This window comes from Salmonella sp. NW177, from assembly GCF_051811585.1.
Lineage (GTDB): Bacteria > Pseudomonadota > Gammaproteobacteria > Enterobacterales > Enterobacteriaceae > Salmonella > Salmonella enterica.
In genome coordinates this window covers 1-115,343 of sequence record NZ_JAMMZV010000007.1, presented here as the reverse complement: position 1 = coordinate 115,343, position 115,343 = coordinate 1, and the positions used below count along the sequence as shown (strand labels likewise).

Here is a 115,343-nt window from a genome sequence, read left to right as displayed (position 1 = left end):
GGCCGCAAGCCGCGTTAGTGGCGGAGTGCAGCGCCATGGCGAAAAAGAACGGCGGCGCCATCACCCTGACCGAAGATATCACCTCAGGCGTAAAAGGCGCGGATTTTATCTATACCGATGTTTGGGTCTCTATGGGCGAACCCAAAGAGAAATGGGCGGAGCGTATTGCCCTGCTGCGTGATTATCAGGTCAACAGCCAGATGATGGCGTTAACCGGCAATCCGCAGGTTAAGTTCCTGCATTGTCTGCCTGCGTTCCATGATGATGAAACCACGCTCGGCAAAAAAATGGCCGAAGAGTACGGTTTACATGGCGGGATGGAAGTGACCGACGAGGTTTTTGAGTCTGCGGCCAGCATTGTCTTTGATGAAGCGGAAAACCGAATGCATACCATCAAAGCAGTAATGGTAGCGACGCTGTCTAAATAATGTCGTGATAATGCCGGATGGCGGTTGGCCTACAAGATCGCAACGTGCAGGCGCCGCCATCCGGCACAAAATATTACGCCATCAGCATTTTCACAACCGCTTTACGTACCCGCGCCGGTTCTCCCACCGCGCACAGGGGCTTATGCACTTCGCCGGGATAAAACACCACAAAGTCGCCTTCGTTCAGGACGAGGGTTTTCTCGTCGACGCTCGTCGGTAAAAATGCAATGTCTTTATCCGCCAGCCAGTCCGTGTGCGGCGTTCCCGCAGGCCGGGTACTGAATGCCATCCCTTCCTGACCTTGTAGCACAATCTGAATATCAAGATAACGGGCGTGATACTCTGCGCTACGCGATTCGCCCGGCTCCGTCATATTTTCAGAAATCATATAAAACAGCCTGTCGCCGTCAATGTCATACTTACCTGGCGCGGTCGTTGCCGTGACATGCGCATTGACGTGCTCAATCGCCTGCCGTAACGCCGTCGGCAGCCAGGCCTCCAGATGTTCAATATTGCCAATAATCATCGCATCCCCTTAGTTAAAACAGCGTTTTATATTTCTCTTTATACGAGAAAAATGGCTACCATACTACCCTTACTCTCATCGATTTTGCGCCAGCGCATGTTTATCGCCAGCGGTGTTTATATATTGTTAATAGTTCGCCCAACTTTATGCAGTACCTATGCATAAACCCCAGCGGCGCCAAATTGCCACCACTAACAACGCTTTGATATTAAAGGCGTTAACATAAAAACGTTTTAGCGATCACAATTCGCTCTCCCTGCATAAATGACTTCTCTATCCATAGTTATTTTTAAATTATTTAAATATCCCCGATAATAAAATCCCCCTCACGCATAGTTATGCAACCATTAAAAATAATAAGTTTATTTTCAATGAGTTAAGATTTAAACATCATTCAATACAGCAAACAAATAATTAACAATAAAAAAATAACAAACCATATAGCTGCGTAGTAATTCATTTAATGCCTTATTGTTTTTTGAATTTCTCTGACCCGGTTCATATATTAAGTAAGAAAAATAGCACTCCTTGATTGATGTGAATCTCATCACATTAACAACCCAAATAAAATTCAATCATTGCTCCCGAATTTAACTGAAACGCCGCGACTGCAAGCACGCTAAATATTTGCAGCCACTCCTTCTTTATTCTTGAAATTATGTAAAAGGTATAATGATGGAAAAGCATTTTGTCGGTTCTGAAATCGGTCAATTACGCAGCGTAATGTTGCATCGGCCCAATCTCAGCCTAAAAAGACTTACCCCTTCAAATTGTCAGGAATTACTTTTTGACGATGTATTATCCGTAGAGCGCGCTGGCGAAGAGCATGACATTTTTGCCAACACGCTGCGCCAGCAAGGGATAGAAGTGTTGCTGTTAACCGACCTGCTCACCCAAACGCTGGATGTGGCTGACGCTAAAGCCTGGCTACTGGACACGCAAATTTCCGATTATCGCCTTGGGCCCACCTTTGCCGCAGATATTCGCGCCTGGCTGGCGGATATGCCGCACCGTGAACTGGCTCGCCATTTAAGCGGCGGTTTAACTTACGGCGAAATCCCCGCCTCCATAAAAAATATGGTGGTCGATACTCACGATATTAATGACTTTATTATGAAGCCATTACCGAATCACCTATTTACCCGTGACACGTCCTGCTGGATATATAACGGCGTCTCAATTAACCCCATGGCGAAACCTGCACGCCAACGTGAAACGAATAATTTACGTGCTATTTATCGCTGGCATCCTCAATTCGCAGGCGGTGATTTCATTAAATATTTCGGCGACGAGGACATTAATTACGACCACGCCACTTTAGAGGGCGGCGATGTGCTGGTGATTGGCCGCGGTGCGGTGTTGATCGGTATGTCTGAACGTACTACGCCGCAGGGCGTTGAGTTCCTGGCGCAGGCATTGTTTAAACATCGTCAGGCGGAACGCGTCATTGCCGTTGAACTGCCAAAACATCGCTCCTGTATGCACCTTGATACCGTCATGACCCACATTGATATCGACACCTTCTCCGTCTATCCGGAAGTCGTTCGCCCGGACGTTCAGTGCTGGACGCTGACGCCAGACGGACGCGGCGGTCTGAAACGAACCCAGGAGAGCACGCTGGTTCATGCTCTTGAAACAGCGCTTGGCATCGATCAGGTGCGCTTAATCACCACTGGCGGCGACGCATTTGAAGCTGAGCGCGAACAGTGGAATGACGCCAATAACGTGCTCACCCTGCGTCCCGGCGTGGTGGTGGGCTATGAGCGCAACATCTGGACCAACGAAAAATACGACAAAGCCGGCATTACCGTCCTTCCCATTCCCGGCGATGAACTGGGTCGCGGGCGCGGGGGCGCACGCTGCATGAGCTGTCCACTGGAACGCGATGGTATTTAAAGGAGACGTTATGGAAAACAAACGCACACTGGTCGTCGCGCTGGGCGGCAATGCGCTGCTCAAACGCGGCGAACCGCTGGAGGCTGATATTCAGCGTAAAAATATCGAACTGGCGGCCAGAACCATCGCCCAGCTTACCCGGCAATGGCGCGTGGTGTTAGTGCACGGCAACGGCCCACAGGTAGGACTGCTGGCGCTACAAAATAGCGCCTACGCTAACGTTACGCCCTACCCGCTCGATATTCTCGGTGCGGAAAGCCAGGGCATGATTGGCTACATGCTGCAACAGGCGCTGAAGAATCATCTGCCGGAGCGTGAAATCAGCGTCCTGCTCACCCAGGTCGAAGTCGATGCCAACGACCCGGCATTCCTCAATCCAACCAAATATATCGGACCGATTTACGACGAAGCGCAGGCCCGTGCGTTACAGGCAGAAAAGGGCTGGGTATTCAAAGCCGACGGTAACGCCTTCCGCCGCGTTGTGCCCTCCCCGCAGCCGAAACGCATTGTGGAAAACGATGCCATCCGCGCGCTGATTAGCCGCGATCACCTGGTTATCTGTAACGGCGGCGGCGGCGTGCCGGTCGTGGAAAAAGCCGATGGCTACCACGGTATCGAGGCGGTGATCGACAAAGATCTGTCCGCCGCCCTGCTTGCCAGCCAAATTCACGCCGACGCGCTGCTCATTCTGACCGATGCCGACGCGGTGTATCTCGACTGGGGTAAGCCCACCCAACGCCCGCTGGCGCAGGTTACGCCGGAGCTGCTTCGTGAAATGCAGTTCGACGCCGGTTCGATGGGCCCGAAAGTGACCGCCTGCGCTGAGTTTGTCAGCCATTGCCGCGGCATTGCCGGAATCGGCTCGCTGGCGGATGGGCAAGCCATTCTCGCGGGCGAGAAAGGCACTTTGATTCGGTGTGAAACCGCCGACGTTGACGCATAAGGCTTTTTACCGGATGGCGGCTTCCGCCTTATTCGGCCTACAGAGCGCGCATAACCGTGGGCCGGATAAGCGCAGCGCCATCAGGCAATTCATTTTAACAAGGATATTGTAATGGTTATTTCACTGAAAAATCGTAACTTTTTGAAGCTGCTTGACTACACCCCGGCGGAAATCCAACACCTCATCGATCTGGCTATTGAGCTGAAAGCCGCAAAAAAAGCCGGATGCGAAAAGCAAACACTGATCGGCAAAAACATCGCGCTGATTTTTGAAAAAACCTCTACCCGCACCCGATGCGCGTTTGAAGTCGCCGCTTTCGACCAGGGCGCGCAGGTGACTTATCTCGGCCCAAGCGGCTCGCAGATCGGCCATAAAGAGTCCATGAAAGATACTGCTCGCGTCCTGGGGCGGATGTATGACGGCATCGAATATCGCGGTTTTGGTCAACACATTGTGGAAGAGCTGGGGGAATACGCGGGCGTTCCCGTCTGGAACGGCCTGACCGATGAATTTCACCCCACACAGATCCTGGCCGATCTGATGACCATGCTGGAACACGCGCCGGGTAAAACGCTGCCGGAACTGAGCTTCGCCTACCTGGGCGACGCGCGCAACAACATGGGCAACTCGCTGATGGTGGGCGCGGCGAAGATGGGCATGGATATCCGCCTGATAGCGCCAAAGTCCTTCTGGCCTGATGCCGCGCTGGTCGCGCAGTGCCGGGAAATCGCCAGCGTTACCGGCGCTCGTATCACCTTAACGGAGAGCGTTGAAGACGGCGTTCACGGCGTGGATTTCCTCTATACCGACGTCTGGGTCTCGATGGGAGAACCCAAAGAAGCCTGGGCGGAGCGCGTCAGTCTGATGACGCCATATCAGGTCAACCAGCAGGTGGTAAACGCTACCGGTAATCCTGATGTGAAGTTTATGCACTGCCTGCCCGCCTTCCATAACGAGCACACCAAAGTGGGACGCGAAATCGAAATGGCTTACGGCCTGAAAGGACTGGAGGTCACGGAAGAGGTGTTCGAGTCCGCAGGCTCGATAGTCTTCGATGAAGCGGAAAACCGGATGCACACCATCAAAGCGGTCATGGTGGCGACGCTCGGCGACTAATCCCACAGGATATGCGCCCTTGCGGCGCATATCCGTGATATCAGGAGAGAACATCATGGGTAAATTTAAATTTCCCACCGCTTATACCATCCTGTTTATTCTTATTGCCCTGGTCGCGGTGATGACCTGGATTGTGCCGGCGGGAAAATACCAAATGGCGATGAACGCCACGCTGGGAAAAGAGGTGCCGGTGGCGGGAACGTATGCTCCCGTGGACGCGCATCCGCAAGGGATTACCGCTGTTTTACTGGCGCCGATTGACGGCCTCTATAATCACGAAACCTACACCGCCGGCGCCATTGACGTCGCGCTGTTTGTCTTGATTATCGGCGGCTTTCTGGGGGTGGTGAATAAAACGGGGGCGATTGATGCCGGTATTGAACGGGTAACAGTCAAACTCAACGGCAAAGATGAGTGGATGATCCCCATTCTGATGGCGCTGTTCGCCGCAGGCGGCACTATCTATGGCATGGCGGAGGAGTCGTTGCCCTTCTACACGCTGCTGGTACCAGTCATGATGGCGGCCCGCTTCGATCCGTTAGTGGCGGCGGCAACCGTACTGCTCGGCGCAGGGATAGGCACGCTCGGTTCGACCATTAACCCTTTCGCCACGGTCATTGCCGCCAACGCCGCCGGCATCCCTTTTACTCAGGGAATGCTGATGCGCGTACTGCTGTTAATTGTCGGCTACGTACTGTGCGTGTTTTGGGTAATGCGCTATGCGCGCAAAGTCCGCGCCCATCCTGAGCTTTCTATCGTGGCGGATAAAATGGAGGAAAATCGCGCCCATTTCCTTGGCAATCGCGCCAATACTCTGCTGGAGTTTACGGCTACCCGGAAATGGGTGCTGCTGATCTTCGCCGCCTCTTTCGCGGTGATGATTTACGGCGTGGCGGTTCTCGGCTGGTGGATGGCGGAAATCTCCGGCGTCTTTCTGGCGGCGGCGATTATCGTTGGCGTGATAACGCGGATGGGTGAGGAAGCGTTCACCAGTACCTTTATTGACGGCGCGCGGGATTTACTCGGCGTGGCGCTAATTATTGGTATCGCGCGCGGCATTGTGGTGGTCATGGATAACGGTATGATTACCCACACCATTTTGCACAGCGCGGAAAGTCTGGTTTCCGGCCTCTCTACCACCATTTTCATAAACGTAACCTACTGGCTGGAAGTATTGCTCTCCTTCCTGGTGCCCTCCTCTTCCGGTCTTGCCGTATTGACGATGCCCATTATGGCGCCGTTAGCGGATTTTGCCCACGTACAGCGGGATTTGGTCGTAACCGCCTACCAGTCGGCCTCCGGGATTGTGAACCTGGTTACTCCCACCTCCGCCGTGGTCATGGGCGGTCTGGCGATCGCGCGGGTTCCCTATGTCCGCTATCTGAAATGGGTCGCGCCGCTGTTGCTGATCCTGACATTGCTGAACATGGCGGTACTGAGCATCGGAGCGATGATGTAACGAGCCAGATGGCGACGCGTCTTATCCGACAGGACTGATAAGCACAGCGCCATCAGGCACGCCGTCACCTTTTTTGATCGGCTTCTCATTTTCCTGCAAAACCGCCCGATTGATCCGCAATCAATGTGACAAATGTGATGAATTTCGCCAGTCCGTTGATATCAATAATAAAGATAAGGTGCATTTATGAAGGAATACGATGATTACTCCGCCAAAGAACAACAGCAACTGGCGGTTTGTCAGCGCCTGATTAGTGAAAAAAGTTACCTGTCCCAGGAGGAGATTCGCCGCGATTTACAAAATGAGGGATTTGAAGGTATCAGCCAGTCTACAGTTTCGCGCCTGCTCAAGCTGCTGGGCGCAATAAAAATCAGAAACACGAAGGGACAAAAGATTTATTCCGTAAATCCCCAGCGGCGTCCTTCGCCGGATGCCGGACGTTCAATAGCCGAAATGGTCGTCAGCGTTGAACATAATAGCGAATTTATCCTTATCCATACGGCGGCAGGTTATGGTCGCGCCGTCGCGAGAATTCTGGATTACCACGCATTGCCGGAAATTCTCGGCGTCGTTGCCGGTAGCAGTATTGTCTGGGTCGCACCGCGGGTCGTTCAGCGCACGGCGCTGGTACACAAACAAATTAATTATTTGCTTAAAATGAATTTAAATTCATAAGAACCGTTTGCGATAAGTAAATCATGCATTAATTCGCTTGATCCCAAAACAGAGCTGAGTATAATCGCGGACAATTTGCCGGGAGGAAGCATGGTTCAGTGTGTACGACATTCTGTCTTACCGCGTCTGAAAAAAGACGCAGGCCTGCCGTTTTTCTTTCCGTTGAAAACCAATACCAAGCCCCTCAATTGAGGGGCTTTTTTTTGCCCAGGCGTCAGGAGATAAACATGGCTAACCCGCTATATCAAAAACATATCATTTCCATAAACGACCTCAGCCGCGACGATCTTAATCTGGTACTGGCGACGGCGGCGAAATTAAAAGCCAACCCGCAGCCGGAGCTATTGAAACATAAAGTGATCGCCAGCTGCTTTTTCGAAGCCTCCACGCGTACCCGCCTGTCGTTTGAAACTTCAATGCATCGCCTGGGCGCCAGCGTAGTGGGCTTCTCCGACAGCGCCAACACGTCGCTGGGGAAAAAAGGAGAAACGTTAGCCGACACGATCTCAGTGATTAGCACTTACGTGGACGCGATTGTGATGCGCCATCCGCAAGAAGGCGCGGCACGTCTGGCGACGGAGTTTTCCGGTCATGTGCCGGTGCTCAATGCGGGCGACGGTTCGAACCAGCATCCGACGCAGACCCTGTTGGATCTGTTCACCATCCAGGAAACGCAGGGCCGTCTGGATAACCTGCATATCGCGATGGTCGGCGATCTGAAATATGGCCGCACCGTGCATTCGCTAACCCAGGCGCTGGCGAAATTTAGCGGCAACCGTTTTTATTTTATCGCGCCGGACGCGCTGGCGATGCCGCAGTACATTCTGGATATGCTGGATGAAAAAGGGATGGCCTGGAGCCTGCATGGTTCTATTGAAGAGGTCATGGCCGACGTCGACATCCTCTATATGACTCGCGTACAGAAAGAGCGTCTCGACCCGTCGGAGTACGCCAATGTGAAGGCGCAGTTTGTTCTGCGCGCCAGCGACCTGAACGGCGCGCGTGAAAATATGAAAGTGCTGCACCCGCTGCCGCGCATTGATGAAATCACCACGGATGTGGATAAAACGCCACACGCCTGGTACTTCCAACAAGCGGGCAACGGTATTTTCGCTCGCCAGGCGTTACTGGCGTTGGTACTGAATAGCGAACTGAGTCTGTAAGGGAGAAAAGCGATGACACACGATAACAAACTGCAGGTTGAAGCCATTAAATGCGGCACCGTGATTGACCATATCCCTGCGCAGGTAGGCTTTAAACTGCTGAGTCTGTTTAAATTGACCGAGACCGATCAGCGAATCACTATCGGTCTGAATCTCCCGTCTGGCGAGATGGGGCGTAAAGACTTAATCAAAATAGAAAACACCTTCCTCACCGATGAGCAGGTTAACCAACTTGCTCTGTACGCGCCGCAGGCCACCGTTAACCGCATCGACAACTACGACGTAGTCGGGAAATCACGCCCCAGCCTGCCAGAGCGTATTAATAATGTGCTGGTTTGCCCGAACAGCAACTGCATCAGCCACGCGGAACCGGTATCCTCCAGCTTTGCAGTGAAAAAACGCGCCAATGATATCGCCCTCAAATGCAAATACTGTGAAAAAGAGTTTTCGCATTATGTGGTGCTGGCCAACTAATTTGGGTTGGTTATGAGATCCCGGCTCCCTATAATGAGCGGGGACATTCTATTACCGCTGTAATTCAGGAGAAATCATGAGCAAAACTATTGCGACGGAAAATGCACCAGCAGCAATCGGCCCATACGTACAGGGCGTTGACCTGGGTAGCATGGTAATCACTTCCGGTCAGATTCCGGTCGATCCGAAAACCGGTGCCGTAGCGGAAGACGTATCCGCTCAGGCACGTCAGTCGCTGGAAAACGTTAAAGCTATCGTGGAAGCCGCTGGCCTGAAAGTAGGCGACATTGTGAAAACGACCGTATTCGTGAAAGACCTGAACGATTTCGCGACCGTCAACGCCACCTACGAAGCCTTCTTCACCGAGCACAACGCCACCTTCCCGGCGCGTTCCTGCGTGGAAGTTGCCCGTCTGCCGAAAGACGTGAAAATTGAGATTGAAGCGATCGCTGTTCGTCGCTAACGCTCGTTTATAGATAGTGGCCGGATGGCGCTATCGCTTATTCGGCCTGGTATGCCATCCAGGCCGATAATGCACAATACTTCGACGCTTACTGCCAGCCATAACGTCTGCTGTAAAACCCTTTCACTAACTGGGTTAACGTCATATAGCCCGCCAGAATGGCAATCAGCCACGGGAAATAGCTTAACGGCAGCGCCTGCAACTGCAGGTAAGACGCCAGGGGCGAAAACGGCAACGAAACTCCCACCACCATCACCAACAATGTCATCGCCATCAGCGGCCAGGCGGCGCGACTTTGAATAAACGGCAGACGGCGGGTACGGATCATATGCACAATCAGCGTTTGCGACAGTAATCCCACCACAAACCAGCCGGACTGGAACAAAGTTTGCGTTTCTGGCGTATTCGCATGAAATACCCACCACATCAGACAAAAGGTCAAAATGTCAAAAATCGAGCTGATCGGACCGAAAAAGACCATAAAGCGCCCCAAATCTGCCGGATTCCAGCGCTGCGGCTTTTGAATTTGTTCTTCATCGACATTATCAAACGGAATCGCCACCTGGGATACATCGTACAGCAGGTTTTGAATCAGCAAGTGCAGCGGCAGCATTGGCAGGAACGGCAAAAAGGCGCTCGCCACCAGTACGCTAAACACGTTACCGAAATTTGAGCTGGCCGTCATCTTGATATATTTCAACATATTAGAAAAAGTACGACGACCTTCAATGACGCCTTCTTCCAGCACCATCAGGCTCTTTTCCAGCAGAATAATATCGGCGGCTTCACGGGCGATGTCCACCGCACCATCTACCGAGATACCAATATCCGCCGCCCGCAACGCCGGGGCATCGTTAATCCCGTCGCCCATAAAACCGACCACATGCCCCTCGCGTTTGAGCAAAGTGACGATGCGCTCTTTATGCATCGGCGTCAGACGCGCAAACAACGTCGTACGGGCGGCCAGCGCCGCCAGCGCGTCGTCGCTTAACCCTTCAATATCACTGCCAATAACGACATCGCCCGCATCCAGCCCAACCTCATGGCAAACCTTTGCCGCTACCAGCTCGCTGTCGCCGGTGAGAATTTTCACCGTAATTCCGCTCGCCTTCAGCGCTTTCAGCGCCGGCGCGGTGGTCTCTTTCGGCGGATCGAGAAAAGCAATATACCCTTCCAGGATCAGGTCAGATTCATCGATACGCTGGTAGTCGCCCTCACGCGCAGGCAGGTATTTGGTCGCGACGGCGACCACGCGTAGCCCCTGACGGTTCAGCGTGTCGGTAACGCGTTTCACCCGGCGCAGCATATTGTCGTCCAGCGGCACAATATCGCCGTTGTGGCGCACCTGAGTACACACGTTCAGGATCTCCTGTAACGCGCCTTTGCAGACCAGTTGATGCACGTTCGAATCTTCGGCGACCACCACCGACATCCGGCGACGCTCAAAATCAAACGGGATCTCATCGATTTTCTGCCAGCGTCCGGAGAGCTGACGCGCGGCGGTTTCGTCTACTCCCTCCAGGACTGCCGTATCCAGTAAATTTTTTAGACCGGTCTGATAATGGCTGTTCAGCCAGGCGCAATGCAGTACATGCTCGCTGGGCTTACCAGAAATATCTGTATGATTCTCCAGCACAATTTTGTCCTGCGTCAGTGTGCCGGTTTTATCGGTGCACAGAATATCCATCGCGCCGAAGTTCTGAATCGCATCAAGGTGCTTCACGATAACTTTCTGTTTCGAGAGTTTCACCGCCCCGCGCGCGAGGGTAGAGGTGACGATCATCGGCAACATTTCCGGGGTGAGCCCTACCGCGACCGAGAGCGCAAATAGCGCCGCTTCCCACCAGTCACCTTTCGTGTAACCATTAATAATCAGTACTACCGGCGCCATGACCAGCATAAAGCGGATCAGCAACATACTGACGCGGCTAATTCCTTTCTGGAAAGCGTTCTGCTCGTTATCTTGTTCCGAAACGCGCCCCGCCAATTGACCAAACCAGGTGTCGGCGCCGGTCGCCATCACCACGGCCTGCGCCGTTCCGCTCACGACGTTCGTCCCCATAAAGCACAGCGTGTCGCACTCAAGCGGGTTATTTTGCCGGGGCTCACGCGTCGCGGCGACTTTCTCGACTGGCAGAGATTCGCCGGTCAGCGACGCCTGGGCGACAAACAGATCGCGCGCCTGGATAATCCGTAAATCCGCCGGGATCATATCCCCCGCCGCCAGCTTAATAATATCGCCGGGCACCAGTTGATCGATGGGTAATTCCAGCCAGGCGTTTTCGCCATTTTCATTAATAACCCGCAGTACGGTAGCGGTATTGCTCACCATCGCTTTTAGCGCGCCCGCCGCTTTTGTCGAGCGCGCTTCCTGCACAAAATTCAGCAGCGTTGAGATACCGACCATCAGGGCGATAACGCCTGCGGCAAACAGATCCTCCGTGGCATAAGAAATGCCGCCAAGAATCGTAAGTAAGATGTTGAAAGGATTGCGATAACATACCCACAGATGCACCCACCATGGCGAGGGTTTCTGTGCCGGAAGGCGGTTTTCGCCATGCTTTTCACGCGCGCGCGTCACCTCGGCGGCGTTTAATCCCTCCGGGTGCGTATCAAAAACGCGCCAGAGAGTCTCCTGCTCCATTGCCGCGACTTTCAGACAGCGCTCGCTCAGCGAAGGCGGGATAGTCGCATTTACCGCGGTCTGCGCGCCGGGCAGCGGATCGCGGTGAACCAGACGATAAGGCAAATGACGATTAAGCCGGGCAAAAAGCTGGCGGGTAATGGTTTTTAGCATAGGTAATCCCTCCGCGCCGAAGTCAGGCGCAGAAAATTCTTCAGGCGCGGCAAAGCCTTGCCCGATGAGCAATGTTTAAATAAAAACAGGGACGTTATTGTGTCACTGTCTTACACACCGGTAAGACAGCAGAGGCAGGCTTACCGGAAAAGGAAAATTCTCCATCGCGGGAGAGGGGTGGGTTCAGGGTCCATGTCGCCTCCGGTAAGTAAATAATTTGCGCCGCGGATTATACGCATAAATCCATAAGTTTTGTGGCAATTATGGCGGTATCATACCGTTACGTAATTAAACCAACGATAAACCAGACTTTGCCCATTGCCCTTCGCTTGAGTAAAGTTACTCTTTTTATCACCATCAGCGTCACGCCACGGGAAAACAGGATGCAAAACCGGCTCACTATCAAAGACATCGCCCGCCTGAGCGGCGTAGGGAAATCAACCGTTTCCCGCGTGCTTAACAATGAGAGCGGCGTAAGCGAACGTACCCGCGAGCGTGTCGAAGCGGTGATGAATCAACACAGTTTCTCTCCGTCCCGCTCCGCCCGCGCGATGCGGGGACAAAGCGATAAAGTGGTCGCTATTATCGTCACTCGCCTTGATTCGTTGTCTGAAAACCTCGCGGTTCAGACCATGCTGCCTGCGTTTTATGAACAGGGCTACGACCCTATTATGATGGAAAGTCAGTTCTCGCCGACGCTGGTAATGGAACATCTGGGCATGCTCAGACGACGTAACATTGATGGCGTGGTGCTGTTTGGCTTTACCGGCATCACAGAAGAGTTGATCGCCCCCTGGAAAGCCTCGCTGGTGCTGCTGGCAAGAGATGCGCAAGGTTTTGCCTCCGTCTGTTACGACGACGAGGGCGCGATTCATATCCTTATGCAGCGGCTGTATGAGCAGGGACACCGCAACATTAGCTTTCTGGGCGTTCCCCATAGCGATATTACCACCGGCAAACGTCGGCATGACGCATACCTGGCGTTTTGCAAAAAACATAAACTTCATCCCGTCGCCGCCCTGCCCGGTCTTGCCATGAAGCAGGGCTATGAGCATACGGCAAGCGTCATCATGCCGGATACCACCGCGTTAGTCTGCGCCACCGATACGCTGGCGTTGGGCGCCAGCAAGTATTTACAGGAGCAACGTATTGAGACGCTGCAACTGGCAAGCGTCGGGAACACGCCGCTGATAAAATTCCTGCACCCGGAGATCGTCACTGTCGATCCTGGCTATGCTGAAGCCGGACGGCAGGCGGCTTCGCAACTGATCGAACAGATCAATGGCCGCTGCGATCCGCGCCGGATCGTCATTCCTTCTACCCTCGCCTGAGTGACTGATTAAACGGAATACCACGAGTAATTTGTGATCGTCGCAGCGTTTCGGGAACGTTCCCATTTTTAAACCAACGTTGAAGAGATACTCTTGCGCCAACCCATAACATACCTCCTCTGCCATGAGGCTTTACGATGAGCAAAGTAAAACAAGCCGATATCGACCGGCTGATTGACCTGGTTGGCGGGCGCGACAACATCGCCACGGTGAGCCACTGCATTACTCGCCTGCGCTTTGTGCTCCACCAGCCCGCGAACGCCAGGCCAAAAGAGATCGAACAATTACCGATGGTTAAAGGCTGTTTCACCAACGCCGGGCAGTTTCAGGTGGTGATCGGCACCGAAGTCGGCGATTACTATAACGCGCTGCTGGAGACCACCGGCAAAGCGTATGCCGATAAAGAGCAGGCAAAAAAAGCCGCTCGCCAGAACATGAAGTGGCATGAGCAGTTAATTTCCCATTTCGCGGAGATCTTCTTTCCGCTACTACCGGCGTTGATCAGTGGCGGTTTGATCTTAGGCTTTCGTAACGTGATCGGCGATGTGCCGATGAGCAACGGCCAAACGCTGGCGCAGATGCATCCGGCGCTAAAAACGCTTTATGATTTTTTATGGTTGATCGGCGAAGCGATCTTTTTCTATCTGCCGGTGGGGATCTGCTGGTCGGCGGTGAAAAAAGTGGGCGGCACGCCGATTCTTGGTATCGTGCTCGGCGTGACGCTGGTGTCGCCGCAGTTGATGAATGCGTATCTGCTGGGCCAGCAAACGCCGGACGTCTGGAACTTCGGCTTATTTAGCATTGAGAAAGTGGGCTACCAGGCGCAGGTTATCCCGGCGCTACTGGCAGGGCTGGCGCTTGGGTTTATTGAAACGCGGTTGAAACGCATCGTGCCGGATTATCTCTACCTGGTCGTCGTCCCGGTTTGTTCGTTGATACTGGCCGTCTTTCTCGCCCATACCTTTATCGGCCCCTTTGGTCGTATGATCGGCGACGGCGTGGCCTTTGCGGTACGTTATCTGATGACCGGCAGTTTCGCCCCGATAGGCGCGGCGCTGTTCGGCTTCCTGTATGCCCCGTTGGTCATTACCGGCGTCCACCAGACAACGCTCGCTATCGATATGCAGATGATCCAGAGCATGGGCGGTACGCCAGTCTGGCCGCTGATTGCGCTGTCGAATATCGCGCAGGCCTCCGCCGTGGTGGGCATCATCATCTCCAGCCGTAAACACAATGAACGCGAGATCTCCGTTCCTGCCGCCATTTCCGCTTACCTTGGGGTAACCGAACCGGCGATGTACGGTATCAACCTGAAGTATCGTTTTCCGATGCTGTGCGCGATGATCGGCTCTGGTCTGGCGGGACTGCTCTGCGGTCTGAACGGCGTCATCGCCAACGGTATCGGCGTGGGCGGCCTGCCGGGTATCCTGTCTATACCGCCGCGCTACTGGCAGGTGTACGGCATGGCGATGGTTATCGCGATCGTTATCTCGGTGATTCTGACCACCTTTATCTATCAGCGTAAGCATCGTCAGGGCACATTACAAATTGTCTAATTCTTCTTCGGGGCGCAGTTGCGTCCCAACGCACTTGCAGGAAACAACAATGACTATTCCCCTCTGGTGGCAAAACGGCGTTATTTATCAGATCTACCCGAAAAGTTTTCAGGACACGACCGGCAGCGGCACCGGCGATTTACGCGGCGTCACGCAGCGCCTTGACTATCTACAGCGACTCGGCGTAGATGCCATCTGGCTCACGCCGTTTTATATCTCGCCACAGGTGGATAACGGTTATGACGTCGCAAATTATACGGCTATCGACCCGACCTACGGCACGCTGGATGATTTTGACGAGCTGGTCGCGCAGGCGAAAGCACGCGGTATTCGCATCATCCTGGATATGGTGTTTAACCATACTTCTACCCAGCACGCCTGGTTTCGCGAAGCGCTGAACAAAGAGAGCCCATACCGTCAGTTTTATATCTGGCGCGATGGCACGCCGGATGTCTGCCCGAATAACTGGCAATCCAAATTTGGCGGCAGCGCCTGGCGCTGGCATAGCCAGAGCGAACAATATTATTTACACCTTTTCGCGCCTGAACAGGCCGACCTGAACTGGGAAAACCCCGCCGTGCGCGCCGAGCTGAAAAAGGTCTGCGAATTCTGGGCCGATCGCGGCGTGGATGGCCTGCGTCTGGACGTGGTGAACCTGATCGCCAAAGATCAGGATTTTCCTGACGATCCGACGGGCGACGGACGCCGCTTTTATACCGACGGGCCGCGCGCGCATACGTTTTTACGCGAAATGAACCGTGACGTTTTTACACCGCGTAATCTGATGACGGTAGGCGAAATGTCCTCTACCACGCTGGAAAACTGCCAGCAATATGCCGCGCTTAGCGGCGACGAACTCTCGATGACCTTCAATTTTCATCATCTGAAGGTGGATTACCCCAATGGCGAAAAGTGGACGCTGGCAAAACCTGATTATGTGGCGCTGAAAGCGTTGTTCCGCCACTGGCAACAGGGAATGCATAACGTCGCCTGGAACGCGTTATTCTGGTGTAATCACGATCAGCCGCGCATCGTTTCCCGCTTTGGCGACGAGGGTGAATACCGGGTTCCAGCCGCGAAAATGTTGGCGATGGCGCTGCACGGTATGCAAGGGACGCCTTATATCTATCAGGGCGAAGAAATCGGCATGACCAACCCACACTTTACCCGCATCACCGATTATCGCGACGTGGAAAGCCATAACATGTTTGCCGCGCTACGCGCCGCCGGACGCGACCCCGACGAACTACTGGCTATTCTGGCCAGTAAATCCCGCGACAACAGCCGCACGCCGATGCAATGGGACAACGGTAAAAACGCCGGTTTCACCCAGGGCGAGCCGTGGATAAGCCTGTGCGATAACTATACGGAGGTTAACGTCGAGGCGGCATTACGCGATGAAAACTCGGTGTTTTACACCTATCAAAAGCTGATTGCGCTACGTAAAACCCAGCCTGTACTGATCTGGGGCGATTATCAGGATCTCCTCCCGGATAGCCCATCAGTATGGTGTTATCGCCGCCAGTGGCAGGGGCAAGCCCTGCTGGTTGTCGCCAATCTGAGCGACCAGTGCCAGGAGTGGCATCCGTCGCATATCAAAGGACAGTGGCAGGCGCTACTGCACAATTATGGCGAGGTCGCCAGCCAGCCAGCCGCGATGACGCTCCGCCCATTTGAAGCCATCTGGTGGTTACAACGCTAACGCGACGTCCTTATACGGATAAACGCCACAAACCTATTGACACGGGCTGTGGCGTTGCTCCAGGTTACTGACTGTTTTTGTTGAATAATTAATCAGATTTTTCTTGCTATCTTTTACAAACGCTACAGCGCCCGCCATCTGTACGCTCTGATTTTTACCTTGTTCTACATCAATAAAATTGCAAACATCCTTGATGCAAATCACTACATATAGACTTTAAAATGCACGCCGACCCAATATGTTGTATTAATTGACTACAATTGCTACAACACCTGTTCACTCGACACAAGGTGAATTGTGGATAACCTGGGTCAGGATTGCGGGAAGTCGTTGGAAAAGAGATGAATAAACCTGTTATGGCTTCCCCGGCCTCTGTGGATAACCTGTTCTTACAAATATGGAGTGATCATGACACCGCATGTGATGAAACGAGATGGCTGTAAAGTGCCATTCAAATCAGAGCGCATTAAGGAAGCCATTCTACGTGCAGCTAAAGCAGCGGGAGTCGATGACGCAGATTACTGTGCCACCGTCGCAGAAGTCGTTAGCAGCCAAATGAACGCACGCAGTCAGGTGGATATTAACGAGATCCAAACTGCGGTTGAAAACCAACTGATGTCCGGCCCGTACAAACAGCTTGCCCGCGCCTACATCGAATACCGTCACGATCGCGACATTCAGCGTGAAAAGCGTGGTCGTCTGAACCAGGAAATTCGCGGCCTGGTAGAGCAAACTAACTCCGCGTTGCTCAATGAAAACGCCAACAAAGACAGTAAAGTCATTCCCACCCAGCGCGATTTGCTGGCCGGGATTGTCGCCAAACACTATGCCCGCCAGCACCTGTTGCCGCGTGACGTAGTACAAGCGCATGAGCGCGGCGATATCCACTATCACGATCTCGACTATTCGCCGTTCTTCCCGATGTTCAACTGTATGTTGATCGACCTGAAAGGCATGTTGACCCAGGGCTTCAAGATGGGTAACGCCGAGATCGAACCGCCAAAATCTATCTCTACCGCCACTGCCGTTACCGCGCAGATTATCGCGCAGGTCGCCAGCCATATTTATGGCGGCACCACCATTAACCGTATCGACGAAGTGCTGGCGCCGTTTGTCACCGAAAGCTATAACAAGCACCGCAAAACCGCCGATGAGTGGCAGATCCCGGATGCCGAAGGGTATGCGCGTTCTCGCACCGAAAAAGAGTGCTACGACGCCTTCCAGTCGCTGGAATACGAAGTTAACACGCTGCACACCGCTAACGGCCAGACGCCTTTCGTGACCTTTGGTTTTGGCCTCGGCACCAGTTGGGAGTCGCGTCTGATCCAGGCGTCTATTTTGCGTAACCGTATCGCCGGTCTGGGTAAAAATCGCAAAACCGCCGTGTTCCCGAAACTGGTCTTCGCTATCCGCGACGGTTTGAACCACAAGTTTGGCGATCCGAACTACGACATTAAACAACTGGCGCTGGAGTGCGCGAGCAAGCGCATGTATCCGGACATCCTCAACTACGATCAGGTGGTCAAAGTCACCGGTTCGTTCAAAACGCCAATGGGCTGCCGCAGCTTCCTCGGCGTGTGGGAGAACGAAAACGGCGAGCAGATCCACGACGGGCGTAACAACCTGGGCGTGATTAGCCTTAACCTGCCGCGCATCGCGCTGGAAGCAAAAGGCGACGAAACCGCATTCTGGAAACTGCTGGATGAACGTCTGGCGCTGGCGCGGAAGGCGCTGATGACCCGTATCGCCCGCCTTGAAGGCGTGAAAGCCCGCGTCGCGCCTATCCTGTATATGGAAGGCGCCTGCGGCGTGCGGCTGAAAGCGGACGATGACGTGTCTGAAATCTTTAAAAATGGTCGTGCGTCCATCTCTCTGGGCTACATTGGTATCCATGAAACCATTAACGCGCTGTTCGGCGGCGAGCACCTGTACGACAGCGAGCAGCTTCGCGCTAAAGGCATCGCGATTGTGGAGCGTCTGCGCCAGGCCGTGGATCAGTGGAAAGACGAGACCGGCTACGGCTTTAGCCTGTACAGCACGCCAAGTGAAAACCTCTGTGACCGCTTCTGCCGTCTGGATACCGCCGAGTTCGGCGTGGTGCCGGGCGTAACCGATAAAGGTTACTACACCAACAGCTTCCACCTCGACGTGGAGAAGAAGGTTAACCCGTACGACAAAATCGATTTCGAAGCGCCGTATCCGCCGCTGGCGAACGGGGGTTTCATTTGCTACGGCGAATACCCGAACATTCAGCACAACCTGAAAGCGCTGGAAGATGTCTGGGATTACAGCTATCAGCATGTACCGTATTACGGCACCAACACGCCGATCGATGAATGCTACGAGTGCGGCTTTACCGGCGAGTTCGAATGTACCAGTAAAGGTTTTACCTGCCCAAAATGCGGCAACCACGACGCCGCACGCGTCTCGGTCACCCGCCGCGTGTGCGGTTATTTAGGCAGCCCGGACGCACGCCCGTTTAACGCCGGTAAGCAGGAAGAAGTGAAGCGCCGCGTGAAGCATTTAGGCAATGGGCAGATAGGTTAATCCTCCGTTTGCAATGCGTAAATGCCGGATGGCGGTGTAAACACCTTATCCGGCCTACAACCGCTGGCTATAGTTCCAATTTCATGAGTTTCCTCTAAGCAGTTGGTGTTGTAGCAAGGCGGCAAACGAACGAATCCCAGGGAGCTTACATAAGTAAGTGACCTGGGTAAGTAAGAGCGGCCAACGCCGCTACAGCGCCAAATGCAACGAGGAAACATGAACTTTCACCAATACTACCCCGTAGACATCGTTAACGGCCCCGGCACCCGCTGCACCCTGTTTGTGTCAGGGTGCGTGCATGAATGCCCTGGCTGCTACAACAAAAGCACCTGGCGGCTCAATTCCGGCCAGCCGTTTACCAAAGAGATGGAAGATAAGATCATTGCCGATCTGAACGACACGCGCATTCACCGTCAGGGGATCTCGCTGTCGGGCGGCGATCCGCTGCATCCGCAAAACGTACCGGATATCCTGGCACTGGTACAACGCATCCACGCGGAGTGCCCGGGGAAAGATATCTGGGTGTGGACTGGCTACAAGCTCGATGAACTCAGCGCCGCACAGATGCAGGTGGTCGATCTCATCAACGTGCTGGTCGATGGCAAATTTGTGCAGGATCTGAAAGACCCGGCGCTTATCTGGCGCGGTAGCAGCAACCAGGTAGTGCATCATTTGCGTTGATCGCTAAAGCCGTTTGTTTGCATCGTGATAGACGGCTGAATGTTCTCGCTTGCCGACCGCAACAACAAACACAATCACAACTTCATCCCGAACCTGGTACACCAGACGATAACCGGACGATTTAAGCTTAATTTTATAGCAGTCAGGAAGACCGTTTAAACGGGCAGAGTCGATTCTGGGGTTCAATAGCACATCAGCCAACTTTTTCTTAAGCTGAGCCTTCACCGTATCGCCCAGCTTATGCCACTCTTTTAAGGCCCTCGGGTCGAATTCCAGTTCATAAGTCATCCAGACTAACCTTGATTCCCTTTTGCGGACTAGACAGCCTCTCCCGAACTGTCTGAATCAATGCATCTTCACTGTCGCTAAGAGTGACGGTTTTCACTGGCATGCGCCCCGTTTCCGCGACGTACTGGAACAGTAATCGCACGGCTTCCGTTGGAGTAATGTTCAGTTTTTCCAGCACGGCATAAGCCTCATTTTTGAGTTTGTCATCCAGACGGACGTTCAGCGTGGCCATTATGCCTCCAGTAAAATCGAATGTGTAATGCAGCTTAGCATTACATTCGCATTACATCGAATTCTGGATAACGCCTCTCAAAAACGACTCACGCACTCCATCGCGACCGTTTTAAATTGCGTAAAATTCTGACATGCGCAGAGGCGCGTCATGGCGCGTTCGCGCAGGAAAGTGACGAAAATATCGTAGATGGCCATCGCCTCTTCATATTCACTTTTGCTGATGGCGAGTAAAAAAATAACGTGCGCCGTTTCGTCACCCCAGACAATCCCCTGCGGCGCGAGCACCGTATAAACCACCGTTTTCTTCGCCAGCAGCCCCAGCGCGTGCGGCAAGGCAATCCCGTCGCCTAATAACGTACTGACGATAGCTTCACGTTCAATAACCGAATCGAGAAACGCCGCATCAACAAAGCCTTCCTCGTGCAACTGATCGCACAGCGTTTTAAACAGCGTCTGTTGATCTATTTCCCCCTCCACGATGCGAAAATGCGAGGCATCGAAATATTTATCCAGCATCCACGGACGGGTTCTGTCCACCAGCACCAGCTTACCGATCTGCTCCAATTGATAGTCGGTAGGAAAGGGGGCGATCATGATAACCGGTTTATCTTTTTCGCCGATCCGCGCCGTGGAAATCACAAAATCCTCCACAATGCTGTCCCGCGCCTCATAGTCGCGTAGCGTCAGAGTGCGGGCAATCTCAATCTGCGGGTATTTCCGCGCCAGTACCGCTTCAATCATCCGTACCATCGCATTACCAGCATCGCACACCAGCAGTACCTGCGGCTGCCGCTGGTAGCCAATGTTGTAACTACGTTCCAGCCCAACACCAATATGCAGCACCAGAAAACCGATTTCGTTTTCGCTAATGGTATACGGCGTGTATTTTCCCCAACTCGATATCGCCGCCAACGTCATATCCCATGCCATCGGATAGTGCTGCTTAATATTTTCCAGTAGTGGGTTGGGGATCATGATCTGGTAGCGCACGCGGGTGATCATCGTTTTGATGTGAGTCAGCAAGTCCGCGTGGAGCTGTTTATCATTCAACAGGTTATAGTTGTACTGGGTATTAATAAAATTGAGGATATAGTGCACCAGCGCCTCTTCATCATCGGCATTAATGGCGCTGGGGGCAATTTCCTGTACCTGGCGGGCGGCAATATGCACCTTCAGCCAGCTTACTTCCGGCTCCGACAGCGGCTTGTCGGCCAGCTGTTGTAGTAGCTCCGCAATCTCATGCGCCGCATGGCGCACTTTTTCATCGACCTCCTCTGCCACGCATTCCGATAAAGGATACCCCTCGCGAATACGCCGTACCGCCACCGCGCAGTATAAACGCAGAAACAGTTCGCTCTCATCGGTCAGGCGGATTTGACAATGAGAGAAAATATCCGGCAAAAGAGACTGCAGCCGTTGAGACACCTCGGTGTTCAGCGTGGTACTAACAATTAACGGATGGGAGGGCTCCTGCTGCGCCAGCGTCCATAAAAGGTCGGTCAGACAGGCGCGAATCGCCATCTCTCCGCCAAACAATTTCATGCCATGACGCGGACGCGTTTCCAGCGTCAGATGATAACGCTGCAAATGCTCGCGCACGTCCGCCATGTCGTTCTGCAGCGTCGCACGGCTGACAAACCATTCATCTGCCAAATCCTCCAGCTTCAGCGAGAAGGCGGAGGTTAAAAAACGCGCCAGCAAATAGTGTATCCGCTCCTGGCTGGTGCGCGGACCGCGCGCCAGGGCGGGAGATTGCTGCGTTTGCAGGGATTGATAACGTGCCGGATCATCAATTTTGAGCTGATACCCGTTGCCGCGGCTGAGAGTAAATTGCGCGCCATGCGGCGTCAGCAACATGTTCAGCGCGGCGATATCCGCCCGAACGGTACGCGTGGAGACCGACAACCGCTGCGCCAGTTCGTCCTGCGGCAGCGTCTCGTTTTGCAGCATCGCAAATAGCTGCGCTAAACGTTGGTTGGGGAATCGCACGTCTCTCTCCTCATGATTAGCCGACACGCGACCGGACGATAGCGAGTAACTGACGCACATCGTCCGCACGGGTGTTGCCGCTCACCTTATCAATAATCGAACTATAAATGTGAGGAATGATTTTGCTTACACCTGCATCAAGGGCGATGTGCAGAATCTCGGCGAAGTTTTCCAGATCGATACCGCCCGTCGGTTCCAGCCAGAAATCATGGCGGGCGCAGGCGTCAGCCACCGCTTTATACTCGTCGCGACAGGTGAGCCCTCCCATCGGAAAGTATTTAACGGAGCTGCCGCCCATGTCTTTGAGTAGCGCAATCGCCGTTTCTATGGGTACGATGCCGTCCGGCGCGCGGCTGCTTAGCGGGCCAGTGGAAATTTTCACCAGCCCCGGCGTGCCGGTCGGCGAGACAAGACCGTTCACCACCGTCTCGTTTTGCCCCAGCAGCGCCCGGCTGGCCCCTACGCCGGTAAACACCTGGTTGACATGCTGCGGCTGTACCTGACGCGAGATTTCGCTCACCATCGCCGACTGGTTAGGATCGCCTGCCCCCAGTCCGACGGAGAGCGCATTGTCGATAAGCGCCGCATATTCACGCATATCCGCGACTGCGCTTGCCACATCCGGATAGTTTTTGGAGAGCACGCCAACCAGCACATGACCTTCCGCCGCCGCGTAGATCTCCCGGGCGTTATCTTTCGAACCGGCCAGTACGTTCAGGCAAACGCGATCGCGGTAAAAGTTAGGGGTCAGTTTCATGCTTTTTTCTCCTGATTAATCACCTCACTAATACGACGCGCCACAATCGCTAACTGCGCGCGATCGACGCTGCGGACATCCGCTTCAATAATCCCTTCGTTGGCTTTGTATCCGCGAAAATAAATCGCATAGTCGCCCTGTTTGAGCGCCTCCACCAGATCGCCTGTGGCGATGCCGGTAACGGCTTCATCAAACTTAATTTCCGTGCGCGCGATGTCGCGTCCGGCGCTGTCCCACACCACACGGGCGCTGACGCCGTTAAACGTGTTCAACGTGTCGATAAAGGGCGCCATTTTTTCTACCATCTCCGCGCCGCTCTCTTTTTGCGCGCGCAGGTACAATTCAATGGCACAGGTCAGGCCAACAATTCCCTCCTTGCCCACCTTCATCGCCCGGCCAATGCCCGCTGACTGACGTTTTACCCACTCAACATACTGCGTTTTGCCAATCACCAGCCCGCTGGTCGGCCCTTCAATCGCTTTCGCGCCGCTATAGATAACGAGATCTGCGCCCATGCGGTAGTAGCACTGCAAATCTTCTTCCGCCGCCGCGTCTACAATCAGCGGGAGATTATGCGTGCGCGCCACCACCGCAGCCTGCTCCACGCTGAGCATACTTTTCTGTACGCAGTGGTGAGATTTGATATAGAGAATAGCCGCCGTGCGCGGTGTAATGGCCGCCGCCAACTGCGCGGCGGAACATTCGTTGGCGTAACCGGCTTCCACCAGTTTGCCGCCGCCCAGCGCCACCATCGTTCCCACCGGCGCGCCAAAGTTGACGTTGTGGCCCTTTGGCAGGACGATTTCGTTATTTTCAATCGGTGTAACGTGCAGGTTTTCCAGCAGCCAGTCGCTGTCCTGAACCAGTACCGCGGCAACCGACTGGGCAAGGCCCGCACTGGCGCAGGAGACTACCGTCGCCCCTTCCACCTCCAGCAATTTCGCAATGTACTCGCCGGTTTTATTCACCAGATCTTTCATCTCGAAATACTGATTCATTCCGGCCATCGCCGCGTCTATCACTTCCGGGCGCGGCGTAGAGACGCCGAGCGCCGTCATACGTCCGGAGGCGTTAATCACCTGTTTTAATTGATACTTCTCAAAAATCGAAGGCATGTTCCGCGCTCCCTTGTTCGGTCATATAGCCCTTGCCTGCGCGTATCGCGGCAAGCGGCGTCAGCAATTCTTCAGCCTGTAAGCTGTCGTGTTCCGCGTCTACCAACACGGTGGGCTGGCGTTTAAGCGTAAAGAGGGTCAGGTCGGCATCCAGACCAGGCTGAAGACGACCTTTGGTTTTCAGATTCAGGCTATCGGCGGCATTGGCCGTCACGCACGCAATGACCTGCGGCAGCGACATGCCGATGGCGAGGAATTTCGACATCACATTAGCCAGCGAATGCACCGGGCCATTAATGCGGTTACGGCAGTAGATATCGGAACTGATGGTATGCGGTAAAATCCCCAGGCTAATAGCGCGTTTCGCCACTGCAAAGCTCAGGCTGGCGGTACCATGTCCGACGTCCAGACGCACGCCGCGCGCCAGCGCTCGTGTCACCGAGGCGCGCAGCTCGCCTTCCGGCGTCAGAATACGGTTCGGCTTACCGTTGTAACAGTGGGTAATGATATCGCCCGCCGTCAGACGCTCCGCGATTTCGTCCAGATCCGGCGGGTTATTTCCAATATGTACCATCAGCGGCAGGTTGCCGTTTTCTTGCTGCATGGCTTTAGCGCGTTCCAGCGGCGTGATGCCGTTAACGCCTACTACGCTGCTGCTCATCCGCGCCTTGAGGCCGACGATAAAATCCGGATGGCGTTTTACCGCCTGCCGGACCGCATCGGCGTCAATATTGGCCATGTTAGCCAGCTCGTTTTGGGCAATAAGCCCGACGCGTGAAACATTCAACAGCGCATAAACCTCGGTGGCCGCATCACGGGTCAGGGTGTAAAAATCATCAATGTCGTCTGCGCCAGTGCTACCGGCATCCACCACTGTGGTAACGCCAGTGGCAATACCCACGCTGTCCGGTTCGTCATGGTAAATCGGCGATGTCGGGTAGCAGTGAACGTGAGAATCAATCCAACCCGCACTAACGTAACACTCGCCGCGCAGGTCAATGGTTTTCAGCGCCGGACCATCAACGTCACCCAACGCCGCGATTTTGCCATCTTGCAGGGCAATATTAGTCAGCGTGTCATCGACCAGACGCGCATGGCGCAGGAGTAAATCAAACATCGCTCTCTCCTTTGCCGGATGGCGGCGCAACCGCCTTATCCGGCCTACAAATCAACAGTTAGCTAATCGCAATCGGGAAGATGGAACCGAGGATCATCGCGCCTAAAATCGCGCCGCCGGTAATCGGCTTCTGCCAGATATAAAACAGCAGCGCGCCCACCAGAGAGCCCAGACCAATGGGAATCGATGCCGTCATGGCGCTGAGGATAATCAACGGCCCCAGAAAACGGCCTGAAGTGTTACCGGCCCCCATCATGACGTCCGCCCCGTACGTGGAGTCGCTCTGATTGATGGTGAACTTACGCGCCAGAATAATGATGTAGCCAATCGCCAGGCCAATCACCAGACCGGTTATCAGCGAAGCGATAAAGTTCGCCACCGGGAAGACAAAGCCGGCTCCCAGCAGTAACGCCGGAACCCCTAAGCCCACGCCGGTCTGAATTGCCCCGCCGATATCCAGAATTCCGACCAGCGAACCTTCGATAATGCGGGCAAATAAAAAGCTGGCGCCGAAAGCGGCGACCGCGCCGTAGACGCCGGTATCCATCCCCGCTTTCAACATCGCCACAAAAGCGACTTCGTTAAATGCGCCGATACCGTACAGATAGTACATATGCGTCCCGGCGAAAACGCCGGAGGAGAGCAGGCCAACAAAGATCGGGAACGACCAGTCGGCATACCAAAAACCTTTATTCTCTTCCATTGTGGCCTCCGTTATTTGCCGCTGAGCGAGTTGTGGATCAGTTCAAGCCAGTTCGGTACCGTCATGTTGAAAGACTCGATCATTTTCATGTCGAAGCCGCGGAAGAAGCCGCTCAACACAAACAGCAAAACGATGGCGACCATCATCACTTTGGTGACATGGTTCCAGCCGCTCTCTTCTACGCCTTTACCGATCAAAATACCCAGCACCAGCCCCGGTACGGCGTTCCCCATGATGAGCTGCGCCGCGCCGCCGAAAACGGTGGCCCAGAAGCCCGATTTTTTACCAGCGTCGATCGCCGCTAACCAGAAGATCACAGGCATGACGATGTTGACCAGCAGGTTTGCCGCCGGTACCAGCACCTTAACCGCCGTCACCTGTAGCGCCTCTGGCACGGATGAGGCGGTCAGGTTAAGGAACGTTACGACAATCATGCCGATGACGGCGCAGGCGATCGCCATTTTTTTCGGATCGTGCAGCGTCTCGCCGACGTTACGGTTTTTGATCATTAGCGCCGCCGCGCCCCAGTTAGGGATGATGCGGTGATCGACATCCTGGGTGAACGATCCGGCCGCCACAGACGACGCCCAGGCGTTAAAGAAGAAACCCAGCCCAAAGGAGAAGTGAGATGCCGGGTCGCCTTCACAAGAGTTGAGTTCGCCCAACGTACGGAACGCGCCCATCCCCTGCGTGGTTGGCGCGTGAAACATGCGTGCAGCCCCAGCGCCCACCCCTACGCCGACCAGCGCGCCGATAATGAGCGATTTAATTAGTATTATCAGGAACATAACTATGCCTTTTTAATAAAAATCAGCGTTTCGCGACGAAATCCACCCTGTCGAGATTGATGGCGGTCACGTTGACGGTCACATCCAGCTCCACGCTGTAAGTGCGTCGTTCCCGGCGCAAAAAGAAAAACAGAAAGGCCTCTTTACGCACCGACTCATGCGCCTGAACAATCCGCACATCCTGTGGCTCAATACGCAGTAAGATATACGGCGACTCTCTCATCACCGCCGACTGAACATGGTTCAGCGCATCGGCAAAGGCGCGTGCTTTGGCGTCGCCCTTGCCTTTTACTCTCACCGTGGTGGTGAATTGCTCTTTCATCATCAGGCGCCGTATTTCTTTTGCCACGCCTGCACCAGGCGCTCGCCGAGCTCTTCTTTATCCATAAAGCCGAAACCCAACACGTTGCAGCCTTCATTGATAGCGGTGACGCCTTCATCCACTGACCGCATTCCATATTTGGCTTTGTAGCCATGCTTGTTTTGCGCGGTGATAGCGCCCGCGCCGCCGCTGCCGCAAAATGAAATGCCGAAGGTGGCGTTTTCCGCTTTCATCACATCGCCCAGCTTCATGTCTGCCGCGACGCCCGGTACGACGACCGCGCGACCGCCCGCTTTTTCCACGCCTGCCGCCACTTTCTGGCCTTTACCCAGGCGATCGCCAATCACGACGGTAATCTGTTCCATTTTTTGCTCCTTAGAGGTTGTCTTTCGCGACTTCAAAATGTACCGATAATAGCCAGGCTTCTTCGTCAGGAAGGTTGCCAAACGCCGCCACGATTTCGCGGGCGAGCGCCATTGATTCGGCTGAGATTTCATCAAACAAGCTGGCATCGACTTCCGGTAAAGGCTCGCCGGTAATTGACCGGTGCGCCATCGCGCGAACGTGCGAGGTCAGCATTTGCGTCTGTACCGCATTGGGGACAATGTGATGCCGCCCCAGCAGGCCATCCACCTGCGTTAACACCTGTTCAGCCAGTTCGTTAATTCGCTCACCGGCATCGTGTTTTACTGCTCCGTTATCCACGCGTCTCACCCCGTTAATGGCAATGAGATAAAACTAGCGGCAAGGGTTAAAAGTTTGTAGCGAGTTATTTTCCACCTCGAAGTGGAAACGCGAGTGGGATAGGTGATCTGCGCCACAGAAAAGGCGGCATTAATGAATTATCGCCGGGAAAGTGTGAGATCTATCGCGGCATAAAGAGGAAATGGCGAAACAATGACGTTGTCGTATAAAGTGAGAAAGTGTGATGGGTATTACAGTTTGCCGGATGGCGACCTGCGGATAAAGCGAAGCCGCCATCCCACAAAAATTAACGATACTTCTTATGATACGTATTGCGGGTGGTTTTTAGCGCTTCCGCCGCCGCTTTCGCTTCTTTAACGTTACCTTCGCTCGCCAGCTTCAGCGCGCCATCAATTTGGCCGACCAGAATGTCAAAACCGTGACGAAAATCCTTCATTTCCGGGCTATCCGGCGCTTTATCTTCCAGCTTTGGCGGCGTAGCTTTTTGAGCATCCAGCGCGGCCGCGCGCATTTTGGTTAATGCCGCTTTCAGTTCAGGGGCACTATCCGTTTTCTCAACAACTTTCAGGTTATCATTGAGAATATCCATATTATCTTCAAGATCGGCAGCAAAAACAGCCGAACCGAATACCAGCGATGACACAGCAAGAATAGCTAACAGGCTTTTACGCATTGCTCACTTCCTTTTTTATTATTAACGATAAGTGTAATACCCTGAATAATTCGGGTCGCAGGCAGCCAACGCGCCTGCAGCCTGAAGTATGACGGGTATTATTGTCCGGCGATTTTCATCTCCGGTAACAATACCGAACCGCACTGTATATTACTGCGCGTTTCAATATCATCACCTACGGTGACAATATTACGCCACATCTCTTTTAAATTACCGGCAATGGTAATTTCACTTACCGGGTACTGGATTTCACCATTTTCAACCCAGAATCCCGCAGCGCCGCGGGAGTAGTCGCCGGTAATACCGCTGACGCCCTGGCCCATCAGTTCCGTCACCACCAGGCCGGTGCCCATCTCTTTTAGCAACTGCTCAAAGTTCAGCCCCTGCCCGGCGATACGCCAGTTATGAATGCCGCCGGCATGACCGGTACTTTTCAGCCCCAGTTTGCGGGCGGAATAGTTGGTCAGCAACCATTGCGTCAGTACACCATCCTTCACAATGTCCCGGCGCTCCGTACGCACGCCTTCGCTGTCGAACGGTGAAGACGCCAGCCCTTTTAGCAGATGCGGGTGTTCTTCGATGGTTAACCATTCCGGCAGAATTTGTTTGCCCAGCGAGTCGAGCAGAAAAGTGGATTTACGGTATACCGCGCCGCCGGCAATCGCCCCGACCAGATGACCAAATAGCCCTGTCGCCACTTCATTGGCGAAAATGACCGGCGCTTTCATGGTGGAGAGCTTGCGCGGCGACAGGCGGGATAAGGTGCGGCGCGCGCACTCGGCCCCGACCCATTCCGGCGCTTGCAGATCCGCCATTGCCCGACCGATGGTGTAAGCGTAATCACGCTCCATATCGCCGTTCTCTTCGGCGATGACGCAGCTTGAGAGCGAATGGCGCGTGGAGCAATATCCCTGCAACATGCCGTGGCTGTTGCCGAACACTTTAATGCCGTAATGGCTGTTAAAGCTCCCGCCTTCGGTATTGGTGATGCGTTTATCCGCCTTTAGAGAAGCCTGTTCCGCACGCGCGGCCAGTTCAATGGCTTCGTCTGGCGTAACCTCTGCCGGGTGGAACAAGTCCAGATCCGGCGCGTCAAACGCCAGCAGTTCTTTGTCCGCCACGCCTGCGCACGGGTCCGGCGACGTGTAACGCGCGATATCCAGCGCGGCCTGCACGGTACGGGCAATCGCCTGCGGACTTAAATCCGTCGAAGAGGCGCTGCCTTTGCGGTTCTGGTGATACACCGTAATGCCCAGCGCGCCGTCGCTATTAAATTCGACATTCTCTACTTCACCATAACGGGTGCTGACGCTAATGCCGGTGGTCTTGCTGACGGCGACTTCCGCCCCATCCGATTTGCCTGAGGCTAACTCCAGCGCTGTCGAAACTGCTTCTTCCAGAATCTTACGCTGCGCTTCAACTTGTGAGATTACTTTCATTGCAAATGCCATAATGTAGAGAGAGTTTCTCTGAAGTCTAACAGAGAACCGTTTTTCAGTGCGCATCTTAACTGGTAACATTAGCCTCTTTTTTTAAGGAGCCTGACATGACAAAGCAGCCCGAAGACTGGCTCGACGACGTTCCCGGTGATGACATCGAAGACGAAGACGATGAAATTATCTGGGTCAGTAAAAGTGAAATTAAACGCGATGCCGAGGAATTAAAACGCCTGGGCGCGGAACTGGTGGATCTGGGGAAAAACGCGCTGGATAAGATCCCGCTGGACGCCGATCTGCGCGACGCCATTGAACTGGCCCAGCGAATCAAAATGGAAGGACGCCGCCGCCAGTTGCAGCTTATCGGAAAAATGCTGCGCCAACGCGACGTTGAACCTATTCGCCAGGCGCTGGACAAGCTGAAAAACCGCCATAATCAGCAGGTGGTGCTGTTTCACAAGCTTGAGCATCTGCGCGATCGTCTGATCGTCGAAGGCGATGACGCGGTAGCCGAAGTACTGGCCCTGTGGCCGCACGCCGATCGTCAACAGCTTCGTTCATTGATCCGCAATGCGAAGAAAGAGAAAGAAGGCAACAAACCGCCGAAATCAGCGCGTCAGATTTTCCAGTATCTGCGCGAGCTGGCGGAAAACGAAGGGTAATTGCCGCAAATGACCGCGCCAGCCTGTGGCGCGGTACAGGCAAATCCACCCGTTTTTAACGTCCGAGTAGCTCCCGCTCGATCCGCTCGCGCGTTTCCACCGCCTGAACACTCATTTTTTCAGGATAACCAAACAGCGACGTGGTGATAATTGCCTCACCGCCCACCTTAAACGTGCGGTTTGCAAAATCCATTTCACGCAGCGCCTGGAATAGCGCGTCAAAATCGACCTCACCTTCTCCCAGCCCGATGTGCTGATGAATCGTCGCATTCACGCCAGGCGGGTTCATGATATAGCGGCAGGGAAGCGTGTGGTTGTGCGTATCGGCCAGCAGAACATGCGAAAGATCGGCCCCGGCATAGTTCAGCATCCTTGCGACGTCGCCCTGCCCTTTATCGTAAAAGAAGCCATGCGGTGCGCTGTACAGATAGGTCACGTTATCACTACGCAAAGACTGCACCATGTCGACCGTCTCATCGTTCAGTTCGCAGAAATCCCAGGGGTGAGACTGAATTTCGATTCGAATTCCCTCTCGTTCCACGATCGGCAGCAGTTCCTCCATGGAGCGATACCACATCTCTTCACAAATCTCCGGCTCATCCGGCGTCCCGGAAAGCTCGGTATTAATCACCTGTACGCCCATATCAACGGCAATCTCAATCATCCGCTTCCAGTTGGTTACCGCGGCGTGCCGACGCTCTTCATCGGGGCCGGACCAACGATAAACCACAATAAATGACGAGATTTCCACACCGTAGTTCTGCAAGGCGCGTTTATATTCCTGCATGGTATCGCGACCAGCTTTAGGGTGTTTATAAAACGGATTAATACGCGGGTGCGGCGACTGCTCAATATATTTATACCCCCACTCGGAAACCTGCCGTACCATTTGGGTAATGGGTAAATGTTTAATAACATCGACATCAAAAGCAATTTTCATTGTAAATACCACGCTGCGGAAACTGAAAACGGTCACCTGGAAATTAGCTGTATCATTGCAACAGCAATGACACGCTGCGATTAATTTGTTCCTCTATTTCCGCCTCACTCCAGGAAGCCAACTGGGAAGAAAAAGGTTCAAAAGCGTAAATACCGCGATATCCCATATTTTCCAGACGCTGCACCTGCTGGTAATTCTGCATTACATCCTTTTCACTCAGCATAATACGCTGCTCATCAGCCAATGCTTCCGTTGGTCGTGTGTCTTCCACACCGGACAAATGCACCAACCCGATAGCAGAAATATCAATGCGCGACGCAAACTCCTTTTCGGCCTCTTCGTACAGATGATGATGGAAGGTATCCAGCAAAACCTTAAAGGGGGAACCTGCTTCCCGGATCAGTTGCTGAGCCCAGACGGCAGAACGCAGCGAACTTACGCGGAATCCCAAAGGTTCAACCAGCCCCTGAATATCATACCGGGCAAAGAGATCGCTCAGTCGTTTTATTGCCTCAACCGTAACCTCCGGCGGCACAATCGTTCCATCATTCAGCGGACAAAGAACTAATGCCCGCGCGCCGACTCCCTGCGCGTCTCGTAATAATCCTTCCGTTTTTTTTACTACCTCCTCGGTCAGTTGGTTGAAGGGATAGACCGCATTAATTGTGACAATTTCAAGTCCATACTTTTCTGCCAGGTTACGCACCTGATTATAATTCAAGTCATCAGTAACGCTGCCGCTTGGCATATCATTACGCAATTCCACTTTATTAAACTCAAGACGTTTAACCAGTCGAAAGAATTCTTCTATGCTTAGACCCGGTGCAATTTTCCGGTTAATACAAAACCGTGTTTTTTCGATATTCATTATTTTCTCCCTGAACGTATATGAGTGGGTAAATAACCGTAATCCGTTAGTACAATTTAACGTAGGGTGAAAAAACCGGCTTTATCAATCTTGATAAAAACCGGTTTAATTTAGTGATGAACATCACAGGCTATAAGGGATTTTTGAAGAATATTTGAAGCTATTTCTCGCCAGGCACTTTAAGAAACTGCACCAGGATGCCGCTGAATAAATAGAGCCCCGCCATAGTATACATCACCACGCCGGTGCCGAACCCTGCCAGAACAGAGACCAGCGCTGGCCCAACAAAATTTCCCAGGCCGGAGCCAAAGTTCACGGCCGAGTTCGCCGCCCCCTTCTTATCCGGCGCCATCATCGGCACCAGCGGCGTCATTGGCACAAAGCCAGCCAGCCCGGCTCCCCACAAACACATCGCCAGCATAAAGGCGACATAGTTATGCCCCCATATCATCGGCACCCAGTAAACAATCAGCGTAGCGACACCGGTCAGGATGCTGCCAAAAATCTGGATGGTTCGGCGAAAACCAATTTTATCGCCCATCCAGCCAAAGATAATGTTGAAGACCTGGTTAGAGATAAAGGTAATCCCCCAAATACTCGCCCATTCCTCAAGCGTAAAGTGCTTATCCAGCAGAAACAGAGGTAATACGACAACAAAACCATAGGTGCCAAGACCGTTAATAGTTTTGACAATCACCGCCAGACCGATCCGTGGCCGTTCATACATAATGGAGATACCCGCAGATAACTCTTTGAAGACCGGCGTCGTTCGCGGTTTCAGAATGAATTCATTGCGTTCCAGCACCAGCATGAAGAGAACCCCCAGCAGCGCAACGCCCATCCCGGCCCACATCACGTTGATATGCCCCAACGCAGGAATTAACGACGCCGCCACCACCGGCCCAATGATGGTAAAACCAAGGTTATAGACCACCCAAAATAGCGAGGTGCCGATCCCTTGCTGGTGATTATCCAACTGGATGGTCAGGCGTACCAGGAAGGAGTAACAGACCAGCGGATACCCCACGCCACGCAGCATATAGGTCACGAGAATGGCACCAAAATCATGGCTGGGTAGCGCAAAGTTCAGAAACGCGACGGAAGCCAGAAGATAGACGATAAAACCGGTAACCATCACCTTTTTAGGACCAAAAACGTCCACACAGACGCCGGATAGCCAGGAGGTGATCGCGACCACAATCCCATATCCGGCAAAAATCTGCCCGATATGCGCTTGATCAAATCCCTGCGTATTTAACCAGGCAGATAACCAGCTGTTCTCAATACAGCCGCCCAACATAAATAAAAATGTTCCCAGGTAGCTCCAGATAAACTTACCTGGTTTTATATAAAATGTCTGGGGCAGCGTTGCCTGCATTTCTTTCATTTTATTACCCTCGGTATAGAAAAGCTCTCACACTTTTCAGTGCGAGAGTTTATTCATTATTAACAGATGCAGTTAAAGATAAATATCGCTTGTTATTTTCACCGGCAGCCCGCTTTTTAATGATTGCTGCGCGGCAATAGCGATACGCTGGGCCAATAATGCGTCTTCGCCGGTACAGACAACCGGCGTATGATGCAGGACTGAATCAATAAAGTGTAATATTTCCGTTCGGTAAGCTTCGCGATAACGAACCGTGAAATCAGGAAGGGGATTTTTCATTATGCAGTGCTGGCTGTTGAAAACTTTCACCGTCGATTCACTAACGTTATCCGCATACGCCATCCCTTCTGAGCCAAAAACCTCCACCCGTTGGTCATAGCCATATACCGCCCGACGGCTGTTATCAATGAGCGCGTAGCCGCCGTTTCTGAAAGTCAGCATCACCGCAAGCGTATCAACATCATCAATATTTTTCAGGCTGGGATCAATCAGCGTATTGCCCTTAACATAGACTTCGCTGACTTCATCCTGCATCATAAAACGAGCCATATCAAAGTCATGCATGGTGAAGTCAAAAATCAGACCGCCAATACGTTTGATCAGATCATGGGGTAGCAGGTCCGGATCGCGGGAGGTGATTTTTATCATCTGGGGCCGACCAATCTTGCCGCTGCGCACCAGCTCAAAGACCTCGTGAAACTGAGGATCAAAACGGCGATTAAAGGCAACCTGCAGCGTCACCCCCTTCTCTTTCACTTTTCTCAGCACCGCCATTGAGGCCTGCTCATCTTCATTCATGCTGAGCGGTTTTTCACAAAAAATGTGCTTCCCCGCCTGCGCTGCCGCCGTGACGATCTCTTCGTGCATATCCGTTGAGGTGAAAATAAAAACTGCCTCTATATCATCACGCTGTAAAAGTTCCTGATAATTTTTATACCCTGAAGTTATATTTACCGAATAAAGCCAATCGCTCATCTCCTCAATAAAATAATCGGCGGCGCAGATAATATCTAATTGAGGCAGTAAATACATATTCTCAACATGCATTTTACCTACCCGACCGAGGCCAATAACACCACATCGAAGCTTTTTCATTCGTACCTCTTAATCTCATGAATAGTAAATTTAAAACCGCAAAAGAAAAGCATCCGTAATTCTGCGAAAAACGGATCGTTTTATTTTGCCGTTCTGAAAAGCAAACAATGCGTTGACGCTGTATCGTTCAGGTTGCAGAACAATAACCACACCTCTGCAACCTGAACGACGGCAAATTAATCAGTACTGCCGGGCCTGTCCGATATGTTCCTCAAGCATACGCGCTACCGCCTGGATACGTTCGCTACGGGATACCTGCGCCCCACCAACGCGCCACCAGCTCAGGTACTTATGCACCATCGTTTTGGGAAGCACTTTTATGTCTATCAGCGTGCTCACGGTCTGTTTACGAGCATCTTCCAACGCTTCATGCAGTTGTTCAATGGTGGTGACGCGATAGCTTTTACAGCCATATCCTTCAGCGATGCGAGCAAAATCGACTGGGATAAATCCGCCTTCCTGACGACCGCTCTCCTGCTGATGGAAACGAAACTCGGTGAAGTAACTGTCCATACCGTGTTCCATTTGCAGATTATTGATACAGCCGTTGGTCATGTTATCGAGCAAAATGACGGTAATCTTTTTCCCCATCTGGACGGAAGTGACCAACTCAGAGTGCAGCATCATGAACGAACCGTCGCCCACGAAGCTGTACACCTCGCGTTCCGGCTGCGCCAGCTTGGCCCCCAATGCGGCATTGACTTCGTAGCCCATACAGGAGTAGCCGTACTCGACGTGGTAATCATTCTCGCCGCGGCTTTGCCAGACACGCTGGAGGTCGCCCGGCAGGCTGCCCGCCGCCGCCACCACCAGCGCGTTTTCCGGCAACATCCGGTTAAGCACGCCCAACACGCGCGTCTGGGTCAGCCACGACCGCGTAATCTCATTAAACTCTTCAAACACCTTTTGAGTATCCATATGATCCTCAATTTCAGGTTTGAAGCCCTCTCCGCTATATTCCACAGCATAGACGCGCTCAACTTCCGCCATATATTGCGAGCGGACGCGGTGAATAGTCTCACCCCATTGCGAAGCATAATGCTCCTGGGCCAACCGTTCGCTAAGCTGCGTCAGGGCGACGCGAGCGTCACCCTGCATCTGTACGCCATCCAGCTTGAAGACATCAAAGCGGCTAACGTTGATATTTAAGTAGCGCACGTCGGGATTCTGGAAGATCCACTTTGAGGAGGTGGTGAAATCGGTATAGCGCGTCCCCACACCGATAATCAGATCGGCTTCCTGTGCCAGCAGATTCGCCGCCAGTGAACCGGTTTCGCCAATCCCGCCGACGTTCAGCGGATGTGCAGAACTGAGCGCTCCCTTGCCAGCCTGGGTTTCAGCAATCGGCAGATGACAGCGTTCGGCAAATCTCAGCAGCGCCTCTTCAGCCTGCGAGTACTTCACGCCCCCGCCGCAAACGATCAGCGGCCGCTGGTGGCGGCGAATCAGCGCAACCGCCTCGTTCAGCATCGGCTCCGTCGGCGCGTGACGCTCAAGACGATAGACCCGGCGAGCGAAAAAATAATCCGGATAATCCCAGGCTTCACCCTGCACATCCTGTGGCAGGCAAAGCGTCACGGCCCCCGTATCCGCCGGATCGGTTAACACCCGCATCGCGCTGATACAGGCGCTCATTAGCTGTTCCGGACGCGTAATGCGATCCCAGTAGCGGCTAACTGCACGGAAAGCGTCATTGGTGCTCAGCGTCAGATCGTGTTCTTGTTCAACCTGTTGCAAAACCGGGTCGGGTTGACGAGATGCGTACACATCGCCCGGCAGCAAAAGCAGTGGAATACGGTTAGCCGTCGCGGTCGCCGCTGCGGTGATCATATTGGCGGCCCCTGGCCCCACTGAGGAGGTGCAGGCATAAATCTGATGGCGACGCATCTGGCGGGCAAATCCCGTCGCGATATGCGCCATTCCCTGTTCGTTACGCCCTTGATGAACGCTAAGTTGGCCACAGTCCTCTTCCAGCGCTTGCCCCAATCCGACGACGTTCCCGTGGCCAAAAATGGCGAAAATCCCTTTTACAAATTTGATTTCGCTGCCGTCTACGTCGATGTACTGATTATCAAGAAAGCGCACCAAAGCCTGCGCCATGGTCAACCTGATTGTTTTCATGTACCCCACCTGCTTTTATCAACCGTTCGGCTGTCGTTGCCTGCTTATGCATCGCTTCAGCCCCAAAAACACAGAGACTTATCATAGGATCAAAATTTCCGTTCTCACAATTATATGGAATTTATATTTCATTTATGGGAAGGAGATCAAAAAACGGTTAAAAAATTTCGCCATTTAGGCGTATTTTTCATGAAAATGAAATTTATCTTCCATGTGCTTTTAAAAGAAATAACACATTAATAATCAATAAATTAAAACAAAAAACACAACAAAAAACGATCATACGCGTTGCCCGGAAATGCCATTTCTGTGATCTTGTTCAAACAATAAATGAAAACATTATTTCCATTTTTATTGAAAATGAAATCACCAAACCTTAGTATGGGCAAAAATAACACCGTCTTCTGTTAGGGGATATGTCAATGAATAAAGCAGTCAGTAGTGAGCAAAAGCCGCTGGACGTTATCTGTCTGGGACGAGTCGCCGTTGATTTGTATGGTCAACAAATCGGGTCGCGGCTGGAGGATATGACGACTTTCGCTAAATATTTAGGGGGATCGTCAGGCAATGTTGCCTACGGCACGGCCATTCAGGGATTACGTTCCGCTATGCTGGCCCGCGTCGGCGATGAGCATATGGGACGTTTCGTTCGTGAAGAATTAAACCGCGTTGGTGTGGATACGCAGTGCCTGCTGTCGGATCGCGATCGTCTGACCGCGCTGGTGATCCTCGGCATTAAAGATCAGGACACCTTTCCTCTGATCTTCTACCGCGATAACTGCGCGGACATGGCGCTAACACCTGAGGATATCCGCGAAGATTACATCGCTTCTTCACGCGCATTAGCCGTCACCGGCACTCATCTTTCTCACCCCAATACACGCGCCGCCGTTCTTAAAGCGCTGGAGTATGCGCAAAAACACGGGCTGCGGCGGGCGCTGGATATCGACTACCGCCCCGTACTGTGGGGTCTGACGTCGCTAGGAGACGGTGAAACACGTTTCATCGCCTCATCACAGGTTACCGAACAGCTCCAGCAGGTATTGCGCCATTTCGATCTGATCGTTGGGACCGAAGAAGAATTCCATATCGCCGGCGGCAGTACCGACACGCTGACCGCCCTGCGGCGCGTCCGTCAGTTGACCCAGGCCGTACTGGTGTGCAAACGCGGCGCGCTGGGCTGCTCAGTCTTTGAAGGCAACATCGCCGATGACTGGTCGCAGGTGAAGATACATAGCGGCGTTCGCGTAGACGTTCTGAACGTTCTGGGCGCGGGCGATGCCTTTATGTCAGGACTGCTGCGGGGATACCTGAACGATGAAAGCTGGGAGCAAGCCTGCCGTTATGCAAACGCCTGCGGCGCGTTAGTGGTATCGCGCCACGGTTGTGCCCCCGCCATGCCAACCAAAAAAGAGCTGGACGACTACCTCGCGCGTGAACAATCCATCACCCGGCCAGACAAAGACCCGCGGCTGAATCACCTTCATCGGGTCACAACCCGTAAACAGCACTGGCCGGAGCTGTGCGTATTCGCCTTTGACCATCGCAAGCAACTGGTGGATATCGCAAATGAAGTCGGCGCCAGTGAATCCGCGATCCCCCCCCTGAAGATACTACTGCTGGAAGGGGCGCGTCAGGCGGCGCTTGAGGCCGGTTTACAGAATAATAGCGGCATCCTTGCCGATACCACCTTTGGTCAGCAGGCGCTTAACGACGTGACCGGCCAGGGATGGTGGATTGGCCGACCAGTTGAGATGCCCGGTTCGTATCCGCTGAAGCTGGAACATGGCGATATTGGCTCTCAGCTTGTCAGCTGGCCGCAAGAGCACGTCGTGAAATGTCTGGTCTTCTATCATCCGCTCGATGCAGAGTCGGTACGTCTTGAACAAGAGGCGCTCATTGACGAGGTTTACCGCGCCTGCTGCCAGTCTGGTCATGATCTGCTGCTGGAAGTCATCTTGCCGCGCGATGCGGCAGACCAAAATGAGCAATACTATCCTCAGATTGTGGAACGTTTTTATCAACTGGGGATCCTGCCGGACTGGTGGAAACTGCCGCCGTTAAGCCCAGATCGTTGGCGAGAAATCAGCCAGCATATTGAGCATTATGACCCTGAATGTCGCGGTATATTGATACTTGGCCTGGACGCACCGGAAAGCGAGTTGAAGTCAGGATTCGCCGCAGCAGCGGATATGCCCTGGGTGAAAGGTTTCGCCGTCGGCCGGACCATCTTTGGCGAACCGTCACGCCAGTGGTTAGGCGGCCAGCTTAACGATGAACAGCTCATCGCAACGGTGAAACAAAAATATCGCATGCTTATCGACTACTGGCGCGAATACCGCCCGGCACGTTAATGCCCGCCTCATCACGCCCCGTGTCTGCATCGGACAAGGGGCGTGTTCAAGGACGATTCCATGCCAGCTCTCACACAACATTCCACATCGATCACGCTGTTTCGCATCAGCGCCGCGATGTTTCTCAACTATCTGACTATTGGCATCCCGTTAGTCATGCTGCCGCTGTACGTTCAGCAGCAGTTGCATCTGAGCGATCTGTTGATCGGTATCGCGGTAGGCAGCCAGTTTATCGCCACCTTGCTTACCCGGGGCGCCGCGGGTCGAAAAGCCGACACGTCAGGCGGACGTCGGACGGTTATCACCGGTCAGTTCTACTGCGCCGCATCAGGTCTGCTGATGCTGGTCAGTCTAATCGCTCACCCGGTTCCGCTGCTCGCATGGGCCATACTGATTGTTGGTCGTGTGCTGCTGGGCATCGGTGAAAGTTTCATTTTGACCGGTAATTTAACCTGGGGGATGTGGCTGGCGGGCTCGACCCACGCGGGTCAGGTTATTTCCTGGAACGGCATGGCGACCTACGGTGCGCTGGCTATCGGCGCGCCGCTGGGGCTGTCGCTTTACGCCAGGGCCGGCCTGGCGCTTCCGGCGCTCCTCGTCGTGCTGTTGCCGATCATCGCCAGCGGAGTCATCTATGGCATTCCGGGGAATATCCCAACAGCCCGTCCCCGCGTGCCAGTGCTACGGGTCGTCGGCCTGGTGTGGCGGCCCGGAACAGGGCTTGTGCTCCAGGGCATTGGTTTTGCCACCCTAAGCGCGTTTACCGCCCTCTGGTTCAACGAGCGTCACTGGGATAACACCGGTTTTGCGATGACGCTGTTTGGCATTGCGTTTATCGCTGTCCGCTTTTTCTGCGCCAAATTTCCCGACCGTTACGGCGGCGCCACGGTCGCAACCTTTTCACTACTGGTAGAGGGGACCGGACTGGCGGTAATGTGGGCCGCTCCGTCAGCAGGCGCTGCGCTGATTGGCGCGGCGATTACCGGCTGCGGCTGTTCGCTGATGTTCCCATCGCTGGGCGTAGAGGTTGTGCGCAGAGTGCCACCGGAGATTCGTGGTACGGCCCTCGGCGTCTGGTCAGCGTTTCAGGATCTGGCCTACGGATTTACCGGACCAATAGCGGGCCTGCTGACGCCGTTTATCGGCTATCAGCAGGTCTTTCTTCTGGCCGCGGCCTGCGCGCTGCTGGGCGCGGCGGTTGTCCATCTCCTGCTGCGGCAACATTAAGCTGTTAAGAAGGGGCGAGTCTTTTCCGCCCCTATCGCAAAGACTTCGCTGGCCGCCATCTGCCAGTAGCCAGGGTTAAACAGTTCCAGCGAACAGATCCCCTCATAGCCCTTCTGCACTAGCTCATGCGTGATCTCATGCAGTGGGATCACGCCGTTGCCAGGAAACAGACGATGGCAATGCTCCAGCGTTGCCAGCGGCAGATTATCGGCGTCATCAATATGGTAAACGAAGATCTTTTCCACAGGGATCTGGCGAAGCGTGGTCAGATCCCGCCATTGATCGCGCAGGTAAAGATTAAAGGCATCGACGACCAGCCCGACGTTACTGCGATCGACCGCATCTACGATCTCCATCGCCATGGCAAGACTGCGCACACAGCATCCTGCGGAACCGATCGGCTCAAAGGCCAGCCGCATCTGGCTTTCTTCCGCCACTGCCGCCATCTCGCGCAGACGCTTCACTGAATCTTTCACCGTTTCCCCTGGCGGAAAATTTCCCCCCTGACGAATGGTGGGCACCACAACCAGACAATCACCCCCCACCACTGAGCCAGCATGGCAGGCGAAAGCCAACTGCCGCCGTTTCTCCGCCCAGCTTTCGCTATCACAAAACGTAATGTCTTCCAGCGAATTGTAGCCCCAGGGCTTAAGGTGGCCGACGGCGAAAATGTCTGCCAGCTCGCTTAACGTATGTTTCTGCAACCACTCCTGCAACATATCCAGACGGATTTCGATGTAGTCATAGCCAAAACGTTCCGCCAACACAACATCCTGTGCCAGCGTGGAGTTTCGCATACAGGTCGCTTCATTAAATCCCAGCTTCATCATTCAGATCGACTCCTGCCGCCATAGCAACGTACTGGCGCCTGACGGCGGCAGCGTTAACGCGAGCTCTTTATCGCCATCCAGCACCCGACAACGCCTTTCCTGGACATCGCGGTTATACACCACCAGCACACGCTCGCCGTCGGGATTCACAAATCCCACCTCTTCCAGAAGATTATCGTAACTTGAAGAAAGCATGACCCTCGCCCCCGGACGCACATAGCGGCAGAAGTGGCCAATACCATACCAGGAGTGGTTACGCCGCAGCACGTCGTTTTGCGCATCGTATTGAATGGGCGCTTCACACAGATTACCCTGATGATTCGGCCCCCCCTCACTGTTCAACAGCAGATTCCAGTCGATAAACCCGCTACAACCCGATTTGAAATTACCAATCATGTCATGGAGATAGGTATGCCAGTGGCGAATCTGGCTACCGGCATCGCTCTCCATTGGCACACAGCCTTCGGAAAACAGGAGTTTTTTATCCGGCAGGCACTGGGCCAAATACTGTATTTGCGAAAAATGGTCGCCGGTATACCAGTGGAATGCCAGCCCGTTAATTCCCTTATAATTAGCTTCGTCAGCAAAGGCGAGTTCAGCCCAGTCTACCAGGCCATCTTTATCGTGATCCCAGATATAGATCTCCATCTCATCCATACCCTGCCGGGCGAGGCGCGGACGCAGATACTGCACGGCAAAGGCTGTCTCCTCTTCCACGCTATACAGACAGGAGTCCCAGGTTTTTACCGCCACCGGCTCATTCTGCACGGAGAGCACCTGCACATTAATGCCGTGGCGGCGGTATTCCAGCAGGTAGTTGATAATGATATCGGCCCAGTCGGCGTAGCATTCGCGCCGCAGCTTGCCGCCACCGTTCATATCGTTATTAGTTTTCATAAACGCCGGCGGACTCCACGGCGAAGCCATCAGCTTCATGTGTGGATTTAACCGCAACGCCCCGGAAATCAGCGGTATTAAATGCGCTTCATCGCGGGAAAAGGAGAGCCGTCCCTGCAGCAGGTCAGCGCTGGAATCGACATACGCGTAATTGCCCAGGGAAAAATCACAGCTCTGAATTGGCATCCGCGCCAGAGTGTAATTATGTTCCTGAGCAGAAAAATAAAGGGAAAGAAATTGCGCCTTCGTCTTTTCGCTCATGCTGTTGAATACCACGCCCGCACCTTCGGTAAAGCTGCCGCCGAATCCGTCAATCTGCTGTAACGTGTGGCGCGGTAAGACGCTGATTAATTCACTGCAATCACGCTGACGATGCGAAAAAGAGACCGCACGCTCAACAAGGAATTGCTGACGATACGGATCGGAAGAGATGAGTCTGCCTTTCATAGGGAAGTTCCGGATAAAAGAAGATAATAAATTGTGATATGCCGGATAGGACGCTTAAGCATCGCTATCCGGCAGAAGGTTTTAATACGCGGAAGGTTTATTTGTAGAAATCAGGTTTTGAGGGTAATTCAACAATCTCGGTATTCCCTGTTTCCTGAGACTTCACGCAGGCATCAGCGGTAACCGCAGCCAGATAACCATCCCATGACGTTGGGCCTGCCGGCGGCAATCCTGCGTTCAGGCGATCGAAGAAATCCTGGAACTCAATGTCGTAGGCATCAATAAAGCGCTGTTTCCAGTCAACCAGGATATCGGTGCTATACTTCGCCGCTTTCCGTACCGCGGCGCTGGCGACGGTTGGCAGCTCCGCCATTCCTTTCTCGCCGGTAACATCGCAGTGAATGTCATAGCCATACTGGCAGTTCACAAACACTTCAACCACAATATTGATGCCGGAGGTGGTTTCCATTACAACCAGCTGCGGATCACGCAGAGTGGTCACCAGGCTGGACTGACGCGGGAAGTAAACCTTAACGGTTTTATAATCTTCGTTAAGCAGCCAGTGCATAACGTCAATTTCATGAATCAATGTTTCATAGATAGCCTGTGGCGTTTTGTATTCTGGCACCGTGCTGGCATTGTAATGACGTCCATGAACCATTAATGGCTGACCGATTTCGCCGCTGTCGATAATATTTTTCAGCTGAACGTAACCTTTGTCGTAGCGGCGCATAAAACCAATCTGCACCATGCGCTTACCATTTTTCTGCTCTGCTTCAATCACACGCTGACAATCCGCAGCCGTCACCGCTAACGGTTTTTCGCAGAAAACATATTTGTTAGCATTTAGCGCGGCAACGGCCACATCGGCATGCGCCTCATTTGATGCGGTAATGATGACCACTTCAACGTCTTTATCATTAATCAGATCGTGATAGTCATTATAATCTTTGGCTTCGATCGCATACTTATCCAGCGCCGCCTGCGCCCTACCCGCGACGATATCACATACGGCAACAACCTCTACACCCGACACGGTGTTGGCCAGACGTCTTAAGTGATCGGAGCCGATCATGCCGATACCTACAATACCTGCTTTTAAAGTCATTTTCTGTTTCCTTTTCAATTAAAGATAATTTTTCAGTAACTCATCAATATGCTTTTTACCTTTTTGCGCATATTCCAATGGGTTATATTTCTTAGGATCCTGCTCGGCCTCAACAACAATCCAGCCAGAATATTGATGCCCGACCAGATAAGCTAATACGGATTTAAAATCAATATTTCCATCGCCGGGGACGGTAAACACACCATCAAGGAAAGAATTGAGGAATGATTTCTTCGCGAGGCGACATGCTTTGAGTTTTTCATTACGCACATCTTTAAAATGAACGTGTTTAATACGATCAAAATGTTTACTCAGTAGCGGCATGACATCGCCGTCAGAAACATATATATGCCCGGTATCAAACAGCAGATGTACAAATTGCGGATCGGTATTCTCCATGAGTCGATCCACTTCTGGCAGAGTCTGCACACCGGTGCCCATATGATGATGGAAAGCGAGCTTCAGCCCGTGCGCATTGGCAATCTTCCCAAGCGCATTAAGTCCTTCGCATAAAAGCTGCCATTCGCTGTCGCTGAAGTTAGGCTTCTCTGTATAAACGCACTTATCGATAATACCTTGAATACTATAAGTTTGTTCAGAAACAACGGCGACATATGCATGTATTGCCTGCAAATAAGCACAATGCTGTTCAAAAGCATTCATCGCAGATGCAATACCATCGCGAATAATAAAGGAAGAAAACCACTGGCCTGGTATTTCCAGTCCGCGAAGCATTAACTCTTTATTTAACTCAGCAGGATCCTGCGGATAACAACCGCCAACTTCTGTCCCGGAAAAACCGGTAAGCGCGGCATCACTAAGTATTTGTTTATATGTATTTTCTTTACCAATCTCAGGAATATCATCATTGCGCCAACCGATAGGCGCAATCCCCAACTTAATGCTCTTTTTTACATTGTACATGTTGCTGGCTCCCACTTAATGAAACGCTTTTACTGCATACCGCGATGCAAATTAACCTTTGATGGACAACATATTACTTTTTGTAGCCTGAAAAACTTTATCTATCCTGGTTGAAGATGTGGGATAAATGCGTCAGGTATCACAAAAAAATCATCACTCTTTAATGATATTGCCAGACTTTTCGCGCTATAGATAAACGAATAAAATATACTGACAAATAAAAAATGGCCGCAGTATTGCGACCATTCTCATGACGATTAAATTTTAGCAAGCATTAATATTCAAATAATAAATAATTAGCTTTACGATAGTCCTTGCGATATTGGCCGGGCGTTTTCCCTACTTTATTTTTGAAGTAATTCTGAAAATGACTAAGGTTGCTAAAGCCAACACGATAAGCAATAGAGGTGATCTTTTCGCGCCCGCCTTCATCCGTGGTTAGTAACGATTGCGCCTCCCCCAGCCTACGTTTTATCAGGTAATCCATCGGTGAATAACCATAGCGGCGTTTAAATTCATGGGAAACATAATAAGGACTGACATTAAATTTCGTCGCCAGCGTATCCAGCCGAATTGGCTCATAGAAATTGCGATCAATATAGGATTTTATTGAATCAAGTAAATTTTCATGGCGCTGTATGGCATCGTTACCTGTGCGCAATAAGACATTTCCCTCAATGTATTTGAGTACTACCTGGGTCAATAGCTGCGCCATTGCTGGCCCTTCTACCGCATGCTGATTAATAACGGTAAACACGGAGCTCATCAGTTTTTCCACCGTCGCATAATGGTGATACAGTGGAATAACCGGCACAATATCATCCGGTATTAGCGCATTCTCACGTAGACCCGGACACGAAATATTGTTAATCCCACAACAAATAGTGCCAATTGGTCGCCCGCTTTCCAGATACTCATCATGCACCACCTGGCTGTTATAAATGACCAGGTCGCCTTTACGAACCGGGTAGATGCGATCGCCAATGAAATACTCCCCGTCTCCTTCGGTGATAAGAATCAGTTCAACGGTCTGTGGGTGCATATGCATGAACCGGACAAACGGACCATTGCTCTCACTGACCTGACTCACATACGCCAACTGGGGCTGAGCCTTATTCTCTCGTTCTGAAGGACAGAAGCACAAGCGCATGATTTACCCTCCAATATCCGAAACTGTGGTGCCGAAACACCCCTGAAATTTGAATTTTTATACCACACCAAATGAAACAAAAATGCTATATAGATCATAATTTTTTCCAAATCTTTCCTCGTCACAACAGACGACCATTGATGCCACACCAAATAAAAACAATAAAAATCAATAAGTTAATTAGGTTTTTGATTTCTTACTGCACATACTCTCGTATAAAAATCAGCCGTCAAATTTTCAAAATAAAATTTCATAAAAATAAATTTGAAATTTTTAATCCTAAAATTTACATTGAATACGGTATGCGTTTTAGGCTGAAGATAACCAGGTTTTCCTGTGACCGCTCAGTCAGAACGTCGTCAACATCGGTTTAAGAGGATAAAAAAGAGATGGAAACAGTCGGCAATTTTATTCATGGTAAAACGACACTGAGCAGCAGCGGCGAGACGCTACCGGTGACTAATCCGGCCACCGGTAAAGTAATTCGTCAGGTCACCCAGAGCACCCGAGAGGAGATGCTGGCGGCAATTCAAAGCGCACATGAGGCTTTTCCGGCATGGAGTAAAATGACTCCGCTACGCCGGGCACGTATCCTTTTTGAATTCAAAGTATTACTGGAAAAGCATCGGGACGAACTGGCGGCGCTGATCGTCAGCGAGCATGGCAAGGTCTGGTCAGATGCGCTTGGCGAACTGACGCGCGGCATAGAGGTTGTCGAATTTGCCTGCGGGATCCCGCACCTCAGCAAAGGAGAGTACTCCTTTAACGTCGGCTCAGGCGTTGACAGCTTTTCATTAATGCAGCCGCTTGGGGTTGTGGCAGGCATCACACCGTTTAACTTCCCGGCAATGGTGCCTATGTGGATGTTCCCGGTTGCTCTGGCTTGCGGCAATACCTTCGTCCTGAAACCGCCCGCACTGGTGCCGTCCGCATCGTTACGTATGGCGCAGCTTCTGCAGGAGGCTGGCCTGCCGGACGGCGTGTTTAACGTTGTTCACTGTGGCAATGAGGCGGCTAGCCTGTTGACCAGCGACCCTCGCGTACAGGCCGTCAGCTTTGTCGGTTCCTCCGCCGTCGCGGAACATATCTATACCACCGCCAGCGCCCATGGCAAACGCGTACAGGCCTTCGGGGCCGCCAAAAATCACGCAATCGTCATGCCGGATGCAGACCTGGACGCCACCGTCAACGCCATTATGGGCGGAGCATTTGGTTCCGCGGGCGAACGCTGTATGGCGCTGCCGGTAGTGGTCGCGGTGGGCGATGAAACGGCGGACCGTCTGATCGAACGCCTGAAACCGCTGATTGCGGCGCTACGTATCGGCCCGGGAGAGCTGCGCGGCAAAGATGAAAATGAAATGGGCCCGGTTGTTTCACGTGCTCACCAACAGAAAGTGTTGGGTTACATCGACAAAGGGGTGAGCGAGGGAGCAACTCTGGTCATGGATGGCCGCAACTATAGCGTGGCGGGATATCCTGAAGGCTTTTATGTCGGCGGCACTCTGTTTGATAACGTCACGCCTGAGATGACCATCTGGCGTGAAGAAATTTTTGGCCCGGTTCTCGGAATTGTGCGCGTCCCGGATTATGCCACCGCCATTAGCACGGTAAACTCCCATGAATTCGGCAACGGCAGCGTGATTTTCACCACCAACGGTCACTATGCGCGCGAATTCGCCCAGTCGGTTGAAGCCGGGATGGTCGGTATTAATATTCCAGTTCCGGTTCCGATGGCATTTCACTCTTTTGGCGGCTGGAAGCGCTCGGTGTTTGGCGCCCTGAACGTCCATGGGCCGGATGGCGTGCGCTTCTATACCCGGATGAAAACCGTTACCTCGCGTTGGCCGAACGGACAGCAGATCGTATCGGAGTTCAGTATGCCGACTCTCGGTTAATATGCTTTCAGGAAGGAGAAGATTATGGCCAACTTGCTGAGTACCTGTACCTCTGAGTCGGGAAATATCCAACACATTTCCCCTCAAAATGCAGGCTGGGAGTATGTCGGTTTTGATGTCTGGCAGTTGAAGGCTGGAGAGTCGATAACCCTGCCGTCCGATGAGCGTGAACGCTGTCTGGTGCTGGTTGCCGGGCTGGCCAGCGTTAAGGCCGCCGACAGTTTTTTCTATCGGATTGGTCAGCGCATGAGTCCGTTTGAACGCATTCCGGCTTATTCGGTTTACCTCCCCCATCATACGGAGGCGAAAGTGACAGCCGAAACCGACCTTGAGCTGGCCGTATGCAGCGCGCCGGGATTCGGAGAGCTTCCGGTACGTCTGATCTCGCCACAAGAGGTCGGGGTAGAGCATCGGGGAAAAGGGCGCAATCAGCGCCTGGTGCATAACATCCTTCCTGATAGCCAGCTCGCCGACAGCCTGCTAGTCGTTGAAGTGTACACTAATGAAGGCGATACCAGCTCCTGGCCCGCGCACAAGCACGATACGGCAGTTGAAGGCCAGGAGACCTATCTGGAAGAGACGTACTATCACCGTTTCAATCCACCTCAGGGATTCTGCTTACAGCGCGTCTACACCGACGATCGCAGCCTGGATGAATGTATGGCGGTCTATAACCGGGATGTAGTGAAAGTACCTAAGGGCTACCACCCGGTTGCCACCATCGCGGGTTACGATAACTACTATCTGAACGTGATGGCCGGCCCGCTACGAAAATGGCGTTTCACCTGGGAAGAGAACCACGCGTGGATTAACTCACCAGACTACCCGCGATAACACTTCGTTGAGTGGTACTTTGCCAGCCGTCCTCTGCGGCTGGCTTTTTTATTCAACTCTGCGCCACACACGCTCATAAGATCGCTATCCGCCTTCTCTTAAATTATTTCCCTGTTTTGTATATAGCGTATTTACGGCACGGCCCCCACCAGGAATACGCAATAAAATAATGATGCAGAAGAAGACTTACCCTATTTGCCAATATTATTATGGATCAATTAGTTACGTAGAGGTGGTAAACACTGGGGAGATTTCAACAGGGTATATCCTGTGCGCACTCGCTGGAGGGAGTAAAGGTTGTGTAACCAGCGGAGAATATCTCTGGATATTCTCCGCTAATATTGGAGAGGTATCAGGCTATTACATCGCGACGTTTCCCCTGAATTTCACGCAGCTTGTTCTCGGCCAGCCGTTCAATTTCTGTTAGCGGCACCCCTTTTGTTTCCGGCACATAACGAGAAATAAAGACATAGCAGACCAAATTAAAGACGACAAAAATCCACATCGAGAAAGCGCCGCCGAAGGTCTCCTGCAGCCAGGCGTTATCATTTATGACCGGGAACAACAGTGAGATGAGGAAGTTGGCTATCCACATCAGACTCACCGCCAGCCCCATCCCAAAACCTTTTATCTTTTCAGGGAAAACCTCAGAAATCAGTACCCATGCGCCAACGCTCCAGCTGACGGCAAACAGCAGCATAAAAAACAGGATGCCAAAGATGGTAATGTAACCTGTATCATGGGTGTACAAACCGTATGACGCGATCAACAGGCCGACAATTGAGCCGATGGTACCAATTTTCATAATCGGTATACGGCCATAGCGGTCGAACAGGATCATGCCGATAAAACTGCCCACCACATTACATACCGCGATAAAAATGGTCTGGAACATAACCACTTCGGTACTGCTGTTCTGCAACACCAGCGGCGCATAATAGTTCATTACGTTAACGCCTGTGAACTGTTGCAAAACGGCGATACAGCATCCAACCAACAGAATATAGCGGAGCACCGGCGAGCTTTTCAGGTTGGTGCGTTCTCCCCCGGCGACGTTGTCCTGTGGACGTACGGTTTCTTTCATGCTGTCAAAAATAGCGGCCACATCTGTGGCCGTTAATCCACTGTAGATCCGGGTAAGCACCTTTATCGAACGAGCTTCGCTGCGGTTGTTACGGGCGCACCATGCCGGTGATTCGGGTAGGAAAAGCGTAATCGCTAACATCGCAATGGAGGGTACCACTTGGGCAAAAAGCATAGTCTTCCAGCCCTGGGAAACCAGCACATCAGCAGGCATTCCTTTTGCTATCAGATAGTTGACTATAAACACGATAACCTGGCCAGATACCACGGAAATATTGTAAATGCCCAGCGCTTTGCCGCGAATTTCAGCAGGCGCCAGTTCAGACATATACATGGTGGATGCCGTTCCGGCCATCCCAACCGCAAAACCACACACAATGCGGGAAAGGGAGAAGATCATGAACGATTCACTCATCGCCGCCCCTAAGGAAGAAGCGATAAAAATGATCGCAATGATCAGAAGCGCAGGTTTACGCCCCAGTTTATCGGCAATTTTTCCACCGACCAGCGCGCCGATGATACAACCAATCACGATACTGGAAACGGCCCATCCGGTCTCGGTTGGCGTCAGTTGGTAATACTGCTGTAAAGGCAATACCACCCCGGTAATCACCGCCGTTGAATAACCAAACATCAATCCAGCCAGCGCCGCAATACAACACAGGACGTACACATAGGCCGAATTGTACTTACTTCTCTGAGACATAATCCCTCCCTTGCCTGTTGAGGAAACAACACACCAATGAAATTTTTCATTTTATTTTTGCATTCATTAGAAGAAAAATTCCATGCAAAAGATCACGAAATGGAGATGTTCCAGGAAAGAACAAAAAGTACGGCCCCTGACAAATTGAGTTCAGGCACTGTCACAAAAGCAATAAAATCAACTAAATTCATCAAGATAGGGGATGACACTGCGCAAAACGCAGCATCTTAACGATAAAAAACGCCAGGATTATGAAATTCGAAATGTGATACCCATAACAAAACATAAGTTTCATTATTGATCGTTTTGAAATTAAAACATAGGTTGTGAAACGAGAGTTCTCAATAGCTATAAGATCGTCGGCAGAGCTACGGCAATGACCGACATAAGATGAATTTGTCTATTTGTTCACTAAATTCAAACAGATAGATGAAGTTTATTCTGGAGATAATCTACCTATGTCCACATCAGATAGTTGTTATAATACGGGTTACATATTACGCATCTGCGCGATTGCCGCATTGGGCGGAATATTATTTGGCTACGATACTGCTGTTATTTCAGGTGCGATTGGTTCACTGACCAGCTACTTTCATCTATCTCCTGCTGAGACCGGCTGGGCGGTTTCCTGCGTTGTGGTGGGGTGCGTTATTGGTTCGTTTAGCGCCGGATATTTATCCAAACGTTTTGGACGCAAGAAATCATTGATGGTTTCAGCGCTGTTATTCACTATTTCCGCAGTGGGCACCTCCCTCTCCTACACGTTCACCCATTTTGTGATTTATCGCATTATCGGTGGACTGGCAGTCGGCCTGGCGGCAACAGTATCACCGATGTATATGTCTGAAGTCTCACCGAAAAACATGCGCGGCAGAGCATTAAGTATGCAGCAGTTCGCTATCGTTTTCGGTCAGATTCTGATCTTCTACGTTAACTACAAAATAGCATCGATTGCAGCGGATACCTGGCTCATTGAACTTGGCTGGCGCTATATGTTTGCTGCGGGTATTATTCCCTGCATTTTGTTCTGTATTTTAGTCTTTTTAATCCCGGAATCTCCCCGCTGGATGATGATGATTGGTCGCGAGGAGGAGACGCTAAAAATACTGACCAAAATATCCAACGAAGAACATGCCAGACATCTTCTTGCCGATATAAAAACCTCACTGCAAAATGACCAACTAAACGCCCATCAAAAACTCAATTACCGCGACGGGAACGTGCGTTTCATCCTGATTCTGGGCTGCATGATCGCTATGCTGCAACAGGTAACAGGGGTTAACGTCATGATGTATTACGCGCCAATCGTCCTTAAGGATGTGACCGGTAGCGCCCAGGAGGCCCTGTTCCAGACAATCTGGATCGGCGTGATTCAGCTTATCGGTTCCATTATTGGCGCAATGATTATGGATAAGATGGGGCGTTTGTCGCTGATGCGTAAAGGCACTATCGGCAGCATCATCGGCTTGTTGCTCACCTCATGGGCGCTATACAGCCAGGCAACCGGTTATTTCGCGCTATTCGGTATGCTGTTCTTTATGATTTTCTACGCGCTTTCCTGGGGCGTGGGCGCATGGGTGCTTATTTCTGAAATATTCCCTAACCGGATGAGGTCGCAGGGAATGAGTATTTCGGTCGGATTTATGTGGATGGCAAACTTTTTAGTTTCGCAATTCTTCCCGATGATTAATGAAAACCCGTATTTACTTTCGCATTTCCACGGCGCATTTCCAATGTGGATATTTGCCATCTGCTGCATCTTCAGTTACTTCTTTATCTGCCGTTACCTGCCGGAAACAAAAGGCATTTCGCTGGAGAAAATGGAGAGCGTAGTGTTAGCAAAACGCAGGAAAAAACTGCAGCCAATTCAAACCGAACGTTATTCTGATTAAGTTTCACCACAATGCCGATGATCGCTAAATACGATCATCGGCTTGTTTTTTTACTCCGTCGCCAGCGCCAGTGAAACCGCTAACGTTTGCGCCAGACACATGGACGCGACCTGAGAACGGAAACCATCGACCTGCGCTTCACGTACCACAAAACAGACTTCACTGAACGCTGCCAGCGGGCTGACCTGGCTATCGGTTATCACAATATGGTGCGCACCGCGTTTCGCGCCAAGCTCGACTAATTCCACCACTTCCTGCGCGTAAGGCGAGTAGCTGATGGCAATAACGACATCGTCGGGGCTGACCATACTTAGCTGTTCAGAGAACATTCCGCCAATACCGTCAATTAAAAATGCCCGTCTCTCCAGATGACGCAATGCGTAGGTTAAATAACTGGCCACGCTAAACGAACGACGTAATCCAATCACATAAATATTGTCGGCTTTCGCTAACAGATTGACCGCCGCATCCAACTGCTCATTTTTAATCTGCACCGGTAATTGTTGTAATACCTGTGCATTCACCATTGAAAATAGCTTCAGAATTTCACCCGGCTTTTCCGGGGTAGGTTCCCCTTCATCCGCATTTTTCTGTCTGAACAGACGCGCCCGCTCGGTATAGCTTACTGTTTCCTCCATCAGGTGCTGGCGAAATACCTGTTTCATTTCATTAAATCCGCTAAAACCAAACGCATTAGCAAAACGAATCAGTGTCGAAGGGGGAACATCGGCATGTTGCGCGATGGAAGCTACCGTGTCAAAAGCAACGCTATTACTGTTATCCAGAATATACTGAGCAACTTGTTTAAGACGTTTGCTAAGGCTGTCATAGCGACTGCGGATATCATCCTGCAGTAAGGAAAGTTGAGTTTGATGTTTAGACATGCATGATACTCTAATAGAACGAAAATTTCGTAAATAACAATATTAGCACAAATGAACTGAACATACAGTTAACAACATTCAAATTGCGCTGTGGTTACCTTCAGTACAGAATTTGCTGGCGGGCTGGGTTCTGAGCAATCTGAATCTGACCGCATAAATGCGACAGGATCAGCATTGTTATGACTGGACGATGCCCGCAGCCAGGCGGCATCGCAAACGTTGAAAGGCAGAAGATGACGTTTATAAATCACGAAACCTTCATCTGTTATTGCGAACTGGCTCTTTTCGTCCCGCATACGGCAACCGGCGGAACACTCTTAGTGTATTACACTGATTACTTTAAGGATATGCGTCTACTCTTTTTCAATACTGAGCGGCAAATGATTTTTCAGTATTGCTTTAACGTCTCCCGGCGAGCGGAATGCGCTTTCGATGGCAAGATGCCCCATATAAAACAGCCAGCCACAAGGCTGGCTGACCGCATAGTCATTTAATACGCTGTTACGTTCTGAGCTTTTTTCGCCAGCCCATCCAGCAATTTCTGATGGATGCCGCCGAAACCGCCGTTGCTCATCACCAGGATGTGATCGCCAGGCTGTGCGGTTTTCACCACCATTTCCGCCAGCGTATCGACATCGCCACTCCAGTGAGCAGGCTGTACGCAGGCTTCGGCGACTTCCGCCACTTGCCACGGAATATGCGGCGGCTGCAGCAGGAACACTTCATCCGCACGCCCTAACGACGGCGCCAGGTCATCCTTGCATAACCCCATCTTCATCGTGTTAGAGCGCGGCTCCAGCACTGCGATAATGCGCGCGGTGCCGCCCACTTTACCGCGCAGCGCCGCCAGCGTGGCCAGAATTGCCGTCGGATGGTGAGCAAAATCGTCATACACCGTCACGCCGTTCGCTTCACCGCGTAGCTCCAGACGGCGGCGGGCGTTAATAAATGACCCCAACGCGCTGGCCGCTTCTGCGGGCGCGACGCCCACGTGGCGCGCGGCGGCAATCGCCATCAGACCGTTGTGCATGTTATGTTCGCCGACCAGGCCCCATTTCACATCGCCGACTTTTTCGCCGTCCAGCCACACTTCCCACTCGGAAGCATCCGTAGTCAGCTTCTTCGCCTGCCAGTGTCCCTGCTCGCCCACCAGCTCCTGCTCGCTCCAGCAGCCCAGCGCCATGGTCTGTTTCAGGTTGATGTCGTTTTCCGGCCAGATGATGCGCCCCTGCCCCGGCACGATGCGCACCAGATGGTGGAACTGCTTCTGGATCGCTTTCAGATCGTCGAAGATGTCGGCATGATCAAACTCAAGGTTGTTGAGGATCAGCGTCCGCGGGCAGTAATGCACAAATTTAGAACGTTTATCAAAGAACGCGCAGTCGTACTCATCCGCTTCGATAACAAAGAACGGGCTCTCGCCCAGGCGCGCGGAAACCTCAAAGTTGCCCGGTACGCCGCCAATCACAAAGCCCGGTTTGTACCCGCACGCTTCCAGTATCCAGGTCGCCATGCCTGCGGTCGTGGTTTTGCCGTGGGTACCGGCGACCGCCAGTACCCAGCGATCGCGCAACACAAAGTCGTGCAGCCACTGTGGACCAGACATAAAGGGAATGTTTTTTTCCAGCACCGCTTCCACGCACGGATTCCCGCGCGTCATCGCATTGCCGATAATCACCAGATCCGGCTGCGGATCGAGCTGGCTGGCGTCATAACCCTGGATCAGATCAATGCCTTGCTTCTCAAGTAAGGTACTCATCGGCGGATACACATTGGCGTCCGAACCCGTTACTTCATGACCAAGCGAGCGAGCCAGCATCGCCAGCCCCCCCATGAAAGTGCCACAAATTCCCAAAATATGAATGCGCATACGTCACTATCCTTTTTTTATCTGCGAGCCATTTTACGCACATGTCTGGCAAGTGAGAAACGCATTTCAGGTAAATCTGTACTTTGCTGGCGCGATTCACCTGAGCGCATCATCTGAAATGTTTGTTAAGATTGTTACGGTCGCTTTACTCCAATCAATTGCAGGGAAAGTGTTATGAAAACGTTAGGTGAATTTATTGTCGAAAAGCAGCACGAGTTCTCTCAGGCTACCGGTGAGCTCACTGCTTTGCTGTCGGCAATAAAATTGGGCGCCAAGATCATCCACCGCGATATCAACAAGGCCGGTCTGGTCGATATCCTGGGTGCCAGCGGTGCTGAGAACGTACAGGGCGAGGTTCAGCAGAAACTCGATCTGTTCGCGAACGAGAAACTGAAAGCTGCACTAAAAGCGCGCGATATTGTAGCGGGCATCGCATCGGAAGAAGAGGACGAAATTGTCGTCTTTGAAGGCTGCGAACACGCGAAATATGTGGTGCTGATGGACCCTCTGGATGGCTCTTCTAACATCGACGTTAACGTCTCTGTCGGTACGATTTTCTCGATTTATCGCCGCGTGACGCCCGTCGGCACGCCGGTCACCGAAGAAGATTTCCTGCAACCCGGCAACAAACAGGTCGCTGCGGGATATGTCGTGTATGGCTCGTCCACCATGCTGGTTTACACCACCGGCTGCGGCGTACACGCTTTCACCTACGATCCGTCGTTAGGCGTGTTCTGTCTGTGCCAGGAACGTATGCGTTTCCCGGAAAAGGGTAAAACCTACTCCATTAACGAAGGCAACTACATTAAATTCCCGAATGGCGTGAAGAAGTACATCAAATTCTGCCAGGAAGAGGATAGTTCAACAAGTCGCCCTTATACCTCACGTTACATTGGCTCTCTGGTGGCCGATTTCCACCGCAACCTGCTGAAAGGCGGCATCTATCTCTACCCCAGCACCGCCAGCCATCCGCAGGGTAAACTGCGTCTGCTGTATGAGTGCAACCCGATGGCGTTTCTCGCGGAACAGGCCGGCGGCAAAGCAAGCGATGGTAAAGAACGTATTCTGGATATCATTCCGGAAAGCCTGCACCAGCGCCGCTCGTTCTTCGTCGGCAACCGCCATATGGTTGACGATGTGGAACGCTTTATCCGCGAATACCCGGACGCGTAATCTTTACCACCATGCGGAATAACGCATGAAGCCGCCATTGGGCAATAACATGTCCGATGGCGGCGTTGCCTTATCAGGCCCGTGATTTTTCCGGTTCTTAACCTTTGGCGTTCATGCTCCGCAACGACGCGCCAGATGAGGCGGAAACGAAAACAAGCGAAGACTTTCGGCGTGAGTTGGCTATAATACTCGCCACTTGTTTGTCATAAATTCAAAGGAAACAGACATGAGCTTACTCAACGTCCCGGCGGGTAAAGAACTGCCGGAAGATATCTACGTCGTTATCGAGATCCCGGCTAACGCAGATCCGATCAAATACGAAGTTGACAAAGAGAGCGGCGCGCTGTTCGTTGACCGCTTCATGTCCACCGCGATGTTCTATCCGTGCAACTACGGTTACATCAACCATACCCTGTCTCTGGACGGCGACCCGGTAGACGTTCTGGTCCCGACGCCGTACCCGCTGCAGCCAGGCGCCGTCATCCGTTGCCGTCCGGTTGGCGTACTGAAAATGACCGACGAATCCGGTGAAGATGCGAAACTGGTTGCCGTACCGCACACCAAACTGAGCAAAGAGTACGATCACATTAAAGATGTGAACGATCTACCGGAACTGCTGAAAGCGCAGATCACTCATTTCTTCGAGCATTATAAAGATCTCGAAAAAGGCAAATGGGTGAAAGTTGACGGTTGGGACAACGCCGAAGCGGCTAAAGCGGAAATCGTTGCCTCCTTCGAGCGCGCAGCGAAGAAATAAGTTCGCTTTTACATAATCGTCAAGATAAAGGCTCTCATAGTAATGAGGGCCTTTTTATTGGCTAATGAATAGAACACAATTTTTATCATTATTAGTTTAACATTCACGGAATGAATAAAACTCTACCTTATTTTTTATTAAAAAGGGTTGAATACGCTCACGGTTTCTCTAAAAAGCTCAAGATAATAATTGTTTTGTGAATGCCCGCAGACTCCCATGGACTTACGCCCTAAATATTAGCAAGCGCTAAATTCTTATTTAGTGCATAAGCCCGATTACCTTTTTAATAAGGTATCCTAAGCTCTCCCTACCAATAACCGTATTTTTAATCCAACATAACATCCGCTCAAAACACACTTTTTAATATATTTTTAAGGGCTGCCATAATTATTTACTACTTTAAGAGATTATGATGAAAAATGATATATTAATTACCGGTGGACATATCATCGATCCCGCTCGTAATATTAATGACATTAACAATTTACGCATCATTAACGATATTATCGTTGATGCCGATAAATATCCTGTAACTTCGGAGACCCGGATTATCCATGCCGACGGCATGATCGTCACTCCCGGTCTTATCGATTATCACGCGCATGTTTTTTATGACGCGACGGAAGGCGGCGTCAGGCCTGATATGTACATGCCGCCGAATGGCGTCACCACCGTCGTGGATGCAGGTTCTGCCGGTACGGCAAACTTTGATGCCTTCTACCGAACGGTGATTTGCGCCAGCAAAGTTCGAATCAAAGCGTTTCTGACCGTGTCGCCGCCGGGCCAAACCTGGTCACAAGAAAATTATGATCCTGACAACATTGATGAAAATAAGATCCACGCGCTGTTTCGCCAGTATCGCAACGTTCTTCAGGGATTAAAACTCAAGGTTCAGACTGAGGACATTGCTGAATATGGCTTAAAACCGCTGACTGAATCCCTTCGTATTGCCAACGATTTAAGGTGCCCCGTGGCAATACACTCGACTCATCCCGTCGTTCCCATGAAAGAACTTGTCTCCTTGCTACGCCGCGGCGATATTATCGCTCATGCGTTTCACGGCAAAGGTAGCACCATTCTTACTGATGAAGGCGTTGTCTTAGCCGAAGTCCGTCAGGCAAGGGAAAGAGGCGTTATATTTGATGCCGCCAATGGTCGCAGCCATTTTTCAATGAACACGGCACGCCGGGCCATCGCCAATGGCTTTCTTCCGGATATCATCAGTAGCGATCTCTCAACCATCACTAAACTCGCCTGGCCTGTTTACGCCTTACCATGGATTTTATCGAAATATTTAGCACTCGGCGTCGCGCTTACCGATGTCATTAACGCCTGTACCCATACCCCAGCAGTTTTAATGGGTATGGCAGCAGAAATTGGTACGCTGGCCCCTGGGGCATTTGCCGATATCGCCATCTTTAAATTAAAAAACAGGCATGTTGAATTTGCCGATATTCATGGTGAAACGCTCACGGGGACGCATGTGCTGGTACCACAAATGACCATAAAATCCGGTGAGATATTATTTCGTCAAATTGATTTTGGCGCGCGGCCAAACGGAGTTGAAAAATGACCTCAATGCAAAAATGGCTACGGATCGGCGCGACATTAATGTTCGGCCTTTTTGTTGCTTATCTTGACCGTTCTAATCTTTCCGTTACGTTACCTACGATTACACACGACCTGAATATTGATGGCGCAACGGCCAGCATTGTATTAACCATATTTCTTATTGGCTATGCCTTTTCAAATATTTTTGGCGGCGTATTTACCCAGCGATACGATCCGAAAAAAATAGTCATTCTGATGGTGCTAATCTGGTCGATTGCGACCGTTTTTGTCGGATTTACCTCGTCAGTGTACGTTATTTTGATTTGTCGGCTGGTGCTTGGCATTACCGAAGGCATTTATTGGCCGCAGCAGTCCCGCTTCGCCAGCGACTGGTTTTCAGACAAAGAACGGACGCAGGCGAACAGCATTATCCAGTATTATGGACAGTTCCTGGCATTAGGCCTGGGATTTATGATTTTGTCTCCGCTGGATGCTGCCTTCGGTTGGCGAAATGTTTTTATTATCACTGGTGTGATCGGCATTGTTGTTGTGGTTCCACTTTATATAACAATGCTGAAAAAACAGGAAGAAGCGCCTTATTATCGTGCGCCGGCGCCAACAGAGAAAACTAAACTTACCCTGGAATCGCTGGGCGGAACCCCCTTCCTACTCCTTATTTTTACCTACATCACTCAAGGGATGTTGTTCTGGGGAATTACGTTATGGATCCCCATGGTTGTCAATTCTCTCGGCTATACCGGATTCAGTAAAGCATTGGTCAGTTCTCTGCCTTATCTGACTGCGGTTATACTGGCAATCCCTATCTCATGGATCAGTGATAAGACACAAAAGCGTGTACTTATTGCTTCACTGGGCCTACTAATCCCCGGCGTGATGTTATTTCTCCTGCCATTTGTCGATGCGCCGGGCTTTAAAATCACGCTCATTACCCTGGCGATGGGTTATTATGCCGCCAGCTTTACCCCCAATATCTGGTCGATTATCCAGTCGAACGTTAAACCCCATGCGATTGGCCCAGCCTCCGGTATTATTAATGGCATCGGCGCCGGCGGTGGCGGTACGCTGGCAGGCCTTATGGTCGGCTATTTTTACCGGACAACCGGCAGCTATATGCAGGGATTTATGGTTCTCGGATGCATTGTTATCCTGGGCGGCGCGTCATTATTGATCTACGGCAGAATAAGAGCTCACCATGCCCGGCGCTAGCGCCATCAGCCAGAATGTAAAAAACAACGCCACCCGAGGGTGGCGTGTTCAGTTCAGGGCTGGTTTCTGTCTAACCAGTCACCGCTTTCAATCAGAGTTAACCCATCAACAGGACGTTGATATACATACATCCATGCGCTGCCGTAAGGCGTCTGGATTAACTGGCGTGCGTATTCACCGCCCCTGGTGCGCAAAGCATCAAGTTCGGCCAGCGTGGCGTTATCAATTCGATAAACTTCTCCGTATACCGCTCCGTTTCCCGGAACTGCGCCTGGATAGTGGCCCAGACTATACAACTGGTAGTTATCGATACGGTAATCGCCAAGCAATTGGGCATTGGTCATCCAGTGACTGTTGCCTTGTTTCTGTCGTAAACTGCCATAGACAAATATTCGCATTGCTAAAACTCAAACTGATAGAGCAAATCAAGTGCCTGATCTACGCCAGACACTGCTTCCAGATATAGCTTAGGCATCAGGCGATAACGTAACGTGAGCGTCGCCAGAGAGTCAAATATCCCTACACCATACTTCACCTGTAGACCCGGCAGTACATAGCCGCTGACCACAACCTGGGACGAATCGCCCACCCCTTGCGTGTCCAGCGCCAGATTACTTACACCGAATGTCTCTCCGATTTTACCCACAACCTGACCACTTTGCGCAACCCCCAGGCCAATAAGCATGGAAGTCATTGCTGCGCTATCACTCTGATTGCTGTCCAACCCCTGCCCACGCAGCAGATAAGAAAGCGCTTCAGCCTGCGGCATCGCCGGATCGGAGAAGATTTCCGCTTTGGGTTCATCAGCAGTGCCTGTGACGCGCACGCCCGCAATGACATCGTCTTCGGTGGCGTCAGGGTTACGGATCGCTTCGATATTGAGCAGCGGCTGATCCGGCGGGCCGGAGAACAGCAGCTCGCCTTTACGGACAAGCAGGTCCTGGCCGTAGGCGCGGAATCGGCCGTCAGGAATATTGATTTGACCATTCAGCCCCAGCCCCTGCTTATCCTGCGCGACTTTCAAATCGCCGGTCAAACGCGCTTTAAGCCCGAAGGCGTCGATGCGCACGTTGTTGCCGACGTGGACCGTCAGATTACTGTTGATGGGAATAGACGCTGTCTGCGGCGTTTCTGGTTGCAGGTCATTGTTGAGCATAACCACATCGCTGGAGACGCCGACCGCGCTCTCCGGCAGGTCGTGCACCACAATTCGCGCCCACGGAACGTCCACACGCCCATCCAACGTGAACAGCGAAGGCGTCGCGTCAAAGACCACATCCGGCGAGACATCCAGGCGCACCATCGGCGGAACGGTAATCCGCACCCGGCTGCCTTTCGCCGTCACCCGCGCGCGCCAGTTGTCAATCTGACTCCAGTCGGCGTTGCCGTTCAGGTTAATTTGCCCTTGTTGTGTTCGCACGATACCGGCGAGCGTCGAACGCGTCCCGCTAAAGTTCATGGTGAGCTGGCTCGGCTGCATCTCAAACGGCATAAAATTACCGTCAATATCCAGCGCGCTAAGCTGCAACTGACCAAACAACTGCGGGCTTTGTACATCGCCGCCCAGACGTAGCCTGGCGTTTAACATTCCCGCCGCTTTTTCGCCGCGCGAAAAGACAGGGTTGACCATCGCCAGATTGAGATTGCGCATGTTGACGTTACCGCCGAGATTGCGCCGCCCCTGAGGATCGGTTACCTGCACCTGGCCATCGAATTGACCATTGTTCGTCAGGCGAATCAGCCATCCCAACTCGGCGCGATTATTGTGCAGATCGGCGCTGAGGTTCAGCGTCTCAAACGCGACCGGTAACGGCGCGTCATTGACGGTCTGCGTGACCTTCACATTACGACCGGAAAGCGTGACCTTCCCCTGCGGCAATCCCTCCTGGGTGGTGTCCCACGACACGTCCGCTTTCCCGCTAAAGATCCCGCTGGCCTGAGTGGTATCAGGCATAAATGGCTTCAGCATCGCCAGATCAAAGCGGTTGAGATTGACCACCGCCCGCCCTGCGGCGCCCGCATCAATGGTTTGCGGGATGCACAGCTCGGCGTTCGGGTTCAGCCAACAATGCGGCCCGATACTGATTTTCTGTTCTTTATTACGGTAGTCCAGCGCAATCGCGCGGGTCAACGACCATGGCCCCACTGGCGTCTGGAAACGGGTGTCGCTTAACGTCCCTTTCCAGCGCGCCGCCTCGCGATCAAAACTGCCTGTCAGGGAGAGTTGACCGGATACCGGTTCTCCCTGAACACGGAGCTGTAGCTGATGCTGCTTCTCGCTGCCTTTGGCGTCAAGCGTCACCAGATTGATGTTAACGTCGGGCTGCGAAATCCGCTCTACGCGAACGTTGAGATGGCCCGCTATCTGATCGGTGGATTTAATATCGCCCTCAATGCGCGCCTGGGCGACAGACAGATCCTGCCAGCGCAGGCCGCGGGCGGTGATATCCGCCAACAGCTGCGGCGCTTCTACCGTACCGCGGACTTTAACGATTCCTTTTGCCATGCCGCCCAGCCCTGGCAGCGCATTATCCAGCCCTGGCGCATCGATGGCGGCGTCAAGATTCAACTCCTTAACGCCAAGCTCGCCTTTTATATCGGCGCTGTTTGGGCCCAGCGCAAGGTGCAGCCCCGGGATCGTCCACTGCATGTAGCTGTTGCCCTTTAGCGTCCCGTTGACGTTAACGCTGTTCTGCTTCACATTGCCGGTCAGCTTGAGCTCCGGAACATCCATCTGCCAGGTGCCGCCGTAGAGGCTGCCTTTGGTTTTCATGACGCCGTTAAGCTTCGCGGGCCAATCCGGGATCTCTTTAGCGGTATTGATGCCATTCAGCGTCAGTTCGCCACGCCAGCTAATCGCCTGCTGCCAGTCCACCAGCGCTTTCAGTTCGGTTTTTCCCTCCAGAGCGGCGACGGTGAGTTTATCGAGATTAATCTGCCGCTCATTCCCTTTAGCATCCAGCGTAATGGTCGCCGGCGGAATATCTTGTCCTTTCACGGCGGTTCGCATCGACAACGTATAGTCGGTCATCTTACCGCTCAGTTTGAGCTTCAGATCGTCAGCCTGAAACTGGGTATCACCCGTCAATGGCCAGGCAATGCGTTGGCTGACGACTTCAAGATTGAGCGGTAAACCGGCCTCCGCCAGCCGCGTCTGGGCGCGAAGCGTGACATCCATCGGCCCGGAAAGGTTCACCCCGACCTCCAGTTGTTCGCGTAGCGCGCCGCCGACCTTGAGTTTTATCTTTTCACCCTTTAGCGGATCGATATTCAGCGTACTGTTGAGCGTAATATCAACCGGCCAGTTATTGGCGAGCTGCGCCGTACCGGAGGCTTTCACCGTGCCCTGGTTGGCGTCGATATCCAGAGTATCCAGCTTCATATTACCGTCGATACTGCTGACTTTAAGCAGCATCGTGCGCACCGTCAGATCGGTATCGCCGGTGATGCGTAGCTGCTCGCCGCGAAATGACTCGATATTCAGATTGAGCGGCAGGTGAACATCGGTCATCTCCGGCATTACCGGTTTTGCAAACAGATCTTTTAGCGTTTCGCCAAGCGGCTTTTCATCCGGTTGAGGTTTCTCGATTTTGGGTTCAACCACCTCTTCCTGCGCCACGTCAGCGACCTTCGGCAGAGCGATCAGCAATCCCTGAAGCCGCGTCGGTTTCAGGGTCAGGTTTTTCTCCTGCCATGCCAGCCCGGAGGTAAAATCCAGCACCGAAACGGTAGTGTCATCAATCTTGATATTGATGTTATTCAACGCCACGCGCGACAGCGTGATGGGCCAGGGGGTGGAGAGGTTCAGCGGTCCGCTTTCTTCCTCTTCTTGCGCCGGTTCGGAGGGTGGCATTTTTTTGCTGTCGATAGCGACATTAATGTCTTTTAGCGCCAGATCATTGACGCACAGGCTACTGCGCCACAGGCAATCAAGCCCGACGGCCAGATGAATTTCGCCCGCATTCACCGCAACGCCCGGCTGCTCATAGCGGATATTTTTTAACGATAAGTCCCGCCAGCCGCCGGTGACCTGCCCAATCTCCAGCCCCGGCACCCAGCGGTTCGCCGCACTGAATACCAGATGCAGCCCCGTCGTCGTCCCGACCAGAAACGCAACGCTCGCCAGTAACACCACAATGAAAATCAACACGCCGAGGCTTATTTTCTTCCATAAACTCATAATTCAGGCCCCAGACCGATATAAAACTGTAAACCGTGTTCGTCTTTGTCGCCGACCGGTACGGCAAAATCGAGTTTGACAGGCCCAACCGGCGACGCCCAGCGCACGCCGACCCCGGTCCCGGTTTTGAAATCGCTACGGCGAATATCACTCACCGCCTCGCCGCTATCGACAAACACTGCCCCCCACCATTTGCCGGTGACGTTATACTGGTACTCCAGCGATCCGGTTGCCAGTTTTGAGGCGCCTTTAAGATTGCCGTCGCTATCTTTAGGCGAAATAGATTTGTATTTATAGCCGCGAATACTGCGGTCGCCCCCGGCGAAGAAACGTAAATCCGGCGGAACTTTGTCGAAATCACCGGTTTCTATCCAGCCCAAATTGGCGCGCATCACAAAACGGTGGCGATCGTACAAAGTCCGAATCCAGACGTTTTGCGCCTGCAGCACGGAGAAATCCACGTCGGAGCCCCAAGCCGTATTCGAATAGTCTACTGAATAGCGCTGCGAATCGCCCCAGGTTGGCATCAGTCCCCCTCGCGAGCGGGTTCGGCTGATCATCACGCCCGGGTAGAACAGCATAGTGGTATTGGTGACGTTCCCCTGGGTAAAGTGGTCGAAACTCCAGCGCAGGTTAATCGCCCGCTGCCAACCGCTGGAAAGGTCCCAGTAACGCGAAACGGCAAGCGTGGTCGAGTCCTGCTCCGTATCATTCAAATCGGTACGTTTAAAACCGCCCTGTACCAGATAGTATTGCTCCAGCGGGTTTTTCAGCAGCGGCATTTTATAACTAAAATCCAGCACCTGTTCCGGCGCAGAAATACTGGTGCTGGTGGTCAGACTATGACCGTAAGAGTTCATCCACGGTTTTTTCCACGACGCTTTCACGCGCGGCCCGACGTCGGTGGAGTACCCCACCCCGGTTTCAATCGTATTTTCGGTTCGCGGCGATACCACGCCTTTTAACGGCAGAATTTTTGTTTTACGCGATTTCTCAAATTCCGGCGCCACCACGACAGAATTAAACCATCCGGTAGCGGAAAGTCGGCGGTTTAGTTCCGCCAAATCTTTCGATTCGTACTCATCGCCCTCTTTAAACGGCAACAGATTTTGTAAATATTCATCACGAATCTGCGAACCTTCGAAGGTGACAGGTCCGAAGCGATAGCGCTCACCGCTATCATAATCAATATCCCAAAACGCCTGATGACGGCCCAGAGCAATTCCCAACTGACTTTTAACGAATTCGCTGTCGAAATAGCCTTTACGTAGCGACACGCTGGTTAACGACTTTTTAAAATTGTCATAGTCTCCCTGGTTCAGCACCGTGCCGATTGCCGGACGCGTTTTCAGTAAGGCCAGATAATCTTTGTCCGTACGCGCGCCGCCGCGTAAAATGACTTCTGTACTGCCAATCAACACCGGCTGGCCGGGCGTAACCCTGGCGATTAATACCTGCCGTCCTTTCGCAGGCGGTGGAAGCAAGTCGAATTTGATAGTGGGTTCGTAATAGCCTAACGCTTTAAGCCCTTCGCGAATCGCATCATCAACTCGGGCGCGAAAGCGCCGATCCGGCGTCACCTCATCGCTCTGAATCGTAGAGAGCTGTGCGCGAACGTTTTTTTCCAGCTCTCCGGATAGCCCTTCGACTTTCAGACGAACATTTGCGGCTACCGCAGAACTGCTCAGGCACAGTAAGCTAACCCAACATAACTGACGGATATGTGGCACATTTTCTCCTGAATATCCCCTATTCCCACCCCTGGAAAAAATCACACTACCGCTCCGCGGCTTAACATAAAATCAACAATTTCGATTGAAAAGCAGACGACTGCCCAAATATTTCTTATGGTTAAATCCAGATACATTAATGTTGTTATTGTGTGCAAAGATGCGTCTCGTTACAACCTTAACGCCAATTAACGCTTTCGGGAGAATAGCTCATGAGTTTATTTGATAAAAAACATCTGGTTACTCAAGCAGATGCGTTACCAGGACGCAACACCCCGATGCCGATCGCCACTCTGCATGCGGTAAATGAACACTCTATGACCAATGTCCCTGCCGGGATGGAGATCGCCTACTTCGCTATGGGCTGTTTCTGGGGCGTAGAACGTTTATTCTGGCAATTGCCCGGCGTATATAGCACCGCGGCAGGGTATGCAGGCGGTTACACGCCTAATCCAACCTACCGGGAAGTCTGCTCCGGGCAGACCGGTCATGCCGAAGCGGTACGGATAGTGTACGATCCTGCCGTTATCAGTTATGAGCAGCTTTTACAGACCTTCTGGGAAAATCACGATCCGACGCAGGGGATGCAACAGGGTAACGATCACGGTACGCAATACCGTTCTGCGATTTATCCCTTAACGCCGGAGCAGAATGCCGCCGCTCACGCCAGTCGCGAGCGCTTTCAGTCGGCAATGGCCGCCGCCGGAGACCATCGCCCTATTACCACGGAAATCGCCCATGCGACGCCGTTTTACTACGCCGAAGATGAACACCAACAGTATCTGCACAAAAATCCATACGGTTACTGCGGGATTGGCGGGATCGGCGTTTGCCTGCCGCCTGACGCGTGACGACGCTGGCGTAGGGGGAACTTGTCGGAGTTGAAAATGAACCCTCTGGCGACTTTACAGTAGCTTACGCTATACTAGCCCTGAACTTATCGGCTCACTGCTACGAGCCGGTTTTCATTAAACGTTACCACACGGATTTATAAACTTCCCTTCCGAGGATCTGGCGTTTCGCCGGATAAGATATGTTAAACAGTATATTCATTATATTCTGCCTGATCGCTGTAAGTGCGTTCTTCTCCATCTCCGAGATCTCGCTTGCCGCATCACGTAAGATTAAACTTAAATTATTAGCTGATGAAGGCAGTATCAACGCACAACGCGTATTGAAAATGCAGGAAAATCCCGGCATGTTTTTCACCGTTGTGCAAATTGGCCTGAACGCCGTCGCTATTCTTGGCGGTATCGTCGGCGATGCGGCATTTTCGCCCGCCTTTTCCGCCCTTTTCTCGCACTATATGTCGCCAGAACTCTCCGAGCAGCTGAGCTTTATTCTCTCTTTCTCGCTGGTGACGGGGCTGTTTATCCTGTTCGCGGATTTAACCCCGAAACGCATCGGTATGATTGCGCCAGAAGCTGTGGCTTTGCGTATCATCAACCCGATGCGCTTCTGCCTGTTCGTTTTTCGCCCGCTGGTGTGGCTGTTTAACGGCATGGCAAACAACATCTTCCGCCTGTTCAAAATTCCAATGGTGCGGAAAGACGACATTACTTCTGATGATATTTACGCAGTGGTGGAAGCCGGCGCGCTGGCGGGCGTCTTGCGCAAGCAAGAGCATGAACTGATTGAAAATGTGTTTGAACTTGAATCCCGCACCGTACCGTCTTCCATGACGCCGCGCGAAAGTATCATCTGGTTTGATCTGCACGAAGACGAACAAAGCCTGAAGAAAAAGGTCGCCGAACATCCGCACTCAAAATTTTTGGTGTGTAATGAAGATATCGACCACATCATCGGCTATGTAGACTCCAAAGATCTGCTGAATCGCGTGCTGGCGAACCAAAGTATGGCGCTGAATGGCGGCGTGCAAATTCGCAATACCTTGATTGTGCCGGATACGCTGACCCTTTCTGAGGCGCTGGAAAGTTTCAAAACGGCGGGCGAGGATTTCGCGGTCATTATGAATGAATACGCGCTGGTCGTCGGTATCATTACGCTGAACGATGTGATGACCACGCTAATGGGTGACCTGGTCGGCCAGGGACTGGAAGAGCAAATTGTGGCGCGCGATGAAAATTCCTGGCTGGTTGACGGCGGCACGCCGATTGACGACGTCATGCGCGTGCTGGATATCGATGAGTTTCCGCAATCCGGCAACTATGAAACCATTGGCGGCTTTATGATGTTTATGCTGCGCAAGATCCCAAAACGTACTGATTCGGTGAAGTTTTCCGGCTACAAATTTGAAGTGGTGGATATCGACAACTACCGTATCGATCAGTTGCTGGTGACGCGTCTCGACAATAAAAGCAACGTACCGGCGCCGAAACTGCCCGATGCAAAAGACAAAGAAGACAGCGCGGCCTGAAATCCGTTTGCCAGAAACATCAACGGCTCCTGATTCAGGAGCCGTTTTTTTTTACTTTTTTAACCTACTGCATAGCACTTTTGGTTACGCCATCTCAGTTTGCAGACGCATAACCTGACGGTTAACTTCAGACATCACAGACAAGTGCTGCTTGTCCCTCACTTTTGGGATAAGAATCTTACCCTTATCGAACTCAAAAGCGCCAACATCCTTGATATATAACCGTCCACGGAACAGGATCTTCACGTACTTCGCCACCTGTAGCGGGTTGTAGCGTTGGAAAATTTTCATTGTTGTCTCCTGCAGAGTATTACGCCCTTGCGGTGCCACAATCAGCCCAACAGTTTTAAGGCGCAAATTTTAATGCCATATGACTATAGACCATATCTACGTCGTTTCCAGTGTGCATAAGTATATTTACCTTTTGATTACAGTTATTCAGAATTATCTAAACATCAGCTCATTTTTCTCAGTATATGCCTTCATTTTTCACAGGAAGTGTGCGCCCGCCCGCAAACTGGCATCCCCTTTGCGGGAAAAAGCATCAATCGCACATATGATTAACTATCGGCCCAAAGTGGTCGGATCACCTGCAAAAAAATAAAGAAGGAATGACCATGACCCTACGTAAAATTCTGGCGATGTCGTGTCTGCTACTCCCCATAATGGCTTGTGCGCATAACCTTGAAGTTAACCAACGGGTGCCGCCGGTAGGCATTGCCGATCGTGGCGAACTGACGTTGAATAAAGATGAGTTTAGTTATAAAAACTGGAATAGCGCGCAACTGGCGGGAAAAGTGCGCGTCCTGCTGCACATTGCGGGTCGAACGTCAGCGAAGGAAAAAAACGCCACGCTGATTGAAGCGATTAAATCCGCCGGGCTTCCGCATGACAGATACCAGACGACCACAATTGTGAACACCGATGATGCGATCCCAGGCTCCGGTATGTTCGTGCGTAGCAGTATAGAAAGTAATAAAAAGCTCTACCCGTGGTCGCAATTTATTGTCGACAGCAATGGCGTGGCGCGTAACGCCTGGCAATTAAAAGAAGAGGGGTCCGCCGTCATCGTGCTTGACAAAGACGGTCGGGTTCAATGGGTGAAAGATGGCGCGTTAACCCAGCAAGAGGTACAGCAGGTGGTCGACCTGCTGCATAAGCTCCTCAGTAAATAGTCACCCGGAAGCCGGGGTTAAGGAACGATTCACGAGGGGTATAGTCCAGCGTTTTTCCCTGCCAGTCGTGAACGTGCGCCCCGGCTGCAACGGCAATGGCATGACCTGCGGCAGTGTCCCAAACGCTGGTCGGCCCAAATCTGGGGTAAAGCTGCGCCTGGCCTTCCGCCACAAGGCAGAATTTCAGCGAGGAACCAATAGAGGTGGTCTGATGTTCGCCAAGCTGTTGGAGATATTCGGTGAGTTCATCATCCGTATGCGAACGGCTAATCACCACCAGCGGCGGGCGGGCATCCCGGACCTGAATCTGCTTACGCACCCCGCACTCCTCTTTCCAGGCCTTACCTTCCGCCGCGTAGTACATCACTTTCAGCACCGGCGCATAGACCACGCCCAACACCGGTTTGCCCTGCTCAATCAGCGCGATATTGACCGTGAATTCGCCATTGCGCTTGATGAACTCTTTGGTGCCGTCGAGCGGATCGACCAGCCAGTAGCGCTGCCAGTGCTGGCGCACTTCCCAGGCGGGCGGATCTTCTTCTGAAAGCACCGGAATATCCGGCGTGAGCGTGCGTAACCCTTCGAGAATCACGGTATGTGCGGCGATATCCGCCGCAGTGACTGGAGAATCGTCCTGCTTGCGGGCGTACTCCATCGGTTTGGCTCCATCATAAACCTGCATAATGGCATCGCCCGCGTTCCGTGCAAGCTGGCATACTTGTTCTAACATTCTCCACCTCTTTATGACAGGGGCGTTAACTCGTTGTTTTACTTATACCCGATCGTTAAGGGTTCCGCCAACTGTGATACCGTCAGCGGTTTTGATAATACCTTTCATGGCATGATTCACCCTTCTGTGAACACTCGCAAAAAATCGGCCGGATGGGGCGGTTTCGCCTTCTTCTGGCGACGGTTGGAACGATATCGGGTTTCACTGTTTATCATCGCTATTTTTCACTATCCGGCTTTTCTATTGCGTTCTTAAAAGGTGCCTCTGATGATTAAGTTTAGTGCAACGCTTCTGGCTACGCTGATCGCCGCCAGCGTGAATGCGGCCACCGTCGATCTCCGTATCATGGAAACTACTGATTTACATAGCAACATGATGGATTTCGATTATTACAAGGATACCGCAACCGAAAAATTCGGATTGGTACGTACCGCAAGTTTGATTCATGCCGCCCGAAATGAAGTCAAAAACAGCGTGCTGGTGGATAACGGCGACCTGATTCAGGGGAGCCCTCTGGGCGATTATATGGCGGCAAAAGGGCTCAAAGACGGTGACGTTCACCCGGTCTATAAAGCGCTCAACACTCTGGATTACGCGGTTGGAAACCTCGGCAACCATGAGTTTAATTATGGTCTGGACTATCTGCATAACGCGCTGGCCGGCGCGAAATTCCCTTATGTTAACGCCAATATTATCGACGTTAAAACCCAAAAGCCGCTCTTTACGCCTTATCTGATTAAAGAGACGAGCGTTATTGATAAAGACGGCAACCCGCAAACTCTGAAAATCGGCTATATCGGCTTTGTTCCGCCGCAAATCATGATTTGGGATAAAGCGAACCTGAGCGGCAAAGTTACCGTCAATGACATTACGGAAACCGCCCGGAAATATGTGCCCGAAATGCACGAGAAAGGCGCTGATATCGTGGTAGTCATTGCTCACTCAGGCCTTTCTGCCGATCCGTACCACAGCATGGCGGAAAACTCGGTTTATTACCTCAGCGAAGTTCCCGGCGTCGACGCGATTATGTTTGGCCACGCCCACGCCGTCTTCCCCGGTAAAGATTTTGCCGACATCAAAGGCGCGGATATCGCCAAAGGTACGCTTAACGGCATTCCTGCGGTAATGCCTGGCATGTGGGGCGACCATCTGGGAGTGGTCGATCTGGTGCTCAATAACGACAGCGGCAAATGGCAGGTTACGCAGGCGAAAGCGGAAGCGCGGCCTATCTATGACGCCGCCGCTAAAAAGTCGCTGGCGGCGGAAGACAGTAAGCTGGTCGATATTCTGAAAGCCGATCACGATGCCACCCGCGAGTTTGTCAGCAAGCCCATCGGCAAGTCCGCCGATAACATGTACAGTTATCTTGCTCTGGTGCAGGACGATCCTACCGTACAGGTGGTGAATAACGCGCAAAAAGCGTATGTGGAACACTTTATTCAGGGCGATCCGGATCTGGCGAAACTGCCGGTGCTGTCCGCCGCCGCGCCGTTTAAAGTTGGCGGGCGTAAGAACGATCCTGCCAGCTTTGTCGAAGTGGAAAAAGGCCAGTTGACCTTCCGTAACGCCGCCGATCTTTATCTCTATCCGAATACGCTGGTGGTGGTGAAAGCCAGCGGCAAGGAGGTAAAAGAGTGGCTGGAATGTTCTGCCGGACAGTTTAATCAAATTGATATTCACAGCAACAAACCGCAATCGTTGATCAATTGGGATGGCTTTCGCACCTATAATTTCGATGTCATTGACGGCGTGAATTATCAAATCGATGTGTCACAGCCCGCCCGCTATGATGGCGAATGCCAGATGGTGAATCCGCAGGCGGAACGTATTAAAAACCTGACCTTTAACGGTAAGCCTGTCGACCCGAACGCTACGTTCCTGGTCGCCACGAATAACTATCGCGCTTACGGCGGCAAGTTTGCCGGCACGGGCGACAGCCATATCGCCTTTGCGTCTCCGGATGAAAATCGCGCCGTGCTGGCGGCATGGATTGGCGCAGAGTCAAAACGCGCGGGCGAAATCCATCCGGCGGCGGATAATAACTGGCGTCTGGCGCCAATCCACAGCGATACGGCGCTGGATATCCGCTTTGAAACATCGCCAGGCGATAAAGCCGCTGCCTTCATTAAAGCGAAAGGGCAGTATCCGATGAAGAAGGTTGCCGTCGATGATATCGGTTTTGCCATTTATCAGGTGGATTTAAGCAAGTAACGTGTGTCCCGTATGGCGCTGCGTTTATTCGGCCTGACTGGCAGGCCGAATAAAGCGCTAGCCGCCATCTGATAAACGGTCCCGCTGCGCCAATACCTGGGGCAAATTCAGTTCTATCCAGTCCGCCAGCGCGGCGACTTTATCACTCACCTGCTCGCCAAGCGGCGTCAGGCTGTACTCCACATGCGGCGGAACAACTGGATATGACACCCGGTTGAGAAATCCGTCCTGTTCAAGCGCCTGTAACGACTGCGCCAGCATCTTTTCACTCACGCCTCCCATCTTGCGGCGCAGGTCGCTAAAACGGTGTGTACCGTCGCGTAACGCGACCAGAATCAGTACGCCCCAGCGACTGGTGACATGTTTTAACACCTCACGGGACGGGCACTGTTCAGCAAAGAGATTGCCTTCACGCAACTGCCGGGAAAGAGTATGAGCGCGCATTGATACTTACCTTTTTGTACGTACTTACTAAAAGTAAGTTTAGGTGGTAGCGTAATAAAACACAAGACCAACACTGAGGAGTTCACCATGATTGCTATCACTGGCGCAACAGGCCAACTGGGCCAACACGTTATTGAAAACCTGCTAAAAACGACGCCCGCCAGCCACCTCGTCGCGATCGTCCGTAACCCGAAAAAAGCCGCCCCGCTCAGTCAGCGCGGGATCGCCGTTCGCCAGGCGGATTACGCTAACGAAGCCGCGCTGACCACCGCCTTACAGGGCGTTGATAAACTGCTGCTTATATCATCCAGCGAAGTGGGACAACGCACCGCGCAGCACCGCAACGTTATTCAGGCCGCCATTGCCGCGAAGGTGAAATTCATCGCCTATACCAGCCTGCTACATGCGGATAAATCGCCGCTGGCGCTCGCCGATGAACATATTGAAACGGAAAAGATGCTGGCTGAGTCAGGTATTCCTCACACGCTATTACGTAACGGCTGGTATACGGAAAACTACCTGGCGAGCGTCCCTGCCGCGCTGAAGCATGGCGTCTTTATTGGCGCAGCGGAAGAAGGGAAAATCGCCTCCGCAATGCGCGCTGACTATGCCGCCGCCGCCGCGCGCGTCATCAGTGAAGAGGGTCACGCCGGGAATGTCTACGAGCTGGCGGGTGATAACGCCTGGACATTAAGCCAGTTGGCGGATGAACTTACTCATCAGAGCGGAAAAAAAATCGTCTACCAGAACCTGAGCGAAGTCGATTTTGCCGCCGCGTTAAAAGGCGCAGGCCTGCCTGACGGACTGGCGGATATGTTGGCCAATTCTGACGCTGGCGCGGCGAAAGGCGGCTTGTTTGATGACAGCCATACGCTGCGTAAACTCATCGGTCGCCCGACGACGACGCTCACAGAAAGCCTTCGCTCCGTACTGTAAGTGTTAAAATTTAGTTAATTTATGTGGCATCCTCATAGACCTTCTCTGATAATGACGGAACGGTTTATGAGGAGAATCTGATGATTAGCGGCGTGCTATACGCCCTGCTGGCAGGGCTAATGTGGGGATTGATTTTCGTCGGCCCGTTAATCGTGCCGGATTACCCGGCCCTCTTACAGTCAATGGGACGCTATCTGGCGCTGGGGCTGATTGCCCTGCCGATTGCCTGGTTAGGCCGCACGCGGTTACGCCAGTTGACGCGCAAAGACTGGTTCACCGCCCTGTCGCTGACTCTGATGGGCAATGTAATCTATTACGCCTGCCTCGCCAGCGCTATTCAGCGAACCGGCGCGCCGGTTTCGACGATGATCATCGGGACATTGCCGGTCGTCATTCCGCTTTTCGCTAACGTTCTCTATAGCCAACGAGACGGCAGATTATCCTGGCGGCGTTTAGCGCCCGCGCTGGCGCTTATCGGTTTTGGCCTGCTGTGCGTCAATATTGCTGAACTTAGTCAGGGATTGTCCGATGTTAGCGGCTGGCGCTATGGTTCAGGCATTGTGCTGGCGCTGATTTCCGTAGCGTGCTGGGCATGGTATGCGCTGCGCAACGCCCGCTGGCTGCGGGAAAATCCCGACAAACATCCCATGATGTGGGCAACGGCGCAGGCGCTGGTTACGCTGCCGGTCTCGTTAATCGGCTATGCGGCGGTCTGTCTGTGGCTGAGTATCCAGAAACCGCTGTTTACCCTGCCCTTTGGCCCGCATCCCGCGCTGTTTATCGGTCTGATGATCGCCATCGCGGTGCTGTGTTCCTGGGTGGGCGCGCTGTGCTGGAATATCGCCAGCCAAAAATTGCCAACCGTTATTTTAGGGCCGCTGATTGTTTTTGAGACGTTGGCGGGACTGCTCTATACCTTCATTCTGCGCCAGGAAATCCCGCCATTCCTGACGTTAAGCGGCATTGCGCTCCTGGTAGCGGGCGTGGTCATTGCCGTGAGAGCGAAACCGGAAAAAGCGACCGTCGTTCCGGTCACGGAACGCTAATTTCATACTCGCTTAAATTATACGCACCCCGAAAGAGTTATAGCCTCGCCTTAAAGATGTATTTAAAATACAACTTATATTATTGCAAATGAGGTAACGGCTATGGCTTATCGCGATCAACCTTTAGGCGAACTGGCGCTCTCTATTCCCCGCGCATCGGCGCTGTTTCGCCAGTACGATATGGATTACTGCTGCGGCGGAAAACAGACGCTGGCGCGCGCCGCCGCGCGTCACGACGTCGATATTGACATTATTGAAGCGCAACTCGCGCAGTTGGCTGAACAGCCCATCGAAAAAGACTGGCGCGCCGTTCCGCTGGCGGACATTATTGACCATATCGTGGTGCGCTATCATGACCGACACCGCGAACAACTGCCGGAGCTTATCCTGCAGGCAACCAAAGTGGAACGCGTCCACGCGGATAAGCCAAACGTCCCACGCGGCCTGACAAAATATCTCACTGCGCTGCATGAAGAGCTTTCCAGCCATATGATGAAAGAAGAACAGATCCTGTTCCCCATGATCAAACAGGGTATGGGTCGCCAGGCAACGGGCCCGATAAGCGTAATGGAAAGCGAGCATGACGAGGCGGGAGAGCTGGTAGACGTCATCAAACACGTCACCCAAAATGTAACGCCGCCGCCAGAAGCCTGTACCACCTGGAAAGCGATGTATAACGGCATTAATGAGATGATTGATGATCTGATGGAGCACATCAGCCTGGAGAATAACGTGCTGTTCCCACGCGCGCTGGCCGGGGAATAATCGCCAGCCGGGCATTTTGCCGGATGGCGGCTGTAAACTGCGCCTTATCCGGCCTACAAATCAACGCTACGCTGTAAGCCCGGTAAGCGCCAGCGCCACCGGGCAAAACAATTAACGCATTCCCGCCATCCGTTTCTTACCTATCAACAGCCAGCCCAGACCCAACGCGATAAACCACAGCGGCGTCACGATCAGCGCCTGGCGCGTATCGTCTTCCAGCGTCAGTAATACCAGCACGAACGCAAAGAACGCCATACAGACCCAGCACATCAGCTTACCGAGCGGCATCTTATAGATGGATTTTTCATGCAGGTGGGGACGCTTTTTGCGGTACACCAGGTATGAACACAGAATGATGGTCCAGACAAACATAAACAGGATAGCCGAAACCGTAGTGATCATGGTGAATGCGCCAATCACGCTCGGGTTGACCATCAGCATAACCACGCCGCCCAGCAGGCAGATACAGGAGAAGGTCAGGCCTTTCGCCGGTACCGCGCGTTTCGATAGCTTAGCGAACGCTTTTGGCGCCACGCCTTCTTGCGCCAGGCCAAACAGCATACGGCTGGTCGAGAAGACGCCGCTGTTGGCGGAAGACGCCGCCGAGGTCAGCACAACAAAGTTGATCACGCTCGCGGCGGCAGGCAGACCCACCAGTACAAACAGCTCAACGAACGGGCTCTTATCCGGCACCACGGAACTCCACGGCGTCACCGACATAATGACAATCAGCGCAAAGACGTAGAACATGATGATACGGATCGGTATTGAGTTAATCGCGCGCGGCAGCGATTTTTCCGGATCTTTAGTTTCTGCGGCGGTAGTACCGACCAGCTCAATGCCCACGAAGGCGAATACCGCAATCTGGAAACCGGCAAAGAACCCGCTAATGCCTTTCGGGAACCAGCCGCCGTCATTCCACAGATGCGCGAAAGACGCTTCAACGCCGGTCGGCGATTTAAAGTGCATCGCAATCATCACCAGCCCGACCACAATCAACGCCACAATGGCGACGATTTTGACCATAGCAAACCAAAATTCCATTTCCCCAAACATTTTAACGGTGGCGAGGTTGAGGCTTAGCAGCAGGATCACTACCGCCAGCGAGGCGACCCAATCGGAAAGGCCGGGAAACCAGAACTGCGCGTAGGCGGTAATCGCCACCACGTCAGCCATACCGGTCACTACCCAGCAAAACCAGTACGTCCAGCCGGTGAAATATCCCGCCCAGGGGCCAAGCAGGTCGGAAGCAAAATCGCTAAACGATTTATATTCCAGATTCGAGAGCAGCAATTCCCCCATGGCGCGCATCACGAAAAAAAGCATAAAACCGATGATCATATACACAAAAATGATCGACGGTCCGGCGAGACTGATCGTTTTACCCGATCCCATAAACAGACCGGTACCAATAGCGCCGCCAATAGCAATAAGCTGTATATGACGGTTTGTAAGATTGCGCCGTAGCGACTGTTCAGCCGGAGCCTGTTCGTCGGCTGCGACTTTTACCTGATCTACCATGTTTTTCTTCCTGTACCTGTCTGTGTTGTGCGGGCTCTACGGCCTTTGGTCTATGATACGACGATCCTGTTATCAGGACTCATCGATATTAGGTAAGAATCGGCGGGATGAATACTAAGATTCAAATACAATGTTAATTTTATGTTTAAAATGAGTGTTATATCACTTTGATAATGCGAATTAGCTCACAAAAATACACGTAACGACGCCATTTGCAAAATAAAATATTGGCATCTGCTGAAGTCAGGGTTGCCGGATAAGGCGTTTACGCCATCATCCGGCAAACCCGGGGCGCTTACAGAATTTCCAGCAGTTCCACCTCAAACACCAGGGTGCTGAATGGCGGAATAGATGCCCCGGCCCCACGCTCGCCATAGGCCAGCTCCTGTGGGATAGTCAGTTCCCATTTGGAACCTACCGGCATCAGAGTCAGCGCTTCAATCCAGCCGGCGATCACGCCATTTACCGGGAATTCAGCCGGCTCGCCGCGCGCGACGGAGCTGTCAAATACGGTGCCATCAATAAGCTTACCGGTGTAATGCACGCGTACGCGGTCGGTACGCGCCGGAATCGCGCCTTCGCCCTGCGTCAGAACGCGGAACTGTAAACCAGACTCAGTACTGTTCACACCGTCTTTTTCGCGGTTTTCTTCCAGGTATTTCACGCCTTCGGCCGCCATCGCTTTGAAACGCTCACGACGCACCGCGTCCGCACGCTCATGAATTTCACGCAGCGCACGATGCACCACATCAACAGGAACCGCCGGGTGTTTACCTTCCAGCGCATCAGCAATGCCTGCAACCAGCGCTTCAGGCAACAGTCCTTCAAGACCGGATTCGCTGAGCTGCTGCCCTACCTGCAAACCAATGCCGTAGCTCGCTTGCGCTTCAATAGTGTCAAAAGTCGGGGTGGCCATTATTTTTCCTTCATTGGATATCAAAAAAGTAGCGGGCAGCATAACAGCCACGCTTCTTCTGGTAAAACTTTGTCTCAGGGAGGATGACAAATCGCAGGGAAAAAGAAACAATAGATTATCCGTATTGATGTCACGAAAGCGGATAGCACTACCAGTATCATAGCGTTAGCCATCTATACTCTATGATTAAGGAACGAGATGCGGAGCAGGAGGTAAACCATGCCCGGACGCTTTGAATTAAAACCAACCCTGGCGAAAATCTGGCACGCGCCGGATAATTTTCGCATCATGGAGCCGCTGCCGCCTATGCATCGTCGTGGCATTATCATTGCCGCTATCGTGCTGGTGATCGGTTTCCTGCTGCCCGCCAGCGAGACCAGCGACTCACCTGTCGTCACGCGGGAAGCGCAATTGGATCTGCAATCGCAATCACAGCCGCCGACGGAGGCCCAGCTTCAGGCGCAGCTGGTCGCGCCGCAAAACGATCCGGATCAGGTGGCGCCCGTTGCGCCGGAACCTATCCAGGAAGGCCAGCCGGAAGAACAAAACCAGCCGCAGACGCAGCCTTTCCAGCAGGATAGCGGCATCGGTCAACAATGGCGCTCGTACCGGGTAGAGCCTGGTAAAACTCTGGCGCAACTGTTCCGTGACCACGGACTGCCCCCGACAGACGTTTATGCAATGGCGCAGGTAGAAGGCGCTGGCAAGCCGCTGAGTAATCTCAAAAATGGTCAAATGATTAAAATTCGCCAGAATGCCAGCGGGGTGGTGACAGGTTTAACGATAGATGGCGATAACGGTCAACAGGTGCTGTTTACGCGTCAGCCTGACGGCAGTTTTATTCGCGCACAGTAACGCCGGCTGCGCCTTACCCCGCCTATACCCTATTCGTTCAGGTGAAGCATTACCGCTTCACCTTATTCACCCACCAAATCCCCGAACACACCAGCACCAGCGCAATCATGTATTTCCACTCCAATATATTCTCGCCGAGAAAAATAGCCGAAAGAGCCGCGCCAGAAACCGGGATCAGAAAGTTAAACGGCGCAATCATCCCCACGCGGTTATATTTGAGTAAAATGCTCCATAGCGCAAAAGCGACCGACGAGAGCAGCGTCAGGTAGACTAAAATCGCCACCGACGAGAAGCCATGTATCGTCAGCGTACCGCCAAAAACGTAACCGCCAATGACCAGTACCAGACCGCCAATCCCCAATTGATAGCCAGTCATGACCATCGGATCGACCGTCTGCGAGAGACGTTTGCCATACAATGTGGCCGCAGAAAGAATAAACGCAGCCAGCACCACGGAGCCTTCTCCCGGCAGATTAAAGCTGAAATCCAGGCCGTTGCTGACGTTCACCACCATGACGCCCGCAAAGCCCAGAATACAGCCGAGCGTTTTGTTGTAGCTCAATCGGTCGTTCTGATAAATAAAGTGCGCCAGCAATACGCTGAAGAATGTGCCTGTCGCGTTCATGATTGAGCCTTTCACGCCGGAGGTGAACGCAAGGCCGATATAGAAAAAGAGATATTGCAGCGACGTCTGGGTCAGACCCAGTAACGTTAACTGAGCAAACTGGCGCGGACGAAACCGACCAATCGGTTTACGCTGAAGCAGCGCGAACAGTAGTAGCAACCCACCCGCAAACAAAAAACGATAACCAGCAAAAACAATTTTAGAAGGGATATCGTCGGTGGCTATCTGAAAGAGGTCATAACCGCTTTTGATGGCTGGATAAGCGCTGCCCCATAGCAGGCAACAAAATGCGGCACACACATAAACGACGTTTTTGCGGGCAAACGGGGAGGCCTGGCGTTGGGTATCCATTCTTTCACCAAGAAATTAAAATAATGTTTTATTTTTAATTATCGCGAAAAGAGGGGGAGATAGCCAGTCGAAAAGCGATGGGGTTAAAAAAGCAAAACGTCGGCGCTGGGCCGACGTTTCGTTGCTAGCAAAAACGAGAATGACTGATTACTCAGCAACCACGTTGATGATAACTTTTGCGAATACTTCGCTGTGAACCTGGAAGTTCACTTCGTGTTCGCCAGTGGTACGCAGAACGCCGTTCGGCAGACGAACTTCGCTCTTAGCCACGTCAACGCCAGCTGCAGTCACAGCGTCAGCGATGTCGCGAGTACCGATGGAACCGAACAGTTTACCTTCGTCGCCTGCTTTAGACGCGATAGTAACGGTTTCCAGGGCGTTGATTTTCTCTGCGCGTGCATTTGCAGCAGCCAGAACGTCAGCCAGTTTAGCTTCCAGTTCAGCGCGACGTGCTTCGAAGTATTCAACGTTTTTCTTGGTAGCCGGAACAGCTTTACCCTGTGGTACCAGGAAGTTACGAGCATAGCCCGCTTTAACGTTAACCTGATCACCCAGGCTACCCAGGTTTGCTACTTTATCAAGCAGAATAACTTGCATTACCTTATCCTCTCAAAGTCGTATTAATGGACCGTGACCGATTACTGATGGCGATCAGTGTACGGCAGCAGAGACAGGTAGCGAGCGCGTTTGATAGCGCGAGCCAGCTGACGCTGGTATTTTGCACGGGTACCGGTGATACGGCTTGGGACAATCTTACCGCTTTCGGTGATGTAGTTTTTCAGCGTAGCGATATCTTTATAGTCGATCTCTTGAACGCCTTCCGCGGTGAAACGGCAGAACTTGCGACGACGGAAATAACGTGCCATATGGCTAGTCTCCAGAATCTATCAATTCAATCTGCTCGGCATGCAGAACCATTTTGCTCAGACCGTTCTTTGCCTTGTGGCAAGAAATAAACCCCTGAACGGTTATGCGGCTGCCGACCGTTATACTGTGAGTAATGGCCTGGTTTTCGTGTCCGCTAACAATAACGGGCATTTGGCACCACGCCTGCCGGTGAAAGCCGGCTTCCTCTTGCACAGAACGATGCTCAAGCACGAACTGGCAATGCGGAATTCCTGATGGACTGACCTTTCGAAGGGGGGCCCTGCACACGGTGCCGGACAACGCCAGACGGTTGGTCATCAGAAATTACTCTTCAGAATCCCCAGCTTCAGCATCATCTGCGGTTTCGTTAGCGAAATCATCGCGACGCTCACGGCGCTCGTCTTTCGCTTTAACCATCGGAGAGGCTTCGGTAACAGCGTGCTTAGTACGCATAACCATGCTGCGGATAACGGCATCGTTGAAGCGGAAGGTAGTTTCCAGCTCATCGATCACTTCCTGCGGCGCTTCAACGTTCATCAGAACGTAATGCGCTTTGTGCAGTTTGTTGATCGGGTAAGCCAGCTGACGGCGGCCCCAGTCTTCCAGACGGTGGATCTTGCCTTCTGCGCCAGTGATGGCAGCAGAGTAACGCTCGATCATACCCGGAACCTGTTCGCTCTGGTCAGGATGGACCATAAAAACGATTTCGTAATGACGCATCGAATTGCTCCTTACGGATTATTCAGCCTCCTGTCTGGGTCAGCCGCGGCCCATGGAGGCAAGGAACGTGTTAAAGGTCGGCTGAAAAATGACGCGTTATAATACTGACACGCCCGGCGAAACTCAAGGCAATAGTTCGATTATTTATGTGCCTGCCGATCAGTTCTGAAATGTAAAAGATTAAGGATGAGATACCGACCTGTTAACCACCATAACAGCTAGCGAGTTGACGATTTATCAGGCATCAGCGGGAAATGCGGTAATTTTTTGAACAACTGCATCAGAAATGGTCGCTATCGCTCCTGCTGGTAGCGATTAAAATAACATCAGAGGTTCACAAAAAAGGAGGCAGGGCCAGGTCAGCAACCGCCGCCGAGGAGGTCACTATGTTCTTCCGTATTTTCCCCCTTCTGGCTGGATTTTTGCTCAGCGTAAATACAATGGCAGCCATTGAAATTGATAATCGTCAGGCCAGAAATATGGACGATATACAGAGCTTAGGCGTGATTTACATAAACCATAATTTCGCGACTGAAAGCGAGGCCCGCCAGGCGCTGAAAGAAGAAACTGATGCGCGAGGCGCAATGTACTACCACCCGATTTTGTTACGGGAGCCCGGTAGTAACGGCAACATGCATGCCAGCGCGGAGATTTATCGCTAGTATCAGGAAAATGCCATAGTTTTGCCCCCTGGTCAGGGGGCATTTTTTTTCGCTTATCGGGTTGTTAATGGCACTTCGGCATCCGGCTCATGCGTTATGCGGTTTCGCAGATCGCGGCGCATTAATTCAATCACCCAAAACCAAAATACATGTCCCAGAATTTCAGAAGCGTACTCGTCAAAAGGAAGTTGTGTAAGCGGAGGCGTTAAGTTCAGCGCCGGGCAGAATATGCCATGCACGACAACCGTAACAATCAGCCCCGCCAGTATCCCCTGCCATAATTTAACTTTAGGGAAAATTTCCGCGACGACGCAGTAACCTATTGCGAATACCAGCGAAAAGATAATATGAGTTACCATCACAGGGTTAATAACATGCTCAGAAAAGGTATAAACCGTTTGTGTTGGGTCAATGCCTAAATAATCCCGCAAAAAAATATACGGTGGATTAAACTCATCGCGCCCGCCGGAAAACGTTCGCGGCGGTAAAGGAACTTCCGCGCCCCATTTTACAAATGCTGAAATAATACCCGCTGCAAAACCAATTAACGCAGCTACTCCATACCGACGCCGCTGTGGGTCAGTTTTAACAAACAATCCGTTGATAGACACAATAGTATGATTCTATAGAGTGTTATGAAAGAAGCTCCGGAATCTGACCAATTACATCCCTGAGGGATAGGATCCCGGAGCGTTGTTTTACTTCTGCCCGTAATACGCATTCGGGCCATGCTTACGCATGAAGTGTTTATTCATCAGATAATCGTCGATGGGATTCAGCGCCGGGTTAATGCCGCGCGCAATCCACGCCATTCGCGCCACTTCCTCCATGACGACCGCGTTATGTACCGCATCGTGCGCATCTTTCCCCCAGGCGAACGGCCCGTGTTGATACACGACAATACCTGGCGTATGCAGCGGTTCCACCTCGCCCAGCGTTTCGATGATCACCTTGCCGGTGTTCAGCTCGTACTCGCCCTGCACTTCTTCTTCGCTTAACGCTCTGGTACAAGGAATATCGCCAAAGAAATAGTCCGCGTGCGTGGTGCCGAGCGCTGGAATAGCCATCCCCGCCTGCGCCCATGCCGTGGCGTGGGTGGAGTGGGTATGAACGACGCCGCCAAGCGACGGATAGCGTTGATACAGCGCCAGATGGGTAGCGGTATCGGAAGAAGGACGATAACGTCCCTCCACCACTTTGCCATCCATATCCACCACCACCATGTCATCTACCTTCATGGTTTCATAGGCGACACCGCTTGGCTTAATTACCACCAGCCCGCGTTCGCGATCGATAGCGCTGACGTTGCCCCAGGTAAACGTCACCAGTCCATAACGGGGCAAATCCATGTTAGCGTCAAATACCTGCTGCTTGAGCTTTTGCATTAGGCTGCCTCCACCAGACCGGCGCTGGCCATGCGCGCTTTCACCCAGTCACGCGCTTTCGCTACCTCTGCCGCCGGGTTCTCTGCTGTTTCACTCCACATCTCAATCAGATAGGGCCCGCAATAGCCACTCTGTTTGAGCGTTTCGAAGCAGCGTTCGAAATCGACAACGCCTTCGCCAAACGGCACATTTTTGAACACGCCGGGTTTAGTATCTTTGACGTGTACCGCGACGATATGCCCGATTCCCGCCTGTAGCTCCATCTGTACGTCGTTATCCCAGGCAGACAGATTGCCGATATCCGGATAGAGCTGGAACCACGGGTTATTGAGGTAGTGAGCATAGCCCAGCGCTTTACTGATGGAATTCATCAATGGGTAATCCATGATCTCCATCGCTAGCGTCACCTGGGCGCGGCTGGCCATATCAACGCTCTCTTTTAACCCATCGCGGAAGCGGCAACGCGTTTCGTCGTTGGCCTGCTGATAGTAAACGTCGTACCCCGCCAGTTGAATGACGCGAATCCCGACGTCCTGCGCAAACTGAATCGCTTTACGCATAATCTCCAGCCCCTGCGCCCGTACCGCGTCATCTTCGCTACCGAGCGGAAAACGACGATGCGCGCTCAGACACATGGACGGCACGCGCACGCCGGTTTCAGCAACCGCGCTCACCAGCGCCAGGCGCTGCTCGCGACTCCAGTCGAGCCGCGCCAGTCGGGCGTCGGTCTCGTCCACCGACATTTCAACGAAGTCAAAACCCAGCGTTTTCGCCAGCCGCAGGCGCTCCAGCCAGCACTCCCCGGCAGGGAGCGCTTTTTCATAGATGCCGAGCGGAATTTGTTTCGACAACATAGCCGCTCCTTAGCCCCACAGTTGAGCGATGGAACGTTTAAACTGACGCGCGGCTTCTACCGGAGAAGCGGCATCACGGATGCTGCGGCCCGCGATAAAGACATGGATCGGAATGCCTTTGAACAGCGGCAGGTCTTCCAGCGCTAGTCCGCCGGTCACGGTCACTTTAAAGCCCATATCGGAGAGCCGCTTAATCGCGGTAATATCCGCCTCGCCCCACGCCACGCCTGCGGCCTGCGCGTCACGGCTGCGGTGATAAACCACTTGCTGAATGCCCGCATCGCGCCACTGCTGCGCCTGTTCCCAGGTCCAGTAACCGGTCAGTTCGATCTGCACGTCGCCGTTAAACTCTTTTGCCACATCCAGCGCGCCTTTTGCGGTGTTGATATCCGCACAGCAAATGACCGTCACCCAGTCCGCATTGGCTTCGAAACACATACGGGAGAGGATCTTACCGGCATCGGCAATTTTGGCGTCCGCCAGCACGATTTTGTGCGGATAGAGCGCTTTCAGATCGCGAACCGCACGCACGCCTTCGCCCACGCACAGAATGGTGCCCACTTCGATAATGTCGACTTCTTCGGCAATCAGGCGAGTGGTTTCATAGGCGCTATCCATAGTCTGGTTGTCCAGCGCGACCTGCAACATTGGTAATGACATTTTCAATTCCTTCTTAAGCTGCCGCGTTGGTGCGGTCAATGAGATCCAGGACTTCCTGCGCAGTACGGCAGGCGCGTAAACGGTCGAAATTGGCTTCGTCTTCAAACAGGTTGACGATCTGCATGATGCCCACTTCCTGGTGAGTGTTGGCATCAACCGCCGCCATGGTGATCAGAATATCGACCGGGTCGTTATCTTCGTGATTAAACTCCAGCGGCTTTTTCAGCGTCACCAGAGAAAAACCGGTTTTCTTGACCCCTTCTTCCGGGCGGCCATGCGGCATCGCCAGGCCGGGGGCAATCACAAAATAGGGGCCAAACTGCTCAACGCCATCGAGAATGGCCTGGTAATAACGCGGCTCCACCACGTCGGCAGCCACCAGTAAATCGACGCCGATCTTGACGGCTTCCTGCCAGGTATTCGCTTCAGCCTGCAGGCGGATAGAATTATTCTCCGCCAGTGAATCACGTAATTTCATGTTGCATCCTTACTTCACGTCTTGCGGGAAATGTTCTTTGATCACTTCCAGCAGTTTCGGGCCAAAATCCGCAGGCGACAGCATGTTGCGCACGCCAACCACATATTTGTTGCCGGTCACGCTGATTTCGCCTGCAATATGGGTAGAAGCGATGATGATATCCGCGCCGCTCAACTCGCTTTTGTACTCGCCAACCGCGCAGCTGTTTACCGTGTGGTCAATGTTTGATTGGGTTAAAAACTGGTCCACTTTCATTTTCATGATCATGGAACTGCCCTGTCCGTTGCCACACACAGCCAGAATACGTACGGTCATAATCAAAACTCCTTATTAAGCAGACTGTTCTGCCAGTTGTTTTTCTGCATCTTCTTCTGCGCGCAGTGCGCGGCCAGCGAAGAACATATAAGCCAGTGCAATTACAATGATGACAGCCATAAAGGCGATACCGAGGGAGAAGAAGCCCTGCATCATCGGCGGTGCCAGAATCGACCAGTCCGCCATACCCATCCAGGCGCTCATCCCCGTGAGTTTCACCGCCCAGACGCAACCAAAGATTTCGATCATCCCCATCACCAGACAAATCTTCAGCGCCGCACGCCAGCCGCCGAAGTGGTTAGCGAACACGCCGATAGTGGCGTTAGAGAAGAACATCGGGATAAAGCCAGGAATAATCAGGATCGAGGAGCCGCAGGCAACCAGGATGCCAACCGCAATCAGCTGACCGATGGTGCCCCACATAAAGCCCCAGACCACCGCGTTCGGCGCGAAGCTATAAATAGCGGCGCAGTCAATCGCCAGTACTGCGCCCGGAATCAGACGCTGGGAGATACCGTTAAAGGCCTCAGAGAGCTCGGCGACAAACATACGCACGCCCTGGGTGATGATGAAGATCGCCACCGCAAAGGAGAAACCGGTTTGCAGGATATAGATTGTCCAGTGGGTTTTACCCGCCATCGCCTGTACGGTATCGATACCAAAGGAGAGCAGAATGGCACCAAAGAAGATGGTCATTACAATCGCCGTGGAGACGATGTTGTCATGAAAAATGTTCAGCCAGCCCGGCAGTTTGAGGTCTTCAACGCTTTCCTCTTTTTTGCCCAGGAACGGCGCGACTTTATAGGCAATCCAGGAAGCAAACTGCTGCTGGTGACCGATGGAGAAACCGCAGCCGTCCGTCACTTCCTGAGTCGGCTTGTACATCATGTTGGAGGTAATACCCCAGTACAGGGAAACCAGTATCGCCGTGCAGATAATGGTGGTCCACATGGAATAGCCGAAGATATAGAAAGAGACCGCAATCAGCCCCGCCTGCTGGAACATGATGTGCCCGGTCAACATGATGGTGCGAATACCGGTAATGCGTCGCAACAAAACGTAACAAATATTCAGCGCCAGCGCGAGCAACACCGCGTAGCCTACCCAACTATACGCATCACCCATCCGTTCGATCGTTGCCATCATCGAAGCATAGGTATCGGAAATCGCGCCGTTGATGCCGTAGACCTCAGACATTTTCGCCACCACCGGTTTAAAGGTGCTGGTCAGAATGCCGGACCCGGCCTGTAGCAGCATGAAGCCAATGATGGTTTTGATCGTCCCTTTGATGATCACGCTGACGCTTTTACGCAGCAGGATATAGCCCAGGCAGGTCACAATACCCAGTAATAGCGGGGCATTGGTCATTACCTGATTAAAGAAAATGGTAAAGATGTTGTAGAGGATCTCCATAACGATCTCCGGTAGACGAGGTTGCTGAGTCACAGGCGCTCAGGATAATGTCCCTTCACTGTAATTTTCAAAAGTAATCACAACAAGATTGAATTTGATTAAATGTGACGTAGCGCGCAAATAATTAGCGCACTTAATACATGGTTTACTTATAGGTAACTCATTTTTTCATTAAATAAGTAAAATCATAAAGATGGCTACATCCCCATGACGCCAGGCAAGATTAAATTTTCTCCTGACTGCGTTCTCTCCTGCCAAAAAGTCAAAAAATAGCCCATTGCCTTCTTGAGAAAATAGTGTCAGGATTAATCAAAACAAATCACGTTTTGAACCATTTTGAACAAACATGAAGGTAAATGCGATGAGTAAAGTACAAAGCATCACGCGTGAATCATGGATTCTGAGCACGTTTCCGGAGTGGGGAAGCTGGCTGAACGAAGAGATTGAGCAAGAGCAGGTCGCGCCGGGTACGTTCGCTATGTGGTGGCTGGGCTGTACCGGTATCTGGCTAAAATCTGAAGGCGGCACTAACGTATGCGTCGATTTCTGGTGCGGTACCGGTAAACAGAGCCACGGTAATCCGTTGATGAAAACCGGCCATCAGATGCAGCGTATGGCTGGCGTCAAAAAATTACAGCCTAACCTGCGCACCACGCCGTTTGTTCTCGATCCTTTCGCTATCCGTCAGATTGACGCCGTACTGGCGACCCACGACCATAACGATCACATTGACGTCAATGTCGCGGCTGCCGTAATGCAGAATTGCGCCGATGATGTTCCGTTTATCGGCCCGCAGACCTGTGTGGATTTATGGGTTGGCTGGGGCGTGCCGAAAGAACGCTGCATCGTGGTAAAACCGGGCGATGTCGTGAAAGTGAAAGATATTGAAATTCATGCGCTTGATGCCTTTGACCGCACCGCATTAATCACCCTGCCCGCCGATCAGAAAGCCGCTGGCGTACTGCCGGACGGCATGGATGTACGCGCGGTTAACTATCTGTTTAAAACGCCGGGCGGCAATCTCTATCACAGCGGCGATTCTCACTATTCCAACTACTACGCGAAACACGGCAACGAACATCAAATTGATGTCGCGCTCGGTTCTTACGGTGAAAACCCACGCGGTATTACGGACAAAATGACCAGCGCGGATATTTTACGCATGGCGGAATCGCTGAATACCAAAGTGGTGATCCCGTTCCATCACGATATCTGGTCGAACTTCCAGGCCGATCCGCAAGAGATCCGCGTGCTATGGGAAATGAAGAAAGATCGCCTGAAGTATGGTTTTAAACCGTTTATCTGGCAGGTTGGCGGCAAGTTTACCTGGCCGCTGGATAAAGACAATTTCGAATACCACTATCCGCGTGGGTTTGACGATTGCTTTGCCATTGAACCCGATCTACCGTTCAAATCCTTCCTGTGAGTCGATATCATGCCGGGATTACCCGGCATTTTTTCCATTTACTTTAGTATTTCCAGGCTATTTCAAATATCATCTTTTCAAATCAATTTGTATCGGAATAGCTCATGACTGAAGCACAAAGACATCAAATACTGCTGGATATGCTGGCACAGTTGGGCTTTGTTACCGTCGAAAACGTGATTGAGCGTCTGGGGATCTCCCCGGCGACAGCGCGCCGCGACATCAACAAGCTCGACGAAAGCGGGAAACTTAAAAAAGTGCGCAACGGCGCAGAGGCCATTACCCAACAGCGGCCCCGCTGGACGCCGATGAATCTGCACCAGGCGCAAAACCACGATGAAAAAGTACGCATCGCGAAAGCGGCGTCGCAGCTGGTAAACCCGGGTGAAAGCGTAGTGATTAACTGCGGCTCCACCGCTTTCCTGTTGGGGCGTGAAATGTGCGGGAAGCCGGTACAGATCATTACCAACTATCTGCCGCTGGCGAATTATCTGATCGATCAAGAGCATGACAGCGTGATTATCATGGGTGGTCAGTATAATAAAAGCCAGTCGATTACCCTGAGCCCGCAGGGAAGTGAAAACAGTCTCTATGCGGGCCACTGGATGTTTACCAGCGGAAAGGGCTTAACCGCGGATGGCCTGTACAAGACCGATATGCTAACCGCCATGGCGGAACAAAAAATGCTCAGCGTCGTCGGGAAACTGGTCGCGCTGGTCGATAGCAGTAAAATTGGCGAGCGCGCGGGAATGCTGTTCAGCCGCGCCGATCAGATCGCTATGCTGATTACCGGCAAAAATGCCAATCCGCAAGTTTTGCAACAGCTTGAAGCCCAGGGTGTAAGCATACTCCGCGTTTAAAGATGCTGTCGGAAAAACGCTACCGTCGCCGACAACGCTTCTGGCGTAATGCGATGCCGCACGCCTGCGGCCCATAAACAGGTCACATGCTTATCCAGCTTCGCCGCGGCGAGTGCCTGCTGGAGCCGGAAGGTTTCGATAGCAGGCACCACGTCATCCTCCTGACCATGCCACAACAGAAGCGGCCTGTCGGCCAGTCGCTCTAACTGGTGTGTGACTTCCCATTCACGTAGCGGCGCGATGATATTGTCGAATTCCGCCTGCTGTGCCGGGTTCTGCGGGGATAACGGCGGGAAAAGCGTCCGGGCAAGCCCGGTAAAATAGCCCGACCCCATTAAACTGGCCCCGCATTTTACCTCTCGGTGACGCGTCATAATGCCCAGCGCCGTCATACCGCCCATGGATGCGCCGCCCACCGCCAACCGCCCGTCAAGTAGCCAGTTTTCCGCCTGAATCGCCGCACGTAACGTCGTAAATTCCTGCATGTTTTGGTGCAGAATCTGCCAGAATCGGTGTATTCGTCCCTGTGAGTCGCCGCCGAAGCGAGCGCCATGCTCCGGCGCATCCGGCATGACTACCCGGAATCCTGCCTGTGCCAGGGCAACGGCAAAATAACTATAAACCAGGCTGGAGGAGGTGAAGCCATGATAGAACACCACACAGGGAAGCGGCACGGCGCGTTTCCCTTCCGGGAAGGCATGTAGTACGACGCCTCCGGCTAATTGTCGTGTTTCAATCGCTATCATTATTCTCTCCTTTTTATCCGGTATGCCACGGAGAAATACTTAACGCAAGTTTATGGATAGCGCAATAATTCATAATGTTTGAGAACTGGGTTACGCTTTCGCAACGTTTTCATTCGAAAATCGCGTGACAGGTAACACTTCGGGAACATTCCCCCTAAAGGGAAATCAATAAGGCATTACACTATGATTATCAGGAAACGAGATAGAGTTATGCGTCGGTTTGCTTCATTGATAGCAGCGCTGTTATTAAGCGCGTGTAGCGTGCTGCAGGGTACGCCGCAACCTGCGCCGCCTGTCGCCGATCACCCGCAGGAAATCCGTCGCGATCAAACGCAAGGACTACAGCGGATGGGGACCGTAAGCGCGCTGGTTCGGGGCTCCCCGGATGATGCAATAGATGAAATCAGAGCGAAAGCCGTCGCTGCGAAAGCCGATTATTACGTTATCTTAATGGTTGATGAAACGGTTGTAACCGGCCAGTGGTATTCACAAGCCATTTTGTATCGTCAATAACAGTAGATTGATTTTTAGTCAGTTTTACATTGCTTTGCGTCCCTATGCGTTTACCTGTGCACAATAAACAAACAGGTTTACCGTGATGGAGCGTCCTGTTAAATGCGGGGTATGTAATAAGGAGCTGACGATGAAACAAGAACTTGCCTTATCCTCACTGCTGCTTTCTGCCGGACTGGTGAGTACGACGGCACAGTCTGCCGAATTCGCCAGTGCTGACTGCGTAACGGGTCTGAATGAAATCGGCCTGATCTCGGTCAGTAATGTTGCAGGAAACCCACAGGATGTAGAGCGGATTATCGCCCTGAAAGCCGATGAACAGGGTGCGTCCTGGTACAGAATTATTCAAATGTATGAAGAACAACAGTCGGATAACTGGCGCGTACAGGCGATACTCTATGCCTGATGCCGCGTGGCCCGCGCCGGATGGCATGTACCACAGGCCAAACGTTACCGCAGTCCCCCGGTCGCCCTTAACAGTAAATCATTTTGCACCTGGGCAGGCAGCGGCATTTCGCCGCGTGTATCCAGCATCATCTGACACCACGCTTGCGCCAGCGGCGGCGAGGCATGACGCAGCATTTCCGCTCCGCACCCCAGCAAGAAAAGCTGCTGCGTAATCTCTCTGCCCATTGCTTCGTCCGGTTTGCGTAAACGTTGCTGTAGCTGGCGTACCGCGCGGTCGTAATGGCGATCCTGACCTTTGACTTCCGTAAAAACCTCACTCAATACGTCATAGACGCCGTGTTGTTTTGTCAGCACCCGCAGTACATCCAGACACATGATATTGCCGGAACCTTCCCAGATACTGTTCACCGGCATTTCACGGTACAGGCGCGGGAGTTCGCTCTCTTCGCAATACCCCATCCCGCCGAGAACCTCCATCGCCTCAGCCACAAAAGGGATTCCCTGCTTACAGATGGCGAATTTCGCCGCTGGCGTGAATAATCGCGCCCATAATGCCTCTTTCGCCTCGCGACGTTGCTCCCAGGCGCGCGCCAGCCGAAACAAAAGCGCCGTCTGCCCCTCCAGGCATAGCGCCATACGACTTAAGGTTTGTCGCATCAACGGTTGATCGATCAGCGGCTTACCAAAAGCCTGACGCTGATGAGCATGGTAAATCGCGACTGAAAACGCACGCCGCATTAAGCCATGACTCCCGAGCGCGCAGTCAAGACGCGTCATACCGCCCATCTTTAAGATATGCCGAATCCCTTCGCCCTCTTCTCCCAGCCGCCAGCCGACGGCATCCTGAAACTCGACTTCGGCGCTGGCATTAGATCGATTACCGAGTTTATCTTTCAGGCGCTCAAGACGAACAGAGTTCCGTTGCCCGTCTGGCAGGAAACGCGGCACAAAGAAACAGGATAGTCCTCCTTTTGCCTGCGCCAGCACGAGGTGCGCATCACTTTGCGGCACAGAGAAAAACCATTTATGTCCCACCAGCCGATATGAATCATCCGCCAGCCGCTCCGCGTGGGTCGTATTACTGAGTACGTCAGATCCGCCCTGCTTTTCCGTCATTCCCATGCCGATGAGCAGGCCCCGTTTTTGCCCGCCCGGTAGCAAATGCGAATCGTAGCGATCGCTGCGCAGCGGCGCCAGCCAGTCATGGAAAGTGGCGGGAAGCATCTGCAATAGCAACGGCGTCGCGGCAAAGGTCATCGTGACAGGACAGAGTGTTCCCGCTTCTACCTGAGCATGTAATACAAAACGCGCCGCCCGGGCGACAAAACTTCCCGCCCTTGCCTCTTCCTCCCAGGCCAGGTTATGTACCCGATTAGCGCAAAGCCCCTGCATCAACAGGTGCCAGGCGGGATGAAAGCGAACGTCATCCAGGCGCTGTCCCTGGGGATCGTAACGCAGCAACTCAGGAGGATGCGCATTCGCCAGACGCCCCAGTTCCAGTGATTCTGCCGTTCCCAGTTGTTGGCCAATGCTGGCGAGAAGATCGCTATCCCATCCCGCGCCTTCCCGGGAAACCGCTTCACACAGCGCGCCATCAGACAGGAATAAGTTACTGTTATTGAGCGGAGCTGGTTGATTAAAAACGGTATGTGTTTGCCAGGACATGGTGTCTCCCTCCTTCAATGGCGCTGAAGTCAAGTATGGTCATGACTGCGCCATTGACGCCGGAGCAAGATCACAAAAGTATGATTAACCGGCAATATAATGTGGGACGAAACGGGAAGTGTCTTTGGTAATCAGCGTATTGTCCTCGCGAATCCCCATCCCGGAGGCTTCATCGTCAATGATCCAACTGCCAATCAGCGTATAGCTATCGCCAAAGCGCGGCAAAGGCTGAAACGCCTGGTAAATCATCGGCTCGTCAGCGTAGTCGCCGTCGGCATGATCGATAACATTTTGCCGCTCGTCGAAAATCGTGACGTTGCCGCCTTCACGTGAATAAATCGGCTTCCGCACGCTGCTTTCACCTGGCGCTGCGAGCGATTTTTCGCCCTCAAACCAGGCCGGCAGCAGATTCGGATGGCCAGGGAAAAAGCGCCACAATAACGGCAACAGCCCTTTGTTACTCAGAATACTTTTCCACAATGGCTCAATCCATTGCTCACGACGTTTTCGCAACAGCGGGCCGTTGTCATCGCGCATCATCCATTCCAGCGGGTAGAGCTTAAAGGCGCGGCGAATCACGTTATCGTCCAGATCGGTCAGCACGCCGCCTACGCCAAGTCCCAGTTCTTCAATATAGATAAATCGCGTTTCCTGGCCCGCCTGCTGCGCGCAATCCTGAAGGTACAGCACCGTCGTGCGATCTTCGTCGGTATCTTCACAACAGCAAAAGTAGAGCGGTTCCCGACTGTACAGCTCGCTGAAGCGGGCGATCAGCCGCTCCTGTATCGCGTTGTATTGATCGGCATCACGCGGGATGGCGCCGCTACGACGAGCATCCTCCAGCCATAGCCATTGAAAGTAGGAGGACTCATAGAGCGACGTCGGCGTATCCGCATTGTATTCCAGCAATTTAACCGGATCTTTGCCGCACCAGACGAAATCCATCCGCCCGTAAAGCGAAGGATCGCGGCTGCGCCAACTTTCGGCGATGACATCCCAGTACAATGGCGGGATCGCCAGCTGCTGCATGATCTGCTCATCCCGGACGGCCCGCTCGACAACCTCCAGACACATCTGATGAAGCTCTGCGGTCGGTTTTTCGATCTGTTCTTCAATTTGCCGTAATGTAAAACGGTAGGCCCGGCTTTCATCCCAGTAAATTTCGTTATCGATAACATGAAAGTCAAAACCGTGATCGCAGGCGATCTTATCCAGATCCCGGCGTACCGGTACGTTATGTCGTAGCATGGTTAGCCTCCCCAGTGCCCGCGGGCGCTGGAAGAACGGCCATAGCCGCCGCGGGAGACGGTGGACGCTTTCCGTGTGATATAACCAGGGCTGGTCACGGTATCGCTTTTCCCTGTGCCGCTGCGCCACGCATAATCGCCGGATGTGGTGCGCCAGACGGGACGGGAGACATAAGATGAACCGCCGCTGCTATAGATGTATTGTTCATCACGGTTCTGACGAATCGCGCGGCTGAGTAAAAAGCCGCTTAATACCGGAACCCAGCTCCGCTCGGTGATATCAAAGTAGCAATCGCCAAACTGCGACTGACAGCTCTCCTGCGTCAATTGCTTAGGCACATTAGCGTAAAATTCTGTTTTCGCATTATTCCAGCCGTCAGCGCAAACGCTGGCGCTATTGCCATCGTCAATACAGTCGTTCACCGTGGCGTAAAACGTCCCATCGCCGTCGTTGTCACTATTGCTGCCGTCACCGTACCCTTTCAGGAGAAAAAAGGCCGCTCCGCCCATAATCGCCAGCGTCAGGTATTTTGGCGTGTAGCGATTTCGTTGCCGCTCAAAAGGATTGACCGGTTCGGCTATCCGTCTTATTGCCGAATGGCCTACGCCGGATGTGCTTCTGGATTTTCGTTTTTTTGCCATGATCTTCCGTTACCATGTCATACAGGCAGCGTTAAAAATACCGCCAGCCAGCGCTGCGGTTCCCATAAATAGCCCCGCCGCCACGTTGTGATTAATAATTTTTTCGCTCAGCGTAGGCATGTATAACCTTACGCAACCATAAATCAGCAGTTGAATCACCAGCGCAATGCCGCCCCAGGCAAAATAGTCCGGGATACTGACCGAGTTTATCGCCGCGCTGGATAAGGGGATGACATAGCCCAGCAACGTACCGCTAAAGGCCAGCGATGCCGCAGTATTGTTATTTTTTATCAACTGCCATTCATTATGCGGCGTTATCTTTGAGTAAATAAAAAGAAATACAATGACCATTGCCGCGCCAATAAAAAAATAGGCGCAGAAAGCCAGTAATGCGTCCAGTATATGCATAATTTCCCTGTATGTGCTTAACCAATAACCGTCAGTGAAGTGAGCGGGATATCCACGCCGAGGGCGCGTGAAAACACCCATTCAGGCTCACCGCGCTCGTTAAATGATTCTTCCCCGTTCAATAGAAGATACTCCCAGGCGTCGTCCGTCACCTGGCGCTGGAAGCCCATCGTAAAATTGTGAACGTCCCATTTCTCTGCCTGCTGATTTTCAACCTTTTCCAGCATGTAGACAGGTTCAATATTGCCCGGCTCTTCATGGTTAAAAAAGCGCTGCCAGCGCCGTTCTTGCCAGTTGAGCGTCATCGGCCCTATTGCCGCTGGCGCAATGGCTGAACGCCAGTGACGTTCCTCGTTAATACCGAAACTTTCCTCATATACAAAAAGTTTGATGTCATCAATGTCGTCAACATCCGTGCCGCCAGTGGTGTTAATTTGTAGGAACTCATCGCCCGAGGTGTAGTAGCGAAAAATTTGACTGCCGCCGCCTAAATCTATACGACTCGCTGCCGCGACAGTGTATTTTTCACCCGGTAGCTCCACCAGCAACGACGACTCCAGTAGCCGGAATGCCAGCGTATCCAGCGTGAAACCGGCGTTAAGATGTAATCCTAATGGTCCGCGAATCGGCGCTGGCGCGCTTGTTTTACCGAGCAAACGCTGAAAAAATTGCATCATAGGGGAACCTCTATCTCTTGCCATGCGACCTCTTCAGCCAGAATGCGATTATTACCGACCAGATGTAGCCACATACCGCCTCTGACTTCAGTTGAAATCACCGGATTCAATTCCATACCACGACCATTCTTGCAGTGACTGATCCCCAGCACCGTCGCGTCATGATGAAGCTTCATATAACGCATTAGCGCGCCGTATCGCATAGGCGCGACAGAAGCCGGGACAGGCAGCGCGAATCCGGTATCGCCCAGCATCGGATTCATAATGGAAGCGACAGATTGCGATGATCCTGGGTCCTGAATGGAACGGGAAAGTTGTTCAGCGGAAAGGTTACGGACTATCTCCATGCGCGGGCAGTGGGTTTCCAGTAATCCGGCATAACGCTCGTCTTCCAGATAAACCACAATATGGCACTGCGCGGGTACATAGTCTGCCAGCGAGAGCGCCGCCGTGAAGGTCTGCTCATCGGTACGAGCGAAAATAATCACGCTCTGGCACTGCTCCAGCCCCATGCGCTGGTGTTCCTGCGGATCGTTAAAGTTGCTGATGCGGATAAAATCCACCCAGTTATTACCCGGCAGCGGATGCTGAATATCTTCCAGTTCGCACAGCAGAACCCGTTCAAAGGCACGCCGCTTGTCATATAGCAGCAATGAGATCATCTTTTCGGTTTGATGACCCCGCCAGCCAATCACCAGCATATGATGGTGTAAATGGCGATAATCGCCCATGCCCGTTATTCCTTTCGCTAACATTCCCTGTACCTGCGCAATCACTTTTCCCATTAACGCGCCGAACAACCCGACGCTAACCGGAATTTGCCACAGCGCGGTGAACAGACGTCCTGGCGCCGTCTGCGGGCTAAGATCGCCAAAACCTAATGTGGAACCCACCACCGAGCAGTAATAGATAAAATCGCTTAACTGGCTCACCAACGCGCTTTCGCGCAACAGGCGCAGCACCAGATAACAAAGCAGATACTGCCCGATAAACAGGCCCAGCAAAGCGGGCCAGGTCAGTCTGGACAAATGACGCTGGCAGGTTTTGACCATCCACGTAAAGAGCATTATTCGCCTTGTTGACGCTGTAAACGCGCCAACACATCCTGAGCATTGCTTTTATTGGTTGCGCCAATGCCGGCCTGCGCCAGTTTTTCATCCAGGTCGCGTCCATCGGCGACTTTTTCCAGCTGCGCGGCGGCATCCAGCCGGGCCTGGCGTTCAGCCTGACGCGTTTGTAAACGTTTAAGCGACTCCGCCGCCGTAGACACATTCGACGCGGCTCCGACGGTCGAGGTCGTCACCGCCTGCTGCGCGCGCTGCATGGCTTCTGTCGCCTTAACCACTTCAAGTTGCTGCTCAAACTGCGCAATCCGCTGGCCTGTCGCCGTTACGGCCTTCTCCACCGCATCGCGAGAGGCTTCCAGATTAGTCAGCACCTGTTCTTCGGCAAGAATGGCATTTTCCAGACGGGCTATTTCTTCCGCCACTTCGTTGAGTAAAGCGGCGTCGACATTCTTACTCATTGCCGCCAACGCCCGCGTTTCAAGGCTGGCTTTACGCTCACGTAAATCATTCAGCTTGTCATGGCTTAGCTTCACCCGCGCCAATAAATCCACTCTGGATTTACCCGCTTTATCCAGCTCGGCTTTTGCGTCGCGAATATGCTGCTCCAGCATACGTACACCCTGTGCTTCATCAATGGCCTCTTCTGCCTGAGCAACGAATGATTTACCTAACGTGAACAAACTTTTTAAAATTCCCATGTAAGCCGCCTGTATTATTCCTGTGAATAGACTTGTGTTATTTCAGCGATATCCAACGCATTTTCTACAAGCGTGGTGATTTCCAGCGTCACGTCGGCAAGCGACGAATTTAACGACAACGCGCCAAAAGCGACATAATATTCCTCCTGTTTTACCTGGGTAATACCGACCGAAGACAGCGGTAAAACCTTCTGATTTCTCAGTAAGAAAAGATTAAATTCCGCGGTATCTCTAATCGTATTTACCGGACAGATATAAGTCTCGATAACTATTTGTTGCGAGGTAAATAAAACCGCCAGTGGTAAATCGCCATAATCATTCATTTTTATTATTAATGAAGATTCATTATTTTCTATATCAATATCTAATTCGGCGATGTTGTTTAATGCATCCGCCAGCGTCCGTGGAGTCCATGCCATATTTTTATCTCTATCTTATTTTTTATAAATAAAAGAAATTACAGGGTAGGTTTTTCTTTTTATATTACCAGCCAGAGATAAAAAAAAACCATCCATAATCGGATGGTTTTTTCTTAAAAAATACTATTAGCGTCAGGTTCGCTGGCGAACGGCTTCAAACAGACAAATCCCGGTCGCAACAGAGACATTCAGCGACGACACGCTACCGGCCATAGGAATGCTGATCAGCTCATCGCAGTGCTCACGGGTCAAACGACGCATACCTTCACCTTCTGCGCCCATGACCAGCGCCATGCGGCCAGGCATTTTGCTCTGATACAGCGTATGGTCAGCCTCGCCCGCCGTTCCGACAATCCAGATATTCTCTTCCTGCAACATGCGCATCGTGCGCGCCAGGTTGGTGACGCGGATCAATGGCACGCTTTCCGCTGCGCCGCAGGCGACTTTCTTCGCCGTCGCGTTAAGTTGCGCGGAGCGGTCTTTCGGCACGATTACCGCATGTACGCCAGCGGCATCGGCGCTGCGCAGACAGGCGCCAAGATTATGCGGATCGGTGACGCCATCGAGGATCAACAAAAAGGGGCGTTCGTGTAATGCGATCAGATCCGGCAGATCGTTTTCCTGATACTGCCGGCCTGGTTTCACGCGAGCGATAATCCCCTGATGCACGGCACCGTCGCTTTTCTCGTCGAGATATTGGCGGTTTGCCAGCTGGATAACCACGCCCTGGGACTCAAGGGCGTGAATCAGCGGCAACAGACGTTTATCTTCACGGCCTTTTAAAATAAAGACTTCCTGAAAACGTTCAGGGGCGCGCTCCAGCAGGGCCTGCACTGCGTGGATGCCGTAAATCATTTCGCTCATTAATGTACTCGTTGTTTACGTTTTGCCGGGGGCGCTACGCTTGCCCGGCCTACAGATAATTCACCCTCTTCTGTTTGAAGAGGGTATTGCTCACTCTGCCGCTTTTTTCTTCGCCGCACGCTTCGCTTTGGTCGCTGCGGCTATTTTCTGCGTTTTAGCCGATGGCTTTTTTGCTTTTCTCGCGTCTTTTTTCGCTGCTTTCGGCTTCGCTTTTTTCTCGCCGCGGAAGGCGCTATCAGGCTCGAAGTTAACTTTTTTACCTACCTGACGACGTTTACCGGCGTTTTTACTTTCACCTTTTTTCGCTTTTTCACGCGCCGTTTTGCCGACGTTACGCGGTGCGCGCTCGCTGGAGATCAGGCTAAAGTCAATTTTCCGTTCGTCCATATTCACCGCTTCGACGCGTACCTCGACCCGGTCGCCCAGGCGATATGTCTGCCCACCGGACTCGCCAATCAGACGTTGCCCTACCTGATCGAAGCGATAGTAATCGTTATCCAGTGAGGAAACGTGTACCAGCCCATCGATAAACAGTTCATCAAGACGGACAAAGAAGCCGAAACCGGTGACGCTGGCAATCACGCCCTTAAAGACGTTGCCTACCTGATCCAGCATAAAGTCACATTTCAGCCAGTCGGAGACATCACGCGTCGCTTCATCAGCGCGGCGTTCCGCCATCGAACAGTGCTGGCCGAGCTGCAACATCTCTTCCATCGAGTAGTGATAACCGCCCGTTTCTGTGGTGTTGCCCTTGTTCCCTTGCTCTTTCGCCAGCAGGTACTTAATGGCGCGGTGCAAAGAAAGATCCGGATAGCGGCGAATCGGCGAGGTAAAGTGCGCATAAGACTGCAACGCCAGGCCAAAGTGCCCGCGGTTTTCCGGATCGTAAATCGCCTGCTTCATTGAACGCAGCAGCATAGTTTGCAGCATTTCGGCGTCCGGCCGGTCGGCAATCGATTCAAGCAGTTCGGCATAATCGCGCGGTTCCGGTTTGTTTCCGCCCGGCAGCTCCAACCCCAGCTCCGCCAGTACGGAGCGGAATGAGGTGATCGCTTCGGTGGTGGGTTTATCATGAATACGGAATAGCGCCGGCTCTTTAGCTTTTTCGACAAAGCGCGCCGCCGAGATATTCGCCATGATCATGCACTCTTCGATAAGCTTATGCGCGTCATTACGCTGGGTCTGTTCGATACGCTCAATGCGACGCTCGGCGTTAAAGATAAACTTCGCCTCTTCGCTCTCAAACGAGATCCCCCCGCGTTCTTCACGCGCTTTATCCAGCACTTTGTAGAGGTTGTGCAGCTCTTCAATATGCTTCACCAGCGGCGCATATTGTTCACGCAGATCCTGATCGCCCTGCAGCATATGCCAGACTTTGGTATAGGTCAGACGCGCATGGGAGCTCATCACCGCTTCATAGAATTTGTAGCCGGTCAGCCGACCTTTCGCCGAGATGGTCATTTCACAGACCATACACAGCCTGTCAACCTGCGGGTTTAGCGAACACAGGCCGTTGGAGAGCACCTCCGGCAACATTGGGACAACCTGTGACGGGAAGTAAACCGACGTGCCGCGATTGCGCGCCTCGCGATCCAACGGCGTTGGCGGCCGTACATAATAGCTCACGTCAGCAATAGCGACCCACAAACGCCAGCCGCCGCCGCGTTTTTTCTCACAGTAAACCGCGTCGTCAAAGTCACGGGCATCTTCGCCATCAATCGTGACCAGCGGCAAATCGCGCAGATCGACACGACCGACTTTCGCCTCTTCCGGCACCTCTTCTTTCAGCCCGGCGACCTGCTGCTCTACCGCCTGCGGCCAGATGTAAGGTATTTCATGGGTACGCAGCGCCATATCAACCGCCATACCGGTGCCCATATTGTCGCCCAGCACTTCGACGATTTTCCCTACCGCTTTAGTACGGCGGGTTGGACGTTGGGTCAGTTCAACCACGACCACGAACCCCATCCGCGCGCCCATGACGTCTTCTGGCGGGATAAGAATGTCGAAGCTAAGACGGCTGTCGTCCGGCACCACAAAGCCGACGCCCGCATCGGTGAAATAACGCCCGACTATCTGACTGGTTTTCGGTACCAGTACACGGACGATACGCGCTTCGCGGCGACCTTTACGATCGGCGCCCAGCGGCTGCGCCAGCACCTGATCGCCATGAATACAGGTTTTCATCTGCTCGCTGGAAAGATACAGATCGTCTTTGCGGCCTTCGACACGTAAGAAACCGTAACCGTCACGATGACCGATCACGGTGCCTTTCAGCAGGTCGAGGCGTTCCGGCAGCGCATAGCACTGGCGGCGGGTAAAGACCAGTTGTCCATCGCGCTCCATCGCGCGCAGGCGGCGACGCAAGGCTTCAAGCTGCTCTTCGCCTTCAATATTCAGTTCTACGGCCAGTTCTTCGCGACTGGCCGGTTTTTCACGTTTCGTTAAATGTTCGAGGATAAATTCCCGGCTCGGGATAGGATTCGCGTATTTTTCTGCTTCGCGTTCCTGGAAAGGATCTTGTGACATTGAGGTTCCTCCATTGTCATCTCTAATGAAGTTTACTTCACTCCACCAGTAATAATTTATAAAGCGGTTGATTCTCTTCAACCAAATCGGCAAGCGTGTAGTTATCCAGCTCCTTGAGAAAACTCTGCACGGCCTTAGAAAGCGCCTGTTTCAGACGACAGGCAGGGGTGATGTGGCAAAATTCGCTGCTACAGTTGACCAGTGATAAGGGTTCCAGCTCACGCACCACATCGCCAATACAAATAGTATTAGCCGGTTTACCCAGGCGGATACCGCCATTTTTTCCCCGAACGGCGGTGACAAAGCCCGCCCGGCTAAGCTGATTGATAATTTTGACCATATGATTACGGGACACGCCGTAGACTTCTGTCACCTCAGAAATGCTGGTCATTCGTCCATCTGGTAACGACGCCATATAGATTAGCGCACGTAAGCCGTAATCGGTGAAACTCGTTAACTGCACATCAACCTCAGGAAAAGGGAAAACGGGATATAACTTATCTGTATTGATGATAAACCAGCCACCTGTCAGGCTGCTAATTTATTTCGGTTCAGGAAGGAAAAAAGCGGGGAACAATGACGCATTTGAGCCGAAGGGTGATGCAAAGCATCTTATCCGGCCAACAAATGCGTACTCATCATAGACCCGGTAAGCGTAGCGTTACCGGGCATCATCCATCAATTACGCGTCGAACGGATCGCGCAGAATCATCGTCTCAGTACGATCGGGGCCGGTAGAAATAATATCAATCGGCACGCCGGTCAGTTCTTCAATACGCTTGATGTAGTTCAGCGCCGCCTGCGGCAGACCGCTACGATCTTTCACGCCGAAGGTGGATTCAGACCAGCCCGGCATAGTTTCGTAAATCGGCTCTACACCTTTCCAGTCGTCAGCTGCCAGCGGAGTGGTAGTCACTTCGCGGCCATCCGGCATACGATAAGCCACGCAGAGTTTCACCTCTTTCAGGCCATCCAGCACGTCCAGTTTGGTCAGGCAGAAGCCAGACAGGGAGTTCAGCTGTACCGCACGACGAACGGCAACGGTGTCCAGCCAGCCGGTACGACGACGACGGCCGGTAGTGGCGCCGTATTCGTTACCCTGCTTGCAGAGGAACTCGCCGGTTTCATCAAACAGTTCGGTCGGGAACGGACCTGCACCTACACGAGTGGAGTAAGCTTTGAGGATACCCAGAACGTAATCAACATAACGCGGGCCCAGGCCGGAACCGGTCGCCACGCCACCTGCTGTGGTGTTAGAAGAAGTTACGTACGGATAAGTACCGTGGTCGATATCCAGCAGGGTACCCTGCGCACCTTCAAACATGACGAAATCGCCACGCTGACGCGCCTGGTCGAGCAGGTCCGAAACGTCAACAACCATAGAAGTCAGGATGTCGGCAACAGCCATCGTATCATCCAGAACTTTCTGGTAATCAACCGCTTCAACTTTGTAGTAGTTAACCAACTGGAAGTTGTGATATTCCATCACTTCTTTCAGTTTTTCAGCGAAGGTTTCTTTGTCGAAAAGGTCACCAACACGCAGACCGCGACGTGCCACTTTATCTTCATAAGCAGGCCCGATTCCACGCCCGGTGGTGCCGATCGCTTTCGCGCCACGCGCTTTCTCACGCGCGTTATCCAGCGCAACGTGATAATCAAGGATCAGCGGACAGGCTTCAGACAGCAGCAGACGCTCACGAACGGGGATGCCACGGTCTTCCAGTTCTTTCATCTCTTTCATCAGCGCGCTCGGAGACAGCACAACACCGTTACCGATGATGCTGGTTACATTCTCGCGAAGAATACCTGATGGAATAAGATGGAGAACGGTTTTTTCACCGTTGATTACGAGAGTATGGCCTGCGTTGTGACCGCCCTGGTAGCGTACAACATATTTAGCCCGTTCAGTCAGAAGATCGACGATCTTTCCTTTACCTTCGTCACCCCATTGGGTGCCCAGTACGACGACGTTGTTACCCATTTTTCAAAATCACCGTTTGCTTAAAAATGGATTCTACCATCGCTTTTTCAGATATACAGCACTTTTTGCACTCAATCTGCGGCAAATCCGACCACTTTTTGCTCAGCCAATCGTTTTCCTCAACATGTAGTAGACCACAACTCCCGCAACCACAAGTCCGCCGCCAAAACGTCGTAAAACATTTTCCGGCAGTTGCGCCAGTGCCGAAACCATTTTTTTCCATGCGCCGGGATACAGCATCGGTCCCAGCCCTTCGAGGACTAATACCAGAGCAAGCGCCAGCCAAATTGTTGAATTCATTTATCGCCCTTATAAAAGAAAACCACCGGCATCCTTTGGATGCGGTGGTTTTGCTGGTCTAAAACCGCTGACGCTATTTTAGCGTGTCGTCGAACTCGGTGTCTTCATGTAGCGGAAGAAATCGCTGTCCGGGCTCAATACCATCACGTCCTGATTACCTTCGAAGCTCTTCTCGTAAGCGCGCAGACTACGAATGAACGCGTAGAAATCAGGGTCCTGACTGAACGCGTCGGCAAACAGCTTCGCGGCTTCAGCATCACCTTCACCACGCATGATACGCCCCTGACGCTCGGCTTCCGCCAGAGTTTTCGTCACCTCATAGTCAGCAGCCGCACGCAGTTTTTCCGCTTCTTCCTGACCTTGTGAACGATGACGACGCGCGACCGCTTCACGCTCGGCGCGCATACGGTTGTAAATCGCCTCAGAAACCTCGGTCGGCAGGTTGATCTGCTTAATACGCACATCGACCACTTCGATACCCAACGCCGCCATACTGTTCGGGTTGATGACCGGTACTTTACCTTTGGTTTCCGCCGTGACGCGTTCCGCCGCTTCGGCAATCGCGTCATCCGCCGCCGGGGTCGCCACTTCATCATCGGTACCGGCTGAACCGGAGTTCAGCGCGTCGCGCACCTCCAGAGTCAGACGACCACGAGAATCGGTCACGATGTCTTTTACGTCCAGGCGACCAATCTCAGAACGCAAACGGTCCGAGAATTTACGTTTTAACAGCACTTCGGCTTGCGAAATATCGCCGCCGCCGGTCGCCAGATAGTAACGGCTAAAGTCGCTGATACGCCATTTGATGTAGGAGTCGACAATCAGGTCTTTCTTCTCTTTAGTCACAAAGCGATCGGCCTGGTTATCCATCGTCTGGATACGCGCATCAAGCATTTTCACTGATTCAATAAACGGGATCTTAAAGTGCAGACCCGGCGCGTAAACCAGCGGTTTGTTCTCATCGTCACGCAGAACTTTACCAAAACGCAGCGTAATGCCGCGCTCGCCCTCTTTGACCACAAAGACGGACATGTAGAGCACTACCAGCACGATGATGATAATCGCAATAACTGACTTACGCATCGTTATTCCCCCTGACGCTGGTAGTCGTTACGCTGCGCATTCGCGCGGCGTTGGTCCATAATATCGCCCTGATTTGAGGACGACGTGTTGCTTGCTCCGCTGGCGTTAGACTTTGTGGACGGCGGCAGGCGCAGCAGGTTGCTGGCGCTATTGTCGCTCTTTGCCGCCGGCGCATTCCCGCCTTTCAGCATCTGATCTAACGGCAGCACCATTAAATTACCGCTCTTGTCGTTAACCAGTACTTTACGGGTATGGCTCAGCACTTTTTCCATCGTTTCAATATACAGACGCTCGCGTGTAATCTGCGGCGCGGCTTTATATTCCGGCAAAATCTTCGCAAACCGGGCGACTTCACCCTGCGCTTCCAGGATAGTCTGGGTTTTATAGGCGCGTGCCTCTTCCAGAATACGCTGCGCCTGACCGTTGGCGCGCGGCTGAACTTCGTTGGTATACGCTTCCGCTTCACGAATGTACTGCTGCTCGTTTTCACGTGCGGCAATCGCGTCGTCAAAGGCGGCTTTCACCTCTTCCGGCGGACGCGCAGCCTGGAAGTTCACGTCCAGCAGGGTAATCCCCATGTTGTACGGTTTGATAGTCTCTTCCAGCTCGCGTTGGGTATCGCTACGAATAACGGTACGGCCTTCGGTCAGGATGCGATCCATCGTGTATTTACCAATGACGCCACGCAGCGCGCTGTCGGTGGCCTGACGCAGGCTATCGTCCGGGCTGGTCACGCTAAACAGATATTTCTGCGGATCGGTGACGCGGTATTGCACGTTCATTTCAACGCGCACGACGTTTTCATCAGACGTCAGCATCACGCCTGACGCCGCCAGTTCGCGCACCGCTTCGACGTTCACCGGCGTGACGTCGTCAATAAATGTCGGCTTCCAGTTCAGACCTGGCTCTACCAGATGGCTGAATTTACCAAAACGCGTCACAACGCCGCGCTCGGCTTCTTTAATGGTATAAAAACCGCTGGCCGCCCAGATAATGACTACTGCCGCCGCGGCGATGGCGACAATACGGCCTCCCAGTTGCGGACGCGGGCCTTGCGATGAGCTACCGCCGCCGGAACCGGTGCCTTTACCGCCCCCAAAACCACCGAGTTTTTTACTCAGCTTACGGAAGATATCATCCAGATCGGGAGGTCCCTGATCGCGGCCACCTTTGTTTCCATTTCCCCCAGAGTTGCTGCCAGGTTTGCTGCTTCCCCACGGGTCGCGGTCCTGTCCGTTATTACCGGGCTGATTCCACGCCATGTTTGTGCTCCATATTTGTTATGCGGTGATCCCCGTTGTCTTTCGACCTCAGAGGATAAGGCGAAATTACTCCATGCTTCAGACGAACCGCCGTTACAGACATCATCTTTCAGGCTGCGTCCTGAGTGGCGGCTTTTTTACCCCAGGTCACTTCGTTGTGAGCTCCTGAAATTCTCTCAGCTACCGCTTCAATACGACCTGAATGACTTCGCGTCTAGATCACGTATTCGATCAACGCCGGTTCTTGTTTACAGAGGCGACGCCAGTCGACAATCGGCATTCGTACCTGCAGACTGACGCTACCGTCTTCCTCCATCCACTCTTTTTCTATTGCCTGAAGCTGATAAAACCGACTTCTCAGACGCCCTTCCTGCGGCGGCAAACGCAGCGTATGCTGCGCCACCTCGCCGGAAAGACGCTCCGTCAAAGCCTGAAAAAGCTGTGGTATCCCCACGCCGCTTTGCGCTGAAAGCCAAACGCGGATGGGTTTATTCTCTTCATCTCTGTCGATACGCGGTTCAAAGTCGTCCAGCATATCGATTTTGTTCATCACCATTAAGGTGGGGATTTCGTGAGCGTCAATCTCTTCAAGAACGGTGTTTACCGCCTCGATGTTTTCCTGCACGCGAACATCCGCCGCATCGACCACATGCAGCAGCAGCGTCGCCTGACGCGTCTCCTGCAGGGTAGCTTTAAAGGCAGCCACCAGATCGTGCGGTAAATGGCGGATAAAGCCTACCGTATCCGCCAGAACGGTTTCACCGACATCCGCTACATCAATACGACGTAAGGTCGGGTCCAGCGTCGCAAATAGCTGATCTGCCGCATAGACCCGCGCTTCAGTGATCTGATTAAAAAGGGTGGATTTTCCGGCGTTGGTATAGCCCACCAGCGATACCGTCGGAACGTCGGCCTTGATGCGCGACTGCCGCCCCTGCTCACGTTGCTTCTCAACCTTCTCCAGGCGCGACTGAATCTGCACAATGCGATTACGCAGTAAACGACGGTCGGTTTCGAGCTGGGTTTCACCCGGACCGCGCAAACCAATCCCGCCTTTCTGACGTTCAAGGTGGGTCCAGCCACGCACCAGACGCGTAGCCAGATGGCGTAGCTGCGCCAGCTCAACCTGCAACTTACCTTCATGGGTACGCGCACGTTGGGCAAAAATATCTAAGATAAGACCGGTGCGATCGATAACCCGGCACTCGCACAAACGCTCCAGGTTTCGCTCCTGGGCTGGACTCAATGCATGATCAAACAATACGACCGCTGCGCCAGTCGCTTTCACGGCTTCCGCAATTTCAACTGCCTTACCTTCACCTACAAAGTACTTCGGGTGCGGTGCTTTACGGCTACCGGTAATCACCTGCATTGCTTCGACACCGGCGGAAGAGACCAGAGATTCAAACTCCTGGAGGTCTTCCATATCTTTGTCTTGCGAAAAATAGATGTGTACCAGTACCGCCTGCTCACCGGCATCATAACGGTCAAACAAGCGTAAACCCTCTTAATAACCAGCGGGGGCGATTATCCGACGCCCCCGACATGGATAAACAGCGCGTGAACTTATTCAGTCTCTTCGCTGTCCTGTTGCGCAGTAGAACCCTGCGCGTTGCTACCGTGATGGTAGTTATTGCTGGCGCCGCCACCGGCATTGTTGCTGTGATGGGAAACCGGGCGAGACGGGACAACAGTAGAAATCGCGTGCTTATAAACCATCTGGCTGACCGTGTTCTTCAACAGGATCACGAACTGATCAAAGGACTCGATTTGACCTTGCAGCTTAATACCATTCACCAAATAAATAGAAACTGGAACACGTTCCCGACGCAATGCGTTCAGGAACGGATCTTGTAAAGATTGCCCCTTAGCCATTCTCTTTTCCTTATATGCTTATTTGTACTTTGAACCTTTCGATTCTGAAAAATTGCGCACGATACGTCTCAATTGTACACATTCAGTCTGCGATAGCACCAACAACCTGTAATACTTCTTTTCGCGCCCGATCGGGATTCTCACTGTCAAGCCAGCGCACCCCTTCCCAACCGCGCAACCAGGTCATCTGGCGCTTCGCCAACTGTCTCGTGGCGCAAACACCTCTATAAACCATTTCATCATATGAGATTTCGCCCTCAATGTATGACCACATCTGGCGGTATCCCACACAACGGATGGAAGGCAAGTCCGTATGCAAATCTCCTCGGGCAAAAAGCGCCCGGACTTCTGCTTCAAAACCTGAAGCCAACATCTGATGAAAACGCAGTTCAATGCGCTGATGGAGCAGTTCACGGCTCGCCGGGGCGATAGCGAACTGATGCACCTGGTACGGTAGCGCGTCTCCTGACGTTTGCGTTAGCTCCGTTAAAGTTTTACCCGAAATGAAAAAAACTTCCAGTGCCCGGGAAAGTCTTTGCGGATCATTTGGATGAATTCGCGCGGCGGCAACCGGATCTATCTCCTGAAGTTGCTGATGCAACGCCTCCCATCCAAGCTCCGCTGCTTGCTGCTCTATCCGGGATCTGACTTCCGGATCTGCTGAAGGCAGCGGCGATAACCCTTCCAGCAATGCCTTAAAATACAGCATGGTACCGCCCACTAACAGCGGGATACGCCCCGCAGCGGTGATCTCCGCCATTTGCGCTAACGCGTCGCGGCGAAAATCCGCCGCCGAATACGCCTGCGACGGGTCGCGTATATCCAACAGTCGATGCGGCGCCGCTTTCAGCTCATCGGCATTCGGCTTAGCCGTGCCAATATCCATTCCCCGATAAATGAGGGCGGAATCAACGCTTATCAACTCTACTGGCAAAACTTTACGCAGTTCTATCGCCAGCGCCGTTTTGCCGGAGGCCGTCGGCCCCATCAAAAATATCGCCTTAGGCAGGCTCGCCTTGCTTACATCATTCATGCTTCAGGGCGTTCATCGCCGAATGTAAATCAACAGGTTGTAACAGGCCACCCGGCGGCGCTTTTACCAGCTGCGGACATAGCCGCTCAACATCCGCCAGCAGCGATATGGCCTGCGCCATCGACCACTGCGGATGTTCGCTCTGCACATTACGCGCTATCCATTGTGCAATATTGACCGTTGCAAATGTGGTCTGTTGCGCCAGGTAGCCTATCAGTTCAGGAATCAAGATTTGTAAATTTTGTTGTCGTAAGGGTAAAGGCACCGCCCGAATGGTCACATGCTGCGCATCTGACTGAAATTCAATACCCAATTCTCCCAACAAAGATTGGGCTTTTTGCAGCGCGTCTTTTTCATCGGCGCTCACTTTTAAACGCAGCGGAATCAGCAACGGCTGCGCGCAAACCGGACTTTGACCCGGTGTAAGCTGCGCCTGACGCAGCCAACGCTCCGCAACCGGCAGCGACAAGAGCTGGATAGTCCCCGCGTGTTCCAGCAACGCGCAGTCACCGCCGACTATCGTCAGTACGCGACCAAAACTCTGGCTATGTCCGTCAAGCGCAGGCGCAACCGGCTCCGGCGCGGGGCTCGTCGCCAGCGTCTGTAAAAGCGCGCGATAAACCTCGCCCTGCTGCTTCTGATAACCTGGCTGCGCGTGCGGCCAACCACCTGCGGACTGACGCCCGCCGTTGCCGCCCGATGCGCCGCCGGAATAACGCGGTGTCGCGGGCTCGCGCGCCGCAGTTGGCTCGGCGGGTACAGCAAAATGGTTGCGCCCGGCGGCGATACGGTTTTCCGGGACATGCCGCGGCGCTGGCGCAATCTCCTCAAGCGGCAGCGCCGTTTCCGTCTGCTGTTGCAGAACGCTCAGCACCCCTTGATAGATGAAGTCGTGCACCAGCCGGGATTGATGAAAACGCACTTCGTGCTTGGCGGGATGAACATTGACATCCACCTGATGCGGGTCAATCTCCAGATACAATACAAACGCAGGCTGTTGGTCCGCGCCCAGTTTATCTTCACAGGCCTGGCGAATGGCATGGTTGATCAAGCGGTCGCGCATCATGCGGCCATTCACATAACAGTACTGGATCTCCGTTAACGCCGTGGTGGTGTGATTCGGATCGGCGACCCAGCCGCGCAGGGTCAGATCGCCATGCTGCCACTCGATCGCCAGTGCCTGTTCGAGAAACGGCGTGCCGCAGATGGCGCCTAACCGGCGCTCTTTTTGCCCGTCCTTTGCGACAGCGCGATACTGTCGTACCAATTTGCCGTTGTGCGACAGGTTAAGCGTGACGTCAAAACGGGCCAATGCAATACGACGGATGATCTCATCGATATGATTAAATTCCGTTTTTTCGGTACGCATGAATTTGCGCCGGGCGGGCGTATTATAAAAGAGATCCAGAACTTCCAGGGTGGTGCCGACCGGGTGCGCGGCGGGTTTTACCGTCACGTCCATGTCGCGCCCTTCCGCATACGCCTGCCAGGCTTCCGCCTGCTCCGCCGTGCGCGACGTTAGCGTCAAACGCGAGACCGAACTGATACTGGCCAGCGCTTCGCCGCGAAATCCCAGACTGATAATCGCTTCCAGATCGTCAAGCGAGGCGATTTTACTGGTGGCATGACGGGCCAGCGCCAGCGCCAGCTCCTCTTTTTTAATGCCGCAGCCATTGTCGCGAATACGAATAAGCTTCGCGCCGCCACGCTCGATGTCGATATCAACGCGGGTGGCGCCTGCATCCAGACTATTCTCTACCAGCTCTTTAACAACCGACGCAGGGCGTTCCACCACTTCGCCAGCGGCGATTTGGTTCGCAAGCTGCGGCGGCAGAACCTGAATCGGCATGAAATCTCCTTAATTCGCGGCGGTTATGGCGCCAGGCTGGTTGGTACTGGCCGTCTGGCCTGGGCCGCCCTGCGGCGCAGACTGGATCGGATGCGCTGCAAAGTACTTACGCAACCCCCGGTATATAGCGTCAGCAATCTGCTGCTGATAGCGGTCGCTCGCCAGCAATCGCTCTTCGCCGTGATTACTGATAAAGCCCGTCTCCACCAAAATGGACGGGATATCCGGCGAACGCAACACGCCCAGGCTCGCGTGTTCCGGGCGGCGTTTATGCAGCGACCCCACGCCGTCGAGTTGGCTTAGTACGTTCGTCGCCACATCATACCCTACCCGCTGCGAATGACCGAATTGCAAATCCAGTACCGCCTGGCTCAGATAAGGGTCTGACTGACTGTTCGCCAGCACATCGCCAGCGCCGCCTAACAGTTCGGATTGCTTCTCATGCTGCTCAAGCCAGTTTGCCATTTCGCTGTTCGCGCGACGATTGGACAATACCCAGACGGAGGCACCGGTGGCGTCGCGATTTGGCGCGGCATCCGCATGAATAGAGACAAGGAAGTTGGCGTTTTGCTTACGCGCCACGTCAGACCGCCCCATCACCGAAATAAAATAGTCGCCGTCACGCGTCAGCACGCCTTTAAACATCGGATCGTTATTCAGTAATGTGCGTAACTTACGCGCGATGGCGATGGTGACATTTTTCTCGCGCGTACCGCCCGGGCCTATCGCACCGGGATCCTGGCCTCCATGTCCGGCATCAATAGCAATCACCACTTTATCGCCAGCGCCTGCCGACGCGCGCGCCGCAGGCCGCGTAACGGTATTGCTGCTGGTTACGCCGGTCAGGCGATCATCAGAAGATTTAAACGGATTACGGGCAGGCTCCGTCGGACGGGGCGCGCTTTCAACCCGTTTCGCGACGACAGGCGGTGGCGGCGGCGGAACATCGGCATTAATGGTGAAAATGACCGTATAGTTGCCGCCGTTTTGCCGCTTCACCGCCTCGGTTTTACCATTTTCCGTCAGATCGACAAGCAACCGTAAAGATTGCGCATCTTTCGGCGTTCCGGCACGGATCGTTTTTACCAGATTGTTACCGCTAAACTGAAGCGGCAGCCCCTGAATCACGCCGGTCTGCCTGATATCCAGCGCCACGGTCCGTTTACCGTCCTGTGAGTAAGCATATTCCGGCTCGCCGATAAAACTCAGCGTAATGCGCGCCTGCTGCTCGCCGTTGGACACCTGAATATCAGAGAGACTGGCGGCGCCCGCCTGCGCGCACAGCAGGATTAAGGCTGCTATTACGGCATTTTTGATGCGATAAATCATCCCGCCACCTTTATAGCTAATCGGCTAAACGCGCCAGTAACGAATGACCCGATGAGGATACCGCGCTTACGCGAGCCTCACGCCCCTGCGCCTGGTAATCAATATGGATTTCGACGTCCGGGTCGGGGAGAACGCCTTTACCTTGTTGCGGCCACTCCACCAGACAAATGGCGTCGTTGGCGAAATAATCGCGAATGCCCATAAACTCCAGCTCCTCCGGGTCCGCAAGACGGTATAAGTCGAAGTGATATACCATCATGTTATCAAGCGCATAAGGCTCTACCAGCGTATAGGTGGGGCTTTTTACATTACCGTTATGGCCTAACGCCTGTAAAAATCCCCGGCTAAACGTCGTTTTACCGGCACCTAAATCGCCATACAGATAAATAACGGTCGCGCCATCACAGGCGTTGGCTACCCGTTGCCCCAGGTCTAGCGTCGCCTGTTCGTCAGGTAGCGGAATTACTCGATTCATCATGGTTTACGTCAATCACATCAGGGTTAACAATACGCCGCAGCGTAGTAAAAAGATCGGTCGCCAACATGCCGCGAGCGCCATAACGCGCTGCCAGTAAGTCCGCCGCCGCGCCGTGAGCCACACATCCCACACATGCCGCATCATACGGGGTAAACTTCTGTCCGAGCAATGCGCCGATGATGCCGGACAGGACATCGCCCATCCCGCCGCTCGCCATCCCTGCATTACCAGCGTCAATGATAGCCAGAGGGTGGTGTTCAGCGGCGATAATCGTTCCTGCGCCTTTTAACACGACCACGCCTCCGTACCGTTTTACCAGACGCTGTGCTGAAAGTAAGCGATCACTTTCAATTTCTGCCACAGAACATCCTAACAGGCGGGCTGCCTCTCCCGGATGCGGCGTAATCACGCGATTGTGACGTTTATCAGGATTGATTGCCAGTAGGTTCAACGCATCCGCATCCCACAGCATAGGTTTACGGACGTTTTCTACTTTCTGTAAGGCTTTTTTGCCCCATTCCTGCTGTCCAAGCCCCGGGCCGATCACCACAACGTCAGCCCAGGTCAGGCTCTCTTCCAGCGACTGAGGCGTGAGTTCATGTACCATCAGTTCCGGGCGGGCCGTCAGCAACGGCGCAATGTTTTCACCGCGGGTCAGTACTCTGACCAACCCAGCCCCCGTACGCAGCGCCGCCTCGCCAGCCATCCGAATTGCGCCCGCTGTTCCCTGGTCGCCGCCAATAATCGCCAGACGACCATGATCGCCCTTATGCGAGGTCGGTCGACGCGGCGTTAGCCATTGCCCCAACTGCGTCGCGTCAAAACGCCGGAGCGGCGGCGTCTGGCTCGCCAGCCAGCCTTCCAGTCCCAACGCGTCATAATGCAGTATGCCAGTAACGTCACGCGCTTTGCCGGTCAGCAGGCCTGGTTTCAGGGCGATAAACGTGACCGTATGCGCGGCGCTTATCACCGCGCCAGGCGTGGCGCCCGTTTGCGCCAGCAGGCCTGACGGGATATCGACGGCGACAACCGGCGCAGGATGGGCGTTCGCCTGTTCAATCAGACCGGCTACCGGGTCGCGCGGCGCCTGGGCTATGCCGGTGCCAAGCAGCGCGTCGATAATCAGATCCGTCGCTTCCGGCCAGATAATATCGGCAGCATGGATAATGCCGCCGGCATTCAGCCAGGCATCGCGCGCCTGCGCCGCTTCTTCAGGCAACGGTTTGTCGCTCTCCTGCGCCAGCAACGTTACGCTAATGCCCGCCGCTTGCGCTAGTCGCGCCACGACGTAACCATCGCCGCCGTTGTTGCCATGACCACACAACACCAGCCAGTGTCGGGTGTCAGGATAACTGTCACGGGCTACCCGAAATGCCGCGTCGCCAGCGCGCAGCATCAATTCATAGAGTGTGAGTCCGAAGGCATCCGCCGCATCGCGTTCCAGCCGTTTGATGTCATCGGCGGGCCAAATGGAGTGTGGTATACTTACAGGGTTTTTCTTCATGTTATGGTCCATCATGTCAAAGCCCCTCGATCTCAATCAGTTAGCGCAAAATATTAAGCAGTGGGGGCTGGAGCTGGGCTTTCAGCAGGTCGGTATTACTGATACCGATCTGCGCGCATCCGAACCTGCGCTGCAGGCGTGGCTGGACAAACAATACCACGGCGAGATGGCATGGATGGCGCGCCACGGTATGATGCGCGCCCGGCCTCATGAGCTCTTACCCGGTACGCTACGTGTCATCAGCGTGCGCATGAACTATTTGCCCGCCAACGCCGCGTTTGCCAGTACGTTGAAGGATCCCACGCTGGGCTACGTTAGCCGATATGCGCTGGGGCGTGATTATCACAAGCTATTACGCAGCCGCCTTAAAAAACTGGGCGAGCAGATCCAGCAGTACTGCGGTTCGCTGAATTTTAGACCGTTTGTCGACTCTGCGCCTATTCTTGAACGCCCATTAGCGGAAAAAGCCGGACTTGGCTGGACAGGTAAGCACTCACTTATCCTTAATCGGGAGGCAGGCTCATTCTTTTTCCTGGGGGAACTGCTGATTGATTTACCGCTGCCGGTCGACCAGCCGGTCGAGGAAGGTTGCGGCAAATGCGTCGCCTGTATGACCATTTGCCCGACCGGGGCGATTGTCGAACCGTATACGGTGGACGCGCGGCGCTGTATTTCTTATCTCACCATTGAGCTGGAAGGCGCTATTCCGGAAGCATTTCGCCCACTGATAGGCAACCGTATTTACGGCTGCGATGACTGCCAGCTTATCTGTCCATGGAATCGTTACTCTCAGTTGACCGACGAAGCAGATTTTAGCCCACGCAAGGCGCTGCATAACCCAGATTTGCTTGAGTTGTTTAGCTGGAGCGAAGCGCAGTTTCTGAAAGTCACTGAAGGTTCTGCGATTCGGCGCATTGGCCATTTACGCTGGCTGCGCAATGTTGCCGTCGCGCTGGGGAATGCGCCGTGGAGTAATGCCGTCATTACGGCGCTGGAAAGCCGCAAGGGTGAGCATCCACTTCTCGATGAGCATATCGAATGGGCGATTGCGCAACAAATTGAAAAGCGCAACGCCTGCATCATTGAAGTGCAGCTACCGAAAAAACAGCGTCTGGTCAGGGTGATTGAAAAAGGGCTGGTGCGCGATGCCTGAATTATTCACAGGCTGTGTATAAAAATAAAAACACATTGCGATTCAAGAGGGAAAAAAACAATAGTCAATAACGCTAACGTTTTGAAATCTTATTTTTTCTATATTTTTCAGTAAATTATAGAAATTCTACGCGTCAGGTATAATTTTTTGCATTCCAGGAGTAATGGGCCGCCCTGTGGATAAGTCTGTTTACAAGGATCTGACGAAAGCGGAACAAAACGTGCCCCAACGCGATATTCGTTGTGGATAATTTTACTGTAGATAAGAATTGGAGCGGGAAACGAGACTCGAACTCGCGACCCCGACCTTGGCAAGGTCGTGCTCTACCAACTGAGCTATTCCCGC

At 52.8% G+C, this 115,343-nt stretch carries 113 protein-coding genes, 1 tRNA gene and 1 pseudogene (1 of these 115 running past the window's edge); 41 read left to right on the top strand and 74 right to left on the bottom strand.

The features are described from left to right. Positions 1-428: the end of an ornithine carbamoyltransferase gene (gene argF / locus NA986_RS18895; protein WP_023216480.1), read on the top strand. It extends 577 nt beyond the left edge of the window; 428 of the gene's 1,005 nt are visible here — the last part of the coding sequence; its start codon lies off the left edge, out of view; the stop codon is at positions 426-428. A gap of 73 nt (positions 429-501) precedes the next feature. On the opposite strand, the gene NA986_RS18890 is transcribed toward argF (NA986_RS18895), so the two are convergent. Then, positions 502-954: a YhcH/YjgK/YiaL family protein gene (locus NA986_RS18890; RefSeq protein WP_023216479.1), complete on the bottom strand. Its 453-nt coding sequence runs from the start codon at positions 952-954 to the stop codon at positions 502-504. 675 nt (positions 955-1,629) lie between these two features. On the opposite strand from NA986_RS18890, the gene arcA reads away from it, so the two are divergent. The 5 genes from arcA to NA986_RS18865 all read left to right on the top strand — a co-directional run bounded on the left by arcA (position 1,630) and on the right by NA986_RS18865 (position 7,043). Continuing rightward, complete coding sequence (gene arcA, locus NA986_RS18885) at positions 1,630-2,850, top strand: arginine deiminase (protein WP_000410846.1); 1,221 nt, start codon at positions 1,630-1,632, stop codon at positions 2,848-2,850. A gap of 10 nt (positions 2,851-2,860) precedes the next feature. Beyond that, complete coding sequence (gene arcC / locus NA986_RS18880; RefSeq protein ID WP_000428751.1) at positions 2,861-3,793, top strand: carbamate kinase; 933 nt, start codon at positions 2,861-2,863, stop codon at positions 3,791-3,793. Between the two features lie 111 nt (positions 3,794-3,904). Continuing rightward, the gene (gene argF / locus NA986_RS18875; protein ID WP_000237031.1) at positions 3,905-4,909 is read left to right on the top strand and encodes an ornithine carbamoyltransferase; all 1,005 of its coding nucleotides are present in this window, start codon (positions 3,905-3,907) and stop codon (positions 4,907-4,909) included. A gap of 55 nt (positions 4,910-4,964) precedes the next feature. Further along, entirely contained in the window at positions 4,965-6,368 is a 1,404-nt protein-coding gene (locus NA986_RS18870) for a YfcC family protein (RefSeq protein ID WP_000514435.1), read from the top strand. Between the two features lie 186 nt (positions 6,369-6,554). Then, on the top strand, positions 6,555-7,043 hold the full coding sequence (locus NA986_RS18865; protein WP_000666051.1) for an arginine repressor: 489 nt from the start codon (positions 6,555-6,557) through the stop codon (positions 7,041-7,043). Here NA986_RS18865 and NA986_RS18860 read toward each other — a convergent pair. After that, a pseudogene (locus NA986_RS18860) lies at positions 7,013-7,154 on the bottom strand (hypothetical protein). The gene NA986_RS18865 and the pseudogene NA986_RS18860 overlap by 31 nt on opposite strands. Between NA986_RS18860 and pyrL the strand changes: the two are divergent. The 4 genes from pyrL to ridA all read left to right on the top strand — a co-directional run bounded on the left by pyrL (position 7,134) and on the right by ridA (position 9,143). Then, on the top strand, positions 7,134-7,235 hold the full coding sequence (gene pyrL, locus NA986_RS18855) for a pyr operon leader peptide (RefSeq protein WP_000249504.1): 102 nt from the start codon (positions 7,134-7,136) through the stop codon (positions 7,233-7,235). The pseudogene NA986_RS18860 and the gene pyrL overlap by 21 nt on opposite strands. 35 nt (positions 7,236-7,270) lie before the next feature. Then, positions 7,271-8,206 carry an aspartate carbamoyltransferase gene (gene pyrB, locus NA986_RS18850; RefSeq protein ID WP_000013034.1) on the top strand — a complete coding sequence of 312 codons (936 nt, stop codon included), beginning with the start codon at positions 7,271-7,273 and terminating at the stop codon, positions 8,204-8,206. Between the two features lie 12 nt (positions 8,207-8,218). Further along, positions 8,219-8,680: an aspartate carbamoyltransferase regulatory subunit gene (gene pyrI, locus NA986_RS18845; RefSeq protein ID WP_000148567.1), complete on the top strand. Its 462-nt coding sequence runs from the start codon at positions 8,219-8,221 to the stop codon at positions 8,678-8,680. A gap of 76 nt (positions 8,681-8,756) precedes the next feature. After that, positions 8,757-9,143 (top strand): 2-iminobutanoate/2-iminopropanoate deaminase, encoded by a 387-nt coding sequence (ridA, locus tag NA986_RS18840; protein ID WP_000047544.1) that lies wholly within the window; start codon positions 8,757-8,759, stop codon positions 9,141-9,143. A gap of 88 nt (positions 9,144-9,231) precedes the next feature. Here the strand turns inward: ridA and mgtA are convergent, their stop codons facing one another. After that, positions 9,232-11,940 carry a magnesium-translocating P-type ATPase gene (gene mgtA / locus NA986_RS18835; RefSeq protein ID WP_198910091.1) on the bottom strand — a complete coding sequence of 903 codons (2,709 nt, stop codon included), beginning with the start codon at positions 11,938-11,940 and terminating at the stop codon, positions 9,232-9,234. Positions 11,941-12,080: 140 nt separating this feature from the next. After that, entirely contained in the window at positions 12,081-12,134 is a 54-nt protein-coding gene (gene mgtL, locus NA986_RS18830; protein WP_099374030.1) for a mgtA regulatory leader peptide MgtL, read from the bottom strand. 189 nt (positions 12,135-12,323) lie between these two features. Between mgtL and treR the strand changes: the two genes are divergently transcribed. The 5 genes from treR (at position 12,324) to nrdG (ending at position 19,757) form a co-directional block, all read left to right on the top strand. Beyond that, a complete protein-coding gene (treR, locus tag NA986_RS18825) occupies positions 12,324-13,271 on the top strand; it encodes a trehalose operon repressor TreR (protein ID WP_023216478.1) in 948 nt (315 codons plus the stop codon). A gap of 137 nt (positions 13,272-13,408) precedes the next feature. Next, positions 13,409-14,827 carry a PTS trehalose transporter subunit IIBC gene (gene treB / locus NA986_RS18820; protein WP_023216477.1) on the top strand — a complete coding sequence of 473 codons (1,419 nt, stop codon included), beginning with the start codon at positions 13,409-13,411 and terminating at the stop codon, positions 14,825-14,827. A gap of 49 nt (positions 14,828-14,876) precedes the next feature. Further along, entirely contained in the window at positions 14,877-16,529 is a 1,653-nt protein-coding gene (gene treC / locus NA986_RS18815; protein ID WP_070793923.1) for an alpha,alpha-phosphotrehalase, read from the top strand. Between the two features lie 408 nt (positions 16,530-16,937). Beyond that, positions 16,938-19,076: an anaerobic ribonucleoside-triphosphate reductase gene (nrdD, locus tag NA986_RS18810; protein ID WP_000187818.1), complete on the top strand. Its 2,139-nt coding sequence runs from the start codon at positions 16,938-16,940 to the stop codon at positions 19,074-19,076. A gap of 216 nt (positions 19,077-19,292) precedes the next feature. After that, positions 19,293-19,757, top strand: coding sequence for an anaerobic ribonucleoside-triphosphate reductase-activating protein (gene nrdG / locus NA986_RS18805; RefSeq protein WP_001009175.1), 465 nt, complete (start codon positions 19,293-19,295; stop codon positions 19,755-19,757). Positions 19,758-19,760: 3 nt separating this feature from the next. Here the strand turns inward: nrdG and NA986_RS18800 are convergent, their stop codons facing one another. The 13 genes from NA986_RS18800 to pmbA form a co-directional block, all read right to left on the bottom strand. Beyond that, on the bottom strand, positions 19,761-20,045 hold the full coding sequence (locus NA986_RS18800) for a type II toxin-antitoxin system RelE family toxin (protein ID WP_000220581.1): 285 nt from the start codon (positions 20,043-20,045) through the stop codon (positions 19,761-19,763). Next, entirely contained in the window at positions 20,035-20,277 is a 243-nt protein-coding gene (locus NA986_RS18795; protein ID WP_000212724.1) for a type II toxin-antitoxin system RelB/DinJ family antitoxin, read from the bottom strand. Before NA986_RS18795 ends, NA986_RS18800 begins: the two co-directional genes overlap by 11 nt. A 77-nt stretch (positions 20,278-20,354) precedes the next feature. Next, positions 20,355-22,268: a BglG family transcription antiterminator gene (locus NA986_RS18790; RefSeq protein ID WP_023216476.1), complete on the bottom strand. Its 1,914-nt coding sequence runs from the start codon at positions 22,266-22,268 to the stop codon at positions 20,355-20,357. A gap of 16 nt (positions 22,269-22,284) precedes the next feature. Continuing rightward, on the bottom strand, positions 22,285-23,025 hold the full coding sequence (dagF, locus tag NA986_RS18785; protein ID WP_000779254.1) for a 2-dehydro-3-deoxy-phosphogluconate aldolase: 741 nt from the start codon (positions 23,023-23,025) through the stop codon (positions 22,285-22,287). Beyond that, positions 23,022-24,140 carry a DgaE family pyridoxal phosphate-dependent ammonia lyase gene (locus NA986_RS18780; protein WP_023216475.1) on the bottom strand — a complete coding sequence of 373 codons (1,119 nt, stop codon included), beginning with the start codon at positions 24,138-24,140 and terminating at the stop codon, positions 23,022-23,024. The genes dagF and NA986_RS18780 overlap by 4 nt, the downstream gene beginning before the upstream one ends. Continuing rightward, positions 24,124-25,257, bottom strand: coding sequence for an amidohydrolase/deacetylase family metallohydrolase (locus tag NA986_RS18775; RefSeq protein ID WP_023216474.1), 1,134 nt, complete (start codon positions 25,255-25,257; stop codon positions 24,124-24,126). The genes NA986_RS18780 and NA986_RS18775 overlap by 17 nt, the downstream gene beginning before the upstream one ends. A 58-nt stretch (positions 25,258-25,315) precedes the next feature. After that, positions 25,316-25,960 carry a DUF4310 family protein gene (locus NA986_RS18770; protein ID WP_000392127.1) on the bottom strand — a complete coding sequence of 215 codons (645 nt, stop codon included), beginning with the start codon at positions 25,958-25,960 and terminating at the stop codon, positions 25,316-25,318. Positions 25,961-25,971: 11 nt separating this feature from the next. Continuing rightward, positions 25,972-26,748, bottom strand: a complete 777-nt coding sequence (locus tag NA986_RS18765) for a DUF4311 domain-containing protein (protein WP_000478578.1) — start codon at positions 26,746-26,748, stop codon at positions 25,972-25,974. Between the two features lie 22 nt (positions 26,749-26,770). Next, on the bottom strand, positions 26,771-27,073 hold the full coding sequence (locus NA986_RS18760; RefSeq protein WP_000975187.1) for a DUF4312 family protein: 303 nt from the start codon (positions 27,071-27,073) through the stop codon (positions 26,771-26,773). Beyond that, complete coding sequence (locus NA986_RS18755; RefSeq protein WP_000435389.1) at positions 27,073-27,435, bottom strand: SFCGS family glycine-rich protein; 363 nt, start codon at positions 27,433-27,435, stop codon at positions 27,073-27,075. Before NA986_RS18755 ends, NA986_RS18760 begins: the two co-directional genes overlap by 1 nt. A 10-nt stretch (positions 27,436-27,445) precedes the next feature. After that, on the bottom strand, positions 27,446-27,784 hold the full coding sequence (locus NA986_RS18750) for a glycine dehydrogenase (RefSeq protein ID WP_001255103.1): 339 nt from the start codon (positions 27,782-27,784) through the stop codon (positions 27,446-27,448). Between the two features lie 277 nt (positions 27,785-28,061). After that, entirely contained in the window at positions 28,062-28,448 is a 387-nt protein-coding gene (gene cybC / locus NA986_RS18745) for a cytochrome b562 (protein ID WP_023216473.1), read from the bottom strand. A 98-nt stretch (positions 28,449-28,546) separates the two neighbouring features. Continuing rightward, positions 28,547-29,899 (bottom strand): metalloprotease PmbA, encoded by a 1,353-nt coding sequence (gene pmbA, locus NA986_RS18740; RefSeq protein ID WP_000852994.1) that lies wholly within the window; start codon positions 29,897-29,899, stop codon positions 28,547-28,549. 95 nt (positions 29,900-29,994) lie between these two features. Between pmbA and yjgA the strand changes: the two genes are divergently transcribed. After that, positions 29,995-30,546 (top strand): ribosome biogenesis factor YjgA, encoded by a 552-nt coding sequence (gene yjgA, locus NA986_RS18735; protein ID WP_017441193.1) that lies wholly within the window; start codon positions 29,995-29,997, stop codon positions 30,544-30,546. A 55-nt stretch (positions 30,547-30,601) separates the two neighbouring features. On the opposite strand, the gene iolH is transcribed toward yjgA, so the two are convergent. From iolH to iolD, 5 genes are all read right to left on the bottom strand, one after another. Further along, complete coding sequence (iolH, locus tag NA986_RS18730) at positions 30,602-31,486, bottom strand: sugar phosphate isomerase/epimerase IolH (RefSeq protein WP_023216472.1); 885 nt, start codon at positions 31,484-31,486, stop codon at positions 30,602-30,604. A gap of 52 nt (positions 31,487-31,538) precedes the next feature. Next, positions 31,539-32,354: a 2-keto-myo-inositol isomerase IolI2 gene (gene iolI2 / locus NA986_RS18725; protein ID WP_070793924.1), complete on the bottom strand. Its 816-nt coding sequence runs from the start codon at positions 32,352-32,354 to the stop codon at positions 31,539-31,541. Positions 32,355-32,514: 160 nt separating this feature from the next. Continuing rightward, a complete protein-coding gene (locus NA986_RS18720; RefSeq protein WP_000661780.1) occupies positions 32,515-33,741 on the bottom strand; it encodes an MFS transporter in 1,227 nt (408 codons plus the stop codon). 72 nt (positions 33,742-33,813) lie between these two features. Beyond that, the gene (gene iolG2 / locus NA986_RS18715) at positions 33,814-34,836 is read right to left on the bottom strand and encodes a D-chiro-inositol-2-dehydrogenase IolG2 (protein WP_000736098.1); all 1,023 of its coding nucleotides are present in this window, start codon (positions 34,834-34,836) and stop codon (positions 33,814-33,816) included. 180 nt (positions 34,837-35,016) lie between these two features. Beyond that, positions 35,017-36,957: a 3D-(3,5/4)-trihydroxycyclohexane-1,2-dione acylhydrolase (decyclizing) gene (gene iolD / locus NA986_RS18710; protein WP_000849477.1), complete on the bottom strand. Its 1,941-nt coding sequence runs from the start codon at positions 36,955-36,957 to the stop codon at positions 35,017-35,019. A 416-nt stretch (positions 36,958-37,373) separates the two neighbouring features. Here iolD and NA986_RS18705 point away from each other — a divergent pair, with 416 nt between their 5' ends. Next, entirely contained in the window at positions 37,374-39,311 is a 1,938-nt protein-coding gene (locus tag NA986_RS18705; protein WP_077908640.1) for a bifunctional 5-dehydro-2-deoxygluconokinase/5-dehydro-2-deoxyphosphogluconate aldolase, read from the top strand. A gap of 60 nt (positions 39,312-39,371) precedes the next feature. Next, on the top strand, positions 39,372-40,538 hold the full coding sequence (locus tag NA986_RS18700; protein WP_001111174.1) for an MFS transporter: 1,167 nt from the start codon (positions 39,372-39,374) through the stop codon (positions 40,536-40,538). On the opposite strand, the gene iolI1 is transcribed toward NA986_RS18700, so the two are convergent. From iolI1 to reiD, 5 genes are all read right to left on the bottom strand, one after another. Next, a complete protein-coding gene (iolI1, locus tag NA986_RS18695) occupies positions 40,535-41,368 on the bottom strand; it encodes a 2-keto-myo-inositol isomerase IolI1 (protein ID WP_023216471.1) in 834 nt (277 codons plus the stop codon). The genes NA986_RS18700 and iolI1 overlap by 4 nt on opposite strands. Then, positions 41,369-42,712 (bottom strand): lysosomal glucosyl ceramidase-like type III secretion effector SrfJ, encoded by a 1,344-nt coding sequence (gene srfJ / locus NA986_RS18690; RefSeq protein WP_023216470.1) that lies wholly within the window; start codon positions 42,710-42,712, stop codon positions 41,369-41,371. It abuts the gene before it with no gap. Between the two features lie 97 nt (positions 42,713-42,809). After that, positions 42,810-43,820, bottom strand: a complete 1,011-nt coding sequence (gene iolG1, locus NA986_RS18685) for an inositol 2-dehydrogenase IolG1 (protein ID WP_000172704.1) — start codon at positions 43,818-43,820, stop codon at positions 42,810-42,812. Between the two features lie 18 nt (positions 43,821-43,838). Further along, positions 43,839-44,759: a myo-inosose-2 dehydratase gene (iolE, locus tag NA986_RS18680; protein ID WP_012601329.1), complete on the bottom strand. Its 921-nt coding sequence runs from the start codon at positions 44,757-44,759 to the stop codon at positions 43,839-43,841. A 259-nt stretch (positions 44,760-45,018) separates the two neighbouring features. Beyond that, positions 45,019-45,843 carry a myo-inositol utilization transcriptional regulator ReiD gene (gene reiD / locus NA986_RS18675; RefSeq protein WP_000332219.1) on the bottom strand — a complete coding sequence of 275 codons (825 nt, stop codon included), beginning with the start codon at positions 45,841-45,843 and terminating at the stop codon, positions 45,019-45,021. 122 nt (positions 45,844-45,965) lie between these two features. On the opposite strand from reiD, the gene NA986_RS18670 reads away from it, so the two are divergent. The 3 genes from NA986_RS18670 to iolB are packed head-to-tail and all read left to right on the top strand — an operon-like array spanning position 45,966 to position 48,623. Further along, complete coding sequence (locus NA986_RS18670; RefSeq protein ID WP_077957210.1) at positions 45,966-46,268, top strand: hypothetical protein; 303 nt, start codon at positions 45,966-45,968, stop codon at positions 46,266-46,268. A 15-nt stretch (positions 46,269-46,283) separates the two neighbouring features. After that, positions 46,284-47,789, top strand: a complete 1,506-nt coding sequence (iolA, locus tag NA986_RS18665; RefSeq protein WP_000450729.1) for a malonate-semialdehyde dehydrogenase IolA — start codon at positions 46,284-46,286, stop codon at positions 47,787-47,789. Between the two features lie 24 nt (positions 47,790-47,813). Continuing rightward, positions 47,814-48,623: a 5-deoxy-glucuronate isomerase gene (gene iolB, locus NA986_RS18660; RefSeq protein ID WP_000002010.1), complete on the top strand. Its 810-nt coding sequence runs from the start codon at positions 47,814-47,816 to the stop codon at positions 48,621-48,623. Positions 48,624-48,975: 352 nt separating this feature from the next. On the opposite strand, the gene iolT2 is transcribed toward iolB, so the two are convergent. Continuing rightward, entirely contained in the window at positions 48,976-50,412 is a 1,437-nt protein-coding gene (gene iolT2 / locus NA986_RS18655) for a myo-inositol import MFS transporter IolT2 (RefSeq protein WP_000083108.1), read from the bottom strand. 36 nt (positions 50,413-50,448) lie between these two features. Between iolT2 and NA986_RS18650 the strand changes: the two genes are divergently transcribed. Together NA986_RS18650 and iolT1 are read left to right on the top strand one after the other, a co-directional pair. Continuing rightward, the gene (locus tag NA986_RS18650) at positions 50,449-50,643 is read left to right on the top strand and encodes a hypothetical protein (protein WP_023216469.1); all 195 of its coding nucleotides are present in this window, start codon (positions 50,449-50,451) and stop codon (positions 50,641-50,643) included. A 227-nt stretch (positions 50,644-50,870) separates the two neighbouring features. Continuing rightward, complete coding sequence (iolT1, locus tag NA986_RS18645; protein WP_000107709.1) at positions 50,871-52,304, top strand: myo-inositol import MFS transporter IolT1; 1,434 nt, start codon at positions 50,871-50,873, stop codon at positions 52,302-52,304. A 50-nt stretch (positions 52,305-52,354) separates the two neighbouring features. On the opposite strand, the gene iolR is transcribed toward iolT1, so the two are convergent. Both iolR and mpl read right to left on the bottom strand, forming a co-directional pair. After that, positions 52,355-53,188: a myo-inositol utilization transcriptional regulator IolR gene (gene iolR, locus NA986_RS18640; protein ID WP_075827103.1), complete on the bottom strand. Its 834-nt coding sequence runs from the start codon at positions 53,186-53,188 to the stop codon at positions 52,355-52,357. 490 nt (positions 53,189-53,678) lie between these two features. Further along, positions 53,679-55,058, bottom strand: a complete 1,380-nt coding sequence (gene mpl / locus NA986_RS18635; protein ID WP_001219833.1) for a UDP-N-acetylmuramate:L-alanyl-gamma-D-glutamyl-meso-diaminopimelate ligase — start codon at positions 55,056-55,058, stop codon at positions 53,679-53,681. Between the two features lie 174 nt (positions 55,059-55,232). Between mpl and fbp the strand changes: the two genes are divergently transcribed. The 4 genes from fbp to NA986_RS18615 all read left to right on the top strand — a co-directional run bounded on the left by fbp (position 55,233) and on the right by NA986_RS18615 (position 59,766). Further along, on the top strand, positions 55,233-56,231 hold the full coding sequence (fbp, locus tag NA986_RS18630; protein WP_000853764.1) for a class 1 fructose-bisphosphatase: 999 nt from the start codon (positions 55,233-55,235) through the stop codon (positions 56,229-56,231). 226 nt (positions 56,232-56,457) lie between these two features. Further along, positions 56,458-56,988: an inorganic diphosphatase gene (gene ppa / locus NA986_RS18625; protein WP_000055079.1), complete on the top strand. Its 531-nt coding sequence runs from the start codon at positions 56,458-56,460 to the stop codon at positions 56,986-56,988. Between the two features lie 409 nt (positions 56,989-57,397). Then, entirely contained in the window at positions 57,398-58,561 is a 1,164-nt protein-coding gene (locus NA986_RS18620) for a metallo-dependent hydrolase (RefSeq protein ID WP_023216467.1), read from the top strand. Further along, positions 58,558-59,766, top strand: coding sequence for an MFS transporter (locus NA986_RS18615; protein ID WP_000203131.1), 1,209 nt, complete (start codon positions 58,558-58,560; stop codon positions 59,764-59,766). Before NA986_RS18620 ends, NA986_RS18615 begins: the two co-directional genes overlap by 4 nt. A gap of 53 nt (positions 59,767-59,819) precedes the next feature. Here NA986_RS18615 and NA986_RS18610 read toward each other — a convergent pair whose 3' ends face one another. The 3 genes from NA986_RS18610 to tamA are packed head-to-tail and all read right to left on the bottom strand — an operon-like array spanning position 59,820 to position 65,676. Beyond that, entirely contained in the window at positions 59,820-60,164 is a 345-nt protein-coding gene (locus NA986_RS18610) for a gamma-glutamylcyclotransferase family protein (protein WP_001219167.1), read from the bottom strand. A gap of 2 nt (positions 60,165-60,166) precedes the next feature. Continuing rightward, complete coding sequence (tamB, locus tag NA986_RS18605) at positions 60,167-63,946, bottom strand: autotransporter assembly complex protein TamB (protein WP_079950903.1); 3,780 nt, start codon at positions 63,944-63,946, stop codon at positions 60,167-60,169. Next, positions 63,943-65,676, bottom strand: coding sequence for an autotransporter assembly complex protein TamA (gene tamA, locus NA986_RS18600; protein WP_023138837.1), 1,734 nt, complete (start codon positions 65,674-65,676; stop codon positions 63,943-63,945). The genes tamB and tamA overlap by 4 nt, the downstream gene beginning before the upstream one ends. Positions 65,677-65,888: 212 nt before the next feature. Between tamA and msrA the strand changes: the two genes are divergently transcribed. Both msrA and NA986_RS18590 read left to right on the top strand, forming a co-directional pair. Next, positions 65,889-66,527, top strand: a complete 639-nt coding sequence (msrA, locus tag NA986_RS18595; protein ID WP_000051471.1) for a peptide-methionine (S)-S-oxide reductase MsrA — start codon at positions 65,889-65,891, stop codon at positions 66,525-66,527. 182 nt (positions 66,528-66,709) lie between these two features. Then, the gene (locus tag NA986_RS18590) at positions 66,710-68,053 is read left to right on the top strand and encodes a hemolysin family protein (protein ID WP_000934969.1); all 1,344 of its coding nucleotides are present in this window, start codon (positions 66,710-66,712) and stop codon (positions 68,051-68,053) included. A gap of 84 nt (positions 68,054-68,137) precedes the next feature. Here NA986_RS18590 and NA986_RS18585 read toward each other — a convergent pair whose 3' ends face one another. Beyond that, entirely contained in the window at positions 68,138-68,344 is a 207-nt protein-coding gene (locus tag NA986_RS18585) for a DUF1107 domain-containing protein (RefSeq protein ID WP_000689229.1), read from the bottom strand. 326 nt (positions 68,345-68,670) lie between these two features. Here NA986_RS18585 and NA986_RS18580 point away from each other — a divergent pair, with 326 nt between their 5' ends. Further along, complete coding sequence (locus NA986_RS18580) at positions 68,671-69,228, top strand: YtfJ family protein (RefSeq protein ID WP_000175302.1); 558 nt, start codon at positions 68,671-68,673, stop codon at positions 69,226-69,228. Here NA986_RS18580 and cysQ read toward each other — a convergent pair. Further along, the gene (cysQ, locus tag NA986_RS18575; RefSeq protein ID WP_000893398.1) at positions 69,218-69,958 is read right to left on the bottom strand and encodes a 3'(2'),5'-bisphosphate nucleotidase CysQ; all 741 of its coding nucleotides are present in this window, start codon (positions 69,956-69,958) and stop codon (positions 69,218-69,220) included. The two genes, NA986_RS18580 and cysQ, sit on opposite strands and share 11 nt — an antisense overlap. A 267-nt stretch (positions 69,959-70,225) precedes the next feature. Between cysQ and NA986_RS18570 the strand changes: the two genes are divergently transcribed. After that, positions 70,226-72,169, top strand: a complete 1,944-nt coding sequence (locus tag NA986_RS18570; protein ID WP_023216464.1) for a bifunctional 2',3'-cyclic-nucleotide 2'-phosphodiesterase/3'-nucleotidase — start codon at positions 70,226-70,228, stop codon at positions 72,167-72,169. Between the two features lie 57 nt (positions 72,170-72,226). Here the strand turns inward: NA986_RS18570 and NA986_RS18565 are convergent, their stop codons facing one another. Then, positions 72,227-72,613 (bottom strand): winged helix-turn-helix transcriptional regulator, encoded by a 387-nt coding sequence (locus NA986_RS18565; RefSeq protein ID WP_001201295.1) that lies wholly within the window; start codon positions 72,611-72,613, stop codon positions 72,227-72,229. Positions 72,614-72,700: 87 nt separating this feature from the next. On the opposite strand from NA986_RS18565, the gene NA986_RS18560 reads away from it, so the two are divergent. The 3 genes from NA986_RS18560 to ytfE all read left to right on the top strand — a co-directional run bounded on the left by NA986_RS18560 (position 72,701) and on the right by ytfE (position 75,360). Further along, positions 72,701-73,549 (top strand): SDR family oxidoreductase, encoded by an 849-nt coding sequence (locus tag NA986_RS18560; RefSeq protein WP_023216463.1) that lies wholly within the window; start codon positions 72,701-72,703, stop codon positions 73,547-73,549. Positions 73,550-73,629: 80 nt separating this feature from the next. Further along, a complete protein-coding gene (locus NA986_RS18555; RefSeq protein WP_000623275.1) occupies positions 73,630-74,595 on the top strand; it encodes a DMT family transporter in 966 nt (321 codons plus the stop codon). Between the two features lie 102 nt (positions 74,596-74,697). Beyond that, complete coding sequence (gene ytfE, locus NA986_RS18550; protein ID WP_000331471.1) at positions 74,698-75,360, top strand: iron-sulfur cluster repair protein YtfE; 663 nt, start codon at positions 74,698-74,700, stop codon at positions 75,358-75,360. Positions 75,361-75,471: 111 nt separating this feature from the next. On the opposite strand, the gene cycA is transcribed toward ytfE, so the two are convergent. Together cycA and fklB are read right to left on the bottom strand one after the other, a co-directional pair. Further along, entirely contained in the window at positions 75,472-76,881 is a 1,410-nt protein-coding gene (gene cycA / locus NA986_RS18545; RefSeq protein WP_000228322.1) for a D-serine/D-alanine/glycine transporter, read from the bottom strand. A gap of 295 nt (positions 76,882-77,176) precedes the next feature. Then, positions 77,177-77,797, bottom strand: coding sequence for an FKBP-type peptidyl-prolyl cis-trans isomerase (gene fklB / locus NA986_RS18540; RefSeq protein ID WP_000235161.1), 621 nt, complete (start codon positions 77,795-77,797; stop codon positions 77,177-77,179). 219 nt (positions 77,798-78,016) lie between these two features. On the opposite strand from fklB, the gene NA986_RS18535 reads away from it, so the two are divergent. Continuing rightward, positions 78,017-78,652, top strand: coding sequence for an OapA family protein (locus NA986_RS18535; protein WP_001119446.1), 636 nt, complete (start codon positions 78,017-78,019; stop codon positions 78,650-78,652). A 49-nt stretch (positions 78,653-78,701) separates the two neighbouring features. On the opposite strand, the gene NA986_RS18530 is transcribed toward NA986_RS18535, so the two are convergent. The 5 genes from NA986_RS18530 to rpsF all read right to left on the bottom strand — a co-directional run bounded on the left by NA986_RS18530 (position 78,702) and on the right by rpsF (position 81,215). After that, on the bottom strand, positions 78,702-79,628 hold the full coding sequence (locus NA986_RS18530) for a DMT family transporter (RefSeq protein WP_000381075.1): 927 nt from the start codon (positions 79,626-79,628) through the stop codon (positions 78,702-78,704). A 147-nt stretch (positions 79,629-79,775) separates the two neighbouring features. Next, a complete protein-coding gene (gene rplI / locus NA986_RS18525; protein ID WP_001196065.1) occupies positions 79,776-80,225 on the bottom strand; it encodes a 50S ribosomal protein L9 in 450 nt (149 codons plus the stop codon). Positions 80,226-80,266: 41 nt separating this feature from the next. Beyond that, a complete protein-coding gene (rpsR, locus tag NA986_RS18520) occupies positions 80,267-80,494 on the bottom strand; it encodes a 30S ribosomal protein S18 (protein ID WP_000135199.1) in 228 nt (75 codons plus the stop codon). A 4-nt stretch (positions 80,495-80,498) separates the two neighbouring features. After that, positions 80,499-80,813, bottom strand: a complete 315-nt coding sequence (priB, locus tag NA986_RS18515) for a primosomal replication protein N (protein ID WP_001519453.1) — start codon at positions 80,811-80,813, stop codon at positions 80,499-80,501. Positions 80,814-80,819: 6 nt separating this feature from the next. Then, the gene (gene rpsF, locus NA986_RS18510; protein WP_001216673.1) at positions 80,820-81,215 is read right to left on the bottom strand and encodes a 30S ribosomal protein S6; all 396 of its coding nucleotides are present in this window, start codon (positions 81,213-81,215) and stop codon (positions 80,820-80,822) included. A 386-nt stretch (positions 81,216-81,601) separates the two neighbouring features. On the opposite strand from rpsF, the gene yjfY reads away from it, so the two are divergent. After that, the gene (yjfY, locus tag NA986_RS18505; protein ID WP_000466074.1) at positions 81,602-81,877 is read left to right on the top strand and encodes a DUF1471 family protein YjfY; all 276 of its coding nucleotides are present in this window, start codon (positions 81,602-81,604) and stop codon (positions 81,875-81,877) included. A 53-nt stretch (positions 81,878-81,930) separates the two neighbouring features. On the opposite strand, the gene NA986_RS18500 is transcribed toward yjfY, so the two are convergent. The 7 genes from NA986_RS18500 to ulaA all read right to left on the bottom strand — a co-directional run bounded on the left by NA986_RS18500 (position 81,931) and on the right by ulaA (position 86,982). Next, the gene (locus NA986_RS18500; protein WP_000026294.1) at positions 81,931-82,488 is read right to left on the bottom strand and encodes a YagU family protein; all 558 of its coding nucleotides are present in this window, start codon (positions 82,486-82,488) and stop codon (positions 81,931-81,933) included. Positions 82,489-82,575: 87 nt separating this feature from the next. After that, a complete protein-coding gene (locus NA986_RS18495) occupies positions 82,576-83,262 on the bottom strand; it encodes an L-ribulose-5-phosphate 4-epimerase (protein ID WP_001170771.1) in 687 nt (228 codons plus the stop codon). Then, complete coding sequence (gene ulaE / locus NA986_RS18490) at positions 83,262-84,116, bottom strand: L-ribulose-5-phosphate 3-epimerase UlaE (protein WP_000949530.1); 855 nt, start codon at positions 84,114-84,116, stop codon at positions 83,262-83,264. The genes NA986_RS18495 and ulaE overlap by 1 nt, the downstream gene beginning before the upstream one ends. Positions 84,117-84,125: 9 nt before the next feature. Beyond that, positions 84,126-84,776: a 3-keto-L-gulonate-6-phosphate decarboxylase UlaD gene (gene ulaD, locus NA986_RS18485; RefSeq protein WP_023216462.1), complete on the bottom strand. Its 651-nt coding sequence runs from the start codon at positions 84,774-84,776 to the stop codon at positions 84,126-84,128. A gap of 13 nt (positions 84,777-84,789) precedes the next feature. Then, positions 84,790-85,254, bottom strand: a complete 465-nt coding sequence (ulaC, locus tag NA986_RS18480; protein ID WP_000776531.1) for a PTS ascorbate transporter subunit IIA — start codon at positions 85,252-85,254, stop codon at positions 84,790-84,792. A gap of 9 nt (positions 85,255-85,263) precedes the next feature. Beyond that, positions 85,264-85,569 carry a PTS ascorbate transporter subunit IIB gene (ulaB, locus tag NA986_RS18475; protein WP_000218358.1) on the bottom strand — a complete coding sequence of 102 codons (306 nt, stop codon included), beginning with the start codon at positions 85,567-85,569 and terminating at the stop codon, positions 85,264-85,266. A gap of 15 nt (positions 85,570-85,584) precedes the next feature. Next, on the bottom strand, positions 85,585-86,982 hold the full coding sequence (gene ulaA, locus NA986_RS18470; protein WP_000404873.1) for a PTS ascorbate transporter subunit IIC: 1,398 nt from the start codon (positions 86,980-86,982) through the stop codon (positions 85,585-85,587). 361 nt (positions 86,983-87,343) lie between these two features. On the opposite strand from ulaA, the gene ulaG reads away from it, so the two are divergent. Together ulaG and ulaR are read left to right on the top strand one after the other, a co-directional pair. Continuing rightward, positions 87,344-88,408, top strand: a complete 1,065-nt coding sequence (gene ulaG / locus NA986_RS18465; RefSeq protein ID WP_023216461.1) for an L-ascorbate 6-phosphate lactonase — start codon at positions 87,344-87,346, stop codon at positions 88,406-88,408. 104 nt (positions 88,409-88,512) lie between these two features. Further along, on the top strand, positions 88,513-89,268 hold the full coding sequence (gene ulaR / locus NA986_RS18460) for an HTH-type transcriptional regulator UlaR (RefSeq protein ID WP_000133618.1): 756 nt from the start codon (positions 88,513-88,515) through the stop codon (positions 89,266-89,268). Here the strand turns inward: ulaR and yjfP are convergent. Beyond that, positions 89,265-90,014 (bottom strand): esterase, encoded by a 750-nt coding sequence (gene yjfP / locus NA986_RS18455; RefSeq protein WP_000560303.1) that lies wholly within the window; start codon positions 90,012-90,014, stop codon positions 89,265-89,267. The two genes, ulaR and yjfP, sit on opposite strands and share 4 nt — an antisense overlap. Positions 90,015-90,197: 183 nt before the next feature. Here yjfP and bsmA point away from each other — a divergent pair, with 183 nt between their 5' ends. Together bsmA and yjfN are read left to right on the top strand one after the other, a co-directional pair. Next, the gene (bsmA, locus tag NA986_RS18450; protein WP_000586836.1) at positions 90,198-90,527 is read left to right on the top strand and encodes a biofilm peroxide resistance protein BsmA; all 330 of its coding nucleotides are present in this window, start codon (positions 90,198-90,200) and stop codon (positions 90,525-90,527) included. Positions 90,528-90,657: 130 nt separating this feature from the next. After that, a complete protein-coding gene (yjfN, locus tag NA986_RS18445) occupies positions 90,658-90,933 on the top strand; it encodes a DUF1471 family protease activator YjfN (protein WP_001518964.1) in 276 nt (91 codons plus the stop codon). Between the two features lie 44 nt (positions 90,934-90,977). Here yjfN and NA986_RS18440 read toward each other — a convergent pair whose 3' ends face one another. From NA986_RS18440 to nnr, 22 genes are all read right to left on the bottom strand, one after another. Further along, the gene (locus tag NA986_RS18440) at positions 90,978-92,600 is read right to left on the bottom strand and encodes an isovaleryl-CoA dehydrogenase (protein WP_023216460.1); all 1,623 of its coding nucleotides are present in this window, start codon (positions 92,598-92,600) and stop codon (positions 90,978-90,980) included. An 84-nt stretch (positions 92,601-92,684) separates the two neighbouring features. Then, a complete protein-coding gene (locus NA986_RS18435; RefSeq protein WP_000943948.1) occupies positions 92,685-93,848 on the bottom strand; it encodes a glutathionylspermidine synthase family protein in 1,164 nt (387 codons plus the stop codon). A 2-nt stretch (positions 93,849-93,850) separates the two neighbouring features. Then, entirely contained in the window at positions 93,851-94,489 is a 639-nt protein-coding gene (locus tag NA986_RS18430; protein WP_023216459.1) for a DUF1190 domain-containing protein, read from the bottom strand. Between the two features lie 9 nt (positions 94,490-94,498). Then, positions 94,499-94,897, bottom strand: a complete 399-nt coding sequence (locus NA986_RS18425; protein ID WP_000547738.1) for a DUF350 domain-containing protein — start codon at positions 94,895-94,897, stop codon at positions 94,499-94,501. A 17-nt stretch (positions 94,898-94,914) separates the two neighbouring features. Beyond that, positions 94,915-95,598 carry a YjfK family protein gene (locus NA986_RS18420; RefSeq protein WP_000090294.1) on the bottom strand — a complete coding sequence of 228 codons (684 nt, stop codon included), beginning with the start codon at positions 95,596-95,598 and terminating at the stop codon, positions 94,915-94,917. Further along, positions 95,571-96,641, bottom strand: coding sequence for a potassium channel family protein (locus NA986_RS18415; RefSeq protein WP_023216458.1), 1,071 nt, complete (start codon positions 96,639-96,641; stop codon positions 95,571-95,573). The genes NA986_RS18420 and NA986_RS18415 overlap by 28 nt, the downstream gene beginning before the upstream one ends. Further along, positions 96,641-97,339 carry a PspA/IM30 family protein gene (locus NA986_RS18410; protein ID WP_000511981.1) on the bottom strand — a complete coding sequence of 233 codons (699 nt, stop codon included), beginning with the start codon at positions 97,337-97,339 and terminating at the stop codon, positions 96,641-96,643. Before NA986_RS18410 ends, NA986_RS18415 begins: the two co-directional genes overlap by 1 nt. 14 nt (positions 97,340-97,353) lie before the next feature. Beyond that, positions 97,354-97,758, bottom strand: a complete 405-nt coding sequence (locus NA986_RS18405) for a YjfI family protein (protein ID WP_000312605.1) — start codon at positions 97,756-97,758, stop codon at positions 97,354-97,356. Positions 97,759-97,890: 132 nt separating this feature from the next. Continuing rightward, positions 97,891-98,622 (bottom strand): 23S rRNA (guanosine(2251)-2'-O)-methyltransferase RlmB, encoded by a 732-nt coding sequence (gene rlmB / locus NA986_RS18400; protein WP_001293277.1) that lies wholly within the window; start codon positions 98,620-98,622, stop codon positions 97,891-97,893. A 90-nt stretch (positions 98,623-98,712) separates the two neighbouring features. Next, positions 98,713-101,151, bottom strand: a complete 2,439-nt coding sequence (gene rnr, locus NA986_RS18395) for a ribonuclease R (protein WP_000076357.1) — start codon at positions 101,149-101,151, stop codon at positions 98,713-98,715. 37 nt (positions 101,152-101,188) lie between these two features. Further along, positions 101,189-101,614, bottom strand: coding sequence for a nitric oxide-sensing transcriptional repressor NsrR (nsrR, locus tag NA986_RS18390; protein WP_001177632.1), 426 nt, complete (start codon positions 101,612-101,614; stop codon positions 101,189-101,191). 219 nt (positions 101,615-101,833) lie between these two features. Beyond that, positions 101,834-103,132: an adenylosuccinate synthase gene (gene purA, locus NA986_RS18385; protein ID WP_000527976.1), complete on the bottom strand. Its 1,299-nt coding sequence runs from the start codon at positions 103,130-103,132 to the stop codon at positions 101,834-101,836. Positions 103,133-103,234: 102 nt separating this feature from the next. Continuing rightward, the gene (locus tag NA986_RS18380) at positions 103,235-103,432 is read right to left on the bottom strand and encodes a DUF2065 domain-containing protein (protein ID WP_001089290.1); all 198 of its coding nucleotides are present in this window, start codon (positions 103,430-103,432) and stop codon (positions 103,235-103,237) included. Positions 103,433-103,510: 78 nt separating this feature from the next. Continuing rightward, on the bottom strand, positions 103,511-104,515 hold the full coding sequence (hflC, locus tag NA986_RS18375) for a protease modulator HflC (RefSeq protein ID WP_001232417.1): 1,005 nt from the start codon (positions 104,513-104,515) through the stop codon (positions 103,511-103,513). Positions 104,516-104,517: 2 nt separating this feature from the next. After that, the gene (gene hflK, locus NA986_RS18370) at positions 104,518-105,777 is read right to left on the bottom strand and encodes an FtsH protease activity modulator HflK (protein ID WP_000312505.1); all 1,260 of its coding nucleotides are present in this window, start codon (positions 105,775-105,777) and stop codon (positions 104,518-104,520) included. Positions 105,778-105,991: 214 nt separating this feature from the next. Next, a complete protein-coding gene (hflX, locus tag NA986_RS18365; RefSeq protein ID WP_000460338.1) occupies positions 105,992-107,272 on the bottom strand; it encodes a ribosome rescue GTPase HflX in 1,281 nt (426 codons plus the stop codon). Between the two features lie 71 nt (positions 107,273-107,343). Continuing rightward, positions 107,344-107,652, bottom strand: coding sequence for an RNA chaperone Hfq (hfq, locus tag NA986_RS18360; RefSeq protein ID WP_001051875.1), 309 nt, complete (start codon positions 107,650-107,652; stop codon positions 107,344-107,346). An 82-nt stretch (positions 107,653-107,734) separates the two neighbouring features. Further along, on the bottom strand, positions 107,735-108,685 hold the full coding sequence (miaA, locus tag NA986_RS18355; protein WP_001000734.1) for a tRNA (adenosine(37)-N6)-dimethylallyltransferase MiaA: 951 nt from the start codon (positions 108,683-108,685) through the stop codon (positions 107,735-107,737). Beyond that, positions 108,678-110,534, bottom strand: coding sequence for a DNA mismatch repair endonuclease MutL (gene mutL / locus NA986_RS18350; protein ID WP_023216965.1), 1,857 nt, complete (start codon positions 110,532-110,534; stop codon positions 108,678-108,680). Before mutL ends, miaA begins: the two co-directional genes overlap by 8 nt. Positions 110,535-110,543: 9 nt before the next feature. Next, positions 110,544-111,863 carry an N-acetylmuramoyl-L-alanine amidase AmiB gene (amiB, locus tag NA986_RS18345; RefSeq protein WP_000640362.1) on the bottom strand — a complete coding sequence of 440 codons (1,320 nt, stop codon included), beginning with the start codon at positions 111,861-111,863 and terminating at the stop codon, positions 110,544-110,546. A gap of 16 nt (positions 111,864-111,879) precedes the next feature. Then, a complete protein-coding gene (gene tsaE, locus NA986_RS18340; protein WP_000981984.1) occupies positions 111,880-112,341 on the bottom strand; it encodes a tRNA (adenosine(37)-N6)-threonylcarbamoyltransferase complex ATPase subunit type 1 TsaE in 462 nt (153 codons plus the stop codon). Further along, positions 112,313-113,860: a bifunctional ADP-dependent NAD(P)H-hydrate dehydratase/NAD(P)H-hydrate epimerase gene (gene nnr, locus NA986_RS18335; RefSeq protein WP_000968675.1), complete on the bottom strand. Its 1,548-nt coding sequence runs from the start codon at positions 113,858-113,860 to the stop codon at positions 112,313-112,315. The genes tsaE and nnr overlap by 29 nt, the downstream gene beginning before the upstream one ends. Between nnr and queG the strand changes: the two genes are divergently transcribed. Continuing rightward, positions 113,859-114,998: a tRNA epoxyqueuosine(34) reductase QueG gene (gene queG / locus NA986_RS18330; RefSeq protein WP_001670426.1), complete on the top strand. Its 1,140-nt coding sequence runs from the start codon at positions 113,859-113,861 to the stop codon at positions 114,996-114,998. The genes nnr and queG overlap by 2 nt on opposite strands. A gap of 269 nt (positions 114,999-115,267) precedes the next feature. Here queG and NA986_RS18325 read toward each other — a convergent pair. Next, positions 115,268-115,343, bottom strand: a tRNA-Gly gene (locus tag NA986_RS18325).

Coding starts and splice junctions, on each gene's coding strand:
- NA986_RS18890 (WP_023216479.1), bottom strand. CDS start 954: ATGATTATTGGCAATATTGAACATCTGGAGGCCTGGCTGCCGACGGCG.
- arcA (WP_000410846.1), top strand. CDS start 1,630: ATGGAAAAGCATTTTGTCGGTTCTGAAATCGGTCAATTACGCAGCGTA.
- arcC (WP_000428751.1), top strand. CDS start 2,861: ATGGAAAACAAACGCACACTGGTCGTCGCGCTGGGCGGCAATGCGCTG.
- argF (WP_000237031.1), top strand. CDS start 3,905: ATGGTTATTTCACTGAAAAATCGTAACTTTTTGAAGCTGCTTGACTAC.
- NA986_RS18870 (WP_000514435.1), top strand. CDS start 4,965: ATGGGTAAATTTAAATTTCCCACCGCTTATACCATCCTGTTTATTCTT.
- NA986_RS18865 (WP_000666051.1), top strand. CDS start 6,555: ATGAAGGAATACGATGATTACTCCGCCAAAGAACAACAGCAACTGGCG.
- pyrL (WP_000249504.1), top strand. CDS start 7,134: ATGGTTCAGTGTGTACGACATTCTGTCTTACCGCGTCTGAAAAAAGAC.
- pyrB (WP_000013034.1), top strand. CDS start 7,271: ATGGCTAACCCGCTATATCAAAAACATATCATTTCCATAAACGACCTC.
- pyrI (WP_000148567.1), top strand. CDS start 8,219: ATGACACACGATAACAAACTGCAGGTTGAAGCCATTAAATGCGGCACC.
- ridA (WP_000047544.1), top strand. CDS start 8,757: ATGAGCAAAACTATTGCGACGGAAAATGCACCAGCAGCAATCGGCCCA.
- mgtA (WP_198910091.1), bottom strand. CDS start 11,940: ATGCTAAAAACCATTACCCGCCAGCTTTTTGCCCGGCTTAATCGTCAT.
- treR (WP_023216478.1), top strand. CDS start 12,324: ATGCAAAACCGGCTCACTATCAAAGACATCGCCCGCCTGAGCGGCGTA.
- treB (WP_023216477.1), top strand. CDS start 13,409: ATGAGCAAAGTAAAACAAGCCGATATCGACCGGCTGATTGACCTGGTT.
- treC (WP_070793923.1), top strand. CDS start 14,877: ATGACTATTCCCCTCTGGTGGCAAAACGGCGTTATTTATCAGATCTAC.
- nrdD (WP_000187818.1), top strand. CDS start 16,938: ATGACACCGCATGTGATGAAACGAGATGGCTGTAAAGTGCCATTCAAA.
- nrdG (WP_001009175.1), top strand. CDS start 19,293: ATGAACTTTCACCAATACTACCCCGTAGACATCGTTAACGGCCCCGGC.
- NA986_RS18800 (WP_000220581.1), bottom strand. CDS start 20,045: ATGACTTATGAACTGGAATTCGACCCGAGGGCCTTAAAAGAGTGGCAT.
- NA986_RS18795 (WP_000212724.1), bottom strand. CDS start 20,277: ATGGCCACGCTGAACGTCCGTCTGGATGACAAACTCAAAAATGAGGCT.
- dagF (WP_000779254.1), bottom strand. CDS start 23,025: ATGAAACTGACCCCTAACTTTTACCGCGATCGCGTTTGCCTGAACGTA.
- NA986_RS18780 (WP_023216475.1), bottom strand. CDS start 24,140: ATGCCTTCGATTTTTGAGAAGTATCAATTAAAACAGGTGATTAACGCC.
- NA986_RS18775 (WP_023216474.1), bottom strand. CDS start 25,257: ATGTTTGATTTACTCCTGCGCCATGCGCGTCTGGTCGATGACACGCTG.
- NA986_RS18770 (WP_000392127.1), bottom strand. CDS start 25,960: ATGGAAGAGAATAAAGGTTTTTGGTATGCCGACTGGTCGTTCCCGATC.
- NA986_RS18765 (WP_000478578.1), bottom strand. CDS start 26,748: ATGTTCCTGATAATACTAATTAAATCGCTCATTATCGGCGCGCTGGTC.
- NA986_RS18760 (WP_000975187.1), bottom strand. CDS start 27,073: ATGATGAAAGAGCAATTCACCACCACGGTGAGAGTAAAAGGCAAGGGC.
- NA986_RS18755 (WP_000435389.1), bottom strand. CDS start 27,435: ATGGAACAGATTACCGTCGTGATTGGCGATCGCCTGGGTAAAGGCCAG.
- cybC (WP_023216473.1), bottom strand. CDS start 28,448: ATGCGTAAAAGCCTGTTAGCTATTCTTGCTGTGTCATCGCTGGTATTC.
- pmbA (WP_000852994.1), bottom strand. CDS start 29,899: ATGGCATTTGCAATGAAAGTAATCTCACAAGTTGAAGCGCAGCGTAAG.
- yjgA (WP_017441193.1), top strand. CDS start 29,995: ATGACAAAGCAGCCCGAAGACTGGCTCGACGACGTTCCCGGTGATGAC.
- iolH (WP_023216472.1), bottom strand. CDS start 31,486: ATGAAAATTGCTTTTGATGTCGATGTTATTAAACATTTACCCATTACC.
- iolI2 (WP_070793924.1), bottom strand. CDS start 32,354: ATGAATATCGAAAAAACACGGTTTTGTATTAACCGGAAAATTGCACCG.
- NA986_RS18720 (WP_000661780.1), bottom strand. CDS start 33,741: ATGAAAGAAATGCAGGCAACGCTGCCCCAGACATTTTATATAAAACCA.
- iolG2 (WP_000736098.1), bottom strand. CDS start 34,836: ATGAAAAAGCTTCGATGTGGTGTTATTGGCCTCGGTCGGGTAGGTAAA.
- iolD (WP_000849477.1), bottom strand. CDS start 36,957: ATGAAAACAATCAGGTTGACCATGGCGCAGGCTTTGGTGCGCTTTCTT.
- NA986_RS18705 (WP_077908640.1), top strand. CDS start 37,374: ATGTCAATGAATAAAGCAGTCAGTAGTGAGCAAAAGCCGCTGGACGTT.
- NA986_RS18700 (WP_001111174.1), top strand. CDS start 39,372: ATGCCAGCTCTCACACAACATTCCACATCGATCACGCTGTTTCGCATC.
- iolI1 (WP_023216471.1), bottom strand. CDS start 41,368: ATGATGAAGCTGGGATTTAATGAAGCGACCTGTATGCGAAACTCCACG.
- srfJ (WP_023216470.1), bottom strand. CDS start 42,712: ATGAAAGGCAGACTCATCTCTTCCGATCCGTATCGTCAGCAATTCCTT.
- iolG1 (WP_000172704.1), bottom strand. CDS start 43,820: ATGACTTTAAAAGCAGGTATTGTAGGTATCGGCATGATCGGCTCCGAT.
- NA986_RS18670 (WP_077957210.1), top strand. CDS start 45,966: ATGAAACAAAAATGCTATATAGATCATAATTTTTTCCAAATCTTTCCT.
- iolA (WP_000450729.1), top strand. CDS start 46,284: ATGGAAACAGTCGGCAATTTTATTCATGGTAAAACGACACTGAGCAGC.
- iolB (WP_000002010.1), top strand. CDS start 47,814: ATGGCCAACTTGCTGAGTACCTGTACCTCTGAGTCGGGAAATATCCAA.
- iolT2 (WP_000083108.1), bottom strand. CDS start 50,412: ATGTCTCAGAGAAGTAAGTACAATTCGGCCTATGTGTACGTCCTGTGT.
- NA986_RS18650 (WP_023216469.1), top strand. CDS start 50,449: ATGAAATTTTTCATTTTATTTTTGCATTCATTAGAAGAAAAATTCCAT.
- iolT1 (WP_000107709.1), top strand. CDS start 50,871: ATGTCCACATCAGATAGTTGTTATAATACGGGTTACATATTACGCATC.
- iolR (WP_075827103.1), bottom strand. CDS start 53,188: ATGTCTAAACATCAAACTCAACTTTCCTTACTGCAGGATGATATCCGC.
- mpl (WP_001219833.1), bottom strand. CDS start 55,058: ATGCGCATTCATATTTTGGGAATTTGTGGCACTTTCATGGGGGGGCTG.
- fbp (WP_000853764.1), top strand. CDS start 55,233: ATGAAAACGTTAGGTGAATTTATTGTCGAAAAGCAGCACGAGTTCTCT.
- ppa (WP_000055079.1), top strand. CDS start 56,458: ATGAGCTTACTCAACGTCCCGGCGGGTAAAGAACTGCCGGAAGATATC.
- NA986_RS18620 (WP_023216467.1), top strand. CDS start 57,398: ATGATGAAAAATGATATATTAATTACCGGTGGACATATCATCGATCCC.
- NA986_RS18615 (WP_000203131.1), top strand. CDS start 58,558: ATGACCTCAATGCAAAAATGGCTACGGATCGGCGCGACATTAATGTTC.
- NA986_RS18610 (WP_001219167.1), bottom strand. CDS start 60,164: ATGCGAATATTTGTCTATGGCAGTTTACGACAGAAACAAGGCAACAGT.
- tamB (WP_079950903.1), bottom strand. CDS start 63,946: ATGAGTTTATGGAAGAAAATAAGCCTCGGCGTGTTGATTTTCATTGTG.
- msrA (WP_000051471.1), top strand. CDS start 65,889: ATGAGTTTATTTGATAAAAAACATCTGGTTACTCAAGCAGATGCGTTA.
- NA986_RS18590 (WP_000934969.1), top strand. CDS start 66,710: ATGTTAAACAGTATATTCATTATATTCTGCCTGATCGCTGTAAGTGCG.
- NA986_RS18585 (WP_000689229.1), bottom strand. CDS start 68,344: ATGAAAATTTTCCAACGCTACAACCCGCTACAGGTGGCGAAGTACGTG.
- NA986_RS18580 (WP_000175302.1), top strand. CDS start 68,671: ATGACCCTACGTAAAATTCTGGCGATGTCGTGTCTGCTACTCCCCATA.
- cysQ (WP_000893398.1), bottom strand. CDS start 69,958: ATGTTAGAACAAGTATGCCAGCTTGCACGGAACGCGGGCGATGCCATT.
- NA986_RS18570 (WP_023216464.1), top strand. CDS start 70,226: ATGATTAAGTTTAGTGCAACGCTTCTGGCTACGCTGATCGCCGCCAGC.
- NA986_RS18565 (WP_001201295.1), bottom strand. CDS start 72,613: ATGCGCGCTCATACTCTTTCCCGGCAGTTGCGTGAAGGCAATCTCTTT.
- NA986_RS18560 (WP_023216463.1), top strand. CDS start 72,701: ATGATTGCTATCACTGGCGCAACAGGCCAACTGGGCCAACACGTTATT.
- NA986_RS18555 (WP_000623275.1), top strand. CDS start 73,630: ATGATTAGCGGCGTGCTATACGCCCTGCTGGCAGGGCTAATGTGGGGA.
- ytfE (WP_000331471.1), top strand. CDS start 74,698: ATGGCTTATCGCGATCAACCTTTAGGCGAACTGGCGCTCTCTATTCCC.
- cycA (WP_000228322.1), bottom strand. CDS start 76,881: ATGGTAGATCAGGTAAAAGTCGCAGCCGACGAACAGGCTCCGGCTGAA.
- fklB (WP_000235161.1), bottom strand. CDS start 77,797: ATGGCCACCCCGACTTTTGACACTATTGAAGCGCAAGCGAGCTACGGC.
- NA986_RS18535 (WP_001119446.1), top strand. CDS start 78,017: ATGCCCGGACGCTTTGAATTAAAACCAACCCTGGCGAAAATCTGGCAC.
- NA986_RS18530 (WP_000381075.1), bottom strand. CDS start 79,628: ATGGATACCCAACGCCAGGCCTCCCCGTTTGCCCGCAAAAACGTCGTT.
- rplI (WP_001196065.1), bottom strand. CDS start 80,225: ATGCAAGTTATTCTGCTTGATAAAGTAGCAAACCTGGGTAGCCTGGGT.
- rpsR (WP_000135199.1), bottom strand. CDS start 80,494: ATGGCACGTTATTTCCGTCGTCGCAAGTTCTGCCGTTTCACCGCGGAA.
- priB (WP_001519453.1), bottom strand. CDS start 80,813: ATGACCAACCGTCTGGCGTTGTCCGGCACCGTGTGCAGGGCCCCCCTT.
- rpsF (WP_001216673.1), bottom strand. CDS start 81,215: ATGCGTCATTACGAAATCGTTTTTATGGTCCATCCTGACCAGAGCGAA.
- yjfY (WP_000466074.1), top strand. CDS start 81,602: ATGTTCTTCCGTATTTTCCCCCTTCTGGCTGGATTTTTGCTCAGCGTA.
- NA986_RS18495 (WP_001170771.1), bottom strand. CDS start 83,262: ATGCAAAAGCTCAAGCAGCAGGTATTTGACGCTAACATGGATTTGCCC.
- ulaE (WP_000949530.1), bottom strand. CDS start 84,116: ATGTTGTCGAAACAAATTCCGCTCGGCATCTATGAAAAAGCGCTCCCT.
- ulaD (WP_023216462.1), bottom strand. CDS start 84,776: ATGTCATTACCAATGTTGCAGGTCGCGCTGGACAACCAGACTATGGAT.
- ulaC (WP_000776531.1), bottom strand. CDS start 85,254: ATGAAATTACGTGATTCACTGGCGGAGAATAATTCTATCCGCCTGCAG.
- ulaB (WP_000218358.1), bottom strand. CDS start 85,569: ATGACCGTACGTATTCTGGCTGTGTGTGGCAACGGACAGGGCAGTTCC.
- ulaA (WP_000404873.1), bottom strand. CDS start 86,982: ATGGAGATCCTCTACAACATCTTTACCATTTTCTTTAATCAGGTAATG.
- ulaG (WP_023216461.1), top strand. CDS start 87,344: ATGAGTAAAGTACAAAGCATCACGCGTGAATCATGGATTCTGAGCACG.
- ulaR (WP_000133618.1), top strand. CDS start 88,513: ATGACTGAAGCACAAAGACATCAAATACTGCTGGATATGCTGGCACAG.
- yjfP (WP_000560303.1), bottom strand. CDS start 90,014: ATGATAGCGATTGAAACACGACAATTAGCCGGAGGCGTCGTACTACAT.
- bsmA (WP_000586836.1), top strand. CDS start 90,198: ATGATTATCAGGAAACGAGATAGAGTTATGCGTCGGTTTGCTTCATTG.
- yjfN (WP_001518964.1), top strand. CDS start 90,658: ATGAAACAAGAACTTGCCTTATCCTCACTGCTGCTTTCTGCCGGACTG.
- NA986_RS18440 (WP_023216460.1), bottom strand. CDS start 92,600: ATGTCCTGGCAAACACATACCGTTTTTAATCAACCAGCTCCGCTCAAT.
- NA986_RS18435 (WP_000943948.1), bottom strand. CDS start 93,848: ATGCTACGACATAACGTACCGGTACGCCGGGATCTGGATAAGATCGCC.
- NA986_RS18430 (WP_023216459.1), bottom strand. CDS start 94,489: ATGGCAAAAAAACGAAAATCCAGAAGCACATCCGGCGTAGGCCATTCG.
- NA986_RS18425 (WP_000547738.1), bottom strand. CDS start 94,897: ATGCATATACTGGACGCATTACTGGCTTTCTGCGCCTATTTTTTTATT.
- NA986_RS18420 (WP_000090294.1), bottom strand. CDS start 95,598: ATGGCAAGAGATAGAGGTTCCCCTATGATGCAATTTTTTCAGCGTTTG.
- NA986_RS18415 (WP_023216458.1), bottom strand. CDS start 96,641: ATGCTCTTTACGTGGATGGTCAAAACCTGCCAGCGTCATTTGTCCAGA.
- NA986_RS18410 (WP_000511981.1), bottom strand. CDS start 97,339: ATGGGAATTTTAAAAAGTTTGTTCACGTTAGGTAAATCATTCGTTGCT.
- NA986_RS18405 (WP_000312605.1), bottom strand. CDS start 97,758: ATGGCATGGACTCCACGGACGCTGGCGGATGCATTAAACAACATCGCC.
- rlmB (WP_001293277.1), bottom strand. CDS start 98,622: ATGAGCGAAATGATTTACGGCATCCACGCAGTGCAGGCCCTGCTGGAG.
- rnr (WP_000076357.1), bottom strand. CDS start 101,151: ATGTCACAAGATCCTTTCCAGGAACGCGAAGCAGAAAAATACGCGAAT.
- purA (WP_000527976.1), bottom strand. CDS start 103,132: ATGGGTAACAACGTCGTCGTACTGGGCACCCAATGGGGTGACGAAGGT.
- NA986_RS18380 (WP_001089290.1), bottom strand. CDS start 103,432: ATGAATTCAACAATTTGGCTGGCGCTTGCTCTGGTATTAGTCCTCGAA.
- hflC (WP_001232417.1), bottom strand. CDS start 104,515: ATGCGTAAGTCAGTTATTGCGATTATCATCATCGTGCTGGTAGTGCTC.
- hflK (WP_000312505.1), bottom strand. CDS start 105,777: ATGGCGTGGAATCAGCCCGGTAATAACGGACAGGACCGCGACCCGTGG.
- hfq (WP_001051875.1), bottom strand. CDS start 107,652: ATGGCTAAGGGGCAATCTTTACAAGATCCGTTCCTGAACGCATTGCGT.
- miaA (WP_001000734.1), bottom strand. CDS start 108,685: ATGAATGATGTAAGCAAGGCGAGCCTGCCTAAGGCGATATTTTTGATG.
- mutL (WP_023216965.1), bottom strand. CDS start 110,534: ATGCCGATTCAGGTTCTGCCGCCGCAGCTTGCGAACCAAATCGCCGCT.
- amiB (WP_000640362.1), bottom strand. CDS start 111,863: ATGATTTATCGCATCAAAAATGCCGTAATAGCAGCCTTAATCCTGCTG.
- tsaE (WP_000981984.1), bottom strand. CDS start 112,341: ATGATGAATCGAGTAATTCCGCTACCTGACGAACAGGCGACGCTAGAC.
- queG (WP_001670426.1), top strand. CDS start 113,859: ATGTCAAAGCCCCTCGATCTCAATCAGTTAGCGCAAAATATTAAGCAG.
- nnr (WP_000968675.1), bottom strand. CDS start 113,860: ATGATGGACCATAACATGAAGAAAAACCCTGTAAGTATACCACACTCC.